This window comes from Dyadobacter sp. HNCC25DJ187 (assembly GCF_056895255.1).
This window is the reverse complement of the sequence record NZ_JBXHAT010000001.1, coordinates 980,415-1,095,757: the sequence shown is the minus strand read 5'-3', so window position 1 is coordinate 1,095,757 and position 115,343 is coordinate 980,415. Positions and strand designations below refer to the sequence as shown.

Here is a 115,343-nt window from a genome sequence, read left to right as displayed (position 1 = left end):
CTCTCAGCTCTCTGCAAACAGGGAATACGTTGAAATTCAAATAACTGATAATGGTATAGGTATTGATGAAGCTCAGCTCGAAAAAATATTCGATGTGTTCTCCCAACTGCCAACAGAAATTTTTGTTGAAGGCGTTGGAGCAGGACTCAGTTTGAGTAGGAAAGTCATTCGTAACCACTATGGCCAGATTTCAGTTACTTCAAATTTAGGTATAGGAACCACTGTCATTGTTATTCTTCCATTAAGCTAAAGGAGCCGGTGAGGCTATAAACCTACATCATGCTATATGAGTTTTTGCGTCACTAAAAGCCAATTTACCGTCTTTCTCCGGCTTGCTGCCGCCACATGGCATAATAAAGTCCTTTTTGGGAAACCAGTTCATCATGTTTGCCTTGTTCGCTGATGCGCCCTTTTTCCAGAACATAAATACAGTCGGCGTGCATAATGGTAGAAAGCCGGTGAGCAATCAGAATCGTCATTTGTTTGCCGCTGGCAGAGACAGAGCGGATGGTGTTGGTGATATCCTGTTCAGTTAAAGAGTCCAGTGCTGAAGTAGCTTCGTCAAATATGAGAAGACTTGGTTTTCTCAGCAGCGCTCTGGCAATAGATATTCTCTGCTTCTCACCGCCGGAGAGTTTCATGCCATTTTCTCCTAGTATGGTATTCCAGCCATGTTCAGCTTTGGCGATCAGTGTATCTGCAGAAGCCTGATGAAGTGCATCTTTGATTTCCTTGTCGGTAGCATTGGGTTTGGAAAACAACAGATTATGTTTGATCGTACCTGCATACAATTGTGTGTCCTGCGTAACGAATCCGATCTGACGCCTTAGTGGATTATATCTGATAGTGTCTGACAAATGATCATTATAAAAAATCTGACCTTCAATAGGGCTGTACAAGCCTACCAAAAGCTTGATCAGTGTTGATTTGCCAGAGCCCGAAGGGCCCACAAATGCAATGGTTTGCCCGGTGGATACAGAAAATGAGAGATTATCAATGGCGTTGAATCCTGATGTACGATGACGGAAAACAACATTTTGGAAACGCAGACTATTTAAAGGACCCACTTCCACGGAATTTTCCGGCCGCTGTTCTATAGGTTTATGCATGATATTATCAAAAGTGGTCAGCGATGTATGCGCCTCACGATAAAGGATGATCAGGTTTCCAAGATCCTGCAAAGGCGTGAATATCGCCACTGAGATAAATTGCATGGCGATCAGCTCGCCTGTACTGAGCACATTCCTGAAAATGAGCCATAACAGGATAAACAGGATAGATTGCCTGAGCACAGCCAGCAGATTACCCTGAAGAAAGGATAGGAAGCTTACTTTCCTGGCCTTGGTCATTTCCAGATTATATATGTTTTCGGTCAGGTCATTCAGTCTCCTGATCTCGGAAAAGGTCAGACCGAAACTTTTGACCAGTTCTATATTGCGCAGACTCTCAGTAATAACCCCTGCCTGCTTTTCCGACTTTTTGTTGATGGAACGCTGGATAAATTTGATTCTTTTCGATAAAAGGCCGGTAAGCGAGCCAAGTAAGAGTACACCTACGAAAAACACGGGGACCAGCAGCCAGTTTCGGCTCATGCTATACCAGATCAGAAATGATACACCAACCAGCGATGAGAAAAGAACATTGATAAAAGCATTAATAAAACGTTCGGAATCGGTTTTTACCTTTTGTAGTATGGATAGTGTACTTCCGCTGCGTCCCTGTTCAAACTCCTGATAAGATAGTCTAAGTGTTTGTTTTAATCCCTCATTGAAGATATTCATCCCGAAACTGGCCACTGCTTTTCTCATGAAATAATCCTGCAGCGCTTTAAAAAGCCTGGAGCAGATCGCGATGCCCAGAGCAAGCAGCAACCAGAGCGAGATGGACCTGATCAGTTCCTGCTCTGTGTATTGTTCTGTATTTTTGGTAAAACGGTCAATAATTTCTCCGAAAATAATCGGGTCAATCAGATTAAGTGCCTGTGCAATAGCGGCAAATATCAAAGAAATGGATATAAGATTTCGGCTGGGTTTGAGGTATTTCCAGAGTAACTTCATCGTTCAGTTTAAAAAAAAATTGACTATCAGGCAGCTGCTGATATGAGTTATTTGTAATCTGCAGTAAAAGCATGCCGACTGCTTCCAAATAGTCCTTTCCATTATTTTTGTCATAAATACCCCTCACACTTGTCAAAAATAGGGTGCCTGGGAATTCCAGATTGCATTTACCTTTGTAAGGAATAAATTACAGCGAAACTAACTGATGAGAAAGCTAAAACTTCAGGTACAGGTAACAGTTGACGGCCTAATGGCCGGACCGGAAGGTGAAATGGATTGGGTCATGACGAACTGGTCTCAGGATCTTAACGACTACGTAGGCATATTAACAGAAACTGTAGATTGTATTGTACTGGGCCGCAAACTGGCGGAAGGCTTTATTCCCTACTGGAATTCTGTGGCTGCTGACATACAAAATCAGGATCATGATGCGGGAAAAATGTTCTCAAATACGCCCAAAATCGTTTTCAGCAGAGTGATGGAAGAATCTATATGGGTAAATACCCGGCTGGAGAACAGGGATTTAGCTATCGCCATCGGTGAGTTGAAGAATCAGCAGGGTAAGGATATGATTGTATATGGCGGATCTGATTTTGTTTCTTCTTTAATTAATGAAGATCTGATTGATGAGTACCATCTGCTGGTAAACCCTGTCGGAATGGGTGAGGGGCTACCTGTTTTTGGCTTTCAGGGAAAACCAAAAAATTTGAAGCTGATTGAAGCGCGGTCATTTGAATGTGGTATTGCGTTGCTGCATTATGAGCGTGCATGATCTGCGCTTGTCTCAAAACGTCGGGTGCATGCCCGGCGTAGCTTATTTAAAGAGGTATAGTCATTTTTGTCAGTTCATCAGAGTTAGCACGTTCTATCCCATCCACAAAAACCCTCATTCCTGCCCCTCTTCCATACTTTTTTCCGGTCTTATCATAAAGAACCGTGATGTATTTTCCGTGATATAGCACGCGGTCCAAACAAAAATAATCCCAGGTATTCGCAGGTAACAAAGGGTTGATGGTCAGTACATTGTCGCGTGATGGTCGGATGCCGATCAATCCGGATATGATGTGGTCACAAAATGCAGAGTGATTGTAGTCTTTTCCGCGTTCGCGTCCACCTTTTTTTGTTGACCAGCCACCATTCTCTATCATCGATAAACGGGTTCTCGAAATCCAGTCGCCTGTATAGGGATTCAGATTTTCATCTATCCAGTTCACCTGTTTTCCATCCTCTTTAACACGCTGATGAGACCGGCTGTAGGTGGTCAGAAGACTGAAAAAATCGCGTTTGGACATTACTTTCTGGTCGTAATCATTAAGCAGGTTGGCCAGAGAGGAAAGGGTAACAGTCGTAGCGAACGGCCAGCTTGGACCATTCCACTGGCATTCATGACCTTCATAAGATATTTTAAATCCTGCATGCCGCTGTTCTGCTGATGTGGGGCCGTAAGGTGCCCAGAAGCCACACGGGTCGGTCAGTTGTTTCCAGGCTGTTGCATGTTGGGTTTCGGGTATCGAAAAATACCACGGAGTATACCCGTGCAATTCTCTGACATCGGCTTTTTTAAGTTGAGGAAGTCCTCTGGGAATCACCTTAAAGAACTGCGCATTTTTGTCCCAGAGTCTATTGATAATCTGCTTTCTGATAACGGCAGCATTTTTTCGGTATTGCTTTTCCGTAGCCGTATCATCCACCATCTGGGCTATGTCTGCCAGCGCTTTTGCGTTGCCGTACATATAACTATTAATGGTTGCTCTATATCCTTCATTTCTTGTTCCGTATGTACCTGATATAGATTTTTCCATTCCGTCGCGATCATCGGTTTGCCAGAACATACCGGTAGAATCAAGCCGGATTTTTTCCCATTCTTCATAATCAGCGACGAGATCGGGCAGCAGACCTGCCAAAAATGAGGTGTCCGGATGTACCTGTGTAAATGCGCTGATGGCGTCCGTCATCCAGGAACTGTACGATCTGGGGTTGCCACCACCATGGTACCAGAAGCGTGCGTATTGTTTCAGATAAGAAGTGTCACGTAACCAGCGGCCCTCGTAAAAATGATGACCTGCCGGACAGTTAATTGAATTGTATTTGCCTGCCCAGTGTACATCCGGCAAAAATTCAGTGACGATGTAGCCTGCCGGAGTCTGTTTGAGGTGTTTGCGGTAGGTCCACCAGCGGAAATAATAGGTTTGTTCCATCTGCTTGTCCGGGCACTCAAAAAGAGGGATTTGTTCAGATAGGAACGACCACGCATGCTCATTAGGAATCAGTTGCTTATAAATTTCTTCATCCGTTTCGTTAAAGGCGATGATGTAAGGTTTGAAATCTTCGGCTTTCAATATCAACTGTTGCGCCTGGTTTCGCGCGCATGATATTCCCAAAATGATCATTGACAGATAAATGATTTTTAACCTCATGATGAATGCTTTGGCTAACCGGCGGACGTTGATAATATAAATTCAGTCAATTCAAATATGTTATTCTTATCTTCAAAGTAATGTACAAATCGGTTGCAACCTACTGACTGGCTATTTGTTTCTTAAAAAAAAGAACCCGCAGCAGGATGCTGGCGGGTTTTGGTTCAGGGGCGGAATAGAAAAAATGATTTGTTGTTTGCTTTAATCCGCAACAATCATGGTTGTGTTGCTGACAGATCAATTTGAATAGGTTCGTCTATGGGTATATCTTCATTGGCTGTAAGAAGTATGGTATCGCCTTGTGCAATGTTTCCGAAAATCTGTACTTGTCCTGCGTTAGCATCACCTTTTTGTACATCCACCCATTTGGCGCGTCCTGCTTCAATCTGGATCACGAACGTTCTTTCCAGATTACTGACTACTGCACTTTGTGGGACATAAATGCTTCCTTCTACAGCGGTTACCGGCAGTTTGGCCGATACGAACATTCCCGGCTTGAGCCTTCTCTTAGGGTTGGAAATATCGATTTCGATCATCTCTGAGCGTGTATCGGGGCGTACACTGTTTGACACACGTGCTATTTTTCCAGTAAAGTTTTCAGCGCGGAAGGTAGATACTGAAAATCTGACTTCCGTTCCCACTTTGATATCCCCCAGGTATGCTTCCGGTACAGCCAGTCTTAACCTGAGACGATCCAGTTGACGAATCTTCAGAAGAGGTACGGCGTTCTGGCCTCCGGGACCAACAAATGCTCCGGGAGACAGGCGACGGTCTGTGACCATGCCTGCAAAAGGAGCAACGATCTTCAGGTAATTAGCGAGCTGCTTTACAGATTGATAATGTGCTTCTTCAGCAACAACGGTGAGGCTATCTGAAATGACTTTGGTACGTGCTGCATCCACATCCATTTCTGATATAGCGCCTGGCGTTAGTCGGGTTTTCATGGCTCTTCTGAATGCTGCTTTGCTTGCTCCATAAACTGCTTCTGCTGCCTTTACCTTTGAGAATGCAGCCGTAAGATTTGCGATCAGTTCAGGTGCTTCAAGTTCGGCCAGCACTTGTCCTTTGGCTACCTGGTCGCCGATGTCTACATGCATTTTACTGATATAGCTGCTTACTCGGGGAAACAGATCTGTTTCGTAAAAACTCTCCAGTTCTCCTGGCAGATTGAGCTCTCTTACAGGTTGTGATGTATTCACCCGCAGCGCTGAGTAGCTGATTTCATCCTGCGACTGTTGCTCTGCCAGGTTCTGCGGCCCATTCTTTGTATTACAGCCAGGGAGTATCATTGCGATGCATGTGATTGCGGCGCCTATAGTGAGGTGACATGCCAACCGGGTGATGTTTTGGATATGATTCATTTTTTAGATATTTCAGTTCAAGGTCATTGGATTTGCTGTGCTTGTTGCTGCACCGGGTCGTATACGGTACTTTCCGGATCGTCAGGATCTAAGGAAGCAGAATCGAAATTGTGCTTTCTGAGAAACAGAGAAAATGCAACAGGTACGATAAATAGTGTCGCAAATGTAGAGGCAACAAGTCCGCCAATTACCGCACGGCCCAAAGGTGCAGTATGTTCACCTGTTTCACCCAGTCCGCTGGCCATTGGTATCATACCCGCTACCATAGCACAGGTCGTCATCAGGATAGGACGTAACCGGAGTGATCCGGCCATGCGCGCCGCAGCAGTAGCATCGCGGTATTGAATTCGGAGTGTCTCTGCATTGGTAACCAGCAGCAAGGCATTAGCGACAGAAACACCCACAGACATAATGATACCCATGTATGACTGCAGATTAAGGGTCTGAGCGGTTGAAAGCAAGAAAATGATCGAGCCCGATAATACCGCAGGAATAGTGATCAGTACAATGCCTGCCACAGTGAACGATTGGTAATTGGCCGCCAGCAACAGGAATATGACAATAATAGCTAGTAACAATCCGAATTGAAGACTGTTCATCGTTTCTGTCAGCAGCTGAGCCATCCCCTGCAGTTCTACCACCGAACCTCTGGGAGCTTCTCCTACTGATGCAATCGCGTTTTGAACATCGGTGGTAGCAGTACCCAAATCCTTCTGATGGATATTGGCCGACACAGTAATGAGTCGTCTGGGTCCGGTGCGGTCGTACTGGCCAGGCATGTTAGAAGGGGTGATCGTAGCAACATCTCCCAAAGTGGGTCGCAGCTGTCCTTTCACCATAGGTATGCTTTGGATGTCGGCCACCGACTGCATATACTGCGGAGATATTTCTACCTGAACCTGATATGCAAATCCTTTGGACTGGTCGAGCCATAAATTTTTGGCTGTAAAGCGGCTCGATGCTGTTGCGGCTACGAGAGACCTTGAAATTTCAGCTACGCCTAGTCCGAGTTGTGCTGCCCTCTGACGATCAATCTGGATCTGAACGGTAGGGTATCTTAGTGGCTGCTTAATACGGACATCACGCAGATAATCAATTTTATTCATGGCTTTAATCAGCCTGCGTGCATATTTTTCACTTTCATCCAGATCCTTACCTGCCACGACCACTTCAATAGGAGTAGATGCTCCCTGGCTCATAATTTTTTCAGTAAGTTCGATGGGTTCAAAAGATACTTCTACATCGGGAACTGCTTTTCGGACCGCTTTTCGAATCTGTTCTTTCAGTTCATCAAGAGATGCCATATGATACGTTTCGGCCAGATTTACCTGTAGAACCGCTTCATGAGGGCCAGCATTGAACACATAAAGGGCACTCGTTCCGTAACTGGATGGTGTTGTACCAACAAAAGCGGATGAGATTCCGATGTTTTGTTTTCCGTCTACAAGTTTTGCTATCTCTGCCAGCACCAGTTTGACGCGGTCTTCCATTCTTTCTACCCGTAAGCCCTGTGGGCCGACCAGACGTACCTGAAATTGTTTAGATCGGTCCTGGTGAGGCATCATATCTTGTCCTGTCCACATAAAACCTACACCTACTATCATCACACTCACAAGCAGATAAAGAATGATAACGGGCCTGCGTACCCTGATCATTTTGTTGAGCGTCGCGATATAACCATCCTTTATTTTGTCCATGAATCCAGGCGATTCGGATGCTGGCTGCTCATGCATGTTGTTTGCAGACAATGCATGATCCTGGTGATCTTTGAGCCACCAATTGCTTAGTATGGGAACAAGCGTTTGCGAGAGTACGTAAGAGATCAGAATCGAAAATCCGACAGCAAGTGATATGGGCAGAAACATCCCCCCTGGTATGCCGGCCATCAGGAAAGCTGGTGCAAATACAGCAATAATGGACAGTGTAATTAGAAGTAGCGGAAAAGCGAGCTCTCTGGAAGCGTCCCGGATGGCTTTGGCCTTGCTCTTACCCATTTCCAGATGCTGATGGATATTCTCGATCACAACCGTTGACTGATCCACCAGAATTCCGATAGCCAAAGCCAGACCGGACAGCGTCATCATATTGATCGTTTGGCCTGTCATTTGCAAAAGCAGTATGGCGGCAAGGATAGAGATCGGAATAGTGATAATCACGATCAGTGAACTGCGTAAATCCCTGAGAAATAAGAAGACCATCAGTCCTGTCAGCAACGCACCAAGTCCACCCTCTACAGCCAGCGAATGTACGGACTGCATCACATATACCGACTGATCAAATTCGTAGCTTAGTTTGACATCAGCGGGAATCAGGTTCTGCATTTCTGGAAGTTTGGCTTTCAGCGCATTGACCACATTCATTGTAGAAGCACCTGCCGTTTTTGTTACAGGTATGTACACAGCTCTTTTTCCGTTAACCAATGCATAGCCAACCGGTACGTCTGTGGCATCTTCCACTGTGGCTACATCCCGCATAAAGACAGTAGGGCCGACACCCTTTCTTAATGGAATACCCAGGAACTCCTCCACATTCTCAATGACCGTATTGCTAGGTGTTACAACCGTGTAATCGCCGATACGGATATTACCAGCCGGAGCAATTCTATTGTTTTCCACAACTGCCGAAACAATATCATCAGGCGTAAATTCGTAGCTTCTCATCTTTTCCGGATCCACCCTCACTACCACTGTTCTTTCGTTGCCTCCAAATGGAGAGGGCGCAGAAGCTCCCGGAATTTGTGAAAATAGCGGTCTGATACGTGTAGATGCCAGATCCTGCAGTTCACCCAAAGTCGCACGCTGGCTACTGAACACCAATTGTCCGACCGGAAGCGAGGATGCATCAAAACGCACCACAGTAGGAGGGACAGTTCCCGGCGGCATGTAATTCATAACCCGGTTGACCTGATTGGCCACTTCCCCGGATACCTGAGCCATGTTCGCATTTTCGTAAAAAGTACATTTGACCAGACACAAACCCTGGATATTCTTAACTTCTACATCCTTGATTCCGGATACATACAGCATCTGGTTTTGGTAGCGCGTTGCAACAAAACCTTCCATTTGCGCGGCTGTCATTCCTCCGTAAGGTTGTGCAATATAAATCGTGGGCAGGTTCAGGTTTGGAAATATATCAATAGGTATACGCAGCAAAGCAAGCACTGAAAAAATCAGCGTCGCTGCAATCGCCACCATAATGGTAACAGGCTTTTTAAGCGCGGTTTTAAGCATGAGAGACTTGTTAATTAGGTATTTGTTCCAGGAATAGATTCATATCTCCGTGAGCAGCCGCTTTCATCAGTAACGCTCTCCAGAGGTTATTGACCGAAACCAAATAATCTGTCTGAGCGTTATTGTACAGGTCGCCTACCTGCGTGAGCACCATGATGTTTTCAAGTCCGCTTTCGTACCGGGCATTAGACTGGGCAAGAGCCTGTGCAGCTGCTGCCACCTGAACCGGGGTTTGCTCGGCGGTTTGATAAGCCATGTCAAACTGTAATGCGGCATTTTTCTGACTGGTCGTGAGCTGTTGGCTGATTAACTTATAACTTTCTTTGATAGATACAGCTTGCTGCTGTTGCGAACGGTAGCGGTGGCGTGTTTCAAAATAACGGGTTGGGTGCCAGGTAAGCGTACCGCCAAGCATGTAATTATAAGCTCTGAACGGCAAGCCTTCTGTAATAGAGGAATTGATCGTGAAACTTTGGTCCGAGTTGATGCCTTGGGAGATGCCACTACCGCGCCCCCAAACTGAACCCATCAGTGAAAATGTTGGCATGTTGTTGAGTTTGATGAGCTTTGCAGTATTATTGGCAATATCCATTTCAAGTTGTTTAGGCTTCAGTCTGGGATGAGAGGCAAGGCCAACAGAATCCATGAGGGGTTGATAGGGAAGCTGCCTGTAAAAGTGCATGGTATCGATCCTGATTGTTTCACCAGGGCGACCAATAAGCTCAGACAAAACTACATGCTGCATCTGTGCCACATTGAGACTGTTCATGTATTGTATCCGCGCTTTGGTTGCTTCGACAGCGGCTACGGAACTATCAATTCCAGCTTTCAGCCCCGACACTGCGTTCGCGCTGGCAACAGTGAGAATATTCTGTGTACGCTGCACGTTTCGTTGCTGCAGCTGGGCGATTTTTTGAGTGTTCAAAGCCAGAAGATAGGCATCTATCACCCTAATCTGATGCTCAAAAATCTCCTGCTGCAGTAGTTGACGGGAATAAGACAGTTTACTTTGAGCAACAATTTTATCTGCTTTGAGCCTTCCAAAAGTAATGGCTTTCCAATCTACAGTGAGTGCTCCCAGGCTGGTCCATGCAGGTTTGCTGTCGAAATCAGTAAGTTTAATTCCGCCTGCAACCGGTACAGCCAGCCCGTCCACGCTGTAATAGGCCCCACGGACCTGATTTGATGTGGAAAACAGTGCCTGCGCCTGAAAACCAGCTTTGGGAAGATATGAAGCACGCACGGCACTTACGTCATTAGCTGCGGACTCAATCTGTGCAGCCCGGCTTTTAATCAGCGGATAATTGTTTTTTGCAAGATCCAGCGCTTCTTTCAGTGTGAATACGAGTGTATCCCGATGCTGCGCCTGAAGGCTTGGACGGCAAATACAGACCATGAATATGATCTGGTATAGAACGAAACGGAAATTTGGCATTCTTACATCTGTATTTATTCAAATTCAAAAGTAAGCCGCCACCGTTAAGGTCACATTAGCAGGAAATTAGATTAAATTTAATGCAGATTAAGAAGTTTTAATGTGTGTTAAAATTGAAGCAGATATGCTCATACTTCTCTGATCAAATCAAATGTAAGTGTCACGTTGGTTCCTTGTCCGGCAACGGATTTTATATCAAATGCTGCCCTGTGCAAACGGATGATTTTGTGAGCGAGTGTGAGTCCAATCCCAAATCCTGAAACATTACTGACATTGGAACCTCTTATAAGCGGCTGCAGTACCCGGTCAAGATCTTGGGTGGGAATGCCTATTCCATGATCGCTGATGATAAGCCTGATTTGCCTTTCAGTATTCATTTCAAGATGAACGCTGACAGGCTTTCCGTCAGAATACTTACAGCCATTATCTATAAGGTTGTCGATTGCCACTTTCAACAGTGTTTTTTCTCCTGATACCAAAAGCGCATCCGGTCGTTGACACACACCATCACTGATAGCAAGGAGAATCTGCTGGCCGGGCCAGGTAGCCTGAACAGCATCTATACTATCCATGACAGTTTCTATCAGATCAACCTGATGCGTGTGAATGAAGTCTTCCTCATTCTCCACACGGGCCAGTTGTAATAATCCGTTTGAAAGACTTACAAGCCGATCCAGTTCACTTGTAGCACTTTTGATACTGCCAACCAGCGATTCACGGTCTGTGTCGTACAAAATGGATGTTTGTAGTAATCCCTTCAATGTGGACATGGGCGTACGTAGCTCATGGGAAGCCTGCGATATAAATGCGCGCTGACTGGCGATAAGGCGCTCCTGTTGTTCGAGCAGGTCATTAAAGGCAAGTGCAAGCGTACCGATTTCATCTTTTGGATTGAAGTTTTTTAATCTGAAAGTCAGCGATGTCTGATTGAGGCCTTTGATCTGCTTCAGTAGTGCGTTGAGCGGCTGAAGTACTCTTGCAGCGAAGAAGTAAGCCAGCAGACCAATCAGCAGTACAAAAAACAAATTGCCATAAATGAATAAGTCTTTCAGTGAATGTAGCCGCCTGTGTCCTTCAAGATCATAGGCTGTTACCAATCCCACGTAAGGACGTTCGCCTTGTTTTTGCCCCGGGGCAAAGTAGGTTACAGCTCCGGCATCCTTGGGATAGTCGTGCCCGGCAGACTGGTAAGTGAAATGCAGTTTCCCCAGAGTTCGTATACTGTCAAGTAGTTCTTTCGCTGGATAAAAGTCAAACTTATCAGTGCTTTTGTACACCAGACTGTCATTGCCGGCAAAAATGAAATCGACCTGTTCGGGCAGTGTGCTGCTAATTCTGCCAATTACCTTTCCATCAGCAGACAAGAGTTGCTCGGTAGTAAAAGCTCTTGTTCTGAGACGATCTGTGATGGATTGCTTTCTATAGCTGATAAATGATATGTAAACATACACCGAAAAAAGCAGCAGCACGAAAGACACAAAAATGGTAAACCAGATAACAATTTTATGACGTATCAGCATTTTATCCTCTTAGCATATAACCCATTCCAACCACTGTATGCAGCAATTTTTTAGTATGGCCCACATCAATTTTTTTACGCAAATAATTAATGAATACATCGATAACATTGGTATTGGTATCAAACCGGATATCCCACACTCTTTCGGAGATGTCTACGCGACTGACAATTTTACCGGAGTTCTTCATCAGGTATTCCAGCAGGGCATATTCCCGTCCTGTCAGCTCTATTCGTTTACCATCCCTGGTCACCATTTTAGAACCTGTATCCATGATCAGATCATCGACCTGTATAACTGTATTAGCAGATAATGAACGATCTTTCCTTCTGGCCAAAGCGTTAATTCTCAGCACAAGTTCTCTAAATTCAAAAGGCTTTGCAAGGTAATCATCTGCCCCGGCGCCAAATCCGGTTTCTTTATCTATAATACTGTCAAGCGCTGTCAGAAGCATCACCAACTGGCCGGGATGTATGGTCTTGATCTCCTTACACAGATCGAAACCATTGATCTTGGGAAGATTAATATCTAAAATAACGACATCATACGAAGATGTATTGAACAACCGTAAACCAAGCATTCCATCATAGGCAATGTCAATCTCAAAACCCTCACTCTTAAGTCCCTTTTGAACAAACGAGGCCACATTTGGCTCGTCTTCCACATACAAAATTCTCATTTCACCCATTTTTTACCTAAACGCATTGCCTTGCATCCGAAAGTAAAGATAAGGCTTAAGAATTTGTTCGGGAAACATTTGATAGCCTGACGTTGCTTGTTTGCGACCTCGAAAGGCAATTTTCCTATTGGCATAAAGTCCCATTTTTAGGCGATTTAAATTATAATTTTTTGATAGATCAGGCGAAGCGAGGGTATATTTTGGTATAGGCTGACTCGCGGTAATTCGAAAGATGAGGACTACAGATACAAAGCAGAAGCTGGTATATAACAAGGTAGAATGGTTGAGAAATGAAAAGGATTGCTATCTCTGTGGTGTAATTATTGTATCGGATTCCAAGCAATCAAATCTTTAAAGTATGCCCGTTTCTGTGCTCACTATTGTACACTCCCGCCATGAGGCATTGTTTAATCTGATCCGGGGTTTGGAGTCAAATATTTCTTTGCCTGATGAACTGATCATCGTCCACATGAACGAAGTGGAGCTTAATTGTCATTCCGAACACTTTCCGATACATAGTTATTCTATTAACGCTGATGGGGCACTTCCGCTGGCAGAGGCGAGAAACAAGGCGGCTTTGAAAGCGAATCACCCGTTTCTGATATTTATTGACGTGGACTGTATCCCTTCAAAAGACCTGGTATTTCAATACAGCCACGCGATGGAGAATGAGGATAAGCTTTTTGCAGGACATGTGAAATATCTGCGTGAGGATGCAGCAGCTACGCCGGATTTTTTTGATGAGCTGGATGCATTGAGTTCTCCTGACCCGGTCAGAGCTCAGTTGACGGATCTGTCCTATGAACTATTCTGGTCGCTTAACTTTGGTTGTAGCAAAGAAGTTTTCGCTCAGATCGGAGGCTTTGATACCCGTTTTAAGGGGTATGGTGCTGAGGATACAGATTTTTCCTTTTCGGCAAGAAAGCACAGCGTAGCTCTTGAATTTCTGGATTGCCTGGTGTATCACCAGCATCACGCCAGCTTTGATCCACCTTTAAATCACTTTGAAGACATCATTTTAAACGCAGAAACCTTCTTTACCAAATGGGGTGTTTGGCCGATGCAAGGTTGGCTGAGAAAATTTGATTCTTTAGGTTTGATTAAACAGCATGAGCAGCATATTGAAATGCTAAGACTTCCTACAGAAAGGGAGATACAATCAAGTTTGAAGAAGTAATCTCAGGCTATCGTGAAATTCTGCAACCACGTAGTAGAGAGCTGTTCAGCTATTTGGATGAGTGCACCAGGATTCATTACATGAGACCATCTGTCTTGGGGTAAAGCGCGTGCCTTTTCAATTAATATATCCCACTTGCAATTTGCAAGCTCAAGATGGCTTACGACAATGCACATAGTATTCCTGGCCAGCAGATCGCCTTTGCACACCTGTTCATCAAACGGTCTTGGTTCAGTAATACAGATGAATTTTTTATTCAGGTCCGCCATTTCCATTATTGTGTTGTGCCCGGCATTTCCTATGATAAGTTCACAAGCTGTAAGGATTTGAAATGGGTCAGATATAAGTCGGTGCAGCATCACATTTTCAGGCAAAGAAATATCCGAAACTGCTGGTTGTGTCAGTCCCATCACCTCAAATCTGCAATCAGGACATTGAAGTGCGATCTGCCTGACGGTTTCGTAGTTCAAAGACGTGCCTCCTGATCCGATCAATATGCCTATCCGGTTCGGGATAGGTATGCCAGATTCACTTTTCCGTTGCGAATACCGTGAAAAACCGCCCGAGTAAAAAGTTTTCGCTTCCACCCAATCTTCCTTTGATCTATCCATTAAACTTGCCGGGGATGGAGCGATCAGCAGTTGCGCACATTCGTATGCATGCAAATGAGCCTGATCATTTCTGTTTCCATTTTGTCTGATCACCACGGTTGGAAAGCCTGCAAGCGTGGCCAGCAATGTAATTTCAACGGAAACATCAACAATAAGCAGCACCGGGGATATAGCCCGCAGTACGTTGATAAGCATGGAGGATCTTTCTGCAAGACCTCTTATATTTAGTGGCGAATAATGCAGAAATCCTATATGCTGGTTTTTGGCAAAGAGATCTTCCGGCTTTGCTGTATCCATTGGAAGGTGGAAACGTGCAATGTCAGGTGGTATCAGTTCATGATAAGATCGAAGGTTACTTCCTAAAAAACTGACTGAGCCCTTCGGAAGATGCGCAGCAATAGCCAGCGCACGCATCAGATGCCCCGATCCATGGTGATGGACATAAAACGCGAAATTAGGCTGCATCGGATTCTATCTGCGGGATTGTCTGATTGAGAACAGCATCCAATAATACCTTCTCATATGCCTGTGTCATTAATTCCACATCAAAGTATTTCTCAGCCCTTTGCCGGCATGCATGGCGACTCAGTGTAGCAGCACGATGAATATGCTGCGCCAGATCATGCGCATCATCAGTCATCGACAGACTGGCCGTTCTTTCACATAACAGATCAGGCAGTGCCCCCCGGGATATTCCGGCCACTGGTGTTCCGCAAGCCAGCGACTCTGCAACAACGAGTCCGAACGGTTCATCCCAGCAGGGAGTGATCAGGCTGAGCTCTGCATTCCCAATCAGCTCATTCAACTGATCATTGGTGCAATGTCCGACCATTTCTATATTATCATCCAGTAGTGGCAGGATAAATTGTTGGTAATAAAATTCGTCGCTTACATCTCCGGCAACTTTCATTTTTTTACCTGCTATTTTAGCGGCGTGAATAGCAATATGCAGCCCCTTGTCGGGATGTATTCTCCCAAACCACATAATGTACGAACCATCATTGCCTCCATAATATTGCCACCGCGTCAGATCAATACCATTGGATATCACTTCGCAGTTAGGAGCGTATTCACGCCAGTTTTTTGCATTTGAGTCAGATACCGTCACATATTTGATTTTTCCGGCTGTTTGTTCACGACGGATAGCATTTTTTAGCTCGAAAATGGGTGGTGTGTGCAGTACTGTAACCATCGGGGATTTTACTACCGAGGCCATCATAATCGGAACATAGTTGAGACTGTTATTAAAAATTACATCCAGCTCATCATTATCTATATGCTGCATCAATTCCACATAGGCATGATGCGTCGAGATAAATTCTGTGCTCAGATCACGGGAAGTGAATTTGGAGGAGATTACCGGATGGTACTCATGTTCGGGTAATATGGGTCTCACATTCAGAATGGGGTCGGATCCCGGGCAACCATATAGGATAACATCATGTCCGCGGGCCACCAGACGTTGCGTGATGTCATAGGTGAATGCTTCCAAACCTCCTTTGAAAGGTTTACTGATCGGAAATTTCAGGTGTGCTATAATTCCAATTTTCATGTTTTTTCCAGATGTTAGCTTTTTTGAGATGACCTCCAAATGATAAGGCTGCACACGTAAATAAAAAGTTGTGCCGTGCAATGGCGTGGACGCATCACTCCACCATCATTTATAAAAAAATGTATTTCAGTCTTTGTTCCGGCAGTCATTAAGCTCCTACCAACCAAGTCCACGTCAGGGATATACGTTAAAATTTGGAGTCAAGTAGTTTATCCTGTGCACTTTCAGGATGAGGGAATGCGTTTCGAGCGGTAAATAGGGCAACTACTAATTCAAATAGCCCTAAAATCAGGTGTGGCAGGTATATCACGTCCGAAAAGCCAATTATCCAGGGTGATGCAGCTAAAAACAGGCCGGTTATGATATCCAGATTCAAATGGGTAGATATTGAAAATTCCCGAACGAGTCCGCCTTCGTAGTCAGTGAATATTGACAAGATCAGTATCATTCCCCCCACCGCCATAAGTGTCCAGACGGCAGTCGCAGAATCCTGAGAATTTAATAATGCGGGTGCGGACAGGAAGGTAATTCCTGTAATATAGTCGAGGTAACTGTGGATTTTTGTACTGATCATTTTCATAGCTTATAAGTTTTAGGACCCGTAACAATTTACAGATCGGCGCCCACGTAAAAAATGTATGCCAGTATTATAGTTTCTGCAGCTTGTGAGGGATTACTACAGGTCTACAATTGCCAATGCGAAATGATCAAATGGTCCTGCATTTGGTAAATGCTGAAGAGTCTGGAAAACTCGGTAGCAGATGCATGGGGCATTTCATGGCAAAGAGAAGTGACCTGCAAATATTGATCAACAAAAACGTAATCATTACAAGAGGCCATGGTATCGATATGAATTGAAAAGTGTACATGCTTTTTGAGGATACGCAGATAGGTGGCCACGCCATTTATATTTCTTAAAGTGGCAAAAGGCATGGAGTAATCAATAAACATTGGGTGAAGAAAGAAACACAAATCACCTGTGGATTCGCTATTCCATATGGCAGACAGGTATTCTCTGACCACGGATTCATTGCGTACAGAATCATGCGTTAAATCATCTTGATTACTAAACATAGGCAAGGGCAAATCAATAACGATGAAGCGTGAATGAGAGGACGAGTATTTATGTACATATACAGGTATAAAAGCTGCCGGAAAGGTCCGGCAACTTTTACTCACTACTTATTACTCAATTATTTTCACCCGGTATTTAATGTCGGTAAGGTCACATATACTTCACCCTGATTTGCACATTGTTACCTTCGCTTTTAATCTGGGTTTTAAAGTCGTCGAATGTTGGTTTCTTTAATTTTTCAAGGAAGAAATCAGAAAAGCCGAATCCCTCCTTGGGCATTCCAACGAAGCTCTTTTCCAACTTACCGTCATTGTTTTCATCATCGAGCAGTGTAATGCCATAAGTACCTGCAGTCAGATCTATATGGACGGTCATCTCACCATTTTTGAGCGTTTTTTTGTCAAAAGAATATGTTTTAAAGGCTTGTTCCTTATCAAACCCGGACTGATCCTTAAAAACTTTCACGATGATCTTGCCTTTTGCGGAGCGCACGCCTGAAATATGAATCTGCGTGTTTTCAGCATGGGTAGACGCTATGCATATGCAGATGAACAGAAGTAGTGGGATTAAGATGTTATTTTTCACGGCTCATGTTTGATACTGCTTATTTCTAAAATTTGTTGATCAAGTGCTGGTCCTGAAATCGTAGTAACTTCAGGACCGGTTATTGGTAAGTTAGTTTTTCACGAATGGTATAGCCCAGAAAATACTAGCCTGAATAACACTATTTCTGAAATCCGGATTAATGTTACCAGCAGAAAAATCTCCTACCTTACTTAAACCGGCAATGTAACGCACACCTACTCCAAGTCCGACATTGGAATGGAAACCAATTCCACCAGCAGCTGCAAGGTCAAGACTTTTAGCGAAATTGTTAATCGTTTGATCAGGTATGTTGGATGATGTACGGAAGCCAACCTGTGGACCCAACTCCAGATAGAATCCTCCTCTGGTTTTAAATTTAAGCATCACAGGTACGGTCAGGTAGCTGATTTTGAAATCATTCTTTTGTCCGGCAGTACTTACTTTCGCACCCTGGGTAGAGAAAAGCACTTCAGGTTGAATAGAGAATACTTCTCCAAATCCGTAATTTACTACTCCACCAATATGGTATCCGACAAGCGCATCTGAGTCGATATTCCCACCCGTATAGTTGCTTACGTTAATACCGGCTTTGGGTCCGATGCTGAATGACTGAGAGAATGCTGATACACTGGCAACCAGCATAAGACAGGTAATGATTAACTTTTTCATAACAATTGGTTTTAGTTTTAAACAAAATTCAACTATTAAGAAAAATTATTCCAGCCCTTTAAGGCTTAAACGGACAAATTCCGGGGTGAAAAGTCAGCAGGTAGGGATCTGGGCAAAGAGGAGGAGGCAAAGGGAATTACAGCATTTTTCTATGGTGCTTTACCTGTTAAGACAAGCTGTATAGCGCCGTAATACTACAAGTTACTGTCACTTCAAACAACTACTGTGAAGTGCGGTAAGTCTATCCCATTCAAAAGAAAGCGGAGCTTCTAAGCATTCCCTTCCAGCCATTCCAGAAATGATGAAATCTTTTCTTTGCTAACGGTGATAACTGGCTCGAAAGGAATATTGAGTCCGATAGAGACCTTTCTGCCGAAGTACTGCTCAGCGCTCTGAACCGCATTTCGGTTTATGATAAACTGGCGGTTAGCACGAAAAAAATCAGGGCCTGTCAGCTGTTGTACTTCGTCAAGCGTCTTGCTGATCGTATACGTTTTTTTGTCAAAAGTGTGCAGGTGTGTTAATTCATGCTTGATATAGAAAACAGCAATTTCTTCCGTCTTCACCGGGATAATTTTCTCGCGATGATGTACTAATACAGATGTTGCCCGGGTAGGATTTTTCTGCTGAATCAGCTGCAGAAGACTATTGAGGGAATTGTCAGATGGAGCGGCATTACGGAGCATTTTGTATTTGTCTAATGCCTGCTGAATTTCCTGCTCTTTGAAAGGTTTCAATATGTAGTCAATCCCATTGGTTTTAAAGGCACTGATCGCGTACTCATCAAATGCTGTGCAAAAAATGATAGGGACTTTGACGTCAACTTGACTGAAAATTTCGAAACTTAGTCCATCTCCAAGTTGTATATCACTGAATATGAGATCCGGTTGAGTGGACTGGGCAAAATACCCAACCGCCTCCTGAACAGAACTGAGCGTTGCCATCAGATTGGCATCTGGCGCAAGCTGTAAAATCATATCTGCAAGGTCCTCGGCTGTCAGCCTCTCGTCTTCAATGATGACTATATTCATGGTCAAGAATTTTGATACTTACTGAAAAGAATGATTCATCAGTTTTAATAACAATGTTGTCTCCGGACAATATCCTGTAACGTTCCCTCAGGTTTGCCAGTCCGCTTCCCGTGGAAGTTTCCATCATCTTTTTCGGCCTGAAATTGTTGCGTACAACCAAACAATCATCCTGTCGGGAGATGGTGATTGTGAGGGGGTGTAGTGTTGTAAGTTCGTTATGCTTGATTGCATTTTCGAGCAATGGCTGTAAAGAAAAGAAAGGCAGGTATTGATCCGAATCAATTGCTGTTACTTCCTGGCCTACCTGGTAATCGAGGGCTGTTCCAAATCTGATCCGCTGCATTTCCATGTAGTCTTCGCAAAGTTTCAATTCCTCGCTGACTGTGGCCAGACCAGAACTGTTTCTACTGATAGAAGCCCTGAGAAAGTCAGATAACCGGATCAGGTAGGCGTCGGCAGTTTGCGGGTATTTTTTGATCAGAGACCTCAATACATTGAGTGCATTGAATAAGAAATGAGGCTGAATTTGTTGGCGTAGCAATTGATTTATCGTGTCGGTATTTACAGATTTTAGCCTGAGTAATTCCAGTTCGATTCTGCTTTTTTCGTATTGACTCAGCACAAAACTCTGAATCAGAAAAATGAAAAGATACAGCATCAGACTCACATAAGGCATATAGGCATATACCCGCCATCCGGTCAGGTTTCGCCAGTGGTCATTTGCCGCATTAGCTACCAGAATTCCTCTTTGACGAAGCGAGTATTCAATGTAATGGCAGATGACGACAAACACAATCGTACACAAGTAGCCGGTGATAAAAGTCTTTCTGTCAAGAAGTCCCTTTGCTGAATTCTGTTTCTTATGGTAAAAAATAAGAATGGCTATATTGGAAAAGAATACGGCTGTAAAAAGGCCCAGCGAGATGATGGCCCGGAATATACTTGAAGCCAGATCGTCTGAATTGTTATTACCAATGATCAGTGATGCGACAAGCAGTAGCAGCATCATTTTGCCGCTCTGGCGGATCAGGTGTTTAACGGGCAGGGTTTGTTGCATGCTAATCAATCTTCATTTTTAAACTCGGGCTCGATTTATTAAGTTACCGGAGATTATTCTTTAAGCTTATCCTGAACAATTTCATAGGGAGTATCCGTCGGTTGCCCTGACTGCCAGCCTTCACGCGTTCCAGCCGAGGTAAATAGTTTGCTGAACCTCTTGATGATCAGCGCCAATCCTATGAAAAGTATTCCAATAATCATTAAGCCTATACCTGTGAACAAAACTATTGAGACGCCTATGATCTCCGGATTGGTGGCAAGCATAACCGCCGAAATGATTCCTGCAATACTCAGTATAGCAAGCATATACCAATTGGCAATACCCCGTGATTTGATGCCGAATGAAAAAAACAAACCCTGAACCGATCTGACCGCTAACTGAATGGCGAGAAGCAGGGCGATCAGGGTGGTAGCAGAGCCCGGATTAAAAAGGAAATAAATACCTGAGGCAACTATAAAAATGGCTCCTGCTATGTGCAGTGTCCTGTTTGGAAGGTTGGTTCTGGTATAGTAGAACAGCTCAGCAGCAGCACTTACTATAATAAAAAGGCTGATCGATGTAACAACGATGGTCGTTACAGCTTCAGGCGCCGAGAATACGTACAGGCCCAACAAAACAAATAAAACCCCTACGATCAGGGGTATGTACCAATACTTGAGAAGTGAGTTTTTTGCGTTTAGTATCGTCTTCATATTGCAATTTTTTGAACCGTAGTTAGTCTGGCGGGCATTAGTCCGCCAGACTAACTACAGCATTTACATATCAATATTCCAACACTTCCTTATGCTCATAAGGTTCAGCAGCGAGCTCATCTACGGGCAGCGGCGGGGTATTCCAGCCAAAGCGATCCATGATGTTGTCAAATATCTGATAGATAACCGGCACGACGATCAGCGTCAGGAAAAGCGAACTCATCAAACCACCGATGATCACCCACGCCAGCCCGTTTTTAAGCTCGGCACCAGCGCCACTGGCCATAGCAATCGGTAACATACCAATCACCATTGCAATGGTTGTCATCAGGATCGGACGCAAACGTGCACGGTTGGCAAGAAACAGTGCCTCATACGTTTGCTTTCCTTCTGCTTTAAGCTGATTGGTAAAGTCAACCAAAATGATCGCATTTTTTGCAACAAGCCCAATGAGCATGATGATACCCAGCAACGTGAAGATATTAAGTGTATTGTTGGTCAGGGCTAAGGCGAGCAAAGCACCGATAATACAAAGCGGAATGGAGAAAAGAACTACCAATGGGTAAGCAAAACTGTTGTAGAGACCAACCATGATAAAATACACCAGTAGAATTGACACAACAAGTGCAACCGCAAGCGAACCGAACCCTTCGGACTGGCTTTCCATATCACCACCCCAAATGTAGCTCACTCCGGCAGGCTTGGGTATATCTTTAATGGCTGTCTCCAGGTCTGCTACCACCTCGCTGGCAGAGCGTCCAATGGCCTGCGACTGTACTTTCACCGAGGTGTTTTTGTCTCTTCTTTCCAATTGACTTGGTCCGGAGCTTTCACTGATCAATGCAAATTGAGATAGCTTTACCAGTTCGCCGCGTGAATTGGTGAACTGAATGTTGCTCACATCATTTACATTCTTTCTGTCATAGTCGTCAAAGCGTACATTGATATCATATTCATATTGTCCCTGACGGAATTTGCCGTCTGTATTACCGTTGAAGGCAAGTTGCATCGTTGCTCCGACAGTCTGCAGGTTCAGGCCAAGTGCCGTCATTTTATCCCGATCCACCTGTACTGAGATTTCCGGATTTCCTGATTCTGCCGACAGCTTTGCTTCCACGGCACCTGAAATGCCGCGTAACTTTGCCAATACTTTGTCAGAATAGGCTGTTACACTGTCCAGGTCAGAACCCGTCACGATCATTTCAACAGGAGCACGCTGGGCCATTCCCAATATGTTAACAGGCAATGTTTTTACTTTTGCTCCGGTCAGTTCTCTTTCCAGCTCCTGCTTTACTTTGGCTGCAAATATATCAGAAGATTCATCTCTGTCTTTTTTGTCAACCAATTGTACGGTGATCTCAGACTGATAAGTAGGAGAGAGTGTGGCTATACCACCAGAGCTGGATTGCCCCACTGTGGTGATGATCTTGGTAACTTCTTTCTTTGTCGACAGGTAGTCTTCCGCTTTTCTTGTCAGTTGATTGGTCTGCTTAATAGATACATCTTTGGGCAATTCAATCTGTACAAGAAACTCACCGCGGTCGCCCATGGGCATAAATTCAGCGTTAATAAACTTGTTGGTGATCAGCGTAAAGGAACTGAAAAGCAGTACGGTTATCAGCGCAAGGGTAACAATTTTATGTGAAAGGCACCATTTCAGCAGTCCGGCTACCCAGCCGGTAAATGCTTCGATTTGTCGTTCAAACCAAAGAATGAAACGGCCATAAGCGTTTTTATTGGTCATGTGTTCCAGCTTTCCAAAACGTGATGTCATCAAAGGAACAAGTGTGAAAGAAGTAAGCAAACTCAAAAGTACTGCAATGACTACCACCAGGCAGAATTCTCTCAGAATAAGCGCGACCATACTACTGCTCAGGGAAATCGGCAGGAACACCACTACGATTACCAGTGTGATAGAAATAACGGTAAATCCAATTTCTTTCGCTCCGTCAATAGAGGCACGAACCCGGTTTTTACCCATTTCCATGTGTCGGTATATATTTTCAATGACCACAATAGCGTCATCGACCAGAATACCGACCACCAGAGAAAGTGCGATCAGTGACATCAGGTTCAAGGAGAAATTCATCAGGTACATGCCTATAAATGTCGCGATCAGAGAGGCGGGAATGGCAATCATTACAATCATGGCATTACGTAGACTATGCAAAAACAGGAGCATGATCACCGCAACCAGTACAATCGCCAGTACCAAGTCAAAGACTACCGCATCGGCTGATTCGAGGGTATATTCAGAACTGTCGCTGGCAATAGCGATATTGAGCCCTGCATTTTTATATTCCTGATGTAATTGCACCAATATATTCTTTACCGCCTTGCTTACTTCCACTGCATTGGCGTCTGATTGCTTGATGATCTGAACAGTCAGTGCACTTTGGCGGTCTACACGCGCGATTTTCTCTACATCCTTTTGAACGTCCTGTACATCAGCAATCTCAGTAAGACGGATCTGAGCTCCCTCTTCACTCGTAGCAACGATCAGATTTCGCAGCTCATCTACCGATTTGTATTTACCAGCCAGACGAACCAGGATATCCTGATTTCTTGATTTTACACTACCGGTTGGAAAATCAAGGTTGGAAGCCATAATAGCCTGTTGAACCTGAGAGATCGAGAGTCCATAAGCCTGCAATTTGGCTGAATTTACATTGACCTGGATTTCACGTTCCTGACCTCCGACAAGATTTACCTGCGCTACACCATTGATACGGGAAAGTACAGGTTGAATACGCTTATCCATCAAATCAAAGAAAGATGCATCGTCCATTTTGGCAGTGGCAGCCATGGTGATGATGGGCAAATCATCCAGTGAAAATTTGTTCAATGATGGTGTTTCGGCGTCATCGGGCAGTTCTGATAGCACAGCATTTACCTTTCGCTGTGCATCGTTCAGTGCTAAATCGACATCCGCATTGTCGGTCAGCGTGATGACAATAGAAGAAAGACTTTCGTATGATGTTGCTTCGAGTTTTTTGATGTTTTCCATCGTTGCAACAGCATCTTCCAGTTTTTTAGTTACCGTGTTTTCCACCTCTCCGGGAGATGCCCCGGGATAGACCGTGTTGATGGACACCACACCCGGAGAGAATTTAGGGAGCAGCTCATAATTGAGCGCGAAGTAACTGATCAAACCAAACAGGGTCAACGCAATGAATACGATGATGACCAGCGTGGGGCGCTTTATGGATATATTGGCTAAAAGCATATGATTCTTTTTTATACAGGTAAGATGCCTTCGCGAATGGAAGGAGAGACTTTACCCTTGGTTAGTTTTTCTGTACTACTACGGTCGCACCGTCAACAAGATTGATTTGTCCGGAGGTAATAACCGACTCGCCTTCTGTAAGACCAGACAAAACCACCACCGATTCACCAAGAATAGGCCCAGGGGTTACCGTTTTAAGCTTGGCCTTATTGCCTGCTTCCAGTACATATACCTGATTGGAATTTACACTGCCCACAAATGCACCGCGCGGCACTACAATAGCCTCTCCCTGTTTTTGCGATTTGAAAATTGCACTCGCATACATACCTGCGCGTATTTTGTTATTTCGATCGTTGTCTACCTTGATTTCCAGCGGGAAGTTCAACGCGCCGTCAGCACGTGCAGCGATGAAAGAAATTCTTCCCGAGAAGGTATCTTCGGGAAACACCGGAACTTTGATGTCCACTTTATCACCATTTTTCAACTGCACCACCTGGCTTTCATTCACTGCTACAGTCAGCTTTAGCTGTGATACATCTACAATATCAAACAGTGCTGTGCCTGCTGACAGGTAGGTTCCTATTTCAATATATCTCTTGTTGATCGTACCGGAAATCGGTGCTTTCACATGCGCGTCACTGATTCTTCTCTTTGCCTGCTGCACCTTGTTATCCGCATTTCTGAGCTGCAAATTAATATCGTCCAGCTGTGACTGAGTTACGCCTCCTGTTTTGAAGGAGCTCTCATAACGCTGCTGATCCGTTTTTAATTTTTGATAGGAGTCTTCTGCATTTTGCAGATCAAGCGAAAGAAATTTATCATCAATCGTAGCAAGGATTTGTCCTTTACTCACGCGGTCACCTTCTTTAACTTTGATGCTTGTAATAACCCCGCTGGTTTCGGCTGTCAGTTTCAGATCCTGATTAGGTACGAAATTCCCGTTAGAGTTAAAGTCTGTATCAAGCTCTTTCTTTTGCACTTTAACTAATTTGACAGAAGCCGCACCGCTTCCTTTGTTAACGACCTCAATTTTTTCCTGATTCTTCTTTTTGTTATTGCTCAGGACAAATCCGATCAGTACTCCTGCAGTAACAATTACGACGATGGTTATAATAATTTTTTTCATTGCTGTGTTTATGTTAGAATGCGCTATGGCACTGATGGCCTTATTTATTGATGAGTGATTTAATTTCTCCCCTCGACTTGATGAGTTCTATTTCAGCCACTTTGTAGTTCAGTAGCGCTTCGTTATAACTGTTCTGTGCAGTAACCAGCTCCGACTCTGCATCAAGCAGATCTGTAAGGGTAGCCAACCCATTTTTATAGTTATTCTGTGTACTTTCAAAAACTTCCTGCGCCAGTTCCTGGTTGACTTTCTGTGCATGTATTGCTTCCAAGCCATAGGAAAGCTGTTTTTGTGCATTGTTATAATTCAGATGCAGATTGTTATTGGTTTTGCGGATGTCTTCATTTCCTTTCATGATGTCAAATTCGGTTTGTTTTCTTCTTGCCCGCCTGGAGTAACCATCAAACACAGGTATTTTAAGGTTCAGACTTACTGCTGACGCATCGAAGTTAAGCGCGTTGCCCGTGTAAAGATTGAACCTGTTGCTTTGCGTATTGTAGGTATAATTCCCACTGATAGAAAGAGTGGGATAGGCTTCTGCCATGATCGCCTGGCGCTGGAAATCCAGCAGCTCCTGCTGTTTGTTAAGTACCTGATAGGAGAGTAGTACACGCGGATCGAACGGCTCGTTGCTCACAGGAGGGCCGGTCGGTAGTTCTGTATTTTCGATGGTCTGGTCAACAAGGATAATTTCTGTATCAATAGGCATCCCCATATAATACTTCAGCATGTTTTCCTGTTGCGAAATCGCATTCACCAATTCCAGACGCTGCGTTTTTACATTGCTTTTGTTTACCAGTACCCGATCCAGGTCAATTTTCTTTGCAAGACCGTTTTTATATTGTCCGCGAATAATTTTTTCAAGCTGATCGATGCGTTCAATATTGGCATCCACCACTTTGATTTTTTCGCGGGTGATGACGGTCTGATAGAAATTGGCTGCTACCTGCTGCATCACATTTTCTTCGCTGAGCTTTGCCGACAGTTCGTAAAACGCTACGCTGCTTCTGGCTGCTTTAAGTCCGGTAAACACCTGTTTGTTAAATATCTGCTGGCTGAATTGAACCTGCGACATAGCACTCCAGGTTTGCCCGGCCTTGATGGCGATGAACTCACCAGGAGCTCCTCCAAAAGCCTGGGCAGGCAATACAAATTGCTGTACCAGAATGTTTCCTGTTACTGAGCTGTTTATGTCCACTTTGGGAAGGGCACCCGCTTTGGTTTCCACCACCCTCTGGCCTACCGTTTCGATATCAATCCTGGCCTGCTTAATCACCTCACTGTTTGCCAGTGCATATTCCAGCGCATTCTGAAGCGTGACGCTTGTTTGCGCCCTGGAACTGCCCGCCAAAAGCGAAGAGCACAGCAGAATAGCAAAAAATTTAAATTGCATCATCTTTGGTTTTTTAATTTTGATGATACAAAACTCAGAATACAGGATGCGTATCGGAAGGGTCAAATAGTTGAAACGGACAAATCAGAGGGTGAATAGTCAGTGTCGTTTCAGGTGCCGGTTTGGCTGTTTCGGGGCCTGCATTCTTTTACCGATGAGAGCTTTGATGTACTTTTGCATTTCACCACAGGTAGGGAATCCACTACTTTTTAGTAAATCCAAAACCTGAGGTAAGGGATATTATAATTCATCAACACCAATTTATGAAGTCAGTTTTATACAGGCACACAGGTCTGTTTTTAATCGTTTCTTTGATTTCTTCTCCTCTTAAAGCGCAGATATATCCGCGTTATGCCGTAAAAAAAGATACAACGCAGCAAACTGTACCTGGCAGAAAGCCATTATTGATTTTTCAGATAGAAAATGAGAATGGAGGCATGATTCCCAATAATGCTCAGGTAAAGGAAGACTTTAATGACATCTATTACAATGGGATTAATCTGAGAGTGGGTTGGCAAACCAGAACCGGCGGAGATCCATACCATGAGCGATATAGTTTCCCGGTATATGGGATGGGACTATATAGCAGTACTTTTCATAAGCCTGAAATAGGAACACCTGTTGCTCTTTATGGATTTGTAGCTATACCAATCAAGCCTGCAAGATTTAGCCGTTGGGACTTTAATTACCGGATCTCGCTGGGGATTGCTTCCGATTTCCGGCCATTTGATGAGCAGGAAAACCCGTTGAATATCATGTTGGGTACCAAGCGGAATGTATATATTGACCTGGGTGCACAGGCTAACTACAGATTGGGCAAACACCTGCAGTTAGGTGCCGGACTTGCCTTTAAGCATTTTTCCAATGGTTCTATGAAACAACCCAATAAGGGGATTAATCTGATTCCTACTACACTGTCTGTTACCTACTTTCCAAAAGTTGAAGGTGATATTTTTAAAAAATTGAAGCCGGATCAGTTTGAGAATTCCTTTATGCTGCATACCAATTACGCAGCCGGAGTAAAACAGCTGGATCCTAAAAATAAAAAACGATATTTTAAGTCCACGCTGGGTGTCTATGCAAGTCGCTCATTGGGAGCCAAATGGAGGTTGGGTGCAGGAGGAGATTTGTTTTATTCGGCGTCCGGAAATGATGAACTCGTTGCTGGCACTCGTGCCGGTGAGACCGGTGCGCTGCTATCCGGTGGGCCTGCCCTGTATTTTGATCATGTATTAACTTCAAGGCTATACCTGAACGGCAACGTAGGTTACTATCTTCACAGAAATGATTTCAACGGTGAAGTGAGTCCTATGTTTCTTCGAATAGGTGTACGTTACAAGGTGTTGCAAGAACTGTATGCAGGCGTGTCCATCAAAGCACACGCAGGAAAGGCGGACTATATCGAGTGGACATTGGGTTACTCAATGGCTAAGATCAAATGGTGAAATACAGCAGGTTCAGATAGGGCAGGGTACAATCAAAACTTTACTACTGAACGCTGTTTGGCATGACAAAAAAGGATGGTCCAGTGCTCCGTTTCGGCCTGTGTTTGCCACTGAGTTCGCAGTTCCATGGATTTGCGGCCATCAAAATCATTTTTATAGTTGAAGTTATTGGTCAGATAACTGTACTGTGGCAGCTCATCAGCGCCATAAAAAATGATCCCATCTTTCTCTTTAATGGTAATGGTCTGGTGATACGGCGTATGACCTGAGCTCACCTGATAACTTACCTGCTCTGTAATTTGTCCATGGTCATCTTGGAGTGATACAACCTGCGGATGATCGGCTAATAGTGCGAGCGTAGGTTGATGGTAGGATGGATTGCCGGTTTGTTGTCTGGCGAAATCCATTTCCCGCTTTTGCACATAATAGGTTGCATTTGGAAATGCAAGTTCTCCGGAACCATCAGTTCCTTCTATTGCACAGCCGCCTGTATGATCTTTGTGAAGATGGGAAAGAACCACATGCGTAATCTGGGTGTTTGTGATGCCTTCCTTTTTCAAGGATTGCAGAATTTGGAGTTCCCCATTCTTCTCAAATCCCAACCCTGTATCCAATAATATATATGCATCTCCGATATTTACCAGAAATGGCGTAACGCCTACCAGCACGCCCTGTGACGGTTGGCCTTTCGACGGATCGCCGCCCGACCTATTTTCGGTCTGATTGTCGTAAGCAACAAAGATTTTACTTCTGTCGACAGTGAATAGTCCTTCGGACAGGGCTGTGATTTTCATTTTGGTTGTTTGAGATAACTGAAATCAGATCGGAAGAACGCAAAAGTAGTTTCCTACGCCCAATTTGCAAAGCAAAACTTACCTTAATGAGCAGTATAAGTAGTACGTAGAAGATGACTGGTAATTGCACTATTAGAAGTACTGCTCAGGTTTGGAATATCTTGTAAAGTGATTTTTTAAGAAAAATATTGTTCTGTAAAAAAATAATACGACATTTGCCTATCGGATAAGTAGATTAATGTAAAATTATAACCCTGACCCACCATGATATTCCCACCAATTCAAACAAGTTGTTGAAAATCAGGTAAAGTTTTTGACTGAATTTGAGTCCGTCCGAAAAGGCGGATACGGCTTTTCTATGCCTATATATTTATAAAAAATTCTCGCTACTCTTATTATTAATTCCAATTTTACCTCCGTGTAAAGCGTCGGGGGGTGACACATCAATATGAAAAAACAACTATTAATCCCGGTCATGATAACTCCTGCCAGGCGCTACGGCTCAAGCAAATTTTTTCTTGCCGCACTTGCCTGCTCAATTGGCTCTGTGCCATTTTTCTCACCAGCACATGCCGAAAAAACAGTTGCTATAACTGAGCATCGCTCTTATTTTAATCGTGGAATTTCTGGCACTATTAGCTTGCTGCGGGATGCAGAACAGGAAATTGCAGGTAAGGTAACAGACGATAAAGGTGAAGGTTTGCCTGGTGTTAATATCTTGGTGAAGGGAACACAAACAGGGTTTCAGACCGATGAACAAGGTAATTATAAGATACGTGTAACTCAGACTTCAGGGTCACTGGTGTTTACGTTTATCGGATACGTGAGTCAGGAAGTGAAATTTGGTGCTGATTCCGGAGAAATCAATGTGAAGCTGGCAGTTGACACAAGACAACTCAATGAACTTATTGTAACAGGTTACACAAGTGAAAGTAGGAAATCATTCACCGGGTCTGTTTCGAAGATCAACGCCAATCAGCTCGAAAACAGACCTGCGCAAAGTCTCGACCAACTATTGGGAGGACAGGCGGCAGGTGTCAATATAGTTCAACCGAGCGGCACGCTCAATAGCACTCCCGTTTTCAGAATCAGGGGAATCAATTCCATTACATCCTCGGTGTATCCTTTGTTTATCGTAGATGGAGTTACCGTTTTCACCGGCTCAGCGGGTGGAGCTGTTGGCAATAACCCTTTGGCGGATATCAATCCAAGTGATATTGAATCAATAGATGTACTGAAAGATGCGTCAGCAACGGCTATCTACGGTTCCCGCGCAGCAAACGGGGTAGTGGTGATCACGACCAAGAAGGGTAAAAGAGGCGGTACGAAAGTGACCTATGACGGTTGGCTGAGTTTCAGTACTCCTTTCAATTTGCCGGAAATGCTCAATGCGCAGGATTACGTAACAATAAAAAATGAAGCAAGGGTGAATGCCGGTCTCGCGCCAGGCTTTGTGCTGGGGACGAATCCGGATGGCAGTGCGATCAGTACCGACTGGTATGATGTTGCCTACCAGACAGCGGTTTCACATAACCACAATGTGAGTTTTTCAGGAGCTACAGAACAAACCTCATACTTTGCAGCGGTCAATTACTCCGATCAGAACGGAATTCTCAAAACCAATAAATTCAAAAGACAGGGTGCGAGGTTGAATCTGGATCACAAGCTCAATAAGTTTATCACGTTAGGTACCAATGTATCGTTTACCAATTCGATTAACAGCGGGCCCAATTCAGGAGGCGTGGCTCCGAATTCAATCGCTTCTTCATCTGGGAACAGCGTTAATACACAATATATAGGTCTGCAACCTCTGGCCCGGCTAACCTACATTTTACCACCCAATGTGCCGGTATACAATGCGGATGGCAGCTACAATATCAATACAGCGAATGGTAATATCGGATATGGACCTAACAGTCCTTCATTAGGCGTTTTTAATGCTTACAATTTGCAAACTATTCTGGATCTTGATAAAAATACGTCAGAAAACAACACATTGATAGGGAGTGTGTTTGCAGAAGTAGCATTACTGAGCAATCTGAAATTGAAGACTGTGTACGGGGTGAACAATCTGGTGGTCGAGAATACGAGTTTCAGAAATCCGTTCAGTTCAGAAGGATTCCCGAATGGTGGTGCTGCTACCAATTCCAACTCAAAGTATTACCGTTCCAACTGGACCAACACGTTGAGCTATGATACGCAGTTGGCTGAAAGCCATAACATCAGAGTGCTGCTGGGGCATGAGCAGATCTACAGAAAAATCGAAGGATGGGGAGCCACCCGTTCAGGATTGTCGGATCCGTTCTATTCAAGTTATCAGGGCGGCTTTACCAACATCATACCTGCCGCGAATGTGCAGGCGGAGAATGGTCTTTTATCCTTTTTTGGTACAGTCAATTACGATTACCGTAAGAAATACCTGCTGAGTGTGAACCTGAGACGTGACGGACTTTCTGCTCTGGCAGAGGGAAACAAGTGGGGTAATTTTGGGGGAGGATCTGTGGGCTGGAATATTTCAGAAGAAGGCTTCTTTCAAAATGCCGGTATATCCAAATGGGTTAACAACCTGAAGATTCGAGGAAGTTATGGTGTGGTAGGAAATAGTAGTCTGGATGATTATGCGTCGCTGTCACAATACAGCAGTGGCACCTATTCCGGTTTGCCAACACTGTATTTTAGTCAGGCAGGTAATTCCTCATTAAAATGGGAAACCAGCAAGAAGGTCGATGTCGGTTTTAGCGCGGGACTTCTCAATAACCGGTTTACGGTAGAAGCAGCCTACTATCAGAACAACATTGACGGGCTGATACTGAATGCGCCTCAGGCGTTGTCTCAGGGAATTCCCGGTAACTCTATTGCTGCAAACGTGGGTTCGCTTTACAACAAAGGGATAGAACTGGCGATTACGGCGCAACTTATTCAGCACAAATCGTTCCGCTGGTCCGCTGATTTTAACATATCAACATTAAAAAACAAGGTAACCTCTCTGGGTGCAGGTGGTGATATCTATCCGGCTGTGCTAAGTACTTTTGGTATACAAAATGTGACCCGGGAGGGCTATTCGGTAGGATCTATATTTGCTGTGCCTGTGAATGGCATCAATCCTGAAAACGGTAACAGAATCTACATCAACCGCAATAATAGGGAAGTGCAGTATGACGCTGTCACCAAAGCATTTACCTATTTGAACGGAGAAGCGGCTCCGGTTATCGACAACTATGCGGATGGAAGAATACAGGGGCCGTCGCTTCCAACCTATTACGGTGGATTGAACAACAATCTCTCTCTAGGCAGGTTTGATTTGAATATCGGGCTGATATTCTCTGGCGGCAATAAGCTTTACAATGGAACAAGGTCTACTATTTCTGATCAGCGTTATTTCAACAACGGGACTTTCATTAAAGACCGCTGGACTACACCGGGACAGATCACAGACATCCCAAAACTGGTTTGGGGTGACAGTTTCACTGGTGGTTTCTCGTCTGCAAATGCTGCCAATGTAGAAGACGGCTCTTTTATTAAACTAAAAAATATTGCACTTAATTACCGTGTGCCGCTCAACTCGGACAGGATCGGACGATACATTTCGTCGGCCCGACTCTACGTGCAGGCTTCCAATATCCTGACTTTTACCAAATATACCGGATCAGACCCTGAGATATCCATCAACGGGAACTCGATCAATTCAGGTAAGGATCAGAATGTACCTGCAAATGCTTCGGTGTTCACAGTTGGGTTAAATCTGGGTTTCTAAGCAATTGACATTTAAAATCATCTGAATCAAATGAAAAAGACATATATAATGGGAAAGGCATTTAAAAGAACGCTTTTGTGGAGCAGTTTTTCTATAGTTGTCTTATCCTGCCACAGCAATATTCTGGATCTGCAGCCACAGACCAGTATCTCCGAGCAGACGGCATTTTCGACACCTGCAAAAATCCTCTCACAGGTCAATGGACTTTATAGTCAGCTTGGAGCAGAATCTTTCTATGGCGGGCGCTACATTATTTTCAGTGAGCAGAGAGGAAACGAGTTCAGCCAGAATGACGGAAACAATTCCACCGGTGCCAACGTGTGGAACCAGTCTATCACCGGCTCCGGAGATTTTGTCAATGCGGTTTGGAGCGCTGCTTACCGCACGATCAATTCGGCCAATACGCTGATTGATAAACTGAGTGAAGATATTTCTGTGATAGACCAGCCCACAAAGAATGCCTATATCGCGGAGGCAAAATTTATCAGGGCACTCAGTTATTTCAGCCTTGTTCAAACTTATGCCAAGCCCTACACACAAAGTAGCTCTGCGGTGGGTCTGCCGCTGAGGCTGAAGGGAGAAACCTCAGGAGGAAATAATGATTTGGCATTCAGTACCGTGGCTCAGGTATATGAGCAGATTCTGAAAGATCTGGATCAGGCAGAAACAGACCTGCCCGCCACTTACAGCACCGCATTGCTGAACTCCTCCAGAGCACATAAGGCATCGGCAATCGCCTTGAAAACCAGAGTGAATCTGGTGAAAGCAGATTATGCAGCTGTGGCTGCCGAAGCTGCCAAGATTGTTTCCGCAGGGGCTCCATTTCAGTATGTATCAGCAAGTCTTACACATAAACTGGAAGCAGATGTTAGCAGCGTTTTTACAGGCTCCTACACAGGCAGTGAATCGATTTTCACAATACCATTCCTTTTGCCTGCAGAAGCACCGGGGCTGCAGAGCTCTCTGGCCAGCAATTACCTCACACCGGTTATTTATCTGAACACAGCCGCGATCGTTTCTGATCCTGTTTTTGGAGCAGAATCAAAAGATGCAAGAAAAGGCCTGATTATCACCAACGCAACGGGACAAAATCTGCTTAGGAAATTCTCAAAGAATTCAGCGCCTTTTACAACTTATATTCCGGTTATAAGGTATGCAGAAATTTTGCTGAACTATGCCGAAGCCGCAGCACAAAACAATGATCTGGCGAAGGCAACTGCTTTGCTGGAGGCGGTGCGGAATCGTTCGGATGCCAGCTACAGATTCAGCACGGGTGTAGCTACTAAAACCGAACTAGTAGCGACGATTCAAAAGGAAAGGCGCATTGAATTACTCGGAGAAGGTTTCAGGTCTCACGATCTTTTCAGAACCGGTCAGCCGCTTCCGGCCAAAGTAGGTAACGCTGGTACAGCTCCGGCTATCGCGCCAACTGCCGCCAACTATGTATGGCCTGTGCCCAGCAATGAGCTGGCCTACAATAAGCTCGCACCCAGGTAAGGATAACATTTAGTGAGACGAAGCAGGTTAGAAGAATTTTGAATCAAATATAATTGAAGATGAAAAGAACAATTCTTGCAGTATCGGTGTCGCTCTTTTTTGTAGCGCTGAGACAAACGGATCGTAGCGGAATACAGAATGAGCAGACTGCCGATAAGATATTTATTAATGCGAAAGTGCTTACTGTTGATGCAAATAATTCAGTAGCCCAGTCAGTAGCGATTAGTGGAGGTAAGATTATTGGTGTAGGATCCAACGCTGATATTTTGAAGCTCAAAGCAAACAATACACAGGTTGTTGATCTGAAAGGTAAGACACTGATTCCGGGCTTTATTGACGGGCACAGTCACTTTATGGGACTGGGACAGACTAGAAATGCCAACCTCTCACCGCCGCCAATGGGAACAGTCCGTAACATTAGAGACATTGTTGCTGTTCTGACCAAATTTAAAAAGGATAACGATATTAAAGACGGAGAATGGATTTCTGCCTTTGGGTATGATACAGATCAGCTGGAGGAGCATCGTCATCCCGAAAAAAGCGACCTGGATCAGGCGTTTCCTGATAATCCTGTGGTGCTCACACATGCTTCAGGGCACATGGTCGTTGTCAATTCGCTTGCCCTGAAACTGTCGTCTTTAGATCAGACTACAAAGGATCCTGACGGTGGCACGATTGTCAGAAAAAAAGGTTCACAGGAACCGACCGGCCTGTTACAGGAATCGGCAGCCAGGTTGGTGAAACGGGCAGAAGCGAGAAAATTAACGCTGGAAGAGAAATTCGAGCAGTTAAAACAACAGCAACAGCTTTATGCAAGTGTGGGCATTACAACGGCTCAGGACGGGTTGTCTAGCCTTGAATCGGTGGAGCTTTTAAAGAAAGCAGCTGAAGCTAAGGTCTTGTACATTGATATCATTTCGCTTCCCTACTACCTTTTTCTGGACAAACTGATCGCTGATAAATCTTATCAGTTCGGCACTTACGATGCACACCTCAAACTCGGAGGTTTCAAGGTTACAGCAGATGGATCTCCGCAAGGCAAAACGGCGTTTTTCTCAAAACCTTACCTGACCGAGGTACCCGGCTGTAACCATGATGAATGTACCGGTTTTGCAAACGTGACCCAGGAAGTGCTCAACAAGGTAATTGTGACAGGGATCAAAAATAATATTCAGCCTTATGTGCATTGTAACGGAGATGCCACAGTGGACATGTATATCAAGGCAATTGAAAACGCAAATCTGCAGACAGGTATTTCGGCAGCAGTGCACAGGCCGGTTGTAATCCACTCACAATTTGTAAGGCCCGATCAGCTTGATAAATACAAGCAACTGGGGTTGGTTCCGTCGTTTTTTACAAACCATACTTTCTTTTGGGGTGATGTTCACGTAAAGAACCTTGGTAAAGAGCGTGCATTTTTCTCTAGTCCGCTTAAATCTGCGATCAAGCGCGGTATCACTTTTACCAATCATACTGATTTCGGTATCACGCCTATCAGCCAGCTTTTTTTGCTTGGATCTTCTGTAAACCGGCTTTCAAGAACCAATGTGGTGATCGGTCCGGACGAAAGGGTAACTGTTGCTGAGGGGCTGCGCGCGATTACAATCAATGGGGCCTATCAATATTTCGAGGAAAAGAACAAAGGCTCGATTGAGAAAGGCAAACTGGCAGATCTGGTGATACTCTCGGATGATCCTACTTCTATTGACCCGCTAAAAATCAAAGACATTCAGGTGTTGGAGACGATCAAGGAAGGCAAAACCATTTACGTAAAAAATACCAGTAAGAAGTAATGTTATCACAGATAGTACCCATTGACGTAAGAACGCCGGAGCAGGTGGCAGAGATTTCATGGTTTGACGATATTATAGGTGGCGATACACAGCATTTGGGCGTACTTGATACCCAGCGTCGCAGCAGCTTTAAACACTGTGCAGCTATTGCCAAGAATGCAGAGCAGCTGGGATTTACCAATATTTTGTTACCGACTGCCTATACGGTAGGTCAGGATGTGCTCACATTTGCGGCCGGTATAGCCCCTCAGACTGACAGAATCAATCTGTTAACAGCAATACGCACCGGAGAAATTCATCCGCCGATGCTGGCCAGGGCGATTGCCTCTCTGGACCACATGCTGGAAGGAAGGCTGGTTCTGAACATCATTAATTCAGATCTTCCCGGACTTCGGGAAAATCCGGATCTGCGCTACCTGAGATGCCAGGAAACAATAGAAATTCTCAAACAGGCCTGGACCCAGGACAGGATCGACTACGACGGAGAAATATATCAGTTCCACATGCCAGCTGATCCGGTGAAACCCTATCAGCAAAACGGAGGTCCGCTGCTTTATTTTGGAGGTACTTCAGAAGGATCAAGGCAGGTGTGCGCCAAACATTGTGATGTATTTCTCACCTGGCCGGAATCCGAGGAAAGTATCTATGCGACCATGCAGGATATGACTGCGAGGGCTGCTGAGCACGGACGTAAAATCGATTTCGGACTCAGGATCCATGTGATCGTAAGAGAAACTGAGGAAGAGGCAAGAGCTTATGCAAGAAAACTGATGTCGAAGTTTGACGAGAAAAAAGCGGCCGAGATCAGAGCCAGGGGAGAGGATTCTCGGTCTTTGGGTGTACTTCGTCAGGATGAGCTGCGCGAAACAGCAGACGAAGACGGCTACACCGAGGATATTCTTTGGACTCATATCGGGAAGGTTTTCTCTGGCTGTGGCAGCGGACTGGTTGGAAGCCCTGAGCAGATTATCGCCAAGCTTAATCGTTATATGCAAATGGGCATCAGAGCTTTTATATTTTCGGGTTTCCCGCTGATGGAAGAATCTGAACATTTTGCCAGGCTCGTATTACCTCATTTACCCAATGTTTCATTGTCAAAGCTACAGGGACGTATTCCTGAATCTGAGCCGTCGACGCCGCTAACCCACGCCGTACTACAATGATTGATGTTCAGACACAGGAAACAGAACTTAAAAGAGAGATCGGCTTAATAGACGCCACTCTGCTGGTAGCGGGAGGTATGATCGGTTCAGGCATTTTTATAGTCAGCGCTGATATCGTACGGAACGTCGGCTCATCAGGCTGGTTGATTGCCGTATGGCTGATCGGTGGTTTTATGACGCTTGCTGCTGCGCTGAGCTATGGTGAGCTGAGCGCGATGTATCCCAAAGCCGGAGGACAATATGTTTACCTGCGGGAAGCTTATAATCCACTTGTTGCTTTTCTGTATGGATGGAGTCTTTTTGCAGTGATTCAAACAGGTACAATAGCGGCGGTGGGTGTATCATTTTCCAAATTTCTTGCCTACTTTCTGCCTTGGGCCAGTGAGGACCTGGTGATTTTTGCCATCGGGAATTTTAAGGTGTCTCCGGCGCAGTTGATTGCAATCGGGTTGATTGTGTTCCTGACGTATGTCAATAAAAACGGCGTACGTGGAGGGAAAATTATTCAGACTGTATTCACTTCAACGAAGCTGCTCAGTATCATCGGTCTGATCGTTTTTGGCTTTATCTTTTTTAAAGCTGATGTATGGAATCTGAATTGGAGAGAAGCCTGGAAACTGCACAAAATAAATTTGGATGGCTCATCATCGGAATATATAGGAAAAGCGGCTATTGGTGGCGCGGTTGCCTCTGCGCTGGTGGGATCGATCATGAGCTACGAGGCATGGAACAATGTTACGTTCGTAGCAGGTGAGATTACCAACCCGAGAAAAAACATCGGTCTGAGTCTTCTGTTAGGAACCGTAATGGTAGCTGCGATTTACATCCTGCTTAACCTCATGTTCACCGCTGTACTGCCCATGGAGCAAATCGCTCTTACCGAAAAAGACAGAGTAGGAATTGCCGCATCGGAAGCTATATTCGGAAGTAATGGTACTGCTATTATTGCAGTTCTGATCATGGTCGCAACTTTTGGTTGTAACAACGGACTTATCCTTGCAGGAGCAAGAGTTTACTACAGTATGAGTCGTGATGGCGTTTTTTTTAATAAAATCGCAAAACTTAATAAACACGCCGTGCCGGAATTTGCACTTTGGGTACAGTGTATCGTTGCGTGTATACTGTGTCTGAGTGGGCGCTATGGTGATTTGCTCGATATGATCACCTTTGTGGCCGTGATATTCTATGTGCTTACCATTGCTGGAATTTTTATTCTCAGATATACAAAGCCGGATGTAGAGCGTCCCTACAAGGCACCGCTCTATCCATTGCTCCCTGCACTATATATATTAATGGGACTGGCATTCTGCATATTGCTGATCATTTATAAGCCTCAGTTTACATGGCCTGGGTTATTGATTGCGCTAAGTGGAATACCGGTTTTTTATCTGTTGAAGCTCCGCCGTTAGTTGTTGCAGGAGCCGGCAAAATTTTAGACGCGTTAACTTTGGGCATTCCGGTCTATTTCCGGAATGCCTTTTATTCTTATTTTCTCTGCTTTACTGTTGGTATGGAACTAAAATCGTCTGCAAATCTTTCTACACTGAATCAGTGTCTTATAAAAGTAAAAGCCGACCCGAAAGGATCAACTCATGTATAAATCAATTCTGTTTCTTAGTCTGCTGTTGTCTGTCTCCTTATTGCATGCACAGTCTAACACCACCGTATTAAAGGAAAAAAGTTTGATTAAAGGACAGACCATCTATCTCAATAGTAAAGCAAGGCTGGGTGGTAAGAGTCGGATTGTAGTGCCTGTAAAGCTTCCAGCAAATACTATTTCATGGTATTACTCTTTTTCTACAGTGAAAACCAATGATGCAGGTACGAAACTGGAAGGCTCAGGACTGGAAATTCAGATTGCAAGGCTGATCGCTAACGGAGCACTCAATGTAATCAAGGCGGGAATGGTTACCAATGTAGTCAGTCATCTTGTAAAGCCTACCGGTAGTGGTGTGGTGGATATATACCTGACGGATAGTAAAGGTTTCAAGGAATTTGAAAAAAAGGATTTGGTCGGCATGTATGACGTAGATGTTCCTGCCTTTTATCAGGAAGGGACGGCTCAGAACAGTAGAAACGGCGTGTTTCAGGTTCCGGTTGTCAGAAATGATCTGTATCTGTGTATCAAAAATCCCAGTGTGACAGAGGGCGTAGCTATCTCGGTGGATGTTGTCGCGATTGTTTCGGCCAAGGCGTATGTAGATGTATGGACAGCGAAAGGTACTGAGGCTATTTACACAGATTGCCTGAATGAATTTATCATCCGCGATAGTGAGGCTGAAACCATTTGTGATTGTAGTAGAAATCAGATCAAAAGCATATATACTCCTTCAAAATTTGCTGCATTAGCTCATTCGGAAAAGACAAGTTTGCTTCGTAATACAATCAAAGTGTGTTCAGAAAAAGATGGCTTGCTGTCGGAAGATTACAAAGATAATAAGGTGAAAGAACTTGCGCAGCTGGCAGCCGGACAGATCATTACGAAAGATTACGGCGGTGCAGTTCAATCATACAAAGCGCTTTTGGCAGCCGGTGTTACCTCTACAGATGTTTACAGTAAATTGGCATTCAGCCAATTGTGTGTCGGGCAACTGGAAGAAGCCAGAAAAAGTCTATCCATTGGATTGGGAAAGGAGCCGGAGAACATGTATTTGCTCGGAAATCTGGCTTATTACTATTTGCTGAAACCCGACTTTCAGGAGGCGATTCAAATTTTTGACAAATTGCAGGGTAAGAGGTTTCCGAACAGACAAAAATACAAGGATGTTGTCGCGCAGGATTTGAAGGAGTTTGAGCGCCTGGGTAGAAGAAATAACTACTTCGCACAGATACGACAGAAACTAAGGATTGATTAATCACCATCGTGCGAAAATCAGCTTTTTTGTTTATCTGATATACGATTACAAAAAAATAAGAGCTCCGCAAAATCCGGGGCCCCTATCTGACATTACTCAACGTTAGTTTGACCTACGACAAATGATAGCGAATGGATCGATGTCTTTAAAAAATTTTACTAATTTTTTTGTAGGTCATGATAATGGCAGATAGCGTCATTGCTATTTATAAAATCATTCTGGTTAAAATATCGAATCGTCCTTCAAACTTGTAGTAGTTATCCTATTCTACGTATCGGTAACGTATGTAGTATAACGTTGTTGATATTTTGGTATGTTCTAGATTTGTTTCTATACGCTAGTCCAATCTTGTCAAGGCAATTTATAACTATCTATCTATCAGAGCGTGATATGAGTTTTATGTGATTTATTTTAATAACGTTGTAGTTGCTTTTTCCTGAAAAAAGACGGTTATTTGGCTCATAATCCACTTACATTTACCCTCTATGAGACATTCCAACATTTTCGCTTACAACGAGCTCTCGAAATTTGCGGAGAATCTGTCGCTAAGTATTAATTCTGTCAAGTCTGATCTGATAGCGCAGCATGCCTATTTCAGAGTAATACCCGCAAATATGTTTTCAGAAGAACTGGCGCCTCGCTGGGAATCCATCTGTGAACGTGTGAAGCGTTTTGGACCTGCAGTAGACGAAGATAATCACGTCATTACCAATGAGGTGAAAAACACAATCCTTCATATGAGTGATCAGGAGTGTTATGAATTGACAGACCAAATTTTGAATCTTAGAAATAAGGTTGCTGCCGAATTTTAATAGAAAATATTCCTTAGTTTTTTATATTAGATTCCAGATATCAGCATTGTCTTATTGAGTGAGCTATCTGCATCGAGCGATTTATTGAACCGGCCAATGCAGATAGCTTTTTTTAGTGACGAATCCTGTGACCTGGCTCGTATATTAATCTGAGAAAAGTGCTGAGTCGTTCATCTGTCCGGTCTACGGGAATGCCGGTCACAATTCCGATAATCAAATTATCTGCTACGCTGACTCGCATCTGAGGACGAATCGTCAGATCAAACTTTCCATGATCAAATTCTTTGTTAAACTCAATACCGATGAAGTTTTTGGTCTTTGGAATCATGTAATGAAAGCTGGTATTAGCCTGGTAGACAGTATGCATGCTGCCTGAGGCAAAATCATGGTGAACAACTGGACCGGTGTACAAAAGGCTATGGAAATTTCCTCCCCAGCGTTTGGCGGCTATAAGGAAAGGATTGTATACATTCCCTTTTAAAAACTTTCCTTTCCCATAATCAGCAAATGCAGGCAGCTCCAGTTCATGCAGGTAGCCCACTGCCAATGTGGTTTTGTATTTTTCGGAGACTAAGAACGAATACTGCCCAGCCAGCTTAATACCGTTTAATCTGGATCCCCTGGATTCATTTAAGCGCGGAGCCGAAGGGTATATGGTAAAGGGCAACTCAACCTCAAGGCCCAGCCTGTCAATAGGAGCCCACTCATACTCGACCAGCGCAACGTATTCATCTCTCGAATACCGATCATTTAAACCAAGTCCTACGTTCCATTCTTTTTCACCTTTGCGGGCACCCAAATCCCTGATCAGGTCTATGTATAGCGGTTCGGCATGTAGCACTTTGGCCGGGTATTGCAGCTCTTCTACTTCTTGTATGTATAGGCTGTCTTCTTCATTTTTTTGTGCATAACATTCTTGCTGCCAGATAGTTGTTGCTATCAAGGTAAGCAGGGTGATCATGTGAAATTTCATTGGCGGGTGAAACGCTGTTAATAGGTTATAGTTGAATGTATAGTCAGGCCATCAGCCATTCTGTTAGCTGGTTGCAGCCATCGATTATAGGATAGGGATGATCGTTGATAATTAAATCTTCGGTAGCAGGTACAGATTGAAAATCCGTCGAGACTACGCGGGGATTAGGTATGTGAAATGCGAAATAAGAGCGCAAGTACTTTATAGCCCTGAGGCTTCTTAGAAAAGTCATGAAATACTAACCGATTCATTCAAGTAGACAAAGTTATCAGGTTGGAGAATACACAATCTGCAATTTTTGTATTTTAATCAGATTGTAATTAGATTGTTATCTCATTATAATAACCTGCTTTCGAAGCAAGGTTCGCGTAGGAAATGATCATTATAAGGCTTCATAAGGCCTGGATGCACAAGATGGCATACCATAGGAGAATGAATGAAGCCATACGTCATTGATAGCATTTAGGATAATAAGATGTTTTTTATGTGCAATGTCTGGCGAAGTTCTTCCACATTATGGGCAATCGTAATCATCAAAAATCTACTATTTCGCCAGACCATTTTATTCTGTCATCATTGGCGATAACAAATTTTTCTCAAAGGCCAATCAGAGATCGGAGTATCAATTACGGCTTGTACCGCATCTTCCAGTTGCTACCCGACAATCAATATTAGCGTGATTTCATGTCAGAAGTTGGAAACAAAAGTCCCTTTTCAGTATCTGAAATTTTATTTTAAAATTCTTTGCTTAACAGGTTTTATTGAATGTGAAGTCGTTAGGAAATGAAGAGGTGACATGTGTTTTCGTTTTTGATGTAGAAACAAAAGATTGCGACTATCTATATTTCAACTTGACAGCTTAAACCAAGTATAAGCTATGCAAACGTTTCCAAGTGTCCTGACTTGCTGAATTGATGAGATTTTTCACTCCGCGGGGTACTTTATCCCCAGGGTTGGCATAGGTTTTGGATTATTGCAAAACATAATGAATGAAGTATATTTTAACTTGGAAATGTAATATGAATCTACTAGCATCTAGAAAGGAGTTATCTATCTTCTTAGCAGAAGACGATCATGATGATGTCTATTTATTCAACAATGCGCTTAGTAAACTGGAAGTGAATCATGAGCTTACAGTATTTGGAAATGGCCTTGAGTTGATTCATGGATTGGAGAGCGTATTACCGGCAATTCCTGATATCATTTTTCTTGATATCAATATGCCCGTAAAAAATGGCCTTGATGCACTTAAAGATATCCGTCAGAAGTTATCTGCTAAACTGCCGGTATTTCTTTTTTCAACCACTGAGGATCGTGTTACGGTGGAGCAGGCCCGCAAATTAGGAGCTACCGGATATTTGTCTAAACCTAAATCTACCCGCGATCTGGAAGATCTTTTAATGAAAGTATTATCTGTAAACTGGCAGTCGCGCTCTGTACATGACTTTTATGTTCACCTGCAAGTAGCAGATATGATACAGAAGGTTTAATCTAAAAAACATTAGCCCAAGTTGAGGCTCTTGCGCTAATGCTTTTTATTAAGTTGCCTATCCTGTGGTTAAAATAGATTACCACTTTTATACAGACAGAATATGAGGTAGGACTGATTCCCCAAAGGCTTCAATAAAGGTGGATTGTTCCTTATTGACGTTATGAAGGTATAGTTGTGAAACACCTGCATCTATATCTTTCATTAACCATTCCAGGTGTTGATCAGTACTGTCTGAAATTCTGACAGATGCCAGCAAATCTTCAGCTTTCACCATGGCTCCGGCAGCGTCAAACCCTTGCGGTGATCTGATATCTGATAGCAAGGCGGAGCTAAATACATTGTTTCTCCATTGCTCGTGGGCTCCTGCAAGCGCTTTATCATAGGTATTGTCATAGGATAGCTGCACTTTGAGGTATACAGGCTTGCCTTCCCCACCTCCTTCATGAAAAGCAGATATGATACGTCTGAGTTGTTCCAGGCTTCGTGATGTGGTGATCATGCCGTCAGCCCAACTGCCTATCCATTTGGCTGTGGATTCTGTCAGTGCGGCTCCAATCACCGAAGGTATGTAGTCAGGGCGGGTGTATAGCTTCGCATCGCTGACCTGTACATGCCCCGAATAAGTTACTGTTTCACCGCGCCAGAGCGCGCGCATGATGTCGACACTTTCTTTTAAACGTTCATTACGGTGTTGTTTTAATGGCCACTTCTGCCCGTCGACATGTTCATTTAAAAACTGGCCACTTCCTGCTGCTATCCAGAATCTGCCTGGGTTCATTTCACAAAGTGTTGCTACGGCTTGTGCGATGATCGCCGGATGGTATCTCTGTCCCGGTGCATTGACGATACCATAATTTAATGTCGTCGCCTGCATGGCTGCACCTAACCAACTCCATGCAAATCCGCTTTCCCCTTGGGTTTCGCTCCAGGGATAATAGTGGTCTGAACTTAGCGCACTTGTAAATCCCGCCTGCTGTGCCTGCTGAACGAGTCTGAGCAAAACGCTGGGTTTGAATTGTTCATGTGATGCGTGGTAACCCACTTCAACTTTATTCATAGCAATAGCTAGTTCGTAAGAGTTTTCTATACTGACTGATAAATTGTTGAAATCTCTTTTTAAAATTTATGCCCACAGAGCCACTGCCGGGCGTTTATTAAGGTCAGAGATTAAACCGTCATTAGTAAGTTGCTAATTATCCTTGTACTTGAACTTAAGCCCCAGCATCGCAATGTTGAGCAGAATAGTAAAGATGTTTGTAGCTATAATCGGAATATCGTTTTTATCAAAACCGTAGTATACCCAAAGTGCATTACCGGTTAGAAGTACAATGAACATCAGCGTAGAGACCTCACTGGCTTTTTTCTTTTTTATGGTGGTAACTAATTGCGGAATTACTGCTGAAGAGGTGCAGATTCCGGCTACAATTCCCAGAATTTCGATAAAGTCCATATTCAGATTAACAGATTAAGGTATAGCCGTCATTATAATCCAGATGTTTTGACTTAAACAATAAAATTTGTCAGAGTCAAAACATTAGGATGGGGCAGCTCTTTATGAAAATGATGCCAGTTGAGCGAGAAGACGAATTCGTGTAGGTTAGTTTAACAATTCGAAAATTCGATTTTTGAAGATGTATCATATTAATATTTGAGGGCGTGCTTAATACATTTTTGCCTTCACAAGTGGAATTTATTTCCTTTTAATAATTTCAACTGCTTTTTCTAATAGTTCATCTCGGCCTTCCAGAATGGCTTTGATGGTTGGTTTCATATATATATCCGGAAGAATACCCACTCGTTGCGTTTCACGGCCATCGGGGTAATATACACCCAATCCGCTTATTCTTGTATTAATCCCACCTGGTAGATAGAATTCCGAAATATTGCCATCAGCTCCTGCTGTCGGAGAACCTACAATAATGGCATTGGGGTGAACACGGTAATGCATAGCATGAAATTCCGATGCACTCTGAGAAATTTCATTGACCAGTATCACTACTTTTCCTTTATAATAGTCGGGATTATCCTTGCCGGTAGTCAATGGGTCTTCCAGAGTAAATGTGCCCGGGTTCTCAATACTGCCGTAAGACAGCTGCACAAAATCAGTTGGTTTCGGAAGCAGATAATTACAGAATTCGTAGCCCGGAAAATCGCTGGGGTAGTTTCTGAGATCGATAATCAGTCCATCGGTTTCTTTTATTTTCTGCCATAATACAGCCAGATGTGCGTTTTTAAGGAGGCCGTTATCTACGTAGGCAATATCCTTTTCTATGAAGGCGAAGGAGGTGTCCCGTTTCACTGTTTTCAGATCAGATTGCAGTTCTTTATAGTTGCCTGTAGGTAGGGTTTTGCTGTAAGTCTTATTTCCTCTTTTATAACTTATATTGATATTTGGGTTATTGGTTCCCAGTATATGCTGAGCCATGTCTCTCAGTCTGGCTCCCTGGTTGGAAGCGGGGAAATATTTAGATTTTTCCTGTACAATTTTCTCAGTTTTTTTTCCATTTATTTTGGTGATAACGTCGCCTTTAATCAATCTATCGGACATCGTACTTTCCTGATATTTACCTGTTGTCACAGCCAGTTTGTCTTCGATGAATTTCACTTCATAAGGAATACTATTTTCTCCAAGGTACATCGATAATACTTTATTTTCTCCCCAAATATTTGCATGTGAGTCACTTATTTTACCTATTAATTCCACGGCATACAGAGCGTATTCTGTTTCATTTTTAGCATTAATAAATTTGGGAAGGAATTCATACAACACAAGTTTCCAATCTTTACCGATAAGATTTTTGTAGGGGAAATAATATTGAATGATGTTCCAATATCTGAAAAGTGAAAGTAATCGGAATCCGGCATCAGGGTACACCATGGAAAAATACGGAGATTCATTTTTGAATTCGGGGTTAAGTATGTCATTGTTTATTCCAATGTAGTAATGATGATTGTCGCGCTTTGCATTTTTAACTTTAAGTAAAGACTTTTGGAGCTCCTGTGAAAAGCCGGATTTGGAGATCCAATCCAGGTCAGGCTGCATTTTTGTAGATTTTGAACTACTTACATCTGCAGGGCTCTGCGGGAAATCTCCGAGGCTGTGTATCCAGTCTGTCAGCAGGTTGTCAGCGTTTACGTTCTCTTCGAGAAGCTTTGGAATTATCCTGAATAGCTCGTAATCCCAGTTGTATTTTCCACTGGCAATATGTGGATGATAGTATTTGAGAAATCCCCAGATCAAAGCGAGGTTATATAACTTTTCGGCTTGTTTACTACTCAAATCAGTCATATCCAATTTGAATCCGTTGTCAAATTCTCTGTCTTTTTCCGCGGGGTATTCCTTTTTTTCGATGGGAGAGATGCTATCGATAGGCTTGCCATCAATGTATATCTGAAAGTTATCCAGCCATAGCTTTCCACTACCAAACAAAGCTCCTCCTACCACGATTTGTTTGGTTTTTTCGGGATTCATTGACAGACTTAGCTCATATTCTGACCAGTCGGTAGTGCCCTCCACTTTTACCTCGTGATATCCCAATGAAGGATCAATTCGTATCCATAGGCTGCCATAACCATTTCCTACATTTTCGGTTTTTATGAATCCTTTTAGCGCAATGGTATTCCCCGGATAATTTTCAGGTAGTGAATAAGATAACGCTTTATATCCTGGTTTTCCTCTGCCGAGCTCAATTGAAGCTGAATATGTTCCATTGTATTTCGTTATAGAATCTTTGTTGATCTTATAATTATCATCTCCAAATATTTTCCATCCGACTGATAAATTTTGATCATTTTGTTCAAAATCTAAATTTAACTTTTGCGAAAATTCTTTATTTCCCTGGCCGAATGAACATAGGCTTGTTAATAGTAAGAGGGCCGCTGCTATATATTTTTTCATTGCATAAGTTTATTTGATTTAACTGCAATGTAGGAAGGTATCTATTCCGGAGATAGTTAGTTCAATCCATTTAACATTAATTATGATACTGTGAATTCTGAAAATAATTAACACTGTGTTCAAAGTATTTCTTTTCAGTCTGTGAATGATATTTTATGTAACCAATGTAAATTATTTATGTATATTAGCCTGTCTGCATCAATATGTAGCTGATTTCTCATTAAACTTTAATACGTTTCACCTCATCTGAAGCTCATGAAAAAATATTGCTACACTTGTTTACTGTTTGTATTTACGTTTTTAATTTTTTGTGCTCCAGCATATGCCCAGTACCATATTGGTATTCGGGGAGGAGTGAATTTTGCCAAATTCGGACCTGCTAATGTCATTGAATTTAATTCAAACATACGGCCGAACATAGCCGTTGTTTTTAATATGCCATTAAACTCAGCATTCAGCATTCAGGTAGAGCCTGGGTTTTCAGGAAGAGGAGCCAAATATGATGAAGAGGTGGAAGGTGTTTTGAATGGTGTATCGATGCGAAGTAGGGAATCCGGCAAAATATTTGTCAATTATATCGAAATGCCAATATTGTTTCAATATAAAACGCGCGTTGGACTATTTGATTTAATGTTGTCTGCGGGGCCCGATATGAAGCTATTAACCGGGAAAGGAAAAGTTAAAGGTAGATCTCAACTCTACCATGATGGTGTGACTATTACGGATACTCAAATTGATACGAAGTTTGGAGGGGAGAATGATTTGAGAAGCTTTGATTATGGGTTAACAGGTGGTGCAGGGCTTGCTTATCCAATGAAAAATTTAAAGCTCTTTGCCGAAGCCCGCTATCATCTGGGTTTGAGTAAAGTACTACGAGGCGGCGTTGATCCCCACAACCGTGGGTTATCTGCGCATGCCGGTGTTTTGTTTCCGATCAGATTTTAAGGGGCTGAGCAAGTTATATTCAGTTGAGATCGTCCAAAATGTTGAAATTAGCGATATCAGGGCAACGCAAACACCATCACCGATCCCGATGGCTTTTGCTGTGTTCCTGCCACTGAGAGGGCCACATATTGTTTACCGGCAATCTGATACGTGCTCGGGATTGCATTAGCCATAGCGGGTAGTAACTTATCCCATATTAGTTTCCCTGTTGATTGGTCAAAAGCGCGGAACCTGTTGTCAGCCGTGCCAGCAATAAATATAATCCCACCAGCCGTAACAATAGGACCTGGTTTGCTATCCTGGCCGGTGTCGGGCATTCCTGGCAATTTTAGTTTTTCGTTGTTGCCCAATGGAATTTGCCACTCATATTCACCTGTCGACAGATTGAGTGCATGTAGCGTTCCCCAAGGTGGCCGGATTGCCGGATTGCCTTTGTTGTCAAGAAAAGGTTGATAGGCTGTCACGTTCATCAGGCGTTCCTTAGGAGCATCTTTTTTATCCGCCGCAGACTTGGGAATCCTGAGTGGACTTTGCTTTTTATCACTCACATAGGTCAGCAAAGCCTCTTGCTGCTCCGAGGTGAGCGAACTGCCAAATGCGGGCATTACACCGGATCCTTTTTGAATTTTGTTTAGAATCTGTTCTGGCTTCATTCGTTTGGAAAGGCCCGTCAGGGAAGGATAACCGGGTTTGTTGCTCTTGCGATCAGCTCCGTGGCATGATGCGCAATAGGTTCCGTACAGCACCTGGCCGTGTGTGGCAACATCCAGTCCTGTTGTCGCCTGGTTATTACCCACTTTTGCTATGGTCTGGATCTCGGGCGAGTCATTGGATTTGAAATACAACATCGAAGTTTTCGGATCATAAGCCGCGCCTCCCCATTCAATTCCTCCCAGCGTTCCGGGCAATACCAGCGTACCTTTCTGATCGGGTGGAGTGAAGATGCCTTCGTACCGCAATGATCTGAATTTTTGTATTGTCGAATCGTGATCCGCTCCCGGATATCGCGTCAGGTCCGCTTCCGTGATTTGTTGCCTGGCATAAGGTTTGGGTTTCAACGGGAAAGGCTGTGTGGGCCAGGCCTGTTCTCCGGGCATATTGGAAGATGGTACCTTTCTTTCTTCGATCGGATACAGCGGCTTTCCGGTTTGTCGGTCAAAAACGAAAACAAAACCATGTTTGGTAAGCTGAACCACCGCCTCAACTGATTTCCCTTCTTTCGTTATGGTCACCAGGTTGGGTGGCGCGGGCAAGTCGTAATCCCATAAGTCGTGGTGCACAATCTGATAATGCCATTTATAATTGCCGGTTGCAGCATCTAATGCCAGCAGGCTGTTTCCGTATAAATTGGCACCGGTTCTGTCTGCGCCATAAAAATCATAGGATGTTGATCCCAAGGGAATATAGACGATGCCACGTTTACTGTCCAGGCTCATCCCAGCCCAGTTATTGGCACTTCCTGCATACTTATAAGCATCCTTGGGCCAGGTCTCGTATCCCGGTTCGCCGGGGTGGGGGATCGTGTGGAAAGTCCAGACGAGTTTGCCCGTTTTACAATCATATGCCCGGATGTAGCCCGGAGGCGCGTCGTAAACATCGGGCAGGCGTAAACCGGTAATGATCAGATCCTGGTAAACGATGCCAGGACTTGTCATGGAGACGGAAATTTTCTCAGGATCATCACGAAGACCGACATTGAGATTGATTCTTCCGTTTTCACCAAATGAGCTCGCAAGCGCTCCTGTGGCCGCATTGAGTGCGAACAGATAATTTCCGGCAGAGAAGATAATCCTTTTGTCATCATCCTTTGCCCAATAGGTGACAGCACGCACAGGTCCGCTTCCTTCTCCTCCGTCAAATGGATCGAATGACCATATTTTCTTACCCGTTTCAGCATCAATGGCATAGACAATCACTCTTGCCGATGTGGTATACATAACACCATCTACGATAATCGGATTACTCTGACTGACACCGGCTCGTCCGCCGGAAGGTATATCATCGAAATCAAAGGCCCAGACCTGTTGCAGATCCTTGACATTCGAAGTATTAATCTGGTCGAGAGAAGAGTAACTCGAACTGTTCTCGTCCGCCTTATAAACCGGCCAGGACTGATCCGGATTCTTGTCAGAACCGCAGCCTGTCAGGGCCAGTAGTATCAGAAGTTTTGTATATTTAAAGATCGAAGTAGCTGTTTTCTGCATGAAATATTGAGGTGGATGGCTGGCCCATATTTCATCAAACCTAAAAAATCCTTGCCGGATCAGCACCAGCTTTATAAAGATTTGTCGGTCAGACTTTCCATAAAACTGATTACCTGTTGCATTTCCTGATCAGTCAATTCGAGCTTGTCGGCTGCCAGGGTTTGATTCGGAACCGATAATCCCATTCCTGCACCACCACCTTCATTGTAAAAATCCATGATCTGCTGCAAGGTTGTATATACGCCGTTGTGCATATAAGGAGCCGTTTTGCTGATGTTGCGTAAAGAGCTGGTTTTAAAGGCATGCTGCCATTGTGGGAATTGATTGTGCCTGCCTCTGCCAGGATCAGAATCCATGACCGGATGTTTGAAATCTGTATTGCTGGTCACACCTAATACCTCAGATTCGGATCTTTGATAATCGGGAGGCACTGTGCCATTGAATAGTGGAACAAAATGGCACGTACCACATTTGGCTTTGCCCATAAATAAATTAAAACCCTTTACCTGACCATCCGTGAGCGCTTTTTTGTCACCGCGCATGTATTGATCAAATGGCGAATTAAATGGGCTTAACGAACGCACAAATGTAGCCAGCGCATTTTGGACATGAATTGGCTGAACAGACTCAGAGTAGGCATTTTTAAAAAGTGAGACGTAATTTTCATCGCTGGCGATCATCTTCGTGATGGCTTGCAGCGACCCATGCATTTCATCTGTATTGTGAATGACATCGGATGCCTGATCTTCCAACGACGGCGAACGCAGATCGTAAAATGTCGCCTGCTGCAAAGCAGCATACATAATGGTTGGGGCGTTGCGCAGAATGTTACCTTTCGCAAAACCTCTGCTGGTTTGAAGCCCGTCGGTATACGCTAAAGCAGGGGAGTGGCAGGAGCCGCAATTCGTATTTCCATTACCGGAAAGCTTACCGTCATAGAAAAGCTTTTCGCCCAGGGCAATGCGGTCGGCCGTGGATTTGAAGTCCGGATTTGTTACAAGCGCTTCTGCATCGAAAGCACCGGGTTCAAATAAGGTTGCGGCGTCACCTCTTAATAGTTTGCCATCTTGAATGAACGGAATACCCGCTTTTTTCTGCTGATCGTGCAACATCTGACAGATCGGATTCAGGTGGTCAACAATAAAGGCCGCTCTGTCCCAGGAGTTAAAATCTTTCTGGACTTTGAGAAATGACAGTGCATTTTCCACTTTTTCATTCAAAGCCTCTACATTAGAAAACATCTTGCTGTATATGTCAAGATAATCTTTGAAAGAAGTCAGAACGATTTTACTTTCTTCGATAGCATTGCCTGAGGCCGGCGTATCAAATCCGGAAATACCCAGTGTGGTCAATCTGAACATTTCCAGTCTGAGCGCGTCCAGAGCCTGCGCATCGGTAATCTGAATATCTGCCCATAGCATTTTAATACGTTTAAGATTTACCTGCAGCTTACGGATATGACGGATCAACTCATCTCTTTCCACTGCTTCATCGGTATAAATCAGCTCTTCAATAACCTGTAAGCCTCCGGGTTCAAATATGGCATTTTCTTCATCTTCGACTTCATCCAGCGGAGCACCATTTACAAGCTTTACTGTGCTTGGCGTAAAGTATTCAGCAAATGCTTCAACCTGTTTATAGCGTAATCTGAGTTTTAGAAATTCGTATTGCAATTCGGTCTTGGCAGCTCCGCTTCTTGCTTTGCCGAGGAAGTCTTCATTTTTATTGATGACGGTATTCAGATCATCCAGAAAGTACTCACGTACTTGCTGAGATGGGCTTTGTTTTGAACAGGCATTGAACAGCCACAGCACTGTAAAGGTGATGGTCAGCTTGAATAAATATTTCATATAGGACTGGAAACCAGATAAGGAAGGCCATATCAGACTGGCCCTCCTTATACTTATTTTAAGCAAAAACTATTGTTTGATTCCTCTTACGATGACAGTCTGGCCACCTTCCTTATTGGTAGAAAGACCGCTGCCATCCGCACCTTTGTACTTTTCATCCTGCCATGTATGCGGGTGAATATTGATCATAAAGGTTTCAGGAATGCCAACGATATCAGAAATATCGATCATGGCGCCATATTCCCAGGTGCTCAAAGAGTTGTTACCAACCGAGTTGTATTTTGCGTTGAATGTGGCGTCGCTGCGTCTATGGTTCATCTGGATCATCGCTTTCGATTCTTTCGTTGCGATGTTATACTGCCAGATCGTACCATCGTGGTCGTTATCGCGGTAGAAAGAATCGCCGTCTTCCTGAACGTACACATAATTCTTCGTTACACAGATGTTATCAGGGTTTACAATGAAGTTCCCTGGTCTGTCAGCACCATCCATAATGATGTTCAGTTTACCTTTCAATGGGTTAGCTGCATCGAATGTCAGGTGGTATACACGTCCCCACATATTTTTGCCGGCAACGGGTGTAACTTTATCAGACTGACTCACACCAGTAGCTGTAAAATAGATTTCACGCCCCACACCGTCTTTTACATAATCAATATCCTCAACACGCGCAAACTGGATCATTTTCTTTTCGACAGTTTGTGCCTGAAGTTGTGTTCCTGTGCTTGTTTTGACATCATCAAACGGAACGAATTCTACGTCATAGGACTCTCCCTGTGTCATATCTGTTTCTACGCTGTTCTGGTTTGTACGGCGCAGCGCATATAATTTCCCATTGTTCAGATCGCCCACTGTCTCAGAAACATAGGCTACCAGCTGCCCATTGGTATCATCTTCACCTATGATAATCACCGTTTTGCCAGGGAAAGCAGTTTTTGGTAACGGCACTGCATTTTCTGCATTCCATTTTCCAAATGCGGCAACAGTTCTTGTTTTGTTTTTCTTGTCAGCAGGAGCGAACGGATCAATCGCATGTGTCATAGACTCAGAATTGGTCTCACCCGCAGTCAGAAATACAGGTCCGAAGCCGTGTTCCTGAGGCGTTGCAAGTGTGGCTGAGCATAAGCGCCATTGTCCACCTTCAGCATCAACGATGTACTCACCTTTCACAGGTTTAAGTTCTTTGTCCAAAAATACGCGTGATACAGAAAACAAAATCTCGTGGTTATTGAGCATGATGTAGCCTTCCCCGTTAGGATTCTTCATGAATGCACCTCCGTCAGGTTGAGCTCCGTACACAAATCCGGGCGAGTCCTGCAATTGGTCATCAGAACTGATCAGTGTGGTGATTTTCAGATCTTCGAAGCCGGGCATCGCTTTGACAAGCGAAGGGTTTACGGAGCGGTCAATGAGTTTGCTTGCGTCCACAGGTACCTGGTGATCCTGAAGATTACATCCTGAAAAGGTCATAGCCCCCAGAATAAGCGCGGCAGCATAGCTACGGGTAGAATTTAATAAATACATTTGGAATGGTGAGTAGTTTATGCAAAACTATACACCTGCCAACTCGCTGTGATTAAGCAATTGTTAAGGTATTATTAATTTGGAGGAAGTTCAGCAACCGGTAACCGATTGCTACGTTTGGTATGAAAGCAAAACCTGCCTTCTCATCCTATCTTCACAGATGTCATCGTGAGTGAACCGCCAACTGCCTGGTCGTTGAAAAAAGAAATGTCTTCCTTTCCCGACTGCAATCCAAGTGTATATATCAATGGCAGATAATGTTCAGGTGTCGGAATAGCCATCGTGGCTTGCCGCCCCAGCATGGAATAGTTGATTAGTGGCGTATGATCATGTTCTGTAATCAGCGACTTAAACTTGTCGTTTATTTCCAAAGCCCAATCGAAGCCATAGCCCTGCACATCATTCAGTCTGTTCCAGGCAACCATTCTCAGGTTATGTACCATGTTGCCACTTCCAATAATCAGCACACCTTTTTTGCGTAATGCCAGCAATTCTTTCGCTAAGTCATAGTGGTACTGTGGCCCTTTGGAATAGTCTATGCTCAATTGCAGTACAGGTATTTTCGCTTCGGGGTACATATGACGCACGACAGTCCACGTACCGTGGTCGAGTCCCCAATCGTGATTGAGTTCTACCTTTGCAGTGTGGATCAGGTTTGCCGTTTCTTTTGCCAGTTCTGGGTTGCCGGGAGCAGGATATTGTACAGCAAATAATTCAGGAGGAAAGCCACCGAAGTCGTGAATCGTTTCAGGGAAGTCCATCGCTGTGATCTTGGTTCCTTGTGTAAACCAATGCGCAGATATAACCAATACAGCGGCAGGCGTTGGTATTTGCTTTGCCATTTGTGTCCATCTTCTGCTGAATTCGGTATCTTCGATGCCATTCATGGGTGATCCGTGTCCGATAAATAGTACCGGCATGATCTGCTGCTCAGGAAGGGAGTTAGTGAAATCTTTGAATGCTGAAAATTTATTCATGACCTGTAGTACCAGTTAAGCCACCCTTAAAATTGTATACGTTGCTTATTTACTACAGGTTTATTTACGGATTAGTTCGCATTTGTGCTCGTGATCGTTTTTATCCGTCGGATCACTTCTTAACAAAATAATGTGGTAATGAATGGGTATTGCCAACGCAGATACGACCATTCAATCAGCTTGGTTTGTATCAGAACTTGTCTGTTATACAAGCTTTACAAGAAAGCATCTTCTGCCGGATTGGAGCCGGCTATGAATCAACTGGTAGTGTCAGGATAAAACAATCAGGGAGAACTCCATTCTCCCTGGTCGGAAATCAACCTTTTGGTACTGGTGCATTTTCTGCAATCAGTTTTTCCTGTTTCAATTGCGCCCAGAATCCAGCCGGAATTTTTGTAGTGAATGATGCTGCATTTTCCTGCGCTTGCTGTACCGTATGAGCGCCGGGAATCACTGCTGAAACAACTTCGGGAGCAGCCGAAAATTGTAGGGCAGCTGTTCGCAGGTCTACCTGATACTGATCCGCTACTTTTTGTAATGCTGCCAGCTTCTCTTTGACCCCTGCAGGGAATTTGCCGCCATACAGATACCTGTCTTTCCCGGACAAGAAACCCGCACAAAGCGGAGCACCTACAACAATGGATATATCTTTTTCTGCCACTTTCGGAAACACTTTATCAAGTGCAGCCTGGTGTTCAATCAATGAGTACTGGCAAGCCGATAAGAAGATATCAGGATCTGCTACCTCTATGGTTTTCAAAATAGGTTCGATCGTATTAACCCCCAGGCCCCATCCTTTGATGATCCCTTCATCACGCATTTTTGTCAGTTCGGGCATGGCCCCTTTTCGTGCGATTTCAAAGTATTCCGTCCATTTCTCTTTCATATCACCATTGTCAGGTGACAGGTCATGTATAAATACCACATCAATGGAAGAAACGCCCAATCGTTGCAAACTTTCTTCAACACTTCGTCTTACACCATCTGCAGTGTAATCATATTTGTATCCAAAGTTCATTTTACCCTTCCAAAGCAGCTGTCCGGGTTTGAAGTTCTCCTGAGGTGTCAGCAGTCTGCCAACCTTGGTAGAAAGTGTAAATTCCTCTTTCTTTTTGTCTTTGAGAAACAATCCCATCCGCCGTTCGCTAATACCTAGTCCGTACCACGGTGATGTATCAAAATAACGTATTCCTTTGTCCCAGGCTTCCTGCATGCATTGAAGACATTCTATATCCGGATTCTGCTGAAAACCATTGCCTAACGCTACGCCGCCGAAGCCTGATTTTTCTGCAGGACGAAATCTTTTGAAATGTTTGCTGTTCGTGAATTGTGTCATATTGGTCGTTTCGATTGATGAATTGAATGCGGTGGCTGAGCCTGAAGCCAGGCATGCTGCAGCCAAAGGAGTTGTGAATAGAAATTCTCGTCGTTGCATATGCATGATGTTTGAACATATTAATCAGTCGGACAGATCTTTTTTCCAGATTCTCACCAGTCCGTCCAACGTTCCAAATATCGGATCGGCAGTAGGAACAGGCACATTTCGAATATTCTCATCTGCTCCCTGCCGGTCAGTCCTGTTGGCCTTTCTTAGGTCGGGCTCACGGCCATCAGGATAAGCACCGAAAACCAGAAAATTGCTGGTGGCATATGAGCATTTGTGACCGACACCGGCAGGTAATATCAGTAAATCTCCTTCATTTACTACGTACTTCCTTCCATTATTGCCACCAAGTTGTAAATAGGCATATCCGCTTAACACTGCGAGTACTTCATGTGTATTGCTGTGGTAGTGATGATAGGAATAGATTCCATAACGCCAACTGTTCGACCAGTTATTGGTTGCAAGTCTTTCCTCTAAATTTTTAGAGTCAACAGGTGTGCCAAGTACCTGCCGGTAAAGAAGTGCGGGAAGGTGACTGTTAGGAATAACTCCGTCGTCTGCGAAAAGGATTTCCTCTGGTTTCTGCGTTTTCATGCGCTCAGTCGTTAAAATTAAATCGCGAACCGAGCAACAGAATCGTGCCAACTATACTGTCAGCTTAACGAAAATAGAAAAATGGATGTAATTCTAATCTGATAATCCTGGCAATAAAGTAAGACGTCAATATGTGAACCGAATCAGAAAATGTCCATGATCCATGATGATTGTTCAAAAGTGAATTTTGTTAAGAACTATTGTGAAAAGACATAAGATCCTAATTAATAATCGTGTCGGGTAGAAAAACGCTGAAAATTGAGCCCGTACCAGGCGTACTGAAAGCGCAGATACCACCATGATGGTTGGATACAATCTTTTCGCAAATGGCAAGACCTATTCCTGTTCCCTGGTATTCGCTTTTGCCATGTAGTCGCTGGAACATTTGAAAAATACGGTCATGGTGTTTTTCATCAAATCCGATACCGTTGTCGCTCACATCGATTTGATAGTAAGCCTGGGCTTTTACAGCAGGATTTACCCGTCCGGGCAGTTGTTGCGCTGTGATTCGTTTAGCATCCATTTTTATAACAGGTGCTTCTGACGGCTTGTGGAATTTCAACGCGTTGGATATCAGATTCTGAAATAGCTGATGCAACTGAGAAACGTTTCCTGTTACCGACGGCAATTCGCGCAGAAGTATTTGTGCCTTTTGCTCTTTGACAGCCACCTCCAGTGTATTCACCACGTCTTTTACCAAGCCATTCAAGTCCACTGTCTCTGTTGGACCTGCACCGCTACCCAGCCTGGAGAAGTCCAGCAGGTCGTTAATGAGAATGGACATACGCTTGGTTGCGTTTAACATACGGTCCAGGTAAACCTTTCCGTCCTTATTGGGATTTTCGTATGAACTCAGAAGCAGATCGCCAAACTGATGGATTTTACGTAGTGGTTCCTGCAAATCATGGGAAGCTACGTAAGCAAACTGTTGCAGATTGGCATTCGAGCGTTGCAGATCGGCCACGGTTGATTCAAGTTGGATGGTTCGTTCTTTCACCCGTTGCTCCAACTGAATGGTAAGATCCCGGTATTGCCTTTCACTTTCCCGAAGTGCGCTTTCTGCCATTTTACGAGCGGTAATATCGGTGTAAGTTGCAAGCAGCTGGTCTGCATTACCTTGTTCATCGTAAAGGGCCGAAACACTTTTATGAACCCATATCACCGAGCCATCTTTTCGAATATTCCTTTTTTCTATCTCAAATGATTCACCAGTATTTGCCAGGCGATGGAAAAGATCCAGGTTGCAGGCCTGATCGTCCGGGTGTGTGAAGTCCTGCATATTTTTTCCGACGATCTCTTCGAAAGCATACCCCAACATCTGGCAGTACCTTTGGTTGACAAAAGTAAGCATACCATCTACATTCCCACGTGCAAAGCCTGTTGTCGTCTTCTCAACAATAGCCCTGAGCTGCTGTTCTGAAATTCGGAGTTCTGATACTGCCTTTGCTCTTTCCACAGCCGACCATGTCCGTTCAGCTGTTTCTTCGATCAGGGCTATTTCTTGCTCAGAGAACTCCTTCGGATGATTAAAATGGACAAATAATATCGCCACCAGTCGCCCGTCTTTTACCAAAGGAACATTTATGGTCGCTTCAAGATCAAGTTCCAGATGTGCCTGCTTTTCGCTCCGGGTAAGCAAGGGGTCATTTTTAATATTTTGTCTTACGATCGTACGCCCTTGTAGCAAACCGTTGTAAAGATCGGCGCCATAATCACTATAAGTGTAAATGCCATCCAGACTTTTTACGCCGTCTGTATAGTTCCTGGTAACCACAACCAGCTCCACATCCGGAAGGGTTTCAGCGTAGCCGGAACGGTTTGCTGACAGAAATTTTCCTAATAAGGATACTGCATCGTACTGTATCGCCTGCGGATCAGACAGCGGTCTTATGGTATCGCTGAGCGTCAATATGAAATTACGCTGATGTTCAATTTTCTGGCGTTTATCCTGTTCCAATATCAGTTTTGTTGTTTCAAAAACAATCACCAGAACTCCGCCTATTTGCCCAGGTTCTGCAGCGACGGGGCTGTAACTAACATTAAACCAGGCATCCTCCAATTTTCCGGAGCGGTTCAGCTTGAAAAGCGCATTGGTAAACGATACCGACTCTCCGTTAAAGACACGCTGATAAATTGATTCGTTGATATGCCAGGCCTCCGGCCAGCATTCGCGAGTAGGTTGTCCCAGCCCTGCAGGATGTTTACTACCCATAATTTCGCGGTAGCCATCATTGTAGATTTGAACCAATTCCTTTCCCCAAAGTACAATGCTGGGAAATGGACAATCCAGTACAGTTTGAGTAATAGTCTGTAAAGCAGCAGACCAGTCAGATACATCGCCTAAATGTGTCTGCGTCCAATCCAGGTTGCGGCAGCAAGTATGCATTTCGCTGGAGCCATTAAATAGCTTCTTCACATGTAAGACTGAAGATTGTGTCATCAGTTTTAAAAAGTAAATAGGTTAAAGTATGTAGCAGGAAAATTAATTAAGATTCATGAAAATCACGTTCCGGTACATTTAGATTATTTCATATTAGAGCATGCATCAATTCCGTTTACACCCCACGTCGATGCATAAACGGGGTCTGAAATAGTGTTATTGCGAAAAACAAAAATGTCGGGCCACGACCCCGTTTTTCGTCACATAAATCAGATTGCTTTACAGGATATCAATCACAAAGTTTGATAGAATCAGAAATATGGTAGGAGAGAAGTTAAGCTGCATGGTCTGTCTCGTGGCGACATGATTTGCACTTTATTTCTGTTTAGAAATTTAATTCCTTCGCTTATTGAATATGTGCTTTTCTAAAAAAATATTTAGAAAGTAGTTATTGTCAGGAATCTTATTGATGGTAATGGGAGCATTCATGTTTATCAGACTTGCCGATAAAACGCCTGGCTGTATGATCTGGCTTGGCGGTTTGTTACAATCTGTAGTCTTTATTGGATCCTTTACCGATTGCAACGAAGAAAATAAAGGAGAGGCAAAGCTAGTTATAAAACAATGCAAGAAAACCGGTGTGTATATGGCCTTCCTGCATCGCTTTTCATTCTCTAATTTTCAAGGCCCCTGCCGGTTTTGTGTTGCAGTTCGTCAATACGTTTAGAAGCTTCCGCTTTGGTAAGAGACTGATTAAATTCTTCTCCTGCCTCTTCTGACAACGTTTTAAGATAAGATTGCTGTGCTCCGGTCATCGGCTCATCACCGGTTGTCCAGTCGTCAGGATTCTTTACAGTATTGGATCCCTTTAACAGCTCGCTGTCCTTTTTCGGATCTTCATTTTGGCTTGTTGGTTTTTTGTCTGTCGAGTCCATATCTGATTGTACGTTTTGCAAAGCTCAAATACAAAAACCAGGCCAGCATCGCATTCATATGAATAAGCATTCATATCCGCTCACCGCTTATAAAAATTCATCGTCGGCATGCATGTGTACGCCTTAAATCCGCTGTGGCGGAGATCAGGATCATTTTGTTACGGACGTGTATTGGGCTGTAAATTTTTTTTGGCAGGTGTCGATAAGTAGTAATGCCAAAGTATCATTGTAGCCACGGTGCGATAAGGTTTCCAGCCCTCACTGATCTGAATGACTTCGTCTTTTGTCGTGGCCGTCCCAAGCTGTTTAAGTCGTTTTAATGCATTGACAGCAGCCAGGTCACCCGCCGGAAAAATATCTGCATGCTGCAGGGCGAACATCGAATAGACATCAACAGTCCAGTTGCCAATCCCCTTCAGACCGGTTAATACCTTACGAACCTGTTCGTCCGGTGCTTCTGCAAATGAGTCCAGACTGATCTCTTTACTCTCTACGGCCATCGCCAGCTCTCTGATATAGATCGTCTTTTGTCTGCTTACGTAGCATTCACGGAGCTGCTGGTCACTTAGACTCAGAATAGCCTGTGGTGTAATTGCAGTCGTTTTCTCTTTCAATTTATTCAGTGCTGCAAGCGCCGATGCCAGCGAAACCTGCTGTTCAAGAATGATATGTACAAGTGTCTCAAAGCTGTTTTCTCTGGACCACAAAGGTGGATAGCCATAGTGTTCCAATACCGCTTTTAACTCATCGTCCTGACTTGCCAGATGGTCGCAAAGCTGGTGGTAGTTTTCTCTGTTCAATCTGAATGGCATCATCGGGGCTGTTGTGCTTTTTAGTATAGCTGTTTAAAGATCCTTGCCACTGGGTTTTCCGTGTCCGGTATGGATCAGCGGTAGCAGGCTTTCTACAATATAACTTGCCCAGGCATTTGAACAGGCATTATAACACGCCAGGCTCGCATTCAGGCCCATGTGTGTAAAACGGATTTCAGTCTGATCACCAGCGGAAATAATATCAAAAACAATGCGTGAGTCTTTCCATTCCTTTGGGTCGTCGACAAAACGAATCGCACAATCCGTTACAAGCCATTCTACTTTTTGATTGGGGATCAGTTTAACTAGTTTTTGAGTAGATATATGTACGTCTCCGAAATACACTGTGAACGAATCGTTCAGATTCTGCGATTGCCCTTTCAGGTCACTGGTCCACCAAGCCGTAACATTGTTAATGCAATCAAAAGCTGTTTGCGCTGTCGCGTCTGCAAGGATACTTACTGAATAGTCTGACATGTTGAGATGGCTGAAGTTTAGAATGGAACAAATATAAGCCTGATTATTACATTAAAACGGGGGTAAAACAGACATCCAAACAGGCTAATCAAGACAAAGAGAGTAACATTTGGGCCAATTCCCAGCTTTGTATCTGGTTACATTGGAATACAATTTGATATGGAAGGTTTCTCTTTTATAAAATATGGAAGGTTTCTCTTTTATAAAATAATGAACTAATCAGATTAAAATATAAAGCGATGGAATCAAAGCATTTAGACAAATACCTGGAAGCGCAACAAGATGATTATTCCAGGGCACTGGCAGAAATGCGAGCGGGTGGCAAACGGGGACACTGGATGTGGTATATTTTTCCTCAGATCAAAGGATTAGGCCATAGCAGCACCTCGGTATATTACGGAATCGACGATTTACAGCATGCTGCCGATTATCTGCAGCACCCTGTTTTAGGTAGAAGACTGATCGAAATCTGCGAGGCTCTGCTTACCGTAGAAGGTAAATCTGCCCATCAGATCATGGGTAGTCCGGATGATTTGAAGCTTCGGTCATCCATGACGCTTTTTAGCCAGATTCAGACGGCACATCCGGTTTTTGAACAGATACTTGAAAAGTATTTTGACGGTAAAAAGGACAGCAGAACGCTTGATCTATTAAACAAACACTAAGTTGTTCCGGTTAAAAAATTCCCGTTCTGCGGAAAATGTATGTAAAGAATCGATTTAGCTGTAGCTGTTTCTCAATCCGGCTTATTTCTGCGTATCAATCGGGCCTACATCCCACTATTTTGGGCAGTGGTTTGCCTTTCTTTTAACGGTTTTGTAATTACGTAAATCAGCCACACTGGTTCAGAAAAACATTTAGCATCGAATTTTTATAAACTCATTATCAGTTGTTTAGTGAGTATGTTATGTCGGTTTTCTGATAAGTTTAAATCAACTTTCAGGATTTTGGCACGGTTTTTAATCCTACATAGATATCAACGAATAACTTCATTTTAACAAAATAAAATCATGGAAACCAATTCAAACTCAGACAAATCGTACATTAATACGAATCCTTTTGCAAACAAGAAAGACGTATCTGTTGAACAGCGCCAGGCTGTGAGCAAAGAAGGAAAACGCCCGCGCATTCAAAAACCAGTATACACCGTAAGGTTTCTGTAAATCACATGCTGGATACCAAATCAGTCGTTAACCGCGATATTGTTAAGCACCTGAAGCTACGAATTGCTGGTCGGTTCGTCCCGCATCGGTTGTAATCGAAGGGCTTCCTGATCCTGTTCACTCAATGAGTGACTACAGCTGATGATAGAAAGCTCTTCGATTCCCAAATACTTCTCATGTAAAAAGAAGCTGCGTATACTTATTAGCGTTTGTCCTATTCACGAACTTACTGTAGTTGGCTTCACATTAGTACGAAGTTCTCATTGTACGTTCATCTTTTTGTAAAGTATCAATTTGTAAAGTATCAATTCTTTTCCTTATTCATACTGGAGAAGTAAGCTGCCAGATCATTCAATCCCTTATCCCAGCCTTGCTGATGAGCAGGCAAATACTCAGGAGCAGAGAATCCTTCCTGGCGCACCTGTAACCTGCTTTGCGACTGACCGTGTGGTGAGAATTGGATATGCAATGTATAGCCGTCGGCAGAGCCTTCATCGCTCATATTCCAAATCCAGGAATACACAAGCTTTTCATTAGGAATTACTTCTTTGTATAAACCTGTAACTTCGAGCCCGGCTTGTCCTATGTAATAGGCAATGGTCCCACCTTCCTGGAGCTCATTCTTCATATCATTCAGTGTTTCACCCATGGGACGCCACCATTGACTAAGATGATCCAGTTGAGTCCACGCGTTAAAAAGCGTTGCTACATCTGTATCAAATATTCTTTCAACTTCAATAATGTTCTTGGGAAGTTCTGATTCCATCGGATGAAAAGTTTAGATTGTATGCAAGGTGTGGCCAAACAATTATGCCTCTATTCGAATTAATGCGGATCAATTTTCGAATAATTAATAGTTCTTTGGTGACAAATTATTAAATTACTGCGGGCTACGTAAAGGATAGACCTTTAATTATTAAGAATATATGCCATTGTACAATTTAGATCGTGCTGCCACCGTGAGCCGCTTTCTGAAACTGGAAGTAAATAGAAGAGATGAGTTGCAGCAGATTGTCAGGTTAGCAGCAGATGTTTGTGATACACCGGTAGCGCTGATTACATTGCTCGACGAGCATATGCAATACATCCGGTTTCAGGCTGGCTCTGAGCAGCCTGATGCAGCACTTAATAATGAAATCTTTCAGCTTACAATTAGTTGCGATACTATTTTTGAAATTAAAGATGCTCAGCAGGATGCACATTTCCGGGACAAGGGTCTTGTTACGGGTGATTCGAACATCAGGTTTTACGCAGGGGCACCACTGGCTACCAGGGATGGATACATGCTGGGCTGTCTTTCGGTAATGGACAGAAATCCACGCCTGCTTAGCGATAATCAAAAAAAGATGTTGCTGACCTTATCCGGACAAATTATTCAGATCATAGAATTTGATATAAGCATTAACCTGCTAAAAGATCAGGTGGAACAGTTGCAATTATCAGAGATAAAGCTTAAATCATTTTTCGAAAGTACCGTCAGTTGTCATTTACTCATAGGAAAAGAACTCGAAGTGCTTGCATTTAATAAAATTGTGGCTGGTTTTGTAAAAGACAATCTGGACATTGTGATTAAAGAAAAAATGCCTGTTACCGCATTTCTTCATGATAACTATCAGGAGGAATTTATCCTGAATTGCGGAGCTGCCATGAAGGGGGAGAACGTGACCAGCGAAAAGGAACTCACCTATCAGGATGGCCATTCAGTTTATTGGTATATGAGTTTTGAACCGGCCTTGGGCAAGCATAACGATATCATAGGCGTTTCTTTCAACGCCACAGACATTACGGAGCGAATCCGGCAGGAGCAGCTGGTTCTGAAGCAAAACCAGGCGCTCAGACAGATAGCATTCGTCCAGTCTCATGAACTCAGACGACCAGTCTCTTCGATACTTGGTATTATCGAATTGATTAGATCCGAGGAGACTACTACAGATATGAAGGAAGAGATCATGATGCTGGACCAGGCAGCAAAAGAACTGGACGGAAAAATACGCCAAGTGATCAGCTTCACCAACTAGTACAGTTTAAACGACGTAATGTGCTATAGACAGCCGAATTTACGGTTGATCCTGGATACTGATCTGACCTTTTTTTAATTACTTCAATGACTGCTGTAATGAACCAGGAGAGGCATTGTAAACGATCGGCCAGCCATTGACTCTATAAGAGGTCAGACTCACTGCCGATGGTACGTCCTCGAGCATCTGAGCAATTTGAGTTTTGGTCAACGGCTTTTGAAGAAAACCTTTCAGTTCGGGGAATTGCATCGCGCTGTCTACGTCTCTTGGGTCTGTTGATGAGCTGATCAGGTATATTTCCGGCGAGTATGCGGACGGCTTTATCAATCTAAGCTTTTCCAGAAATTGCCATCCGTTCATAGTTGGCATATTGACATCAAGCAGAATCAGATCAGGATGCAGATCCGGCTTCTCAGCATTCAGAATTAAATATTCCATTGCCTCCAGTCCATTGTGAAAACGTAAGATCTGATGGTCATCAGATACCCTTTCAATCAATTTGCAGTATAGAAAGTGACATACCGGGTCATCGTCAATAATACCGATTTTCATATGTACTTGTATAAAAGAGGAAATTTAATCTGGTTTTAATCATTAAATATCTATGCGAATCATACCCACATTTTAGGATCGAACCGTCTATTTTTTCTGTTCTTGATAGAGGTATAAGATCAAATCGATGTAATGGACTGAAAATCAATAGTAAAATTTCTATCGATTAATCGAATTAAATTCTATTTTTAATAAAGATTCTTACCTTCCTGTTATATGAGAAATGTGTTTTCGGATGGAGAAGCTTTATTTTGGGGTTTGTTTTTCCCAGATGCAGAGCGGACATTGTTCTTAAAATTCTACAAAATAGTTAATCAAATACGATGTGGGCACGTGCACCTATGCATTTCAAAGTAGAATGTTATTGTGGATCAATGATGATAAATGACCCGAGGGCGGCACCAATTCGGAAACTCAAAGAATAGTCAGAAGCAGGTATGCCATTAGTAACCGTTAGACATATACGAACAAGCAAAGGTTTGCCACGGCAAACGGTGGGGTTACATATCTGTTTCGACAATTATGCTTAAATTTGTACTGATCATCACCAACAAATGCCAGAATCTATATTTAACATTGAAGAATCTCAGAGAATTGAAGCGCTTAAAGAATACAATATTCTTGATTCAATTTCGGAGAAAGAGTACGAAGATATTACCAAGTTAGCGTCAGAAATTTGCCAGATGCCCGTATCACTAATCAGTTTGATCGATGATACCAGGCAGTGGTTTAAATCCAATCGGGGGCTTTCTGTGAGGGAAACGCCGCGTGAATACGCGTTCTGTACACATACTATTCAGAATCCTTCGCAGGTATTTGTTGTTCCGGATTCGCGGATTGATTCCCGGTTTTCCGCAAATCCCCTTGTTTCAGGCGATCCACATGTGATTTTCTACGCGGGTGCGCCGCTGGTGGATACGAATGGTTTCGCGCTGGGATCTTTGTGTGTAATAGACCACAAGCCCAACGCGCTGTCAGCTACACAACTTGAGGCTTTGCAGATTCTGGCCAATAACGTGGTCAGCCTGATGGAGAACAGAAAAATGCAGCGTTCTATGAAAATACTGCATAAGCTTTTGGAAGAGCGGTACCAGGAAGGTGAAGATGTCAAAAAACGCCTTAAAGATGTGGTCTGCGATAGATTGATTCCTGTTTTAACAGCTGCAAAAGGCGAGATTATGGCCACACCTCAGGCAAATACAGATTCATTACTGCGTAAGCTGGAAGATGCACTGGATCTAACAGCAGATATACAGAAGGAAATCCAGCGATGAGGATCACGCTTAACTGACTGGATGCATAGGCAGGTCTGTTTTAAACAGAAAAGACCGCTAGTAAACTGATGATGTTCTGTTTATTTCGGATCCTGATTTTTGCCGAAATCTTCAATCAACTTTTTATACTTATCTACCTGGCTTTCAAAATTCCGTATGCTGGTCTCATAGATCAGTTTGAGCGATTCCAGGTCATCTACATCTTTATCATAGGTTTCGTCAGCCTTTGATTCCGTGTCCAGTTCTGGTAATAACTGCAGGAGTTTCTGTAGCGATTTGGCATTTTCTTTTGCTCTATATGCATACCATGCAAGCATTTTTTTATAGCTGTTTTTGAGCCTGGATTCTTGATTCATCTTGTCGGATAAGCTTGTTTTGATTTGTTTGTTATAAGCAAACGCATATGTTAGCGCAATACACCGGCCGTCTCAACAAAAACAATACCATGTGATCATAGTACTGTTAGCCGTCGCTGGCGAAACTTCCCTAAATTCATTGGAATAGGGGAGATAGGAGCAGAAATAATGACTACCCTTTTAGGGTCTACTATAAAATTGGCAATATACCATTATGATTTTATATTTATTCCTGATATTTAAATATCGATACGTTGCTGCCACACCACTAACTCCCGGTTGTTATGAGGTCTTTTATATACGGTATGATCTGTATTTGTATCTCCGCTCATGTGTCCCGGAGCCAAAATATATCAAAAGGAAATCATCAGGTGCCTCGTGTGAGCATCCGGGTAGTAGACAAAGAAACCCTGCAGCCTGTGGATGCCAGGATTTTGATCATCCACCAGCACGTCGACCATGCAATCACACCACTTCTGGAAGACAAAACCTACAGGTACAAGTTAGCCGTCACCGATACGGTAAACATTTCCATTTACGCAGATGGCTATCATTTGCTCAATGAATCTTTGATAATAGGGGAGCTCAACGGGGTCGAGACATATTACCTGACAGCGAAGCCATCGTCAGCATCAGCCCTGAGCACGACTGTATCCCGGTCTATTCTTAAAGATGATATCAGTACCATTATTTATTTTTCCCAAAGCAATACCGAACATGAAACTATCCATGGAACGCAATAGCGTAGTGAGAGCTTACCTTTTGCGCTCCACAGACCTTGCCGGATCCATAGCAAGTAAAGCATACGGTGGCATCAAACCGGCAGCTCCCAATGACTGCGAACACAACAAAAAGTTCAACCGTCGGGTGGAAGTGCGCCTCTCGCCGGCGTCGCCTCTAAACAAGTAGCTGCATCGTATCAATAAGCATACAGCTAACAACGGACCTGTACTATTTGGATCAATAGCCAAGCCGGATGCCTGTAAATTGCCATTGATGCATAGGATGAAAAAAGTTTCGGTATGTGGTGCGGCTGTGGCCCGGCGAGGTACATATAGATGCGCCACGCAGTACCATTTGGTTGACCATGAATTTGCCGTTGTATTCTCCGATGGCACCCGCAGCTTTCTGGTAACCAGGGTAGGCCAGATAGGCACTGTTAGTCCATTCCCAACGTGTTCCCCATTCCAGAGCGCCAGCTGCCACTTCCCATTCAGCTTCAGTAGGCAGTCTTTGCTTTTTCCATGCCGCGAATGCAGAAGCCTCGTAATAACTGATATGGCAAAGCGTGTCCTGATGCTCAACCGGTTGTAGACCTGCAAAAGTGTAATGCATCCACTGGTTATCAATCCAATGCCAGTATAGCGGTGATGCAATGCTCTTCTCTTTCACCCATTGCCAGCCCTCGGCATGCCAGAATTCGAAATGCCTGTAGCCTCCGTCGTTGATGAAATCCAAGTATTCCCCGTTAGTGACCAGGGTGTGGGAAATGTGAAAGTCATCCAAATAAATCTTATGACGGCCTAACTCATTGTCAAAACAAAATCCCTGACCATCATAACCTATTTCGTAAAGACCTGCCTGGAATTTCGTGTATTCATCTGTAGCGATTTTGTATGACTGATTGTTTCTTTCACTTTGGTAAACAGGGAACAAAGGGTTATGCCCAAGTATGTATTTAATGTCAGAATAAAGCAGTTCCTGGTGTTGTTGTTCATGCTGAAGGCCAAGTTCAAGCAGCGTACTTACATCCTGGCCGAGCGGGTCACCGGAAAGAATCAGCTCCCGGATCTGCTCATCCACATATTTTCTGTATCTGTATACATCTTCTACAGACGGACGGCTCAGATTCCCGCGGTCGGTCCGCAGAACCCGGGCTCCCACCGTTTCGTAATAGCTGTTGAATACAAAATTATAGTTCGCATCAAATTCCTGGTAAGCAGCTGCGTAGGCCTTTAAAATAAAGGTTTCAAAAAACCAGGTGGTATGTCCCAGATGCCATTTAGGAGGACTCACATCAGCGATCGGTTGTACTACATAGTCCTCTGTTTGAAGCGGTTCGCAAATCTTCTCAGTGAGCGCGCGCACTGATTCATATTGTAGGAGTAAATCCATGGTCAAGAGTTTGTTGAAGGTAATCGGGTCATATCGCTTTCCAGAAATCGTCGATAAACCACCGCTTTGAGTCGTAGTGTCTATGAACAGGTGTAAAACCGGCGTTTTCTGAAAGTGCGTCAATTTCCTGCGGAGAAAACTTTTGAGATACTTCCATGAAAATGGGTTCGTTTTCAGCGAAAGTGATGGTCTGATCTCCGATGCGTACGGTTTGGTCTTTTTGACTGATAAGATAACTTCTGCACGAACCTGTCATAGGGTCATAACATGGGTAATGCATGAAATCGTGCAGGTTAAAGTCTGCATGCAACTCCTGGTTGATTCTTCTGAGCAGGTTCAGATTAAACTGGCTGGTCAATCCCAGATGATCATGATAGGCATCCAGAATAACAGAAGGTTGTTTTTTCAAATCGAAACCGATCAACACCAGATCGTCGGAATTCAGGAAACTTCTCAGCATTTTGCAGAACTGTTGCGCCTCTGCTACCTCCATGTTACCAATGTTCCCGCCAAGAAACATCACCACTTTCGGTCTTGTCGATGCGCCGGTGGCCTCTCTCAGCATATCAAAATACTCGCCCTGAAACGGCTGCAGATCAAGACCGGGAATTTCGTGGGTTAGTCGACTTTGTAATACAGAAAGTATATTGCCGGATATATCAATGGGCATATAGGTAAATGTGGCCTGCCGGTCTGCAAGGGCCTGAAGCAGATACTGTGATTTCGTCGCATCTCCGGCTCCCAGTTCTATGAGGTCAAATGAGCCAGCTGTGTTGTGCAGGAATTGGGCCATAGCGTCTGCTTGTTGTCTGAATATCTCGGCCTCGCAGCGGCTGAGGTAATATTCGGGGCATGCCATGATCTGTTGAAACAGCTCGTCGCCGACCTGATCATAAAAATATTTGGATTGCAGTTTTTTCGGCTCACCCGATAACCCTTCGACTACATCCCGGAAAAACTGTTCCGTTTGTTGCTCAGGCGATGCCATAAGCGGTACTACACTGTCAACTTCGTTCAAATCTGTGGCTACCATTGTGCGGCCGGACTGCGCCGGTGGGTGGTTGGTTCAAAAAATGCATGTCTTTAATCATTTGGTCGCTTAATAAATTCGTGCCCGAGCCGGAGGAGAAGCTTCGGTGGGATGGTGGGGAAGCGACCGTAAAAACCAACTCTTTGACCGGAGTCTCGGAGCTGGTTCATACAGATGTGCAACTGCGTTGTTCAGTGAGGGATTTAAACTAATTTTCTATCTCTTTTATTGTCAATAACTTATAAGGATCAAAATAGCGCTTCTGTTGGTGCAGAACGCATTCAATAACGCAGATTCAAAAAACCAGATTCATGACTGATATGATCCATCTGTTTTAAACTGGTGGTTTAGGAATCCGATGTCTATCAATATCTTTAAAAATATTGATAGACTAGGTCGAAATATTATAAACGACCAAAATACGCTCTATAGTAGGGCTTGAAAACATCAGAAAGCATCTTTAACTAAGCTCCAAAGGTGAGTCTGCACTGACTGTTAAGAATAGCGAGGTGCAATACTGTATTGAGCTAAGCAAAACTTTCGGGGCGCTCCAAACCTGGTTTGTCCGGAACCCTACAATGCTTATGATAAAAACAATCGATGTTAACATGGCATGTTATCCATGTGTACTTTTTCAAGTCTAATGCGCCCGGTAACCATGCTGTCACTGCTCCACCAACCATAGCCAAAAAATTACCTTCCAATACCTGACCGTCGTCTGAAAGTTTAAAGTAGATTGTTCCAAATTGCACTTTATCATGGCTGCTGTTTTTATAATGGAGTCGTACAAAGTCTGGATGATCTAATATCTCTCCTTCAAAGAGTAGTATTTGATCTCTATTAACTGGCTTCTCTTCCACATGATACACGATAGAGCCTTCGCCTTTCAGGTGGTTATCGCTACCGTTTTTATACAGATTCATTTTGAGAGGGAACTCTCCTTTCATTTCAAAAGTTAAACCTTCCCATTTTCCTGGAAATGTATGAGCTCTCCGGGAAAAGCGTAGAGTCTTTGCTGATTTTGATCGTGACGCCTGGCCCTGCACAAGGTAGGCTTTCATAGACTTTATATAGGGAGTTCCTTTTTTCGTAAAACCGATTTTAGAATAGAATTCTTCTATCGTTTTATATTCACATGCAAACAGACCAGCTACTCGTTCAAGCGTTTCTATCTTCGTATTTGTGAGTGCCTTTTTGTCTCCGGCTACCGACGCCAGAATATCCTGGATCGTTTTTGCAGAAACGTATTTAGTGCTGTTAACTGTGTTGAATACGGAAGCATTTTTTAATCTATCAAGGTAATTTTGAATTGCAGGGCGTGCGGAAGAAACAACTTTACTCCTGATGTTTTCACACAGGTAAAAGGCAAACATAATTTTTCTTTCGTGGAGGGAATGGTTCATAACGTTAGGTAGGATTGATGTACAAAGATTCAATTTTAAAGGAAATTTTTCAATAAAAGAATCACTACTCATTTTTTGATTTGTGGAAACACTCTGGAGCTGTATTGCCACTTTTCTGTAAGTAGTCGGGAAGCGGCTTTGAGAAATTTGTCTTGGTCCGCTAGTTTTGAATTCAACAAGTACTTAGGATGTCGCCATGATCTGTAAGGAAGAAATATTCCTCAGTGCGGTATAGCAGTAACAAATGCAGAAAGCTCAAAGAGCCTTGATCAGTTCGATCAATAATTCCGCTGCCACGGTACAGCATGCTGTAAACCCTATACATGCCTTCGGGCAATGTAATTAAGTTGATTTCAGCTGGCGAATTTCTTCATAAAATTATCTCCAGTTGCTCAAAGTTTGCAGGTACACGAATGCGATTATGACTCTGAAATATACTAAACCTTTGAACATTGATTCAGTACACTTAAATAATTTATCCAATGAAATCGCTTGCAACCGGCCTATGGAGTACACTTTTACTTATCAGTTTAATATGCTGTTCCAAAAAACAGGATCCTGCCCCTGACCAGCAAGATGACAAAGAAGAGGTGCCCGGCACTGTCGATACACCAATTTCTTATGATAACCGTTATTCTGTCCCCTTTGGAAAAGCAGGCCTTACAGCGATACAGCCAGATGGTAAGGTAGTCATGACCGGCGACTTAAAGAGCACAAGCGCTCCTATTTTTAGATTGGATAAAGATGGGAAGTTGGATCCTGGTTTTAATATAGATCAGGATAAGAGCTGGATTATACAATCTATACAGGGACTCGGAGTACAACCCAGTGGGAAGGTTATTGTCAGCGGTAAATTTATCATTGACAAAAAGACCTATGACGTTATTCGGCTCACAGAAACGGGATTACTAGACAAAAGCTTCAAATTTCATCCATTCGTCGAAAATACATCCCTGAAAAATAACGCGCTTTTGATTAAGTTAATCCAACCGGATGGCAAAATAATTTGCGAGATATCTGCTCTCTACCAAAGTCTGGGCTTTCTGATGTATGGCAGGTTTCGGTTGAATGTGGATGGTTCGTCAGATTCGGATATGATGAGTGTCGGTTACAAAACTTTCCCCGGCGAAAATACTTATGGTCACACCTACGCCTCATTCGTATCTTTGCCTGACAACAAGACATTGGTTTATGGACAGTTTACACTCGTTGATGGTAGTAACAAACGTAGAAATATAGCCAGGTTAAACGCTGATGGTAGTTTAGACTTGTCATTTCATTTCAAGGAGGTACCATCACAGGGTAATGCGGCTAGCCTCATTACCAGTCTGGCGGTTCAATCAGACGGGAAAATTATTTTCAGCGGTAATTTTAACCAACTAGTTGATGATAGCCAAAGAGATACAAAATATCCGCTTCTGAATTTTTGTAGATTAGAAAAGGATGGGGGAATAGATTTGTCATTTTATGTTAACAAGAAGCCGTTTACTGCCAGCAAGATCTTGGTCCGGCCGGATGATAGCTATATAGCTTTGTTGAGCAGAAGTAATACACACTCATCACAGATTGCCATATTCGGTGCCGACGGAATATTAAAGTCGGATTATAAAATTGCGGATGCCAGTAGTTATCTGTCGGAACTCTACAAGCAATCGGAAAATCAATACCTGATAGCCGGCGACATCATTAATAATGGTCAGAGTCATGCTATAGCGAGGTTGAGCATCAAGTGAGTTGTCAATTGATCGTGACAGGCCTAGAAGGGAGATCGAACATTTCCGAGACGCAATGGGAGGGTAATCCGCTGCTGTATCTGTGCTTCGGATCTTCACCTGTAGCATGGCTTGCTGCCGGATACGACGGAGGAAAGCCGGAGTATGTCCGTGTCCTATATGCAGACATACTCCGGTGGTCATTGCGGATGATTTGAATCACGACGATGCTGTATTGTTAACCGATGTCGTACAAACTGGTTACCATGCAGTAGAAATGGCCGGAATCGAACTGGTGCGACATGGTGGTGATTTCTGGAAACAGTCATCTCATTGATCACTTAGAATACCGTCTGGAATTCGTCAAAATTTATGCGTAATGTGAGGCATATATCAGGATGTTTTTAAAAAATTAAAACCCTTTAAGTATTTAGTTTACAGGGTTTTAATTTTTTTAGCCTCCTGAGAAATAGAGCTTAACCTTCAACCGACTTCAGATACTTTTTGTTTTTCATTCTCAGGTATACGCCGTTGGTCCAGCCGAAACCTTCCTGCACCTCATATTCCCCACCACCAGCAATCAGGTTGGTGTCAGAGACATTGTATTTTTCCAGCATTTTGCCTGAATGTTTAAACTCTTTATCGATCAGGCCCAGCCACTCGTCAGATATTTCATCCGCCGCCTGGTGAAAATTGTAGTTGCGCAGTCCTTTGTAGGCAATCCACTGAAGCGGTGCCCAGCCATTGGGCGCATCCCACTGTTGGCCTGAGTTAAGTTTGGTGGTCAGTAAACCACCTGATTTCATGAAGTTCAGACGGATATATCCTTTCACATATCTGGCCTGGTGGGCAGATGCCACTTTGAAAAATAGCGGGAATGTACCTGCCAGTGTGACGTGCTCGGTGAAATCGCGCTTTTTGAAATCATAATCCATATAAAAGTGCTTTTTCTCATCCCAGAAATAGGTCTCAATGGCCAATGCCCGCCTGGCTGCCTTTTCCTTGTAGAGCAGATACATCTGTTTATCGTCCTGATGCTCGTAAGCTTCTGCAAGTGTTTGTTCAAGAAAATACATCAGACAGTTCAGGTCAACAGGTAAAATATCTGTGGTATGGACTGAAGCAAAGTCATCTTTATGAGCAAACCAGCGGCTGCTGAAATCCCAGCCGGATTCCGCAGCAGCCCTGATATGACGGTAAGTATCTTCCGGAGCTGCGCCATACTTATCCTGAGCCTCGTGGCCGAGTTCTACATCTTCAATATGGGATTCGGGTCTTGGCGTGTCTTTATCGTCCCAGTATCTGTTCAGAACAGCTCCATCCGGCAGGTTGACCAGTCTCCTGTGCGCGCTGAAAGGCTCGCTCGCGTCTGCTGCATCCATCCAATAATCATATTCCCGCTGCATGTGAGGAAGGTATTTGGTAAGAATATGATTTCCCTCCATATCAGCATACAACCGGACCATCAGAGAAAAAAATGGCGGTTGTGAACGGCTCAGATAATACGTGCGGTTGGCTGTTGGTATGAACCCGAAGTTTTCAATCAGGTAGGCAAAGTTGTCAATCATGCTCGCGATCAGTTCGGTTTCACCTGATTCCTTCAAGCCCAGCATGGTGAAGTAAGTATCCCAGTAATAGATCTCTCGGAAACGACCTCCCGGAACCACATAGGCATTGGGCAGGTAGATCAGTGAACCACCGCGCTCCTGGTCTTCGGGCTGGCGCGTAAGTACCGGCCACAGTTTTTCAACATGCTCTGATACCGGTGCGGTCATGTCAGGTTCAAATGTGCAGGCAATCTGAGCAGGTATACGGAAATGCGCCTGGACGAATTCGGAAAGATTAAAGTCGCTGTTGTTTTTTTCCTTTTGATATAGGGCAATGATATAGGCAGGATCTTCGAGCGGAATCGCGTCTGCGAAAGTTTTGGAATCGTCAAAAACATGATTGTTCTGAACATCTTCGAATAGGTTTCCATAAATCTCTTCCGGGGAGGCATACACCTGGCCGGAGTTCAGTGTAGGTTCAACAAGTTCTTGCAAGTTTGTGAAGTTTAAGTCAGAAAACTGACATGGAACAATGGTTTAACTACTCATAAACACCCAAAGAATGATACCAAAAGACGTATAATTGAATAGTTAATCCTCGGAAAACCAACGGTTACAAGCGGTTGAGAGCCCCTGAGAGACCCATCACACTTAAGAAACAGAAATACAGACAGCGGAATGCGTGCAGATGGCAGGATGTGGATTTTTTGCCGGAATCTGATCCGTATTTTCCCGAGTTCCGGTTTTGTATGGAATTTATACCGCGGTTGCCCACATATCATTCCTGCTATATCCCATGATCCGATCCGGTGTGGTCATCTGCCCGGCTCTTGTAGAAGTTTAGCCAATGAACAGTGCGATTCCGGGACAGCCAATACCCCACCTATTTCGGTTGGGATATTGCCCAAGTGCCTGGTACGGATCAGTACGCTGCCTGCCTTTTTTAAAATTTTTTAGTAAGTCTGGTTTCTATCAATCCGACTGTTACTGATCGTATACCTAACAGGGTTAACCTGCTAGCTGTCAACCTTGATAGACCACTTTCTTATATCGGAGGGTGTCCTGTAGTTACATGTAAATCAGAAAGTTATGTGATCATCGCCAGGCGCATCAGGTCGCTGAATGGCATGCTTTTTACATGGCACTCATCTGTTCATTAAACAAAATATAACAGACTATGAAAACCAGGTATGGAAATGTGGACTTCAACAACCACGACGAACGTAATGAAGGATTGGCCATAGGGCTACTGCTGGGAGCAGCCATTGGCGTTTGTGCAACACTCTTATTTACTCAGAAATCAGGTAAGGCTTTGCGCGAGAAAATCAAAGACGGTGCAGAAAAACAAAAAGACAAGCTGAGCAAGCACTGGGACAAAGCCAAGGACAAAGCAGATGAGCTTGCCGGCGATGCAAAGGATGCAGCTGAATCAGCGGGAGAAGATGCCAAAGATACAGCGAACGATTATGCTGATCAGGCTAAGGATGGCGCTAAATCAGCCATGGATAACTTTCAAAAAAAATACTGATCCGTCCGGATACGTGCGAAAGCGGGGGAGGGTCCGGTAGCTGACCATCCTTCGCCTTTCCGCCCGCTCTGCAATCATCAACAAATAACTCACCCATTAGCAACACATTATATCATGGAACAAAGTCGACCATACACACAGCCGGTTCACGATAGAGGATTGGTTCAATTAAAAAGAATTTCCTGGAGCGCTGTTTTTGCCGGTGTGCTCGTTGCCATCGTCGTACAGATGCTGCTTTCACTATTAGGGTTTGGAATAGGCCTGGGAAGTATAGATGCGATGGAAGAAAAAAATCCCGCTGCCGGACTGGGCATGGGAAGTGCGATCTGGTATATCATCAGCAGTCTGATCTCGCTTTTTGCAGGCAGCTGGGTGGCTGGCCGCCTGGCAAGTGCTCCGCGTTTATTCGATGGCGTTCTGCATGGGGTGCTTACCTGGTGCGTGGTTACAGTGATCACGATCTACTTTCTTACCACCACAATTGGTAGTCTTATCGGTGGTGCGGGCAGACTGGTCGGCGGACTAGTGAAAACAGCCGGCGCAGGTGTGGCCGCAGCAGCCCCGGCGATGGGTGATGCAGTCCAGAATCAAATGAAAGAGAATGGGATTGATATACAAAATGTCGATTTTTCTGATTTGAAAAACGAAGCAAACAAATTGCTGCGCCAAACCGAAAATCCTGCGCTGAATCCTGACAGATTGGAACAGAAGGCAGACCGTGCAGTTGGAAAGGCCGACAATGCAGCCGGGGCGGCGGCGAAAGATCCCGCCAACACGGATGACATTGCCGGAAGCTTGTTCCGTAATCTTTTCAAAGACGGCAAAGAAACTGTATCTCAGGTAGACCGGGATGATGCGGTGAATGTGGTCATGAACAGAACCGGCAAAAGCCGTGAAGAATCTGAGCAGATCGTCAATAACTGGATCAATGCCTACAAACAGGCGCAGGTCAAATTTGAACAGGCCAAAAAAGATGCGGAAATCAAAGCCCGCCAACTGGCAGACGACGCAGCTTCAGCAGCATCCAAAGCAGCTATATTTGGTTTCTTTGGCTTATTGCTGGGCGTAGTGGCATCAGGATTTGGCGCTAAAATAGGTACTGAATCCAAAGATACCAACCACCGTCTTGACCATCCGCTGGCTTAGGTTTGCTGATACAGCTTAATGACAAAAGCAGGAAATCCCCGGGTTTCCTGCTTTTGTTTTTTTTATACCTCATCCACAAATTGCGGTAGAGCAGTTATGATTCAACCCACATCCATCGCGGATAACGGATTGGAAGATGTTTCCGGTTACAACAATTTATTTCAACTGCCGATGCTGCCTGTCCAGATAATCCTGATGGAACTGTCTCAGCTTCTGATCCAGCTGGTAACCTACACGGTAGCGTTCGCCGATCCGGTAACCGCGGGTGTAAGTATATTCCCAGCGGAATTCGTCGGTCGTGCGTAGTCGCGCGTGTTGGCCCTGGGCGATTTTCCCCGGAGGAATAGGTATGGCAAAGTTAAACCCCAGCGTGGAGCCGTTTTGCGTTTTGGTGGCGTACACACCCAGTTCAATATTGGTAAACTGACGAACAAATTACTTCATCTTTAAAAAATAGTATGATGTTTGCAAAATTTCCATGCTTCGAACTTAATATTGCGATTAATTTGTTTGGAATGGTCTGTATGTTACTATAATTTTTCCACTTTTTGTTTTCTTTTTTAATTTAATTGCCATTCGTTTGTAAGGTATTCCTCCCTCGGTAATTGTCTCTACAGATGTTTCATAAGGCATATCACCGCAACTTACGCTCACAAGTAGCTTTTGTCCATTACTATCAAAAATCCATTTATCATCCGTATATTTTTTTATTAAAGCTCTTGTAATTAAGGCAGTTTCAAATTCCATAGGTGAAGCAAATTCAAAAACATCTTCAATCTCGAGAGAACTGTTCTGACTTCGATCATAAGTGAAAGAACGGACAAGTTTTGACATACCTGACACCTTGTACGCGGATTTAAGATCGAAAACCAAAATATCCTTTTCTTCACTAAACTTGGATTGAATAATCTTGGCGGAGGCATTGCGACCAACACTCTGCTGTGTTTGCGCTGGAAGGGGAACCGGATGACCATAAGAGGAGATAGATTTATACTTGTATCGGGCCTCGGATTTAAAAATGTCTGCTGAATATGGGATGCTTCCAGGGTCGCCTGTTAATATTTCTTTGCCCAGTACAATTGTATAAGACCCTACATCATTGTGATTGTGATTTTCAGCATTGTTTCCGCCTTTAAGAACTGCCGATATAGCATTTGATGAAGACGATCTAACAACCAAAATGCCTGATTTATCGAAAAAAGATCTTAGACTCGATTCTTGGAAGTTAATCTTCCTTGCATTTTTGGATTCCGTTATAGCTGGAATTGGGAAAAGTACTAAGACATCCATTCTATTGTTTTCTGTACGTCCAGTGACGTCCATCTTTTCATAGTCAGACAAGCCTAACTCAAGCGTTCGTGATAGGTAGTGCATTAGTAGAGGGTCAGGGCGTGTACCCACCTTAGTATCAGATATAGCAGGAAAAATTCCGTTCGATACCATTATTCGCGGTACATAAGTAGCAATTGATAATACCTTAGGGTTTTTAAATAGCTCTATGTTTCCATTAGTTGCTATTCTTAGATTTTCTCTTAGTAGTGAGTAGTGGCTAAAGCCATAATTGAAATAGGTCACTCCCTCTGAGCAATAACCATCATCTTCAAAGCCGGCAAGAAAATTCCTCGAATACTCCTCCCCAATATATGCAAAAACTGCCCGTTCTTTTTTATCATTTATTACTGTGAGGGCAGCACCAACGACACCTGACAAACACACTGCATTCCAATTGTTAGTTCCTACTAACCATGAATGATACTTTGCATTTTGTTTATTGAATACTGTGAGCATTGGATTAAAAACTCTTTTATATAAAGCAGCAACTGCCTCGGCTTTTAGATCTTTGTCAATTTTTCCTTCTAGTAAATAAAGGGTCTGAGCTATAGTATGGGCATAAAGCGCTGAGGTCAGGTCAACAGTGTACTGCTTTCCGTTGTAATTAATAAAGTTATAGTCTACTCTGGGAGATACCCAAGACCTTTGCGCGAGGATTTCTTTCAAACCATTTTCTACAGCTTCTAGGAATTCACCCTTATTTTCCAGGCATTCAGCAATAGTTAGCATAGAAAGCCCTTTAGCTCTATTCCGCATCATGTTTAGTCCTGGAGCAGAAGATGATGCAGTACCGTCCGACAAAGAAAAATATTCGGCCTTATTAAAATCTGGAAAACTGTACTGTCTAATTTCTTTCAAGAATTTGTCATACTTTCCAGATTGACGTAAGTCATCCCATCTTTTGCGGTCTGTTGCTGGCTCTCCTAATCCTTTTGGTACATCGTCAAGTGATTGGCTTATCTGATTTATTCGTTGTTCATCTAATGGATGTAAAGGTATTATCTCGCTTTGGGCGTAACACAGTGAGACGACTTTGGTAAATAATAATACGATGATGCAAGATTTTAATAACATCAAATAAGTTTTCGAAATCATACTTATGGCTTTTAAATACATAGATTCAAAGTTTAGCATCATCGCCTAACTAAATTCAGGACGGTTTAAGGATGATCTTTAACAGCTACGGCAACAACTGCCGATGCTGCCTGTCCAGATAATCCTGATGGAACTGTCTCAGCTTCTGATCCAGCTGGTAACCTACACGGTAGCGTTCGCCGATTCGGTAACCGCGGGTATAAGTATATTCCCAGCGGAATTCGTCGGTCGTACGTAGTCGCGCGTGTTGGCCCTGGACCATTTTCCCCGGAGGAATAGGTATGGCAAAGTTAAACCCCAGCGTGGAGCCGTTTTGCGTTTTGGTGGCGTACACACCCAGTTCGATATTGGTAAACTGACGAACGAATTCAATCCTGGCGCCCTTATCTGCCCACAGGAATTGTCCTCCTGTCAGTTTCAAAGTCAGATCCGGTCCTTTGAAACGGTAGGAAACATCAGCCAATAAAAGCAGCTGGTCGGGATCTTCGTAATAAATGCCTCCTTTTGGATAATAGTAAAACCCCGTTAATCCTGCTTCTAATCCGAAAGACCACGGTTTGGAAAGGTCTGCTTTTCGGTACTGTACATTGATACCATACTGGTCATTCTGGAAAAACCCAACGGATGCACTTAAGAAATGATTTCCCTTATTGTAAAACTGGTTCAGGAAAGTAGGGGATAGGCGGATGTTTTTGGGTCTGCCATCCAGATCATTCACGATAGGAAAGAGTATACCTGTTTGCAGCGTCAATCCAGGCAGGATATACAGCTGCGTTTGCAATGCGATGCTGGTATTACTCTCTACAGGCTTGTCAAAGTTACCGAAGATGGCCGCAAAGTAAGGCTGTATCCAGAAATCCGCCTTGTACTTTTTATGGAGTAAAAAGCCGTTGCGCTTCAGATAATCTTTCCGCTCCGCATCCGTAAGGGCCGTATACCGTATATGTTCACCTACCTGGTATTTGCCTATCGGAAAGCCGTTGAATAGGGGCGCATAACTTTGCTCCCCCTGCTGCGCTCCGGTCACTTTCTGTATTTCATACAATCCTATAAACGGATTACGGTACAGCCGCTGCTCGTAAAAAACGGTGCTGTCCTGTTCCTGTATGTTTTCAAAACTTACTCTGAGTTTTTCCGGTGTGTATTTGTCACTTTTCTTTTGAGCCTGCACCAAGGTTACACTTCCCCATAACAGCAGCCCGATCAGTAATTTATTTTTGTTCATCAGCTTGCTGTTTAAGGCGACGGGAAGGTTTGAGCAGATTAATGGCGACAGACGTACCTGCGGTAAGCTGCTTACCATCAAGCAATCCGGCCTGTATGGTCCAGCATTTGAAAAGCCGCGCATAAGCACCTACATTCGCATGTTTGGAATCCCACTCCGCCATCACACCGGCCACATTTTTGTAGTGCAATACAGCTCCGCCAAAAGGGCCCAGTAAATAATGGTTTTTAAATTTATCCTCACTTTTCTTTTGCCATGTAAAGTTGGATAGTATGCTTGAATTCTGAAGATTTTTTTCATCCCGGTACAGGTAATAAGGGCTGCCATATCCTGCACTTGCCTCCAGTTTCAAATCAGGAGTAATCTGAAAGTTTTTGGTAGCTACCAACGCGTGCGTCAGCATGGCACCATCAATAGTAAAGGGTGTAGTGAGTATAACTGCTAGTGAAGGCTGATTCTTTTTCTCTTTCAGAATAAGATAACGGACGTCCAGCTGTCTGTCACCAATAGCTTCTCTTACCTTGTAGTTGTCAGTGGCTATGAGCTGCAATAAACTTGCACTGATCTCCAGACGTTTCAATATGGTTATATTCGCATAAATGACACGTTCAGGATTCCTGCCTCTGCGCCTTAGCCCATAATTAACAGGAACATAATTATATCCAAAACGAAAAAGCCCCTCGTGTGTTTCCACAGCGGTGGGCGTGAAAATGATACCGGGTTTACCCGAATTGTTGACCTGTGCTGTGGCACCCAGTGCCAGTAACAGCAAAAAGAAGGACAGCAAAATGCTGCCCTTCTTTGGATTCATTTGTTTTTTCAAAATCCAGAGATTTAGCGGTTGGGAAAAGGGGCACCGGGGGGACGGGGTGAGGACAATTCCTCTGACTCAATACCCTCTGCCCCCTAGTCCTGTGCGCTTACAAATTAGTTTCCGCCTCCCTGGTTGTGGCAGCTTTGAACCAATGCAGTTTTGGCAACGTTAGCAGCTGCTATTGCAGTTGCATAAGCAGCTTGTGAAGCAGCCAGGTTAGCATCTCTTGCAGCCGTAGCAGCAGCAAGGCGCTGTGTGTTGGCAGCAGTACAAGCAGCAGTTTCAGCAGCCTGCAATGAGTTCAAGCCAGCATAAGCATTCAAAGCCTGAATGTTCATCAGTGTTTGCAATACAGGGAACAAGTCGCCCAATACAGCTTCAGCTGCTGCCAGGGAAGATGTACCACTAGCCACTTGCTCGTCAATAGCCGTACGGTAGGCTGCATACTTCGCCGCAAGCGGTTGAGTACAAGTTCCTACTGCAGGTACAGCCTGTACAGCCGTATTGTAAGCAGTTGTTGCTGCAGCATCATTCGTCGCTTTAGCAGCATCCAGTTGTCCTTTTTTCGTATTGAATACGTCATTAGCAGCAGCGATACAAGCGTCAGAAGCTTCCAGAACCGCCTCAACGGCATCTGTAGTTGCCGCGTCAGTAGTTGCAGCAACACCCGCAGGAGCAGCTACACGACCTGTAATGGTCTGTCCACCTACCGTTGGCAAAGTGAACTTAGGCAGGTAAGCCTGGATAGCAGGATTCGCAGCCGCTTTGTCCAAAGCCGCTTTGATGTCAGCAGGAATAGCACCACCCGCTTTCACAGCAGCAATCTGAGCAGGCGTTACCGCGCTCAAAGTAGCCATGTCTGCAGCAGGTACAGCAGCAGATACTTCCGCTGCCGCAGCAGAAACAGAAGCAGGTATAGTTCCTGAAGCAGCGATACCACCTATTGCGCTATTTACCTCAGTCGCTTTCGCCGATGTTTCCACAGTAGCTTCTGTAGTAGCCACAGCTGCGGGAGGAGTGATGGTAACAGGGGCGATCTCAATCTTATTCAGATCATCTACCTTTCCCTGATCCGGCTTATCCGGAAGAGCCTCGTCGTCCTTCTTACAGTTGTACATCACCATTGTCATTGCCATCAGAGACAACATCAATGTGATCGATCTTTTTCTTGTGTTCTTCATTTTAAGCATGTTTAGTAAGCGTTTGATCTATTTTTGATTGGGTATTGAGTGGCTTTTTTCAAGTCTGAAAGTATTTAAGTTTGAGAGTTTGAAAAGTTAGAAGTTTGAAAAATTTAAAGTTTGGGAGGAGTTTGCTGGCACCTGGTTTGAAAAGTCTCTGTTTATTCCTGACTTTTCCCTGTCCATTCGTTTCTATTTCCCCACCACCCCTTACTACCGGCCGCTTTACTTTTCATTTTTAACTTTTCATTCTTCACTTCATTTAATCATCTTCCCCTTCCCAGTACCATCACCTGTACGGTTTGGAAAATGAGAGCGACGTCGGTAACAAGGCTGTATTTGCGGATGTATTGCAGGTCGTAACGAAGGCGTTCTACGTTTTCGGCCACTGTTGAAGCGTAGCCTACTTTGATCTGACCAATGGAAGTAATACCTGGTTTGATCGTCAGTAACTTGCGGAATTCATGGGGTGCTTCTGCCATCAGCATATCCACATCATACTTATATAGCGGACGAGGACCCACAATCGACATTTCACCTTTTAATACATTGTAAAACTGAGGCAATTCATCCAGACGGGTACGACGCAATATACGGCCGATCGGTGTGATCCTTGGATCGTGGTCTCCTTGTGAGTGCTGCATATTGAACTTCTCCGAATCAGCATACATTGTGCGGAACTTAATCACCTTAAAGATCTTGCCCCATTGACCTGAGCGTTCCTGTAAAAAGAAGATCGGTCCTTTGGAAGAGATGCGTACAATGCCCATCAACAACAAGAACAAAGGAGCACCTAGAATCATCACGATCGCAGAGAAAGTCACGTCAAAAACGCGCTTTACCGTAGCTTCTTCTGTGCTGGAGAATGGCTTGGTATTGACCTGGATCACCGGATACATATCGTGGTATTCAATGGTAGCCAGGTTGGTCATAAACCCGCGGAAATCAGGAACGAGGCGTACCTGTGTTTTCTGGCGTTGCGCCACACGGATCACGCGCTTCACCATGGTATCATCCATCTCAGACAAGCAGCAGTAGATGTAATCCGGTTGGGAATCTTCCAGAAAAAGTTCAAGGCGTTCTGTTTCGTCCACATTCTCACGTGTTTCAAAAGAACCACATTTTTTAAAGCCTAGCTCTTTGCGGTCTGCATAGAACGAATCGATCATACCGGCCAATTCGCCCTTACCCACCACCGCGTAAGTTTTGAAGTTGTATCCGGCTTCCCGGTACATCTGTATGGCATACAATATCACCACACGCGCCAGTATGGCTGTAATGGCAAAGAGTGCATACGTATAGGAAAACTGCTGGCGGGAATAATTTTCGCCCTGCTGGGTAAAGTACATAAAAGCCAGCATCATGCCACCATGAATCACAATGGCTTTGAGCACATTGAGTGTCTGCCGATTGATACTGTAAGAAAAGCGGTCGAAGGTGTACGTTTTGAAAATGTTGCTGCATAAGAGCCATAACAGGTTACTGACAAGCAGTAGGTTGACATACCTGTTATCTGGCATATCCGAAACCGCATCAAAACGTAAAAAGTAGGCTAGCAGGTAAGATGCATTCAGCAGGAGCACATCGGCCCACAAATGCACCTTCGGGAGGACTCCTGAAAGGCGATTTTTCATAAAAAATAACGTTGAGTAATTTTAGTATTATTAGGGAAAACGTTGAGTAAAGTAATTTCTTATAGATAAATGGTTTAAATGAGACGAATTAAAGGTACCAGATATAAATTTTTTAGGAATTGCAAAATCGAACAATTTCTACAACAACATTACGAAAATTATTGTAAATAAACCACAAATGTAAATCAAATAAATTATTAACTGTCTGGTAATGAGTCGTTTTTGCAAAATTCAATTTGAAAAATTATAATAATTCGCCAAATATTTAAATTGTAATAAGTTTTTGTAGAATTTAATGTAATCGGCTTAGTTATAAATTATATGGTTTTTGTATAAATTGTATTACTTGCTTGCAGGCATATTGCTGCTGAGCAATTTTTGCTTGATATATTGTTTGGAGAACAGCCATATAAACAGAGAATTGGTATAGAAGTAGCGCTTCCATAATCGTCCAGGCTCCTGATACAAGCGGTACAGCCATTCCAGGCTGTTTTTTTGCATCCATGCTGGTGCGCGTTCCTGCATACCAACCATAACAGGCAGCGCGCCACCGATACCAATCATACATGCATTGATACGTCCTTTCATACTCGCCATCCATTTTTCCTGTTTGGGGCAACCCAGGGCAACAAAAACCAGATTGGTGCCGCTGGAATTGATCTCTTCAACGATAGCCGCCTCCTCTTCGATTGTTAGGGGACGAAATGGAGGACTATGAAATCCGGTTGCAATAAGGCTGGAATAAGTGTATTTTACATATCTTGCTGTGGCTTTTTGCAGGGCTTGTGTTCCTCCATAGAAGAACACTTTCAAACCATCAGATTCTGCTAATTTTAATAGATCCGGTAAAAGATCCATACCAGCCACGCGATCCTGATGAATACTATGAAAATAACCCAGACCCTTAGCCAGTGGCATGCCGTCAGGAGTTACTACTGACGCATTTTCAATGACATCCGCGAAATCTGGATTTTTACGAGATTCAATTAGCATATGTACGTTCATAACACAAACGTAAGATGATACTTTTTTTCGAGCTAATTCCAGTATGTATTGGGATATACTAAAATAGCTACCAACTGATATGTTAACTCCCAAAAAGGGCAATTTTGAAATGCTTGTAGTCATTGATTTCAATTATCTATTTGCCTATTGAACTAATTACATGAATTATCTAGAAGGCATCCTTCCATATGTATAACACATCAAAGCCTCAGGTTCAAGGGTAGGTAATTTAAGTTGAATTAAATGTTTTCTTGGCTGTCTATCAATGTTATATACAGTGAGACCGTAGGCTCTTAACTGGATTTAAGATGAAACAATTTTATTATAAAGGCTTGTCATCATTCTGGACTTATTATCCCAAGACAATTCCACTTGTCTTGCAGGGCAGTTTGACGAAAGAACCTCTATTACTTGTCTGTTAGCTTCAATTTTATTAAGTAGTTCAGAAAATTCGGTAACAGAATCTTTAACCTTCCCTAATGGAATTTTCAAGCCGACTTTCTCGTTTACGACATCTCCTTGTCCACAAGTATCAAAGCATAATACTGGTAAGCTATTCCCAATAGCTTCAAGAACTACATGAGGAGTTCCCTCAGCTACACTTGTAAAGAAAAATAAGTCCGATTTTCGCATTAACTGTTGAACCTGTGCATGGGATATTGAACCATACCAAGTACACTGAGCTTGAACTTGAAGTTTTTCTGCAAGTAATACATAGGGACTTTTGTCTCCGGCACCAACGATATGTAATTTAATATTGATATTTCGACTGGCCGCTAATGATTCAATTGCAATATTTAGTTGTTTACGAAAATCAAATTTGCCGACCCACAGAACATCCAGTTCAGTTTTAGTATTACTATTTTTTTGAAAATTTCCTGGATAGCACCCTGTCTCGTTAAGTATCGAGACCTTATTAGGGAAAAGCTTTTGCAATGAAGTGTATGAGTTAGATGAAGCTGCCAATATTATTGACGCTCTTAAACCTGCCTTCCTTACTCTGGAGGAGTACTTTAATTGAAGCTTTGTTAGAAAATTCTTGATATATATCTTGAATTTCTCCTTAGGGGGAGCACCAGCTAAGTAATCTATTGGGAAACCTGCTTTTGCATCAACAGGCCCCCAAACAAATGGGGTAGAACTAATCTTCCAAAGGTACCCTGGTTCGCGAAATCCGATCATGTTAAGTTGATGGAGGATATCAATACTGTTATTATAACAAATATTTTTTGCTATTTCGTATGTTTTAAGTTGCCACTTTTCATAGTGATAGTAAAATCTCCAATCTCCTTGATTCCAACACATTTTTCTAACATCATCTGAGACATTATTGTAGTAAAATTTCATATTGTCTCGTTGAGGTAGATTACATAGTGCTACTTCAATTTGGTCCTTGAACTCTCCTTCAGTAATAATATGCAATTGGGAATAGTTAGCCAGACTGACACACCAATTCCAAGCCATTCCGGGCTCGCTACCCATTCCGGGGCAACACGCATAAGCGTTTACTACTATGGATAACATATCGCTTAGTTGTAATTTTTTTGTAAAAAATTTAAATGTCTTGTAGTATCGTCAACCGTGGGAAATCTGTTGCGCAATTTCTTTGCAGGTACACCACCCCAAATCTCACAGCATGGAATATCTTTGGTGACAACTGATCCTGAGGCGATTATCGATCCTTTTCCTATGGTCACTCCTGCTATAACTGTAGTGCCATGACCAATCCATACATCATCTTCTACTTGGGTTAGGCCATCTTCAATTCTTTCTCCATACCAAATATATTGTTCTGGTATACTAAAGTCATGATCTCTTCTTCCTACAAAGCAAACGCGTCCTGCTAATAAAATATGATTCCCGAAAACAGTATTGGAAGCAATGTTACAATATTCTCCGAATTGTACGTTATGGCCTATACAGATGTTCATTTTTGCAAACGATGTTCCCTTCATTATTCTGACAAAACCATTATATTTAACCCATGGATATTTAACCTTAAATGTATACCAGGTCCTTGCCACATTAAATATATAGCGAAGTATGAAGTTGAATTTCCCATAACCATTTGGCATGTTTCGAAACTCTATTTTTATCATTCTATTATATGTTTGAAAATACGTGAGTATTCGCTAATTTTTCTTGGCATTAAACTTTCTTCCCTAGATCGGATTACAGAACTTTGTAAGAATGCTTCACAAAGTTTTTTAGTAAAATTATCTTTGTCTAGTGGATCCATGATCCATCCGTTGATATCGTTTTGGATAAAGTCAGTCGCGCCAGCATATTTGCTGATCAAGACTGGACAACCAAATATCAATGCCTCATTAACAACAGCACCAAAAGGTTCATATCGACTTGGTAAGACGAGAATGGAAGCTAAATCGTACCAAGCGTAAAGTTCATTTCCAGAATAGAAACCAGCAAAAGTCACTTTAGCCTCTAGATTGTTATGAATAACTAACTGCTCTAGATTTTCTTTTTCTTCCCCTTCTCCTACAATCACCAACCGTGCATCGGAAATGCCAGACTGTGCAAAGCTATTAATGAAAAGATCAATACCTTTAACGTGACTCAGACGGCCAACACATAAGATAATTTTTTCTCCGTCTAGCTTGAATTTTTCCTTAAAACGTCTAACATAAATATCGAATTGACTTCTTCTATCTAAAAGTTTCTGTTCGTCTTGGATATTAGGACATATACCTATTTTGATATTTGGATAAAGAGATTGATAGGCAATTTGTACATCGCTGCTGTAAACCACAAGTGCATCCGCCTGTCTCAAAACTAATGAACGGGCGAGAGCTTTGATGCCAGATGCCGACATTGTCATCACTTTATTGTCAGAGGTAGTAATCACATATTGAAAGCTTATCACACGGGAAGCTAGCGTCAGGGCAAGCCAGATACTGACAAAGGAATATTCATGAGCAAATACGACATCTGGTTTGTACTTCCTCAAAAGCTTAAATATGCCGGTCCGGATAGGTCGGGAACCGATTCTAAATCCAGAATTCAAAAATATAATATTTATTTCTGGATTCAGTAAGGACAGAAGCTGTTTTCTGTCATAAGTAAATCCGTCTGATTCAGCATCAGTAAAAACTATTGTAAGAGAGTAGTCTTTACTAATCTCATTAAATATATCGATTCGCCAAGGTGGTAGATATTGATAGAATATGAGGGCTGTGGGTTTCATTATTTACCTAAATATGTTCAAAATTATTTCTTCATTCTTGCGTTTGGACTCATCAAGTTTTTTAAGATTTACTTTTTGGATTGAGAAGCTAGGAATATCCTCATTTAAGTCGAACAGTAGATTGTTAAGGTTTAATTCATTGAATACATTTACAATCTTGGTATGATGTTGAAGATCTGTAATAACGTATGCAGGGGTACTAAACACCAGGGCTAGCAAGCCGACATGTAGACGATTTGTCAGCACGCAATTACAATTGCCATAAATTTCAATAGCTTCGTGAAGGCTTAGTATATTTGATTTTAATATGCATCTATACTTATCTTTAAGTTCATTGTAAATTAAAATGCTGACTTCGGAATCCTCCTCTACTTGATGACAGAAAACGAGGGTTTTATCAGTAAAGAACTCACTTTGAAGAATGGACTTCAGATAGCTAATAATTTTTGAAGTATAATCTACTTCTAGTTTAGAACCAAAAAGCCCCCCTCTAAATGAGATGATTATCTCATTTGATGTCTTGTTGTTTATTAGCTTAGAAGTTGCTGAATCGTGTAACATGACGGCGAGGTCGTCCATTAAGATGCAGTTTTTTACTCCGAAGGAATACAGGTATCTGTAATTCACACTTTCCCTTATTCCAATCGCATGGTAATTTCTGGAAAGAATTTTAAACAGAAACATAGATATGCCTTTTTCTACATCAATTGTTACTCCCAATCTTACCGATTTTATACCTAAAAATTTCAGGATGTATAGCTTTATAATATCTTTAATAAGTCTAAGATAAGAATTTAGGTTGTTTGTTACCTTGTGATGTCCAGGTACAGAAATGGAGTACTTAATTTTTGAGACATATGGGATAAGAGCAAGCCAGTGAATAACAGGATAACGTGACAAATTTGACAGCCAGTTTCTCTTTACAATTATTTTAGATTGTTCCTCAATTGTCAGCTCTTCCAAAAATTCTTTTGGAATTTCATTTTCCATGACGAGCGGGTAACTCTTTAATAATTCCTTAATTAATATAATATTAATAAGAACATCACCGAGATTATTTTTTTTGAATTTTGTAGGGTATAAAATCATACGACTGTATATAATGAATTATATAAAGGAATCTTTCTAGTTTTTATTATTTTAAAAATTTACTATAAATATATTTATAACCTGCAGCCATTCTCTCACTTGAAAAGGTATCTGAATACTCCTGACGACCTATGTGTTTTTCCTTACTAACTGGTAAGGATTCTATTGCTTTATCTAGTAAATTAGTTAAATGTTCGACTGATTCTGCAATATTTTCTGGATCTATAGGCCTAATTATTTCTGGTAAGCCTCCACCATCTTCCATTACATAGACAGGCTTGCCTATTCTAAGACATTCAATCGCCACAAGTCCAAAAGGCTCACTAATTGAAGCAAACACGCAAATGTCCATAGACGATTGATAGTCACCTATATTTTTCTGATGTCCAGCGAAAATTATTGAAGACTCAAGTCCAAGAGATTTGGTTTGAGCTTGTAAATTTGGCAAATCAGGGCCATCTCCTACAATAAGAAGAACTGCGTTTGGGCGGTACTTCAATCCATTAAATGCTTCGATTAAAATATTTACTCTTTTCCAGGGGATTAATCGTGACGTAGTACCTATTACAACTTTTTTATCTTTCCCTAAAAGATTGTTAATGGATCCTATGCTATGCGACTGTGCTACAGTGCCAACACCATTAGGTACAACGAAATTGTTCGAGTTACTTATTCCCATTTGCTGCCAATAGGATTTAGTATAGTTAGAATTATTAGCTATACCATCGATACACCTGTTTAGAAATTGGAGAAACAACTTTTCTTTTAATCTTGCCCGAAGATGACGCGGTCGTAAAGCTTGCCCTGAATTATGGATGGTGTACACTTTTGGAACACTCAAAGAACTTAAATAGAATGAAAGAATTGGCAAGAATATATGGAAGTGTAGAATGTCGAATTCTTCACAAAGTTTGTATGCAGACCGATATTTTCTAGGAGAAAAAGTTGAAGGAGTTATTTTTATAAAAACGCATTTAATCCCATTTTTGACTATTCTGTCATTGAGAATTTTGTCGTAATCTTCACAACATAGAATTGTTATATCTAGAGACGAATCTTTTTTTTGCTCGTTCGTTAGATAATAAAGACAACTTTCAATACCCCCCCTTAGAAAGCTATGAACGATATGTAATACTTTAGTAGTTTTATGTTGTGGTTGCATTATTATTGGATTTATATAATATCTGGCCTCTACGTAGAATGTAAAAGGCAATACAAAGGATAGGTATTGAACCCAGAAGTGTATTGCCTGCTATATTTCCAAGGTATAAAAAGACGACATAATACTTCGCATAAGTATGGGTTTTTGCTACTTTCATCCCTAGTATGAATATTAACAAAATTGTAAATATAACAATCCCAAAAATTCCGAAATATAGGAAAATTGCTGCATAACCAACATCTGCTGTAATATAGCCATTTTTGCGGCCATGTTGATCAATGAAGTCGGCATACTTTGACTTTCCCAATGAATACTGACCGCTGCCAAATAGGTCAGTAAAAACTGATCGAGATACATCAAATACATAAAATTTATACGAACGAATTCTTATGTTTTCCTCCCCGGTAGTTATTTGTGAATTATAATCCGATTCGGTAGCTGATATTAGATTTGATATAATTGGGCTAGTATTTAGTAGGAGATATAACCCAATGAATGCAAAAAATGTTATTGCTATTTTCCTGCCAATACTTATGCCATCTAGATAAAAAAGCAATCCAAGAATTGAGCTAAACAGGATTGCCTGTCTTCCGAGCTGTAAGACGATTGAGATATAACTTAAGATAAAAAAGACAGTCCAAATTACGCCTGATCTCTGCTTGATTTTTGATAAGGCTAAAAAATAGGTTAGATACAGCGGCCCAGCACCTATGAGTGTTAATCTGATTCGCGCGAATCCGCGAGATGTATCAATAGCCTTGTCAATCTCTCCGAAGCCCATAAAAATGCGAGTTGGATATATGGCAAGACTCGCATAGAAACATACCATATAAATGACACAAAATATAATTACTGACTTTTCGACTTGTTGTGTATCAAGCTTGGCTGACTTTAAATAGAAATAGAATAGAAAAGATAAAAATGGTAAAGAGGATAATGTTGTCAATAACCAAGATTGATCCCAAAATATTTGACACGATATGATGGATATAGAAACTGATAATAGGAAAAAATTTATGAACCTTTCGAATGGGTCTGAGCTTGGCTTTCTCAGTATAAATGGAAGGGATATCCATACTATATATCCTAAAAATGCATATAAAAGAACTTTCCAAGTTTCATCACTAATCCCCAAAGGACGAAAGAATCGAAAGTATACCAGACCAAATATTAGTATAAAGTAGAAATGTATTTTTCTATTTTTGACACTCAAATTCATAATATCATTTCTAAGGTTATTGCATTACCGGCTTAATGATTTCTTAAGAAACTCTGTGGAATGATCAACTTGTTCTTTTAGTAATTTCCGTGGGGATGAGAAATCAATGTGTAACTGGCTTATGTTTTCAAGTTCAAAGTCATTATCGACCATTCTAGTTTCTAAGTTTACCTTTGAAAGAAGATTTGAGACGCGATATGGATTGGATTTTTTATATATACTCAGAAATGGTTTCTCGAAAATGAGTGAGAATACAGTTCCATGGAATGAATTAGTAACTACGTAACTAGCATTATTAAACAGTGAAATGAAATTGTTTGGAGAGGCGTCGTCAAGAATAACATCTATATCCTTTATGTACTTTTTTGTGCTAATTGGAGATAAACTAACTATTGGAAGATTAGCTAGGATCTTTATTTTTTTTGCAATCTCAATACACTTAGTATTACTATCGAATGTGTATAAAAGAATGAATTTTTCAGGAGTATTTTTTGGTGCTTTTTCGATGGATAGCCATTCGGTTTTAGTAAGTAACATCGTAGGATCTAATACCACTTCGATTGGAGTGGTCATTTGCTCTAACTGCTTTTGTAAAAAAAGCTCTCTTACAGATATACCGGAGAATTTGGATAGTAGTGATGTTACGGTTTTAAGTTCCGAATCGGAATAGGTATGAGCTCCGGCACTCGATGCATATGATATCTTTCTTTGAGACTTGTTCCCAAAATCCAAAAAATATACAGGATCTAGTTTTCCGCCTAGTAGGGAAGGATTCCATATTTGATCGCTTCCACTAATTAGTGTGTCGTATTTTGATGAAATTCTATCAGCATCTTGTGTCGACCGGATTTTTTCAGAAACTTTAATGTTTTCATTGAGGAAATTACGAAAAGCAATTTCCTTTTTTACATTAGTTTTCAGGATGTAGTGCTTTAAAAAGTGCTTTATGTTCTGAACTATAGTTTTCTTTGAGTCATAAATTTTGTGATTATACTTAGTTGACAGGACTGGTTGTTCGTAATCTAGACAAACAACCTCGAAATCTTTCGATAAATATTTTTGCAAAGCGTATGCTTGAAGCATTCCTCCAAAATTATATACATTGTGGAAGGTAATTAATCCGATTTTCATTGAAATTCAATTGTTTGTGTCTTTTAGCCTTGAAGACTAGAAAACTTTAGTTATAAGATCTTGCGACAGTCGAGGTGAACTTGCTATCATGAAGTGTTTCGGTAGATACCCACATGATATTATTAAACCTATTCTCTCATTATCAGGAATATTGAGAAGTTTTCGGAGCCCATTATCTCTTTCTTTATCTACACTCCAGTTTAGAGGACATGCACCGATCCGATTGTGATGTAGTGCATATAATAGACTCATGGCAAACATGCCAGTGTTTACATATGATTCATTACGATCGTTTACACCTTGGAAGACTGATATATCAGCTGTTAGTACTATTAAAGTTTCAGCTAGATGCCCAAATCCTCTATTTCCATATTGAAGTGAGAGGACATTCTGTTTCACAGTTGAGTCCTTTATAATATATGCTCGATTTACCTGCCGATTGCATGAAGTAGGCGACTTTTGTGCAATCGATATACATTTGGATAGCAACTCGATAGGCACTTGCACATCAGAATAGTTACGGCATGAATGCCGAGACATTGCAAATTTTTCAAAAGAGCTTTGAGAAAACTCAAAATATGAATTTTCATTATGTGAGAATTGCTGAGTTATAGGAGCATTGTTCTTTATCTTATCGAATAGTGATTGTGCTTTAGCTAATACCTCTTTTGGTAATTCATGATTGTGCAATTGATGATAGTGCATATATTCCTTAACAGTCCCTACCGAGTGAGTAAACTCCAATGCATTATTGTCATACCCCTTTTCGAGGTACAAATTTAACATACCTATTAATTCTAGGAGAGTAGATTCACCAAAGCCTAAACGTGTTTCTGGCATCGTAAGACCTTTTTCAATAACATGATAATATATGGTAAGTTTTCCTTTTAACTTAAGGTCCGTATTAAAAGTTTGATTTACGTTGGACTCAGAGAAGAATCTTATAAAATCATAGAAGTACAATCTTGATAGTTTTACAAAAATTATCAGTTTTTTAGGAATTATGCGTTTAACTTGGACTAGCATAAATTTTTATTTTTTGAAGTAAGCTATTTTTTATTTTCAGTATTTGTTGTCTTTCCTCTTTATCCAAAGCCATTAAGAATATTAGAGTGGCGGAAACAACTGTTGTAAAGATGAAAGTACCTCCTAATCTGAGAAACGATGGACTAATGAATAGCTGGTATACTTGACAGGTTAAGTAACTAACTGCTGAGATAAATATTATTTTAAAAACGAAGCCAACAATAAAATTGTATTTGTTCAACATTCCATTTGTAATTTTGCCTACTAAATTTACTCTAAGAATTAGTGATACAATCTCTATAATAGTTCCGCACAAAAGTACGGAGTAAGGGGGATATCCAAGTTCTAGAGCGATGTATGAGAGTGGTAATATTAAAAGTATTGTTGAACCGACTATAGTTTGATAACGTTTGATTTCCCCAGTTGCTTGTACTATTGATTTTAATCCAACTGACATCTGATTTAGTAATGAGTTTACTAGTATCAAGCTACAAAAAACAACCGAATAAGAGGGAATGACATCAAGCCATACTCGCAGAATGAACTGCATTTCGCAAATGAAAGGAATTATTAAAAGTATCAGTGCAAAAGATGCAAATTTACCGGTTCGAAACGATAGTTGCAGCATTCTTTCTCTATTACCTCCTCCTTCACTCTTCATTATTTGAGGGTTGGCCGCTTTAGTCATAAGGACCGAAAATGCTAGCATCTGAGAATTTACTTGATTGGCGAGAGCATAAGTTGCATTTATTTTTGCACCCAAAAAGTTATTAAGTATTAATGCTGTTCCTTGTGATGTTGCAACATAGCACAAGGAACCAAATAAACTCCAAGAAGCATATGTGCCCATTTCCTTCAACAACTTCCAGTCGAATCGGGAAAATGAAAAATCTCGGCATTCATCATATTTAAACCTACACCAGATAGATTTAATAATTCTAACCAAAATTACAACACCTGCGGTTAAAGCACTATAAGTTAGCAAGGGATCAAAACCGGTTTCAAAGTTTGCTACAAATAATGCTATTAAGAGTTTCAAAATTGCCTCTGCAATCCCAATCAAAGAATCCAAAAACATGTCTTCGTAGGAATTGATAATAGAATCAAATGGTACAGCACTAATTGTAAAAAATGTACTGATGACCATAAAGTGAAATACATATTTGGCAACTTGTATTCTAGATTCTGGTATCGATATCCATGAATCAAATAGTAAATTGCAGAGTAGCTCCATGACAAGCACAATCATTATTGCAATTGTAGAGTGGAGCAACCTACTCGTTTGGAAGACAACTTTGTTATACTCTATATTTCCTTTACCGAGATGAAAAGAGAGGAATCTTTGAGTTGTAACGGACATGGCACCGTTGAGAAAGGAAAGCATGACTACAACTCCCGCAACAATATTGAAAATTCCGAAATCTTCTATCCCGAGAGCTTCAAGAACAATTTTGGTTGCTACCAATGCAGAAAAAGATGCTATTAGTAGTTTTGTATAGAGAAATACGGTATTGTAATATATTTTGCGGTTGCCACCCATTGACTAAAAACGTTAATTTACTATGGTGCAAATATTTGGTGTGTAGATAAGGATACAATTAATCATCACCTTAACCACTCATTACTTTATGTTACATGAGCTAAAATCAAATAGTTTACTGCAGGATATGTTAGATTTATCTCTAGCAATGTAAGTTTATTATATTTATTCAAAGTAATTCAGAACCCCGAAGCCTTCTTTCAACAACAACTGATCTTTCTGGAACAATCGTAAATCAGAAGTGGCCATATCCTCAATCAGAGTATCCAAGGTATGCTTAGGTTTCCAGCCCAATTTCTCCTGAGATTTAGTAGGATCACCAATCAGTAATTCAACTTCGGTAGGACGGTAGTATCTTGGATCGATCTTCAGCACGACTGTACCTGGTTTCAGGTGTTCGCCTGTGGTAATGCCTAGCTCAGCCAAACGATCTGCGTTTACAGAGGCAATGGTTCCGATTTCATTTTCTTCGCTACCGGTGAATGCTACTTCTACACCCAGGAAAGCAAAGGTTTTACGGATAAATTCACGCACGCGGGTGGTAACACCGGTGGCGATTACAAAGTCTTCTGATACCTCCTGCTGAAGGATCAGATACATGGCTTCTACGTAATCCTTTGCATGTCCCCAGTCACGTTGCGCATCAATGTTACCCATGTACAGGCAATCCTGAAGTCCCAGAACGATTTTGGCTGCTGCACGTGTGATCTTGCGGGTTACAAAGGTTTCACCGCGTAGGGGAGACTCGTGGTTGAAGAGAATCCCGTTTGATGCAAACATGCCATAAGCTTCACGGTAGTTTACCGTAATCCAGTAGGCATACATTTTGGCTACCGCATAAGGCGAGCGAGGGTAAAAGGGTGTGGTTTCCGATTGGGGAACCGCCTGTACCAGTCCGTACAACTCAGAGGTAGATGCCTGGTATATTTTTGTTTTCTTCGTCAAACCCAGAAGTCTTACTGCCTCCAGAATACGCAATGTTCCGATACCATCTGCATTGGCCGTATATTCCGGCATTTCAAAGCTCACCTGTACGTGGCTCATGGCGGCCAGGTTATAGATTTCATCGGGCTGCACTTCCTGTATGATGCGGGTCAGGTTCATCGAGTCTGTCAGATCACCGTAGTGCAGGATCAATTTGGCGTTGTCTACGTGTGGATCCTGGTATAAATGATCGATACGATCCGTGTTGAACAGGGAGCTGCGGCGTTTGATACCATGCACGGTATATCCTTTTTCCAACAATAACTCGGTGAGGTAAGCACCATCCTGGCCGGTAACACCGGTAATAAGAGCGACTTTGTTTGACATTGTTTTTTAGCTATCGGCTTTCGGCTTGGGGGCCGTCGGCGGGTTATTTGAATTTCAATTGTTAGTGATGCGTAACGTGATTTTGCATTTATCTGATTTATAGTTTGAGGGTTTATGAGTTTTTTTAGTTTGAAAGTTTTCCAGTTTGTTAATTTGAAAGTTTGAAAGTTTTCTGGTTTGAAAGTTTGTCAGTTTTAAGTGTTCCAAACCATTCAAACTTCCACTTATTTTCCAAACCATTCAAACTGCCTTCAAACTGTTTTCAAACCTTTACTAAACTCCTCCAAACCTTCTTCCTAGTTCACCAGCTCCGGTTTCTCTACTTCGAGTCTCTCATATATCTTTTTGACATCCTGACTGTTGCTTTTGGACAGAACCAAGATGGCGTCTTCCGTTTCTACAAGTACCAGGTTGTCTACACCCAGAAACTCGACATGTTTTTTGGAACCTACTACGCAGTTGTTGTTTTTAAAGTGCTGTGTTTCTCCCTGTCCTTCCCAGTGTTCCCAGATCGATTCAAACGATCCCAGGTCTGACCACCCAAAACGGGCTTGTACCACGCGAATTTTGGAAGAACGTTCCATCACCGCATAGTCAATACTTTTGGATGGGATCTGTGCCGTTTCAGTTTCCGGTAAAAAACTTTCCAAGCGACAGTCGAAACAGGTTTTGGACTTTTCCAGAATTTCCGGCTCGAATGCTTCCAGCTCTGCCAGAAATGTACCGGCCTGAAAGCAGAACATACCACTGTTCCATAAGAAGTTGCCAGTTTGAAGAAAAGTTTGAGCCGTTTGTAGGTTTGGTTTTTCGCGGAAGCTTATTACTTCATTTCCGTTGTATTCGATGTAGCCATAGCCCGTTTCCGGTTTGGTAGGGGTGATGCCAAAGGTTACCAGATAACCCTGCTTCGCCAGTTCAATGGATTCGGTGACGGCAGCCTCATACGCATGTTCATCCGTAATGATATGGTCCGATGGTGTCACCAGCAGAATGTCTTCCGGCGCTACCGCCAAAGCAGCGAATGCAATGGCTGCTGCCGTGTTACGTGGAGCTGCTTCGATGATCTCGGTGAAATCACCTGCACCTGCACGTAGCATATCCGCCTGAGACAAAAGGTAGTTGTCTTTGTTACCTACAACCAGGATCTGATCGACAAGACTTTTGCTCCTCTCGGCAGTCAGTTGAAACAGTGACTTTTCCCCGAACATAGGGATGTACTGCTTTGGCATGGACTTCCGTGAGACCGGCCACAAACGGCTTCCCACTCCTCCGGATAATATGACGTGAATGATCTGAGACATCGTTTTGGCATTCGGCTATCAGCTGTCGGCGATCGGCTTGGCACCGTCGCACGATCAGCGAATAGCCAGTTGAATTATTCTAACGTTGAGTAAAAAAAACTTCTATTATGTTTGAAGATTAGGAGTTTGAAAGTTTTCGAGTGTCGATGTTCGTAAGTTTAACAGTTTAAAAGTTTTTGAGTTTGGAAGTTTCTGCACCACTCCAAACTATTTTCAAACTTCCTAAACTCCTCCAAACTATCTTCAAACCATTTCAAACTTTTTAAACCCCTTCAAACTATTTTCAAAATCCACCAAACCATTTCAAATTTCTTAACCTCTCCAAACAATTTTAAAAAATTTGTAAACCTCTTCCTCTTTCACTAATCCTCTTTCTTGTATTTGTATCCCTTTATATCCGTACTTTTTAGGTACATCATCAATTTATCAATCAAATTTTTGACATCTTGTGAGCAGTCAAAAATTTCTTTAAACTCCTGAGGGGTGATCGAATTTTGATCCAGGATCCTATAAGTTTGTGACTGAACTTCACCTAGAGAACCTCTGGCTATGCTTAGAAACTGCATAAACTCCTTGTTCCCTTGTCTGTCAAATCCTTCTGCAATATTATCCATCACAGATCCACTTGCAGATTTCCATTGAGCGACGAGTCGGTAGTCATGTTTCAGATTTTCACTTTTGCAGGCTTTGAATACAAGTCGGTTTAAGGTTCTTGCTTTTTGCCATGATACAAGATCTTCAAATCGTTTCACAGTTGCCATTTGTCAAAGTTGATAGTTAATCCATCTTTGACTAGCAACACTGAAAAAAGTTTTCAAGACAGCAACAAAACTTTCAAACTTCCAAACCCCTTTCAAACTTTTTTCAATCTCTCAAACAGCTGCCGCGTCTTTTACACCTACTGTTTCCCGTCCGATGCTGTAATATGTGAACCCTTGTTCTTTCATCGTTTCCAGCTCGTACAGGTTTCTTCCGTCGAAAATGACTTTGTCTTTCAGGAGTTTACCCATTTTCTCGAAATCCGGTGTACGGAACTGTGGCCATTCGGTAAAGATCATCAGTGCATCGGCATCGTCCAGTGCTGCATAGGCAGTATGGCAATAGGTGATGCCCGGAATCAGTTTCTTTACATTGCCCATGGCTTCCGGATCGTAGCAGGTAATGGTAGCACCTGCTGCCAGCAAGGCTTCGATGTTTTCCAAAGCCGGTGCTTCGCGGATGTCGTCGGTATACGGTTTGAAAGCCAGTCCCCAAACGGCGATGGTTTTGCCTTTCAGGTCTCCGTCAAAATAGTCATTGACGATCGGTAGTAATTTTTTCTTCTGATCATCATTCACGGCCATCACAGAACGAAGGGTACGGAAATCGTATCCATAATCTGCCGATGTTTTGGCCAGTGCCTGCACATCTTTAGGGAAGCAGCTTCCACCGTAACCGATTCCGGCAAACAGGAAGCGTTTACCGATGCGGCTGTCTGTACCAATACCGCGACGGATATCATCTACATTAGCACCCACCTTTTCGCAAAGGTTGGCGATCTCGTTCATGAAGGTGATTTTCAGTGCCAGGAATGAATTGGCTGCATATTTGGTCATTTCAGCTGAACGCTCGTCCATAAAGATAACCGGGTTGCCCTGACGTACCAACGGTGCGTACAGTTTCTCCATGACTTTTTTGGCGCGATCTGACTGGGTTCCCACTACCACGCGATCCGGCTTCATGAAATCCTCCACGGCTACACCTTCGCGCAGGAATTCAGGGTTGGACACCACATCGAATTCCACGGTGGCATTGGCAGCGATGGCGGCATGTACTTTTTCAGCTGTACCAACAGGTACGGTACTTTTATCGATGATGACGGCGTAGTTTTTCAGGATAGGACCCAGGTCTTTAGCCACACCCAATATGTATTTCAAATCGGCAGATCCGTCCTCACCGGGAGGGGTTGGCAGTGCAAGGAAAATTACCTCTGCATCCTGGATACCTGCTTCCAGATCGGTTGTGAATTTCAGCCGGTCTTCCGCGATGTTGCGGTCAAAGAGCACATCCAGACCCGGTTCGTAAATAGGAATTTCACCGGCCTGCATCCGTGCCACCTTGCCGGCATCGATATCCACACAGGTTACCTGGTTGCCGGTTTCGGCAAAACATGTTCCCGTTACAAGGCCCACATAGCCTGTTCCAACTACTGCAATTTTCATAGGTTAATTTTTTTGTGGTGTTTTTGTTGGATTACACAGAGAACCATATAGCTCTTGAGAGAGCCACAAAGAAAGAGAATTCACTGGTTCAATTAAGAAACACTGCGAGTCTCTGTGTAAGGGAACCGGCCGCGATTGCGTCGCCAGCCAGTCCGAGGAAGAGAGGCAATTTGAATTTATAGTCATAACGTTGAGTAAAGGGTATTTCGTGATGTTAAATAAGAATATATCAAGTGGTGTAACCACTATGTTACTGATTATCTGTATTGAACACATTCGAAACTAATACTATTTTTATAATACTCCAAAGCATTTGTGTAGAATATGAGAAATATCATATTAATACTTTTATTAGGTTAACTGTGAAGTATTTCGATATTACGGTACTGTTAAGTTATAGTGTTATGTGTCAAATGTTTTTAAACGCAGAGTACTAATAAGTTGTCGCTGAGTTACGCGGAGAGGATCAAATTATTAATGTAATTCTCTGTGAAACTCTGCGTATTAACTCTTCTCCCTCTGCGTTTAAACTCCATTAATAACAAACCCTTAATAATTATCCTAGCTTTTCCCTACCAATTTCTTCAACTTTCCTCCAAACTCCATGCCTTTCGGTTTTTTGTCATCGGTGTAATAACCATAACCATAGCCGCCATAACCATAGCCGTATCCGTAGCCTGCACCGTAGTTCACACCGTTGAAAATCACTGACAAATTAGCGAAGCGTTTGCTGCGTTTCAATTCACCGATCCTGTTCAGGTGATCCAGGACGGTATAGTTAAATCTTACCACATACAAGGTGGCGTCTACCTGCTCTGCGATCAGAGCTGCATCGGTCACCAGGCCATAAGGAGGAGAATCAATCAGAATATAATCATAACGTTCTTTCAGCTCAGCGATCAGTTTCGGCAAACGACCGTTGCTGATCAGCTCCGATGGGTTAGGAGGGATAGGCCCGCTTACCATCACATCAAATTTCGGATGCACCCCTGTGCTATGGATCAGCGCATCAAGCGAACCTTGGCCTACGAGGTAATTGGATACCCCTTTGGCGTTGGACAGTTGGAGACGCTCATGCAGAGAGGGTTTACGTAAATCCATCCCCAGCAAAATCACCCGTTTGTCTGAAAAAGCCAGACTGGCTGCTAAGTTGATACTGATAAAGCTCTTGCCTTCACCCCCGATGCTGGAGGTAAACATAATGGTACGACAGTTCCCATCGCCCAGGTATTGTAAATTGGTACGCAAAGCACGGAATTGTTCTGCTACTGCGGAGCGGCTGGTCATTTTAATGATAGACTCCGATGCAGGTTCGCCTTTCACCGTTTTCATCAAACCGATCTCACCCAAAACGGATGAGGTCGTACGTTTTTCTATTTCATCTCGGGACTGAACCGTGTTGTTCAACAAAAAGATAAGATTTATAAGCAATGTAGGAATGATAAGGCCTATAACTAATGAACCTAGCCATATAACACTACCTTTTGGCTTGATGGGTTTGATTGTAGTAATTGGGGCATCAATCAGGCGACTATCTGTTACCGTTGAAGCATATGCCAATGCCGTCTCTTCTCTTTTTTGCAATAGATACAAATACAATTCTTCCTTGATGGATTGTTGGCGTTTAATCCCTACGTACTCACGTTCCTTTTTAGGAATGCTGCGCAGACCGGCTGAAAAGCGGGTATTAATACCTTCCAGGTTATTTTTCGTCACCGCCATCCCGCGTTTCAGGTTCTGCACATTTTCGCGGATGGCCTGGCGGGTTCCTTCCAGCTGCGTATTAATAGTTTCGAGCAAGGGGTTCTTGGCCGTAGTGGTACGGGCATATCGCTCGCGCTGGAGTTCCAGTTCATTGTATTTGGTTAGCAATGATACCAATACAGGATCATCGATCATATAGGTGGCAGGGGCCACCGCACCTGCTTCTGCATTTTGCACAAAGTTATCAACACTTTCCAGGATGCTGATCTTAGTACTCACTTCATTCAATTTAGCATCGTTCTCTTTGATATTCTGCAAAAATAATTGTGATTCGGTACTGATGTCTGTCAGACCCTGATTGGTCTTATACGTTTCAACGTCCTTCTCTACATCTCCGAGTTCCCCAGTGATCAGTCCGAGACGATTTTCTATGAATTTGAGGGTATTACTTGCTTCACCGTTTTTATCGTTGAGAGAGGACTGTACATACACGTCCAACAACTTATTCAATACATCTTTGGAACGGCGGATGTTGACATCCTCATAAACCAGTTCCAATACTGTGCTTTTAATGTTAGGCTGTTGAACGGTAAGTTTACCCAACATCCCCTCCGCCAACTTTTTAGAGTCGGTGAAATCCACCTCGATATCCTCAAAGTCAGATGCAGTTCCCTTCTGCACGATGAAAGCACCCCATTGGTTATTGAAGCGTTGGCCGAATGTAAATATCTTATCTTCGTTATTGAATTTGAAATGTGTGCTGTCTACCATGCGAAGCAGCATCGGCTCTTCCATGCCGTAGTCCGTGATAACTTCTGGTTTCACGATCACAGGGGATGCACCATACAGGTTGATGGTACGTAGGCCATCTTTGGAAGAATACGATACGTCCAGGCTCAGCTCTTTGATTACCTGCTCCATCAAGTTCTGAGACTTGATGATCTCAATTTCGTTCTCTACCAGTTTATTGCCTCCAAACTGGGAGCCTAACTCCGTCAAAATATCTCCCTGTGCTCCGCCCAAACCTTTTTTCTCATCCTTAATCAGAATGGTGGTTTTCGTACTATACACCGGCTGGGTGATCTTCAGGTAGAAGAAAGCCGCAGTAAGCGTGATGCCCAGGAATATCGGGAACAGATACCAATACCGGAAGTAACGCCTGATGTAGGCGTTCAGGTCAAATTGCTGCTCATCCTCTTCAAAGAATTCCTGCTGCATATCATTAGACTGGTTTTTCATGATCGGTTGAGCGAGTTTAACGGGTAAGATTCATAATCAGGATACCTAGGGTACTTACACCACCCACAATGGAAATGATGAGCGGAACGGTACGTACACGGCTGTCGGTATCAAGCATTTTAGATTTCACAGGTTCGACATAAATCACATCGTTCTTTCTCAAATAGTAGTAAGGAGAATCGAAGATCTCACGAGAGGTCATGTTGATGCGTGCGTATTCCCGTTTCCCATTTTCCTCACGGATCACCATCACATTGCTACGGTTACCGTAAATCGTCATATCTCCTGCCATACTTAGCACCTGAGGTAATGTGATTTTTTCATCTGGTATGACAAAAATAGCCGGATTCTTAACTTCACCCAATACGGATACTTTGAAGTTTAGATTCCGTACTACAACACTAGGCTCCTTCAAATAGGCACCCAATCTGATCCTTATGGTATCTGCAGCATCGGTGGTTCTCAGTCCACCAATTTTCACTTTCCCAATCAATGGCAATTCGATCGTACCATCTGTGTCTACAAGATAACCAAGCGGTTGAATCCTCGCACCTCCACCAGTAGTTGAATAGTTGGTACTGGTAGTGGTAAACATATTTGGCATATTGAATACCTCATTCGCCTCTGCACTTAAACTTCCTACGACAACAGAGAGCAGATCATGAGGTTGCAAAACAGGTACATACTTCTGGCTGATCTCCTGAGAATAGTACCGGGTGCTGTCTCCTTGGAAATATACAATTGACTTAGGAGATACACAGGAAGTGGTAAGCCCCAACGCGAAAAGCCCGGCAACACATGCCAGGGAAGTAAATTTGATCATCAATTTTGAAAAACGACGCATGAAGTAATGTCTGTTGTTGAGGATGGACTAGTTAGTTTGTATGGATTAAAAGCATATAATCGTATGAATTTTCGGCATTGCAGGCAACGCACAAGACTCGTTTAAAATGCATGACTTTAAGATTTTTGGCTACTTCACGAGCACGGTTGTAGCAATAATTTTTTAATAATAACTACAAATGTAGAATATATTCTAATATAGTGAATTATTCTTCTAAAAGTTTTTCGTTTTGAAAATTGTACTTATCCAACCAGCCGTCTTTATTGGTCTTATTAATTAAATCCAAATGTTGTAAGCGGTGGGCGTCCGTACCGAGGTAAGTAATGAGGCCCTGCTTGAGTAAGTATGTAGCCATTTTATGTACATTATCGCCGTAATAACTGCTCAGCGAAAGCACATTTACCTGCAGTTCGCAGCCCTGGTCGCACAGCTTCTTATACACGGAAGGATCCGAGTAAAAATAGGTGTAACGTTCGGGATGCGCCAGCACGGGACGGTAGCCCTTTTCAATGATATAGAATAGTGTTTCTGAAGTGTTCATCAACTGCGTGGAGTAAGGAAGTTCCACCAGCACCCGGTTACCGGGAAGGGTCAGGATCTTGTCGCCGTTGGTAAGCATGCTTACAAAGTGCTCATCAATAAAGTACTCTGCAGCTGCATCTACCTCGATGGTGAGGCCGGCGTTTTTGGCGGCCAAGCGGATGTCAGCCAGGCCATGAAGAATGGTGTCAGGGGTATTTTTGTACATATCCCACATGACATGGGGGGTAGTGATCGCTTTTTTAAAGCCAAGCTCCTGCATTTTAGCAAGCATCTCCACGGATTGTTCAATGGTTTCAACACCGTCGTCGATACCGGGGATCAGGTGCGAGTGCAGATCCAGCCCTATATGGGACAGATTGACTTCTTTACTTCTATTTTTATTAAATAGCCAGTTGAGCATACATCGTTTGGTACATCGTTCATTGGGGAGGGTTAAACCAGTGAAGTCGGAACCAGAATTTTTAGTTAAGTAATGGACAAATTTAAGTTAAAAAAAACGACACATCACAGAATTATCTCTGGAATTTGTTTAGAGTATAATCAAAATGTATAATAGTACTTTTCTTTTGGATGATTCAAATAGTTGAGACATGTCTGTCGAATTTGTTGGTAAGATCTTCCAGAGAAATGATAGGCTAGCGTTCGTATGGGGTCTAGTGCTGTCCACTATATCCTATAAAAAGCCCCGTTGCCAACCTGGTTTTTATCACTTTACATAGGAGAAACCGGTTGATGAGCAGTGGGTCTGCCCATTTGCTTTTTGACTTTTTTCAAGAATCAACAAAGTCTTGCTGAAGTGCATGACAAAGCAGGAACGGTATATGGGATAGGCCGGTTTTTCAGGGCCCTACCTATGCTTCCATCGAAGCCGGATAAGGTCTTTTTTTTGTGGTAGTAGTGTGACCATGGCATAAAAGTTTAGTAAAAGCAGAGAAACAAACTAAACATATGCTATGAAACTTAAATTTCTAACAGTAGCGATGGTTCTTCTTTTGGGTAGAGGGGCAGTGAATGCGCAGGTGGTATCGACGGACTCCGTGAAGGTACTTGAACAGCAGAAACAACATCTTGAAGACGGGCAGGAGCTCAATAAGCAAAAGTTGGAACTGGCCAAAATGCAAAACGATTACCAGGACAAAACCAAAGAGGCCAGAGAAGCAGCAGAAAAGGCAAGCATTTCTGCAAGGGAAAACCAGCAGGCTGCCGCCAGGTTGAGCACCAATGCACAGGATAAGAAACTGGCCAATGCGGCAAGATCGGCAGCAAGAAAAGCGGAACGTGACGCCAAGAATGCACGCAAGTCTGCTGACAATCAGGAAAAATTATATGCAGACATTACTTCTCTGCAACAAAAGATCACAGAGCAGGAATCAAAGCTCTCGGGTCAGGTAGCAACTTTGTCTAATGCAGGGGCAGCAACTCCTGCGGCTCCGGTGAACGCAGCGGCTACACCTATCGCGCCGCCAGCGCAGTCTGCACCAGCAGGCGTGAATCCGCCGCAGCCTGCGCAGCAGATCAACAATCCGATCCAGACAGGCAGTCCATCGATGAGCCGGGAATCGGTAAAAAGCATTACAGAACAGGTAGTGGAATCTACCTACAGGAATTATCCTCAGCAAGGCGGGCAGCCTAATATCATCATCAACAACATCATCATTCCTTCAGACTATGAGAAAAAACCCGAAGCGGCAGCTCCTGCTCCGGCGCGTCCGACGATGGGCATGAGCGATGGAGAGCGAAGCGATTATGAGGAATTTCTTGCCTGGAAGAAGCAGAGAAATACACGCATGTATCAGGACAGCTTCGAGCCCGGATCAGATGCCAGACAACCTGAAGCGCGCCGCGGAGGTTTCAAGGAACGTTTCGGTGAAAAGCAGCCCCGTAAATCAGGTATGTGGGTGATCCCGATGGTAGGGGTGCACGCTTCTGATTTCAAAGCGGATTTTTCCAACAACGAAGCAGACGGAAGAACGGGCTGGAATGCAGGTCTTGACTTTAGAATGCATACCAGAAGGTTTTTTGTGCAGCCGGGGGTGCATTACTTTAACTCTTCATTGAGGTTCACCGACTCGGACAGCTTGTCTACCGCTCCTTTGCTGGATGGTCCGCGTATCCACTCTTTGAAAGTGCCCTTGTTATTAGGTCTGTACCTGACCAAAGCTAACAGTGGTTTCTTCAAATTCAACATCAAAGGTGGCGCGACCGGTAACTATGTGATCGCTGTAGACAACGACAACCAGTCTCAGTTCGATAAAGACAATATCGAAGAGTTCTCCTATGGCCTTGCCGGAGGAATCGGTATAGAATTTGGTATTCTGACCATCGATTTGTCACATGAGTGGGGCATGAGCCGTTTTATCAAGGACAGCAACAGTAAAAACAATGTACTCAGGGCTACAGTAGGTTTTAAACTCTGATTAAATAGCCGGATTATTTTTGATCGGGTAGGGCGTTGTACTGGTTTCAGTTTGATGCTCTACCCGATTTTGCGTTCAACAGGGTAGAAGTTTGCGCCTCTGACCCGCTGATCACCGAAGGTGTGATCTCAGGATTGATATAGTATACATCCTCTGGCGCTATTGCAGCTGGTTCCGAGCAGCTGCATAGGGCTGATATCATCATGACAAATAAAGAAATTCTGAGCAGCGTTTTCATGTTGTCTTTGGTTAATAGGGAATTTTTCGGGTATAGCAGTTGTCGGCTGTTTGTTTGCGCTAATCGCCGAACTTTGGTTTGATAAGCTTTGGGCTATTGTAGTGCGGGTACGGTATGTTTGGCATCAAGATTGGTTGCACCAGGTGTTACCGGATAAGTAGCTGGCTGGATTGCATGAGGCGTGGCTGGTGAAATGGCAGCTGGTTCTGAGCAGCTAAAAACAGATACAGCTGGCAGGATGATAGAAAGTAATTGAGTCGCAATTTTCATGATCAGATTGTTTTGTGTTTTGGATTGGTGCCTCTGTCTGAGGACAATACAAAAGTGGCACATGAAAACCAGCTAAAAAATCAATAGTGACGGGGCGGGCTGCTTACGTGATGAAGCAGCCGTTGGAGAGGACAAAGGCTGATAGCGGCATTAGAAGATCAGAACGCGGTATCCTAAGCGGTTTGTCAACCAGAAAGGGAAGTTGATAGGTATTGGAAGCAGATTAGTCCTTTGCCGGATATATACTCCAGGGATAAGCAGGCGCACATTCGGGATCACCGGATCGTCATGGCCTGATGTCTGCTGATCATCTCTTCATCCGGATTGAGCCTGCTATCATCTATATCCTCTTCGTGTTGCATACGATGATTCAACTTGTCGCGTAGCCGCTGATTTTCCTGTTGCAATGCACGGGTTCTTTTTTCCAGTGCACGCACGGTGGACATATCTACGCGATGCGGATTTGTTGGATGGCCTGATGTGTCTGTCGCAGCGCGTTCCATGTCGAATGCGGCCCGGACATGTTGCATCACAGGATAGAGGTATCGGTTTTTGTCATGACCCGATCTCTCATACCAGCCCATCTGCGTTTCGCTGACAGGCTGTAACATGTCGCCTGCCCACTTACTGAGTGTTTCAAAATGGTATCTGGCGATCAGCAGAGCGGCAAGTAAAAGCAATCTTTTAATCATTTGAAACAGGCAGAGTTTATTAGTTACAGTCAAACTGGTTGAATTAACGCAGGCGCCTTTAGGTATGATGACCCCTGCGTGATGACGAATTGATAGAGGAGGATTACGTTTTTTTAACGATGCACAAATCAGATCAAAATTTCAGGGAAGACCAAAAACAGGGCGTAGACAAAGCGTAGACAGCTGGGGTAAGAAGCTGTATAGCAAGGATATAAACTTATCGAAATGCGCAATTAAATACCGGCGTACCGGCTTGTAGGATCAATCGTTTTCGGGCAATGCCATTTTTTTAAACAACCTGGTTTTTGCCCTGCGCACACTGGCAGGATCAATGTTAAGTAAAGCCGCGATCTCTTTGTGTGAAAGCTTCATGTGAAAGTAGGCATAGAGCCTTGTTTCCCGGGTGGTCAGATGAGGATGCCGGGCTTTGAGTTCTTCGAAAAAGTGCGGGTGTACCTGTTCAAAATGGATCTTGAATCTGGCCCAGTCGGAGTCAAGCTGTGTGCTGCTGTCGATCAGTGAGCTCATCGCGCGCATGCCCTGGGCGGTGCTTGGGTTCGGACGGCTCAATACCTGCAGTTGTGATTTGAGATGACTGAGCAGTTCATTTTTCTGAATCATATGCAGCGTAGAGGCGGCTAATTCCCGTTGGTTGGTTTGCAGGGTCTGTTGCAACAGGTCATTTTTGGCCTTTTCAGCGCTGACATCCGCATTCGCTTTGGCAATTTCCAAATGGTTCACCTGAACCTGGTAGCTGGTTTCTTTCAGGTCAAATGCCAGTTGCTGGTTGCTGAGCTGCGCTGTAGACAACGCGCTTTGTATGGTGCGTGTCCGCGCGACCAGCGCTACGGAGAAACCCAGCGCCTGGGAGATGATCGCCAGCTCAGGTATCCATAAGTTTTCTGTATTTGGCATGGCCACGACCAGATGTGAAATGGGAATGGCAAGGATAAATACAAAGGGTAGTCCATTGGCCAGGATGAATGTGGCCGCGAATGGGATTTTTTTTGCATAGGAGAATATCCCGGCGGCCATAATGAGCGCGATCAGCAGAATGCAAACCAGGTTGTCGAAGTTAACTGTGTAGTGTTCGAGGTTATAACCGGCGACGTTCACAGCAATCGCAACCACGGTAAAAATCCAGTAAGCACGTACGCTTTTTCGAAGTAGGCTGTCCAGCATGGGCAGATTGACTTTCGTATGGAGAAAAATGCGGGTGAAAGCCGCAATGGCATACAAGACCACGGCTATGGACAGATGGTTAATGACCTTGTTTAAATCGTAATAGGTGATTATTTCATGGAAATCCACATTAAATAGATACGACGGTAAAAACAGATTTAAAATCCATCGGTAGGTCGTAATATAAACCATGCCTCCCAGCTGGGCAAGCATGTAATAGAGCACGGCTTTGTCTTTAAAGCTCCAATAGATATACAGGTTGCTGAGCACAAACAACAGCATGACGATCATGCAGCAAATCCATGCCGTACAGATGGCTTGTTCGTGCGCGGCTGCCAGATCACCCGACTGAAAAGAAACATCGAGCTTCACCTGGTCGACCAATGTCATGTCTTTACAGTCCACTTTTACATACAGAACGGTCGTGTACTTGCCCGGGAAGCTGAGCCGGTGCCTTCCTCGGAGCCGGGATCCGGTATTGTTGACAGCATCCGTTTGGCTGGTAAGCCAGCGCTGCTGATCAGGATCAAAATAATACAGTCTGTTATTGAGTTGAGGACTTATTGCGGCAACGAAATCCTGCGAGGCATGATTGGGGTTATCAACGACGATTTTGAGCCAATATTGACGACCTGTTTTCACAGAATCGGCAATAGGACGGAACACCAGACTGGTGTCGGAAACCAGACGGTTGATCATGTAATCATGGTCATCGGTGATACCGATAGAACCAAATAACTGTTTTCCTTTGCCGTCGGCTGGCAATGGAAACATGGTTTGGCATAAGCACCTACCTGCCAGACAGGTGAAGATGGCGATCAGGACTATCCTAAACAAATTGCACGGCTTTTAAAGAAGGAAGCGAATGTACGAAATTCAACATTGCTACAAGCAATTACATCAATGCTAACCTACAACCTGGGTGTTTCAACAGATCACGTCTTTGGCTTGCCTGATACAAACATCTGTTTTGCCTGTCTTATGCGCTCTGCTAACCATCGAAAAGACTGTCTGTAAGGCTTTGGGTGAGATATGTTACGGCAATCGTGGATTCAGGTGGAAATGCAGTGAATTTCAATGATTTATTTAGGCAAACAAAAGCTTTAATATCCATTATTAAGTCCTACCTTACAATGAAACAAAGAGATGATGTCGGATGAGAAGATTGTCAGGTCAGGTAGCCCGAAAAGCGTGTTGAATACCTGAATGTGAAGAAGGCCGATAAATTGATAAACAAATGATATCCATAGTTCATAAGACGCAGTATCAATATGATAGAGGTGTACTGCTATCGCCGCATTTATTCCGGCTTGCTCCCTACGTTTCAGTTCAGGACTTCCCGCACAGATATCTTTTCAGTGTACAACCTGCTCAACAGATTTTCTGGCAGCAGGATGTGTATGGAAATAAAGTGGCAAGGGTGAATTTTCAGGGAAAGCTGGATGCTATGTCTGTAGAAGTGCAACTGGAAATAGAGCCTCAGATACATAATCCGTTCAATTTTCTAATTGATCAGCAGGTACAGGTATTTCCCTTTACGTATCCTGCGCGCATACAGGAAGCGCTGCTGCCTTATCTGAGAACCAATGAGTATGGTCCGTTGCTGTCCACGTTTGTGGAAGAAGCCAGGGCATATCGTGGCGATACGCTGGGTCTACTGTCACAACTCACGCAATCGATCTACGAGAAGATTAATTATAACCAGCGATTTGAGCAGGGCGTACAGCATTGTGAACAGACGCTTCAGATCAGTTCAGGTTCTTGCAGGGACTCAGCCTGGCTGCTTGTGGAAGTATTTCGTCACCTGGGCGTAGCAAGCCGTTTTGTTTCCGGATATCTGGTGCAAAAAGATACCAAAGACGGTCATATCGTAGACCTGCATGCCTGGACGGAAGTATTTATACCTGGAGCCGGATGGATAGGTCTGGATACCACATCAGGATTGTTTACCAGTAATTTGCACATCGCCTTATCCGTTGGGCCGGCCCCTGAAGATACCGCTCCTGTGCAGGGAACAACCGACCCGTGTATTTCAACGATGAACTATTGGTCGACGGTGCATATAAGCTGATACGGTCGCGGACAGCGTGATGCAATGAAAATATTACAAACTGAATACCGATGAATACCACGTATAAATTTCAAATAATCACAATAAACAAAACTAATCCTATGAAAATTTTCAAAAACATGACCAGTGTTACAATCCGCGATATTGTCTCGCAAACCGTAAATACGGTGACTGTCCTTAGCGATACACTACTTTCGCGTTTTGGTAGCAAGACAAACGGGATGTATCAGAATATATTCACGAATAATTCAACTCAGCTTATCCCGGTTCGCGCTGTAAATAGTGGAAGATTTCCTCTGGAAAATTAAGCGTGTTACTCTGATGAATAATAAGCAAACGGCCTAGCAGCGTTTGCTGAAATGAATCAAGACCAGCAATTGGTCGAAACATCCTGGTAGTATGACTTTCAAATGGTCATCACGGTCGCCGGCCAGTTGGGTCCGGTCAGAGCGTGGTGACCATTTGCCTGCCGGGAGTGATTGAGAGCAGCTTTATCCGATCGTTGTGGTAGGCTGGCGCTTCCAGCGGTTATGCGACCAAAGCCAGTAACCGGGAGCAAGGAAAATACTCTTCTCCAAAATTTGGTAGTATGCCTTTGTCAGATTGAGTGGAACGACAGTATCTGTACTTTCCATGAGCGTAAAGGTGTAATCATACCGGAAACGTGATGTTTTTTTGGACTCCACATATACCACAGTAGCATTGGTAGAAGCCGCTATGCGTTCACCACCCATCTGAACAGGGGTGCGTTGTTCGAGAAACGGAATATGAAATTTGCCGCTTCCGGGGGCAGGCCTCTGATCGGCAATCACAATCACTAATTTTGGATTTGAACATTCTTTGAAGAGCGACAACGCCTTTCGGTAAAAACCTGTTTTGGGAATGAGCTTGACGCCGTGAAAGGATCGCATGCCTATGAAAATCTTATTGATCATTCCGTTCTTAATCGGAGAATAGGCTGTATAAACCTGATAACTGGTTACTTCCGGCAAATTAATCAGGTATTCCCAGTTCCCGTAATGCGATGCAAAAAGGACCAGGTGTTTGTTATCCAGGTAGAGCGATTCGAGCATCTCGGGATTTGTATAGGTAGCCAGCTTGCCTCTTATCACCGAAGGAGCCAGATAGAAAAGAAATGGTTCAACGACCAAATCGCTCATGTGATGGTAATAATCGGTGGTCAATCCACGAATCTCAGACTCAGACTTCGCAGGAAATGATACAGTCAGATTTTTCTTGATCACATCCCGTCTGTAGGCGATCACATGCCGAAGAAGCAGGAAAATCAACAGGGAAACCACCTTGGCAGTTCCAAAAAGAATCTGTGTGTATAGCTGACCAGTCAGATGCATCGACCGAGCACGTATAGTCCGGTAGCTGTCAGACTGAGATGAATTGGTTTTCATGAATCAGGTCGGTTTAAGAAAAATGAATGCTCTTCCAGTTTTAAATGGAAAGGGCTATAAAAAAAGAACACCTCCTTTCACAAGGAGGTGTTCTTAACCTGCAAAATATGTCGTATCAGATAACTGTTACATTAACTGCATTGAGTCCTTTTCTGCCGTTTTCAACTTCGTAAGATACACTGTCATTTTCACGAATGTCATCGTTCAGACCACTTGTGTGTACAAAAACATCTTCTCCGCCATATTCAGGCGTAATGAATCCGAATCCTTTTGTGTCGTTGAAAAACTTTACTGTTCCTTTGTTCATAATATAATTTTAAATAATTATTCAAATTTAGAATAAAATTTTGACAATAACTAATTTTGGTTTAAAATATAAAATTTTATTCTGGTTTTTACATGTTCATTTTTCACAGGTAACGGGTTTGGACTGCTCCTGGACTGGATGCATATAAGTATTCAGAAATGTACATTCAACAGAGTGGATGCTGATATCTACCAGGAAATGGGTGCGCTTTTGGGCCGGAAACTTCTAAGAATTCCGCTTGTTGCAGCCACAAAAGTGCGCATTAAAAATAAAGTTGCCGGTATAACCTTCTCTTCCGGTTTATGCTCGATATGGTGGTCTCAGAGCCGCGGTACTGATCAAGATATGTATGTATCAGGTTAAGAACTGGCAACATGTTCACCAGCTAATAGCCCTATATTTGAGATTCAGATTTTAAATCAATCAGCAATATGTTAATCATACCGCAAGAAAATATAGCCTCGTATTTGGCTTATGATCGTTTGATAGAAAGCCTCAGAGCGATTTTTCTGTCTGATTATACCATGCCGTTACGACATCATCATTTCTATACCAATCAGGACGGAGACGCTAATACGCTTATTCTGATGCCGGTATGGAATAAGGACTACATAGGAATGAAGCAGGTGACTGTGGCTCCGGGAAATGCCAGAGCAAACCAGCCATCCATTTATGCGCAGTACATTTTAAGCGATGCCAGAACCGGCCAGCCGCTGGCGCTGATGAATGGTGCCGAGCTTACCTCGCGCAGAACAGCATGTACATCTGCGCTGGCTTCCTCTTTTTTGTCACGCAAAGATTCCGAGCATCTGTTGATAGTGGGGGGCGGAGGGGTAGCCAGACATTTGGTTCAGGCGCATATGTCGGTCAGAAACTTCAAAAAGGTCAGTGTGTGGATGCGTAATCCGCAGAAGCTTGCCGCATTTGTTACTGCATTCAAAAAAGACGGGATAGATATATTGCCGGTGGATGATCTGGAGAACGCTGCCCGTCAGGCCGATGTCATATCCTGCGCGACGTTATCCAAAACGCCGGTCATCAAAGGAGAGTGGGTTCAACCAGGAACACATCTGGATATGATCGGTTCGCACAAGCCTGATACCCGTGAAACAGACGATGATGCCATACGCAAAAGCACCATCTTTGTGGATTCACGAATAGGGGCACTACATGAAACAGGGGAGCTGGCATTACCGATTGAAGCTGGTATTATTTCGGAAACTGACGTGCAGGCAGATATTGTGGAATTGGTAAAGGGTATTCACAAGGGCAGAAAAAGCGGGCAGGAAATTACGCTTTTTAAATCGGCCGGACTCGCTATCGAGGATCTTGCTGCCGCGCTTCTGGTATATCAGTGCTACAGAGAGGATCAGGGCTAAATGTACACAGCATATGGATATGATTCCCAAATTAAATGGGATGGTCGAAAATTTACTTCTCAGGTTTATTACCGGCATTTGCATCAGAAACGCTTTCACGATACAGGGATGCTGTTTATGTAACAGCAGTCACGTATCTGTGAGTTGGACTAAGCAAGCAGATTAGTTGGAGGTATCCGACAGTGCAATAAGTATGGCTCCGCTAATGATAAGAATGGAGCCTGCAATGAGTTGCCAGCTGAGCTTTTCTTTCAGAAAGATCACAGAAAGAATAATGGCTATTACCAG

The 115,343-nt window shown here is 43.1% G+C and carries 100 protein-coding genes (2 of these 100 cut by a window edge); 30 read left to right on the top strand and 70 right to left on the bottom strand.

From position 1 onward, the window contains the following. A protein-coding gene (locus AC1XUE_RS04455; RefSeq protein ID WP_483354725.1) for a sensor histidine kinase crosses the window boundary here: on the top strand, nt 1–250 show its 3' end. The gene continues 986 nt to the left of window position 1, outside the view; the window shows 250 of its 1,236 coding nt (coding positions 987–1,236); the start codon falls outside the window, past its left edge; it ends in the stop codon at nt 248–250. Between the two features lie 64 nt (nt 251–314). On the opposite strand, the gene AC1XUE_RS04450 is transcribed toward AC1XUE_RS04455, so the two are convergent. After that, on the bottom strand, nt 315–2,057 hold the full coding sequence (locus tag AC1XUE_RS04450) for an ABC transporter ATP-binding protein (protein ID WP_483354724.1): 1,743 nt from the start codon (nt 2,055–2,057) through the stop codon (nt 315–317). Between the two features lie 205 nt (nt 2,058–2,262). On the opposite strand from AC1XUE_RS04450, the gene AC1XUE_RS04445 reads away from it, so the two are divergent. Next, nucleotides 2,263–2,829 (top strand): dihydrofolate reductase family protein, encoded by a 567-nt coding sequence (locus tag AC1XUE_RS04445; RefSeq protein ID WP_483354723.1) that lies wholly within the window; start codon nt 2,263–2,265, stop codon nt 2,827–2,829. A gap of 46 nt (nt 2,830–2,875) precedes the next feature. Here AC1XUE_RS04445 and AC1XUE_RS04440 read toward each other — a convergent pair whose 3' ends face one another. The 6 genes from AC1XUE_RS04440 to AC1XUE_RS04415 form a co-directional block, all read right to left on the bottom strand. After that, nucleotides 2,876–4,474, bottom strand: coding sequence for an MGH1-like glycoside hydrolase domain-containing protein (locus AC1XUE_RS04440; RefSeq protein ID WP_483354722.1), 1,599 nt, complete (start codon nt 4,472–4,474; stop codon nt 2,876–2,878). 215 nt (nt 4,475–4,689) lie between these two features. After that, the gene (locus AC1XUE_RS04435) at nt 4,690–5,835 is read right to left on the bottom strand and encodes an efflux RND transporter periplasmic adaptor subunit (protein WP_483354721.1); all 1,146 of its coding nucleotides are present in this window, start codon (nt 5,833–5,835) and stop codon (nt 4,690–4,692) included. A gap of 23 nt (nt 5,836–5,858) precedes the next feature. Then, nucleotides 5,859–9,065, bottom strand: coding sequence for an efflux RND transporter permease subunit (locus AC1XUE_RS04430; RefSeq protein WP_483354720.1), 3,207 nt, complete (start codon nt 9,063–9,065; stop codon nt 5,859–5,861). Between the two features lie 10 nt (nt 9,066–9,075). After that, nucleotides 9,076–10,461 (bottom strand): TolC family protein, encoded by a 1,386-nt coding sequence (locus AC1XUE_RS04425; RefSeq protein WP_483354719.1) that lies wholly within the window; start codon nt 10,459–10,461, stop codon nt 9,076–9,078. A gap of 167 nt (nt 10,462–10,628) precedes the next feature. Then, nucleotides 10,629–12,020 (bottom strand): sensor histidine kinase, encoded by a 1,392-nt coding sequence (locus AC1XUE_RS04420; protein ID WP_483354718.1) that lies wholly within the window; start codon nt 12,018–12,020, stop codon nt 10,629–10,631. A 1-nt stretch (nt 12,021) separates the two neighbouring features. After that, nucleotides 12,022–12,696 carry a response regulator transcription factor gene (locus AC1XUE_RS04415; protein WP_483354717.1) on the bottom strand — a complete coding sequence of 225 codons (675 nt, stop codon included), beginning with the start codon at nt 12,694–12,696 and terminating at the stop codon, nt 12,022–12,024. A 358-nt stretch (nt 12,697–13,054) separates the two neighbouring features. Here AC1XUE_RS04415 and AC1XUE_RS04410 point away from each other — a divergent pair, with 358 nt between their 5' ends. Then, on the top strand, nt 13,055–13,873 hold the full coding sequence (locus AC1XUE_RS04410) for a glycosyltransferase family 2 protein (protein ID WP_483354716.1): 819 nt from the start codon (nt 13,055–13,057) through the stop codon (nt 13,871–13,873). A 2-nt stretch (nt 13,874–13,875) separates the two neighbouring features. On the opposite strand, the gene AC1XUE_RS04405 is transcribed toward AC1XUE_RS04410, so the two are convergent. The 12 genes from AC1XUE_RS04405 to AC1XUE_RS04350 form a co-directional block, all read right to left on the bottom strand. Then, complete coding sequence (locus tag AC1XUE_RS04405) at nt 13,876–14,949, bottom strand: glycosyltransferase (RefSeq protein ID WP_483354715.1); 1,074 nt, start codon at nt 14,947–14,949, stop codon at nt 13,876–13,878. Next, complete coding sequence (locus AC1XUE_RS04400; protein ID WP_483354714.1) at nt 14,939–16,036, bottom strand: glycosyltransferase; 1,098 nt, start codon at nt 16,034–16,036, stop codon at nt 14,939–14,941. Before AC1XUE_RS04400 ends, AC1XUE_RS04405 begins: the two co-directional genes overlap by 11 nt. 187 nt (nt 16,037–16,223) lie before the next feature. Continuing rightward, nucleotides 16,224–16,616 carry an SPW repeat protein gene (locus tag AC1XUE_RS04395; RefSeq protein ID WP_483354713.1) on the bottom strand — a complete coding sequence of 131 codons (393 nt, stop codon included), beginning with the start codon at nt 16,614–16,616 and terminating at the stop codon, nt 16,224–16,226. Between the two features lie 104 nt (nt 16,617–16,720). Further along, nucleotides 16,721–17,110: a hypothetical protein gene (locus AC1XUE_RS04390; RefSeq protein WP_483354712.1), complete on the bottom strand. Its 390-nt coding sequence runs from the start codon at nt 17,108–17,110 to the stop codon at nt 16,721–16,723. Between the two features lie 151 nt (nt 17,111–17,261). After that, complete coding sequence (locus AC1XUE_RS04385; RefSeq protein WP_483354711.1) at nt 17,262–17,696, bottom strand: DUF2141 domain-containing protein; 435 nt, start codon at nt 17,694–17,696, stop codon at nt 17,262–17,264. 90 nt (nt 17,697–17,786) lie between these two features. Next, on the bottom strand, nt 17,787–18,365 hold the full coding sequence (locus tag AC1XUE_RS04380; protein WP_483354710.1) for a porin family protein: 579 nt from the start codon (nt 18,363–18,365) through the stop codon (nt 17,787–17,789). A 269-nt stretch (nt 18,366–18,634) separates the two neighbouring features. Continuing rightward, entirely contained in the window at nt 18,635–19,396 is a 762-nt protein-coding gene (locus tag AC1XUE_RS04375; protein WP_483354709.1) for a LytR/AlgR family response regulator transcription factor, read from the bottom strand. Beyond that, nucleotides 19,377–20,453, bottom strand: a complete 1,077-nt coding sequence (locus AC1XUE_RS04370) for a sensor histidine kinase (RefSeq protein WP_483354708.1) — start codon at nt 20,451–20,453, stop codon at nt 19,377–19,379. Before AC1XUE_RS04370 ends, AC1XUE_RS04375 begins: the two co-directional genes overlap by 20 nt. A 53-nt stretch (nt 20,454–20,506) precedes the next feature. After that, nucleotides 20,507–21,148: an HdeD family acid-resistance protein gene (locus AC1XUE_RS04365; RefSeq protein ID WP_483354707.1), complete on the bottom strand. Its 642-nt coding sequence runs from the start codon at nt 21,146–21,148 to the stop codon at nt 20,507–20,509. A 70-nt stretch (nt 21,149–21,218) separates the two neighbouring features. Then, nucleotides 21,219–24,374: an efflux RND transporter permease subunit gene (locus tag AC1XUE_RS04360; RefSeq protein ID WP_483354706.1), complete on the bottom strand. Its 3,156-nt coding sequence runs from the start codon at nt 24,372–24,374 to the stop codon at nt 21,219–21,221. A gap of 61 nt (nt 24,375–24,435) precedes the next feature. Further along, on the bottom strand, nt 24,436–25,500 hold the full coding sequence (locus AC1XUE_RS04355) for an efflux RND transporter periplasmic adaptor subunit (RefSeq protein ID WP_483354705.1): 1,065 nt from the start codon (nt 25,498–25,500) through the stop codon (nt 24,436–24,438). Nucleotides 25,501–25,540: 40 nt separating this feature from the next. Beyond that, entirely contained in the window at nt 25,541–26,896 is a 1,356-nt protein-coding gene (locus AC1XUE_RS04350) for a TolC family protein (protein WP_483354704.1), read from the bottom strand. Between the two features lie 260 nt (nt 26,897–27,156). Between AC1XUE_RS04350 and AC1XUE_RS04345 the strand changes: the two genes are divergently transcribed. Then, on the top strand, nt 27,157–28,338 hold the full coding sequence (locus tag AC1XUE_RS04345) for an acyloxyacyl hydrolase (protein WP_483354703.1): 1,182 nt from the start codon (nt 27,157–27,159) through the stop codon (nt 28,336–28,338). A gap of 32 nt (nt 28,339–28,370) precedes the next feature. Here the strand turns inward: AC1XUE_RS04345 and AC1XUE_RS04340 are convergent, their stop codons facing one another. Next, the gene (locus tag AC1XUE_RS04340) at nt 28,371–29,132 is read right to left on the bottom strand and encodes an MBL fold metallo-hydrolase (protein WP_483354702.1); all 762 of its coding nucleotides are present in this window, start codon (nt 29,130–29,132) and stop codon (nt 28,371–28,373) included. 448 nt (nt 29,133–29,580) lie between these two features. Here AC1XUE_RS04340 and AC1XUE_RS04335 point away from each other — a divergent pair, with 448 nt between their 5' ends. The 7 genes from AC1XUE_RS04335 to AC1XUE_RS04305 all read left to right on the top strand — a co-directional run bounded on the left by AC1XUE_RS04335 (nt 29,581) and on the right by AC1XUE_RS04305 (nt 41,006). Further along, nucleotides 29,581–32,886: a SusC/RagA family TonB-linked outer membrane protein gene (locus AC1XUE_RS04335; RefSeq protein WP_483354701.1), complete on the top strand. Its 3,306-nt coding sequence runs from the start codon at nt 29,581–29,583 to the stop codon at nt 32,884–32,886. A gap of 30 nt (nt 32,887–32,916) precedes the next feature. Beyond that, the gene (locus AC1XUE_RS04330) at nt 32,917–34,383 is read left to right on the top strand and encodes a RagB/SusD family nutrient uptake outer membrane protein (protein WP_483354700.1); all 1,467 of its coding nucleotides are present in this window, start codon (nt 32,917–32,919) and stop codon (nt 34,381–34,383) included. Between the two features lie 59 nt (nt 34,384–34,442). Then, nucleotides 34,443–36,176 (top strand): amidohydrolase, encoded by a 1,734-nt coding sequence (locus AC1XUE_RS04325; protein WP_483354699.1) that lies wholly within the window; start codon nt 34,443–34,445, stop codon nt 36,174–36,176. Next, complete coding sequence (locus AC1XUE_RS04320; protein ID WP_483354698.1) at nt 36,176–37,339, top strand: LLM class flavin-dependent oxidoreductase; 1,164 nt, start codon at nt 36,176–36,178, stop codon at nt 37,337–37,339. Before AC1XUE_RS04325 ends, AC1XUE_RS04320 begins: the two co-directional genes overlap by 1 nt. Then, nucleotides 37,336–38,748, top strand: a complete 1,413-nt coding sequence (locus AC1XUE_RS04315; protein ID WP_483354697.1) for an APC family permease — start codon at nt 37,336–37,338, stop codon at nt 38,746–38,748. Before AC1XUE_RS04320 ends, AC1XUE_RS04315 begins: the two co-directional genes overlap by 4 nt. Before the next feature lie 183 nt (nt 38,749–38,931). Continuing rightward, nucleotides 38,932–40,194, top strand: a complete 1,263-nt coding sequence (locus tag AC1XUE_RS04310) for a tetratricopeptide repeat protein (RefSeq protein WP_483354696.1) — start codon at nt 38,932–38,934, stop codon at nt 40,192–40,194. 485 nt (nt 40,195–40,679) lie between these two features. Next, entirely contained in the window at nt 40,680–41,006 is a 327-nt protein-coding gene (locus AC1XUE_RS04305; RefSeq protein ID WP_483354695.1) for a hypothetical protein, read from the top strand. A gap of 112 nt (nt 41,007–41,118) precedes the next feature. On the opposite strand, the gene AC1XUE_RS04300 is transcribed toward AC1XUE_RS04305, so the two are convergent. Continuing rightward, complete coding sequence (locus tag AC1XUE_RS04300; RefSeq protein WP_483354694.1) at nt 41,119–41,979, bottom strand: HAEPLYID family protein; 861 nt, start codon at nt 41,977–41,979, stop codon at nt 41,119–41,121. A gap of 1,019 nt (nt 41,980–42,998) precedes the next feature. On the opposite strand from AC1XUE_RS04300, the gene AC1XUE_RS04295 reads away from it, so the two are divergent. Further along, nucleotides 42,999–43,469 carry a response regulator gene (locus AC1XUE_RS04295; protein ID WP_483354693.1) on the top strand — a complete coding sequence of 157 codons (471 nt, stop codon included), beginning with the start codon at nt 42,999–43,001 and terminating at the stop codon, nt 43,467–43,469. An 87-nt stretch (nt 43,470–43,556) separates the two neighbouring features. Here the strand turns inward: AC1XUE_RS04295 and AC1XUE_RS04290 are convergent, their stop codons facing one another. From AC1XUE_RS04290 to AC1XUE_RS04280, 3 genes are all read right to left on the bottom strand, one after another. Further along, nucleotides 43,557–44,528: a TIGR03885 family FMN-dependent LLM class oxidoreductase gene (locus AC1XUE_RS04290; RefSeq protein WP_483354692.1), complete on the bottom strand. Its 972-nt coding sequence runs from the start codon at nt 44,526–44,528 to the stop codon at nt 43,557–43,559. Between the two features lie 132 nt (nt 44,529–44,660). After that, nucleotides 44,661–44,921: a SemiSWEET family sugar transporter gene (locus AC1XUE_RS04285; protein WP_483354691.1), complete on the bottom strand. Its 261-nt coding sequence runs from the start codon at nt 44,919–44,921 to the stop codon at nt 44,661–44,663. 240 nt (nt 44,922–45,161) lie between these two features. Continuing rightward, nucleotides 45,162–47,369, bottom strand: coding sequence for a S41 family peptidase (locus tag AC1XUE_RS04280; protein ID WP_483354690.1), 2,208 nt, complete (start codon nt 47,367–47,369; stop codon nt 45,162–45,164). A 255-nt stretch (nt 47,370–47,624) separates the two neighbouring features. On the opposite strand from AC1XUE_RS04280, the gene AC1XUE_RS04275 reads away from it, so the two are divergent. Beyond that, nucleotides 47,625–48,314, top strand: a complete 690-nt coding sequence (locus AC1XUE_RS04275) for a porin family protein (protein ID WP_483354689.1) — start codon at nt 47,625–47,627, stop codon at nt 48,312–48,314. 56 nt (nt 48,315–48,370) lie between these two features. Here AC1XUE_RS04275 and AC1XUE_RS04270 read toward each other — a convergent pair whose 3' ends face one another. From AC1XUE_RS04270 to AC1XUE_RS04225, 10 genes are all read right to left on the bottom strand, one after another. Then, nucleotides 48,371–50,518, bottom strand: coding sequence for a pyrroloquinoline quinone-dependent dehydrogenase (locus AC1XUE_RS04270; RefSeq protein ID WP_483354688.1), 2,148 nt, complete (start codon nt 50,516–50,518; stop codon nt 48,371–48,373). A 71-nt stretch (nt 50,519–50,589) separates the two neighbouring features. Beyond that, nucleotides 50,590–52,368 (bottom strand): cytochrome-c peroxidase, encoded by a 1,779-nt coding sequence (locus AC1XUE_RS04265; RefSeq protein WP_483354687.1) that lies wholly within the window; start codon nt 52,366–52,368, stop codon nt 50,590–50,592. Nucleotides 52,369–52,437: 69 nt separating this feature from the next. Then, nucleotides 52,438–53,892 (bottom strand): PhoX family protein, encoded by a 1,455-nt coding sequence (locus tag AC1XUE_RS04260; RefSeq protein WP_483354686.1) that lies wholly within the window; start codon nt 53,890–53,892, stop codon nt 52,438–52,440. 143 nt (nt 53,893–54,035) lie between these two features. Further along, the gene (ygiD, locus tag AC1XUE_RS04255) at nt 54,036–54,869 is read right to left on the bottom strand and encodes a 4,5-DOPA-extradiol-dioxygenase (protein ID WP_483354685.1); all 834 of its coding nucleotides are present in this window, start codon (nt 54,867–54,869) and stop codon (nt 54,036–54,038) included. A gap of 316 nt (nt 54,870–55,185) precedes the next feature. Then, nucleotides 55,186–56,304 carry an aldo/keto reductase gene (locus AC1XUE_RS04250; RefSeq protein WP_483354684.1) on the bottom strand — a complete coding sequence of 373 codons (1,119 nt, stop codon included), beginning with the start codon at nt 56,302–56,304 and terminating at the stop codon, nt 55,186–55,188. A 24-nt stretch (nt 56,305–56,328) separates the two neighbouring features. Then, the gene (locus tag AC1XUE_RS04245) at nt 56,329–56,847 is read right to left on the bottom strand and encodes a cupin domain-containing protein (RefSeq protein ID WP_483354683.1); all 519 of its coding nucleotides are present in this window, start codon (nt 56,845–56,847) and stop codon (nt 56,329–56,331) included. A gap of 220 nt (nt 56,848–57,067) precedes the next feature. Beyond that, nucleotides 57,068–59,287 (bottom strand): PAS domain S-box protein, encoded by a 2,220-nt coding sequence (locus AC1XUE_RS04240; protein WP_483354682.1) that lies wholly within the window; start codon nt 59,285–59,287, stop codon nt 57,068–57,070. Between the two features lie 614 nt (nt 59,288–59,901). Next, nucleotides 59,902–60,162, bottom strand: coding sequence for a DUF3072 domain-containing protein (locus AC1XUE_RS04235; protein WP_483354681.1), 261 nt, complete (start codon nt 60,160–60,162; stop codon nt 59,902–59,904). Nucleotides 60,163–60,320: 158 nt separating this feature from the next. Then, nucleotides 60,321–60,977: a DNA-3-methyladenine glycosylase family protein gene (locus tag AC1XUE_RS04230; protein WP_483354680.1), complete on the bottom strand. Its 657-nt coding sequence runs from the start codon at nt 60,975–60,977 to the stop codon at nt 60,321–60,323. 30 nt (nt 60,978–61,007) lie between these two features. Then, complete coding sequence (locus tag AC1XUE_RS04225) at nt 61,008–61,451, bottom strand: SRPBCC family protein (protein ID WP_483354679.1); 444 nt, start codon at nt 61,449–61,451, stop codon at nt 61,008–61,010. Between the two features lie 239 nt (nt 61,452–61,690). Here AC1XUE_RS04225 and AC1XUE_RS04220 point away from each other — a divergent pair, with 239 nt between their 5' ends. Further along, complete coding sequence (locus AC1XUE_RS04220; RefSeq protein WP_483354678.1) at nt 61,691–62,116, top strand: DUF1810 domain-containing protein; 426 nt, start codon at nt 61,691–61,693, stop codon at nt 62,114–62,116. 345 nt (nt 62,117–62,461) lie between these two features. Then, entirely contained in the window at nt 62,462–62,614 is a 153-nt protein-coding gene (locus tag AC1XUE_RS04215; RefSeq protein WP_483354677.1) for a hypothetical protein, read from the top strand. Nucleotides 62,615–62,918: 304 nt separating this feature from the next. Here the strand turns inward: AC1XUE_RS04215 and AC1XUE_RS04210 are convergent, their stop codons facing one another. After that, nucleotides 62,919–63,380 carry an SRPBCC family protein gene (locus tag AC1XUE_RS04210; RefSeq protein ID WP_483354676.1) on the bottom strand — a complete coding sequence of 154 codons (462 nt, stop codon included), beginning with the start codon at nt 63,378–63,380 and terminating at the stop codon, nt 62,919–62,921. 160 nt (nt 63,381–63,540) lie between these two features. On the opposite strand from AC1XUE_RS04210, the gene AC1XUE_RS04205 reads away from it, so the two are divergent. Continuing rightward, nucleotides 63,541–64,632 carry a GAF domain-containing protein gene (locus tag AC1XUE_RS04205; RefSeq protein ID WP_483354675.1) on the top strand — a complete coding sequence of 364 codons (1,092 nt, stop codon included), beginning with the start codon at nt 63,541–63,543 and terminating at the stop codon, nt 64,630–64,632. A 78-nt stretch (nt 64,633–64,710) separates the two neighbouring features. On the opposite strand, the gene AC1XUE_RS04200 is transcribed toward AC1XUE_RS04205, so the two are convergent. Continuing rightward, complete coding sequence (locus tag AC1XUE_RS04200) at nt 64,711–65,184, bottom strand: response regulator (protein ID WP_483354674.1); 474 nt, start codon at nt 65,182–65,184, stop codon at nt 64,711–64,713. Between the two features lie 554 nt (nt 65,185–65,738). On the opposite strand from AC1XUE_RS04200, the gene AC1XUE_RS04195 reads away from it, so the two are divergent. Continuing rightward, nucleotides 65,739–66,458 (top strand): GAF domain-containing protein, encoded by a 720-nt coding sequence (locus AC1XUE_RS04195; RefSeq protein WP_483354673.1) that lies wholly within the window; start codon nt 65,739–65,741, stop codon nt 66,456–66,458. 80 nt (nt 66,459–66,538) lie between these two features. On the opposite strand, the gene AC1XUE_RS04190 is transcribed toward AC1XUE_RS04195, so the two are convergent. Further along, nucleotides 66,539–66,814, bottom strand: coding sequence for a hypothetical protein (locus tag AC1XUE_RS04190; RefSeq protein WP_483354672.1), 276 nt, complete (start codon nt 66,812–66,814; stop codon nt 66,539–66,541). Nucleotides 66,815–67,098: 284 nt separating this feature from the next. Between AC1XUE_RS04190 and AC1XUE_RS04185 the strand changes: the two genes are divergently transcribed. Together AC1XUE_RS04185 and AC1XUE_RS04180 are read left to right on the top strand one after the other, a co-directional pair. Beyond that, entirely contained in the window at nt 67,099–67,557 is a 459-nt protein-coding gene (locus AC1XUE_RS04185) for a hypothetical protein (protein WP_483354671.1), read from the top strand. Beyond that, the gene (locus AC1XUE_RS04180) at nt 67,544–67,723 is read left to right on the top strand and encodes a hypothetical protein (protein ID WP_483354670.1); all 180 of its coding nucleotides are present in this window, start codon (nt 67,544–67,546) and stop codon (nt 67,721–67,723) included. Before AC1XUE_RS04185 ends, AC1XUE_RS04180 begins: the two co-directional genes overlap by 14 nt. Before the next feature lie 51 nt (nt 67,724–67,774). On the opposite strand, the gene egtB is transcribed toward AC1XUE_RS04180, so the two are convergent. Together egtB and egtD are read right to left on the bottom strand one after the other, a co-directional pair. Then, a complete protein-coding gene (gene egtB / locus AC1XUE_RS04175; protein WP_483354669.1) occupies nt 67,775–68,929 on the bottom strand; it encodes an ergothioneine biosynthesis protein EgtB in 1,155 nt (384 codons plus the stop codon). Between the two features lie 28 nt (nt 68,930–68,957). Further along, nucleotides 68,958–69,962 carry an L-histidine N(alpha)-methyltransferase gene (gene egtD / locus AC1XUE_RS04170; protein WP_483354668.1) on the bottom strand — a complete coding sequence of 335 codons (1,005 nt, stop codon included), beginning with the start codon at nt 69,960–69,962 and terminating at the stop codon, nt 68,958–68,960. 44 nt (nt 69,963–70,006) lie between these two features. Here egtD and AC1XUE_RS04165 point away from each other — a divergent pair, with 44 nt between their 5' ends. Beyond that, nucleotides 70,007–70,171: a hypothetical protein gene (locus AC1XUE_RS04165; protein WP_483354667.1), complete on the top strand. Its 165-nt coding sequence runs from the start codon at nt 70,007–70,009 to the stop codon at nt 70,169–70,171. Nucleotides 70,172–70,486: 315 nt separating this feature from the next. On the opposite strand, the gene AC1XUE_RS04160 is transcribed toward AC1XUE_RS04165, so the two are convergent. Next, nucleotides 70,487–71,362 (bottom strand): hypothetical protein, encoded by an 876-nt coding sequence (locus AC1XUE_RS04160; RefSeq protein ID WP_483354666.1) that lies wholly within the window; start codon nt 71,360–71,362, stop codon nt 70,487–70,489. A gap of 482 nt (nt 71,363–71,844) precedes the next feature. On the opposite strand from AC1XUE_RS04160, the gene AC1XUE_RS04155 reads away from it, so the two are divergent. After that, nucleotides 71,845–73,095 (top strand): hypothetical protein, encoded by a 1,251-nt coding sequence (locus AC1XUE_RS04155; RefSeq protein ID WP_483354665.1) that lies wholly within the window; start codon nt 71,845–71,847, stop codon nt 73,093–73,095. A gap of 14 nt (nt 73,096–73,109) precedes the next feature. After that, on the top strand, nt 73,110–73,292 hold the full coding sequence (locus AC1XUE_RS04150; protein WP_483354664.1) for a hypothetical protein: 183 nt from the start codon (nt 73,110–73,112) through the stop codon (nt 73,290–73,292). A 258-nt stretch (nt 73,293–73,550) separates the two neighbouring features. Here the strand turns inward: AC1XUE_RS04150 and treA are convergent, their stop codons facing one another. Then, nucleotides 73,551–75,116, bottom strand: coding sequence for an alpha,alpha-trehalase TreA (gene treA / locus AC1XUE_RS04145; RefSeq protein WP_483354663.1), 1,566 nt, complete (start codon nt 75,114–75,116; stop codon nt 73,551–73,553). A 682-nt stretch (nt 75,117–75,798) separates the two neighbouring features. Here treA and AC1XUE_RS04140 point away from each other — a divergent pair. The 3 genes from AC1XUE_RS04140 (at nt 75,799) to AC1XUE_RS04130 (ending at nt 77,601) form a co-directional block, all read left to right on the top strand. Next, on the top strand, nt 75,799–76,149 hold the full coding sequence (locus AC1XUE_RS04140) for a YtxH domain-containing protein (RefSeq protein ID WP_483354662.1): 351 nt from the start codon (nt 75,799–75,801) through the stop codon (nt 76,147–76,149). Between the two features lie 114 nt (nt 76,150–76,263). Continuing rightward, nucleotides 76,264–77,295 carry a YrzE family protein gene (locus AC1XUE_RS04135; protein ID WP_483354661.1) on the top strand — a complete coding sequence of 344 codons (1,032 nt, stop codon included), beginning with the start codon at nt 76,264–76,266 and terminating at the stop codon, nt 77,293–77,295. Nucleotides 77,296–77,391: 96 nt separating this feature from the next. Continuing rightward, nucleotides 77,392–77,601: a hypothetical protein gene (locus tag AC1XUE_RS04130; protein WP_483354660.1), complete on the top strand. Its 210-nt coding sequence runs from the start codon at nt 77,392–77,394 to the stop codon at nt 77,599–77,601. Between the two features lie 195 nt (nt 77,602–77,796). Here the strand turns inward: AC1XUE_RS04130 and AC1XUE_RS04125 are convergent, their stop codons facing one another. The 22 genes from AC1XUE_RS04125 to AC1XUE_RS04020 form a co-directional block, all read right to left on the bottom strand. Next, nucleotides 77,797–79,743 (bottom strand): hypothetical protein, encoded by a 1,947-nt coding sequence (locus AC1XUE_RS04125; protein WP_483354659.1) that lies wholly within the window; start codon nt 79,741–79,743, stop codon nt 77,797–77,799. Between the two features lie 64 nt (nt 79,744–79,807). Continuing rightward, the gene (locus tag AC1XUE_RS04120) at nt 79,808–80,947 is read right to left on the bottom strand and encodes a YjbH domain-containing protein (RefSeq protein WP_483354658.1); all 1,140 of its coding nucleotides are present in this window, start codon (nt 80,945–80,947) and stop codon (nt 79,808–79,810) included. After that, nucleotides 80,934–81,770 carry a YjbH domain-containing protein gene (locus tag AC1XUE_RS04115; protein WP_483354657.1) on the bottom strand — a complete coding sequence of 279 codons (837 nt, stop codon included), beginning with the start codon at nt 81,768–81,770 and terminating at the stop codon, nt 80,934–80,936. Before AC1XUE_RS04115 ends, AC1XUE_RS04120 begins: the two co-directional genes overlap by 14 nt. Nucleotides 81,771–81,874: 104 nt before the next feature. Further along, nucleotides 81,875–82,942 (bottom strand): hypothetical protein, encoded by a 1,068-nt coding sequence (locus AC1XUE_RS04110; RefSeq protein ID WP_483354656.1) that lies wholly within the window; start codon nt 82,940–82,942, stop codon nt 81,875–81,877. A gap of 266 nt (nt 82,943–83,208) precedes the next feature. Then, nucleotides 83,209–84,576: a sugar transferase gene (locus AC1XUE_RS04105; protein ID WP_483354655.1), complete on the bottom strand. Its 1,368-nt coding sequence runs from the start codon at nt 84,574–84,576 to the stop codon at nt 83,209–83,211. Between the two features lie 342 nt (nt 84,577–84,918). Next, a complete protein-coding gene (locus AC1XUE_RS04100; protein WP_483354654.1) occupies nt 84,919–85,569 on the bottom strand; it encodes a WecB/TagA/CpsF family glycosyltransferase in 651 nt (216 codons plus the stop codon). 315 nt (nt 85,570–85,884) lie between these two features. Further along, a complete protein-coding gene (locus AC1XUE_RS04095) occupies nt 85,885–86,928 on the bottom strand; it encodes a glycosyltransferase (RefSeq protein ID WP_483354653.1) in 1,044 nt (347 codons plus the stop codon). Between the two features lie 182 nt (nt 86,929–87,110). Then, a complete protein-coding gene (locus AC1XUE_RS04090) occupies nt 87,111–87,680 on the bottom strand; it encodes an acyltransferase (RefSeq protein ID WP_483354652.1) in 570 nt (189 codons plus the stop codon). Further along, entirely contained in the window at nt 87,677–88,783 is a 1,107-nt protein-coding gene (locus tag AC1XUE_RS04085; RefSeq protein ID WP_483354651.1) for a glycosyltransferase family 4 protein, read from the bottom strand. Before AC1XUE_RS04085 ends, AC1XUE_RS04090 begins: the two co-directional genes overlap by 4 nt. A gap of 3 nt (nt 88,784–88,786) precedes the next feature. Next, nucleotides 88,787–89,872 carry a polysaccharide pyruvyl transferase family protein gene (locus tag AC1XUE_RS04080; RefSeq protein WP_483354650.1) on the bottom strand — a complete coding sequence of 362 codons (1,086 nt, stop codon included), beginning with the start codon at nt 89,870–89,872 and terminating at the stop codon, nt 88,787–88,789. Nucleotides 89,873–89,918: 46 nt separating this feature from the next. After that, nucleotides 89,919–91,034, bottom strand: a complete 1,116-nt coding sequence (locus AC1XUE_RS04075; protein WP_483354649.1) for a glycosyltransferase family 4 protein — start codon at nt 91,032–91,034, stop codon at nt 89,919–89,921. Beyond that, nucleotides 91,018–91,815 carry a hypothetical protein gene (locus AC1XUE_RS04070; protein WP_483354648.1) on the bottom strand — a complete coding sequence of 266 codons (798 nt, stop codon included), beginning with the start codon at nt 91,813–91,815 and terminating at the stop codon, nt 91,018–91,020. Before AC1XUE_RS04070 ends, AC1XUE_RS04075 begins: the two co-directional genes overlap by 17 nt. A 462-nt stretch (nt 91,816–92,277) precedes the next feature. Further along, nucleotides 92,278–93,384: a polysaccharide pyruvyl transferase family protein gene (locus AC1XUE_RS04065; RefSeq protein WP_483354647.1), complete on the bottom strand. Its 1,107-nt coding sequence runs from the start codon at nt 93,382–93,384 to the stop codon at nt 92,278–92,280. A gap of 36 nt (nt 93,385–93,420) precedes the next feature. After that, the gene (locus AC1XUE_RS04060) at nt 93,421–94,410 is read right to left on the bottom strand and encodes a nitroreductase family protein (protein ID WP_483354646.1); all 990 of its coding nucleotides are present in this window, start codon (nt 94,408–94,410) and stop codon (nt 93,421–93,423) included. Continuing rightward, nucleotides 94,394–95,950 carry a lipopolysaccharide biosynthesis protein gene (locus AC1XUE_RS04055; RefSeq protein ID WP_483354645.1) on the bottom strand — a complete coding sequence of 519 codons (1,557 nt, stop codon included), beginning with the start codon at nt 95,948–95,950 and terminating at the stop codon, nt 94,394–94,396. The genes AC1XUE_RS04060 and AC1XUE_RS04055 overlap by 17 nt, the downstream gene beginning before the upstream one ends. A 165-nt stretch (nt 95,951–96,115) precedes the next feature. Then, nucleotides 96,116–97,261: a GDP-mannose 4,6-dehydratase gene (gene gmd, locus AC1XUE_RS04050; protein ID WP_483354644.1), complete on the bottom strand. Its 1,146-nt coding sequence runs from the start codon at nt 97,259–97,261 to the stop codon at nt 96,116–96,118. Between the two features lie 296 nt (nt 97,262–97,557). Beyond that, nucleotides 97,558–98,562, bottom strand: coding sequence for a mannose-1-phosphate guanylyltransferase (locus AC1XUE_RS04045; RefSeq protein ID WP_483354643.1), 1,005 nt, complete (start codon nt 98,560–98,562; stop codon nt 97,558–97,560). 362 nt (nt 98,563–98,924) lie between these two features. Then, entirely contained in the window at nt 98,925–99,323 is a 399-nt protein-coding gene (locus AC1XUE_RS04040; protein WP_483354642.1) for a four helix bundle protein, read from the bottom strand. Between the two features lie 111 nt (nt 99,324–99,434). Next, entirely contained in the window at nt 99,435–100,763 is a 1,329-nt protein-coding gene (locus AC1XUE_RS04035) for a UDP-glucose dehydrogenase family protein (protein ID WP_483354641.1), read from the bottom strand. Between the two features lie 561 nt (nt 100,764–101,324). Continuing rightward, nucleotides 101,325–103,706: a GumC family protein gene (locus tag AC1XUE_RS04030; protein WP_483354640.1), complete on the bottom strand. Its 2,382-nt coding sequence runs from the start codon at nt 103,704–103,706 to the stop codon at nt 101,325–101,327. A gap of 16 nt (nt 103,707–103,722) precedes the next feature. After that, a complete protein-coding gene (locus tag AC1XUE_RS04025) occupies nt 103,723–104,550 on the bottom strand; it encodes a polysaccharide biosynthesis/export family protein (protein WP_483354639.1) in 828 nt (275 codons plus the stop codon). Nucleotides 104,551–104,755: 205 nt separating this feature from the next. Then, nucleotides 104,756–105,493 (bottom strand): tyrosine-protein phosphatase, encoded by a 738-nt coding sequence (locus tag AC1XUE_RS04020; protein ID WP_483354638.1) that lies wholly within the window; start codon nt 105,491–105,493, stop codon nt 104,756–104,758. A gap of 553 nt (nt 105,494–106,046) precedes the next feature. Between AC1XUE_RS04020 and AC1XUE_RS04015 the strand changes: the two genes are divergently transcribed. Then, nucleotides 106,047–107,510 (top strand): outer membrane beta-barrel protein, encoded by a 1,464-nt coding sequence (locus AC1XUE_RS04015; RefSeq protein WP_483354637.1) that lies wholly within the window; start codon nt 106,047–106,049, stop codon nt 107,508–107,510. 46 nt (nt 107,511–107,556) lie between these two features. On the opposite strand, the gene AC1XUE_RS04010 is transcribed toward AC1XUE_RS04015, so the two are convergent. The 4 genes from AC1XUE_RS04010 to AC1XUE_RS03995 form a co-directional block, all read right to left on the bottom strand. Beyond that, nucleotides 107,557–107,748 carry a hypothetical protein gene (locus AC1XUE_RS04010; protein ID WP_483354636.1) on the bottom strand — a complete coding sequence of 64 codons (192 nt, stop codon included), beginning with the start codon at nt 107,746–107,748 and terminating at the stop codon, nt 107,557–107,559. Nucleotides 107,749–107,841: 93 nt separating this feature from the next. Further along, on the bottom strand, nt 107,842–108,018 hold the full coding sequence (locus AC1XUE_RS04005) for a hypothetical protein (protein WP_483354635.1): 177 nt from the start codon (nt 108,016–108,018) through the stop codon (nt 107,842–107,844). Nucleotides 108,019–108,293: 275 nt separating this feature from the next. Beyond that, nucleotides 108,294–108,710: a hypothetical protein gene (locus AC1XUE_RS04000; RefSeq protein ID WP_483354634.1), complete on the bottom strand. Its 417-nt coding sequence runs from the start codon at nt 108,708–108,710 to the stop codon at nt 108,294–108,296. Nucleotides 108,711–108,971: 261 nt separating this feature from the next. Next, nucleotides 108,972–110,666: a 7TM diverse intracellular signaling domain-containing protein gene (locus AC1XUE_RS03995; RefSeq protein WP_483354633.1), complete on the bottom strand. Its 1,695-nt coding sequence runs from the start codon at nt 110,664–110,666 to the stop codon at nt 108,972–108,974. Between the two features lie 463 nt (nt 110,667–111,129). Here AC1XUE_RS03995 and AC1XUE_RS03990 point away from each other — a divergent pair, with 463 nt between their 5' ends. Next, nucleotides 111,130–111,963, top strand: a complete 834-nt coding sequence (locus tag AC1XUE_RS03990; RefSeq protein ID WP_483354632.1) for a transglutaminase family protein — start codon at nt 111,130–111,132, stop codon at nt 111,961–111,963. A gap of 101 nt (nt 111,964–112,064) precedes the next feature. Continuing rightward, nucleotides 112,065–112,271, top strand: a complete 207-nt coding sequence (locus tag AC1XUE_RS03985; protein WP_483354631.1) for a hypothetical protein — start codon at nt 112,065–112,067, stop codon at nt 112,269–112,271. A gap of 183 nt (nt 112,272–112,454) precedes the next feature. On the opposite strand, the gene AC1XUE_RS03980 is transcribed toward AC1XUE_RS03985, so the two are convergent. Together AC1XUE_RS03980 and AC1XUE_RS03975 are read right to left on the bottom strand one after the other, a co-directional pair. Then, on the bottom strand, nt 112,455–113,369 hold the full coding sequence (locus AC1XUE_RS03980) for a lysophospholipid acyltransferase family protein (RefSeq protein WP_483354630.1): 915 nt from the start codon (nt 113,367–113,369) through the stop codon (nt 112,455–112,457). A 115-nt stretch (nt 113,370–113,484) separates the two neighbouring features. Beyond that, nucleotides 113,485–113,676, bottom strand: a complete 192-nt coding sequence (locus tag AC1XUE_RS03975) for a cold-shock protein (RefSeq protein WP_483354629.1) — start codon at nt 113,674–113,676, stop codon at nt 113,485–113,487. A gap of 138 nt (nt 113,677–113,814) precedes the next feature. On the opposite strand from AC1XUE_RS03975, the gene AC1XUE_RS03970 reads away from it, so the two are divergent. Both AC1XUE_RS03970 and lhpI read left to right on the top strand, forming a co-directional pair. Then, nucleotides 113,815–114,039 carry a hypothetical protein gene (locus AC1XUE_RS03970; RefSeq protein ID WP_483354628.1) on the top strand — a complete coding sequence of 75 codons (225 nt, stop codon included), beginning with the start codon at nt 113,815–113,817 and terminating at the stop codon, nt 114,037–114,039. A gap of 68 nt (nt 114,040–114,107) precedes the next feature. Next, nucleotides 114,108–115,055: a bifunctional Delta(1)-pyrroline-2-carboxylate/Delta(1)-piperideine-2-carboxylate reductase gene (gene lhpI, locus AC1XUE_RS03965; protein WP_483354627.1), complete on the top strand. Its 948-nt coding sequence runs from the start codon at nt 114,108–114,110 to the stop codon at nt 115,053–115,055. 162 nt (nt 115,056–115,217) lie between these two features. Here lhpI and AC1XUE_RS03960 read toward each other — a convergent pair whose 3' ends face one another. Beyond that, nucleotides 115,218–115,343, bottom strand: partial view of an EamA family transporter gene (locus AC1XUE_RS03960; RefSeq protein WP_483354626.1) — the final stretch only. 303 nt of this gene lie beyond the right edge of the window; the window shows 126 of its 429 coding nt (coding positions 304–429); its start codon lies off the right edge, out of view — the gene reads right to left on this strand; its stop codon occupies nt 115,218–115,220.

Bases quoted from the DNA above. Each gene is read 5' to 3' on its own strand.
- AC1XUE_RS04450 (WP_483354724.1), bottom strand. From the start codon at position 2,057: ATGAAGTTACTCTGGAAATACCTCAAACCCAGCCGAAATCTTATATCC.
- AC1XUE_RS04445 (WP_483354723.1), top strand. From the start codon at position 2,263: ATGAGAAAGCTAAAACTTCAGGTACAGGTAACAGTTGACGGCCTAATG.
- AC1XUE_RS04440 (WP_483354722.1), bottom strand. From the start codon at position 4,474: ATGAGGTTAAAAATCATTTATCTGTCAATGATCATTTTGGGAATATCA.
- AC1XUE_RS04435 (WP_483354721.1), bottom strand. From the start codon at position 5,835: ATGAATCATATCCAAAACATCACCCGGTTGGCATGTCACCTCACTATA.
- AC1XUE_RS04430 (WP_483354720.1), bottom strand. From the start codon at position 9,065: ATGCTTAAAACCGCGCTTAAAAAGCCTGTTACCATTATGGTGGCGATT.
- AC1XUE_RS04425 (WP_483354719.1), bottom strand. From the start codon at position 10,461: ATGGTCTGTATTTGCCGTCCAAGCCTTCAGGCGCAGCATCGGGATACA.
- AC1XUE_RS04420 (WP_483354718.1), bottom strand. From the start codon at position 12,020: ATGCTGATACGTCATAAAATTGTTATCTGGTTTACCATTTTTGTGTCT.
- AC1XUE_RS04415 (WP_483354717.1), bottom strand. From the start codon at position 12,696: ATGAGAATTTTGTATGTGGAAGACGAGCCAAATGTGGCCTCGTTTGTT.
- AC1XUE_RS04410 (WP_483354716.1), top strand. From the start codon at position 13,055: ATGCCCGTTTCTGTGCTCACTATTGTACACTCCCGCCATGAGGCATTG.
- AC1XUE_RS04405 (WP_483354715.1), bottom strand. From the start codon at position 14,949: ATGCAGCCTAATTTCGCGTTTTATGTCCATCACCATGGATCGGGGCAT.
- AC1XUE_RS04400 (WP_483354714.1), bottom strand. From the start codon at position 16,036: ATGAAAATTGGAATTATAGCACACCTGAAATTTCCGATCAGTAAACCT.
- AC1XUE_RS04395 (WP_483354713.1), bottom strand. From the start codon at position 16,616: ATGAAAATGATCAGTACAAAAATCCACAGTTACCTCGACTATATTACA.
- AC1XUE_RS04390 (WP_483354712.1), bottom strand. From the start codon at position 17,110: ATGTTTAGTAATCAAGATGATTTAACGCATGATTCTGTACGCAATGAA.
- AC1XUE_RS04380 (WP_483354710.1), bottom strand. From the start codon at position 18,365: ATGAAAAAGTTAATCATTACCTGTCTTATGCTGGTTGCCAGTGTATCA.
- AC1XUE_RS04375 (WP_483354709.1), bottom strand. From the start codon at position 19,396: ATGAATATAGTCATCATTGAAGACGAGAGGCTGACAGCCGAGGACCTT.
- AC1XUE_RS04370 (WP_483354708.1), bottom strand. From the start codon at position 20,453: ATGCAACAAACCCTGCCCGTTAAACACCTGATCCGCCAGAGCGGCAAA.
- AC1XUE_RS04365 (WP_483354707.1), bottom strand. From the start codon at position 21,148: ATGAAGACGATACTAAACGCAAAAAACTCACTTCTCAAGTATTGGTAC.
- AC1XUE_RS04360 (WP_483354706.1), bottom strand. From the start codon at position 24,374: ATGCTTTTAGCCAATATATCCATAAAGCGCCCCACGCTGGTCATCATC.
- AC1XUE_RS04355 (WP_483354705.1), bottom strand. From the start codon at position 25,500: ATGAAAAAAATTATTATAACCATCGTCGTAATTGTTACTGCAGGAGTA.
- AC1XUE_RS04350 (WP_483354704.1), bottom strand. From the start codon at position 26,896: ATGATGCAATTTAAATTTTTTGCTATTCTGCTGTGCTCTTCGCTTTTG.
- AC1XUE_RS04345 (WP_483354703.1), top strand. From the start codon at position 27,157: ATGAAGTCAGTTTTATACAGGCACACAGGTCTGTTTTTAATCGTTTCT.
- AC1XUE_RS04340 (WP_483354702.1), bottom strand. From the start codon at position 29,132: ATGAAAATCACAGCCCTGTCCGAAGGACTATTCACTGTCGACAGAAGT.
- AC1XUE_RS04335 (WP_483354701.1), top strand. From the start codon at position 29,581: ATGAAAAAACAACTATTAATCCCGGTCATGATAACTCCTGCCAGGCGC.
- AC1XUE_RS04330 (WP_483354700.1), top strand. From the start codon at position 32,917: ATGAAAAAGACATATATAATGGGAAAGGCATTTAAAAGAACGCTTTTG.
- AC1XUE_RS04325 (WP_483354699.1), top strand. From the start codon at position 34,443: ATGAAAAGAACAATTCTTGCAGTATCGGTGTCGCTCTTTTTTGTAGCG.
- AC1XUE_RS04320 (WP_483354698.1), top strand. From the start codon at position 36,176: ATGTTATCACAGATAGTACCCATTGACGTAAGAACGCCGGAGCAGGTG.
- AC1XUE_RS04315 (WP_483354697.1), top strand. From the start codon at position 37,336: ATGATTGATGTTCAGACACAGGAAACAGAACTTAAAAGAGAGATCGGC.
- AC1XUE_RS04310 (WP_483354696.1), top strand. From the start codon at position 38,932: ATGTATAAATCAATTCTGTTTCTTAGTCTGCTGTTGTCTGTCTCCTTA.
- AC1XUE_RS04305 (WP_483354695.1), top strand. From the start codon at position 40,680: ATGAGACATTCCAACATTTTCGCTTACAACGAGCTCTCGAAATTTGCG.
- AC1XUE_RS04300 (WP_483354694.1), bottom strand. From the start codon at position 41,979: ATGAAATTTCACATGATCACCCTGCTTACCTTGATAGCAACAACTATC.
- AC1XUE_RS04295 (WP_483354693.1), top strand. From the start codon at position 42,999: ATGAATCTACTAGCATCTAGAAAGGAGTTATCTATCTTCTTAGCAGAA.
- AC1XUE_RS04290 (WP_483354692.1), bottom strand. From the start codon at position 44,528: ATGAATAAAGTTGAAGTGGGTTACCACGCATCACATGAACAATTCAAA.
- AC1XUE_RS04285 (WP_483354691.1), bottom strand. From the start codon at position 44,921: ATGGACTTTATCGAAATTCTGGGAATTGTAGCCGGAATCTGCACCTCT.
- AC1XUE_RS04280 (WP_483354690.1), bottom strand. From the start codon at position 47,369: ATGAAAAAATATATAGCAGCGGCCCTCTTACTATTAACAAGCCTATGT.
- AC1XUE_RS04275 (WP_483354689.1), top strand. From the start codon at position 47,625: ATGAAAAAATATTGCTACACTTGTTTACTGTTTGTATTTACGTTTTTA.
- AC1XUE_RS04270 (WP_483354688.1), bottom strand. From the start codon at position 50,518: ATGCAGAAAACAGCTACTTCGATCTTTAAATATACAAAACTTCTGATA.
- AC1XUE_RS04265 (WP_483354687.1), bottom strand. From the start codon at position 52,368: ATGAAATATTTATTCAAGCTGACCATCACCTTTACAGTGCTGTGGCTG.
- AC1XUE_RS04260 (WP_483354686.1), bottom strand. From the start codon at position 53,892: ATGTATTTATTAAATTCTACCCGTAGCTATGCTGCCGCGCTTATTCTG.
- ygiD (WP_483354685.1), bottom strand. From the start codon at position 54,869: ATGAATAAATTTTCAGCATTCAAAGATTTCACTAACTCCCTTCCTGAG.
- AC1XUE_RS04250 (WP_483354684.1), bottom strand. From the start codon at position 56,304: ATGCAACGACGAGAATTTCTATTCACAACTCCTTTGGCTGCAGCATGC.
- AC1XUE_RS04245 (WP_483354683.1), bottom strand. From the start codon at position 56,847: ATGAAAACGCAGAAACCAGAGGAAATCCTTTTCGCAGACGACGGAGTT.
- AC1XUE_RS04240 (WP_483354682.1), bottom strand. From the start codon at position 59,287: ATGACACAATCTTCAGTCTTACATGTGAAGAAGCTATTTAATGGCTCC.
- AC1XUE_RS04235 (WP_483354681.1), bottom strand. From the start codon at position 60,162: ATGGACTCGACAGACAAAAAACCAACAAGCCAAAATGAAGATCCGAAA.
- AC1XUE_RS04230 (WP_483354680.1), bottom strand. From the start codon at position 60,977: ATGATGCCATTCAGATTGAACAGAGAAAACTACCACCAGCTTTGCGAC.
- AC1XUE_RS04225 (WP_483354679.1), bottom strand. From the start codon at position 61,451: ATGTCAGACTATTCAGTAAGTATCCTTGCAGACGCGACAGCGCAAACA.
- AC1XUE_RS04220 (WP_483354678.1), top strand. From the start codon at position 61,691: ATGGAATCAAAGCATTTAGACAAATACCTGGAAGCGCAACAAGATGAT.
- AC1XUE_RS04215 (WP_483354677.1), top strand. From the start codon at position 62,462: ATGGAAACCAATTCAAACTCAGACAAATCGTACATTAATACGAATCCT.
- AC1XUE_RS04210 (WP_483354676.1), bottom strand. From the start codon at position 63,380: ATGGAATCAGAACTTCCCAAGAACATTATTGAAGTTGAAAGAATATTT.
- AC1XUE_RS04205 (WP_483354675.1), top strand. From the start codon at position 63,541: ATGCCATTGTACAATTTAGATCGTGCTGCCACCGTGAGCCGCTTTCTG.
- AC1XUE_RS04200 (WP_483354674.1), bottom strand. From the start codon at position 65,184: ATGAAAATCGGTATTATTGACGATGACCCGGTATGTCACTTTCTATAC.
- AC1XUE_RS04195 (WP_483354673.1), top strand. From the start codon at position 65,739: ATGCCAGAATCTATATTTAACATTGAAGAATCTCAGAGAATTGAAGCG.
- AC1XUE_RS04190 (WP_483354672.1), bottom strand. From the start codon at position 66,814: ATGAATCAAGAATCCAGGCTCAAAAACAGCTATAAAAAAATGCTTGCA.
- AC1XUE_RS04185 (WP_483354671.1), top strand. From the start codon at position 67,099: ATGAGGTCTTTTATATACGGTATGATCTGTATTTGTATCTCCGCTCAT.
- AC1XUE_RS04180 (WP_483354670.1), top strand. From the start codon at position 67,544: ATGGAACGCAATAGCGTAGTGAGAGCTTACCTTTTGCGCTCCACAGAC.
- egtB (WP_483354669.1), bottom strand. From the start codon at position 68,929: ATGGATTTACTCCTACAATATGAATCAGTGCGCGCGCTCACTGAGAAG.
- egtD (WP_483354668.1), bottom strand. From the start codon at position 69,962: ATGGTAGCCACAGATTTGAACGAAGTTGACAGTGTAGTACCGCTTATG.
- AC1XUE_RS04165 (WP_483354667.1), top strand. From the start codon at position 70,007: ATGTCTTTAATCATTTGGTCGCTTAATAAATTCGTGCCCGAGCCGGAG.
- AC1XUE_RS04160 (WP_483354666.1), bottom strand. From the start codon at position 71,362: ATGAACCATTCCCTCCACGAAAGAAAAATTATGTTTGCCTTTTACCTG.
- AC1XUE_RS04155 (WP_483354665.1), top strand. From the start codon at position 71,845: ATGAAATCGCTTGCAACCGGCCTATGGAGTACACTTTTACTTATCAGT.
- AC1XUE_RS04140 (WP_483354662.1), top strand. From the start codon at position 75,799: ATGAAAACCAGGTATGGAAATGTGGACTTCAACAACCACGACGAACGT.
- AC1XUE_RS04135 (WP_483354661.1), top strand. From the start codon at position 76,264: ATGGAACAAAGTCGACCATACACACAGCCGGTTCACGATAGAGGATTG.
- AC1XUE_RS04130 (WP_483354660.1), top strand. From the start codon at position 77,392: ATGATTCAACCCACATCCATCGCGGATAACGGATTGGAAGATGTTTCC.
- AC1XUE_RS04125 (WP_483354659.1), bottom strand. From the start codon at position 79,743: ATGTATTTAAAAGCCATAAGTATGATTTCGAAAACTTATTTGATGTTA.
- AC1XUE_RS04120 (WP_483354658.1), bottom strand. From the start codon at position 80,947: ATGAACAAAAATAAATTACTGATCGGGCTGCTGTTATGGGGAAGTGTA.
- AC1XUE_RS04110 (WP_483354656.1), bottom strand. From the start codon at position 82,942: ATGAAGAACACAAGAAAAAGATCGATCACATTGATGTTGTCTCTGATG.
- AC1XUE_RS04105 (WP_483354655.1), bottom strand. From the start codon at position 84,576: ATGAAAAATCGCCTTTCAGGAGTCCTCCCGAAGGTGCATTTGTGGGCC.
- AC1XUE_RS04100 (WP_483354654.1), bottom strand. From the start codon at position 85,569: ATGCTAATTGAATCTCGTAAAAATCCAGATTTCGCGGATGTCATTGAA.
- AC1XUE_RS04095 (WP_483354653.1), bottom strand. From the start codon at position 86,928: ATGAAATTTTACTACAATAATGTCTCAGATGATGTTAGAAAAATGTGT.
- AC1XUE_RS04090 (WP_483354652.1), bottom strand. From the start codon at position 87,680: ATGATAAAAATAGAGTTTCGAAACATGCCAAATGGTTATGGGAAATTC.
- AC1XUE_RS04085 (WP_483354651.1), bottom strand. From the start codon at position 88,783: ATGAAACCCACAGCCCTCATATTCTATCAATATCTACCACCTTGGCGA.
- AC1XUE_RS04080 (WP_483354650.1), bottom strand. From the start codon at position 89,872: ATGATTTTATACCCTACAAAATTCAAAAAAAATAATCTCGGTGATGTT.
- AC1XUE_RS04075 (WP_483354649.1), bottom strand. From the start codon at position 91,034: ATGCAACCACAACATAAAACTACTAAAGTATTACATATCGTTCATAGC.
- AC1XUE_RS04070 (WP_483354648.1), bottom strand. From the start codon at position 91,815: ATGGGCTTCGGAGAGATTGACAAGGCTATTGATACATCTCGCGGATTC.
- AC1XUE_RS04065 (WP_483354647.1), bottom strand. From the start codon at position 93,384: ATGAAAATCGGATTAATTACCTTCCACAATGTATATAATTTTGGAGGA.
- AC1XUE_RS04060 (WP_483354646.1), bottom strand. From the start codon at position 94,410: ATGCTAGTCCAAGTTAAACGCATAATTCCTAAAAAACTGATAATTTTT.
- AC1XUE_RS04055 (WP_483354645.1), bottom strand. From the start codon at position 95,950: ATGGGTGGCAACCGCAAAATATATTACAATACCGTATTTCTCTATACA.
- gmd (WP_483354644.1), bottom strand. From the start codon at position 97,261: ATGTCAAACAAAGTCGCTCTTATTACCGGTGTTACCGGCCAGGATGGT.
- AC1XUE_RS04045 (WP_483354643.1), bottom strand. From the start codon at position 98,562: ATGTCTCAGATCATTCACGTCATATTATCCGGAGGAGTGGGAAGCCGT.
- AC1XUE_RS04040 (WP_483354642.1), bottom strand. From the start codon at position 99,323: ATGGCAACTGTGAAACGATTTGAAGATCTTGTATCATGGCAAAAAGCA.
- AC1XUE_RS04035 (WP_483354641.1), bottom strand. From the start codon at position 100,763: ATGAAAATTGCAGTAGTTGGAACAGGCTATGTGGGCCTTGTAACGGGA.
- AC1XUE_RS04030 (WP_483354640.1), bottom strand. From the start codon at position 103,706: ATGAAAAACCAGTCTAATGATATGCAGCAGGAATTCTTTGAAGAGGAT.
- AC1XUE_RS04025 (WP_483354639.1), bottom strand. From the start codon at position 104,550: ATGCGTCGTTTTTCAAAATTGATGATCAAATTTACTTCCCTGGCATGT.
- AC1XUE_RS04020 (WP_483354638.1), bottom strand. From the start codon at position 105,493: ATGCTCAACTGGCTATTTAATAAAAATAGAAGTAAAGAAGTCAATCTG.
- AC1XUE_RS04015 (WP_483354637.1), top strand. From the start codon at position 106,047: ATGAAACTTAAATTTCTAACAGTAGCGATGGTTCTTCTTTTGGGTAGA.
- AC1XUE_RS04010 (WP_483354636.1), bottom strand. From the start codon at position 107,748: ATGAAAACGCTGCTCAGAATTTCTTTATTTGTCATGATGATATCAGCC.
- AC1XUE_RS04005 (WP_483354635.1), bottom strand. From the start codon at position 108,018: ATGAAAATTGCGACTCAATTACTTTCTATCATCCTGCCAGCTGTATCT.
- AC1XUE_RS04000 (WP_483354634.1), bottom strand. From the start codon at position 108,710: ATGATTAAAAGATTGCTTTTACTTGCCGCTCTGCTGATCGCCAGATAC.
- AC1XUE_RS03995 (WP_483354633.1), bottom strand. From the start codon at position 110,666: ATGTTTCCATTGCCAGCCGACGGCAAAGGAAAACAGTTATTTGGTTCT.
- AC1XUE_RS03990 (WP_483354632.1), top strand. From the start codon at position 111,130: ATGATATCCATAGTTCATAAGACGCAGTATCAATATGATAGAGGTGTA.
- AC1XUE_RS03985 (WP_483354631.1), top strand. From the start codon at position 112,065: ATGAAAATTTTCAAAAACATGACCAGTGTTACAATCCGCGATATTGTC.
- AC1XUE_RS03980 (WP_483354630.1), bottom strand. From the start codon at position 113,369: ATGAAAACCAATTCATCTCAGTCTGACAGCTACCGGACTATACGTGCT.
- AC1XUE_RS03975 (WP_483354629.1), bottom strand. From the start codon at position 113,676: ATGAACAAAGGAACAGTAAAGTTTTTCAACGACACAAAAGGATTCGGA.
- AC1XUE_RS03970 (WP_483354628.1), top strand. From the start codon at position 113,815: ATGCATATAAGTATTCAGAAATGTACATTCAACAGAGTGGATGCTGAT.
- lhpI (WP_483354627.1), top strand. From the start codon at position 114,108: ATGTTAATCATACCGCAAGAAAATATAGCCTCGTATTTGGCTTATGAT.